This window comes from Nitrosococcus wardiae, from assembly GCF_004421105.1.
Classification (GTDB): Bacteria; Pseudomonadota; Gammaproteobacteria; order Nitrosococcales; family Nitrosococcaceae; genus Nitrosococcus; species Nitrosococcus wardiae.
The window spans coordinates 1,370,961-1,486,303 of the sequence record NZ_CP038033.1 but is presented as its reverse complement, the minus strand read 5'-3'; the positions used below and the strand labels follow the sequence as shown (position 1 = coordinate 1,486,303).

At 51.5% G+C, this 115,343-nt stretch carries 107 protein-coding genes, 1 tRNA gene, 4 pseudogenes and 1 riboswitch (2 of these 113 cut by a window edge); of the genes and pseudogenes, 51 read left to right on the top strand and 61 right to left on the bottom strand.

Annotation, left to right across the window (positions count from 1 at the left end):
• Both E3U44_RS07300 and E3U44_RS07295 read right to left on the bottom strand, forming a co-directional pair.
• Positions 1-1,182, bottom strand: partial view of a restriction endonuclease subunit S gene (locus tag E3U44_RS07300; protein ID WP_206054917.1) — the 5' portion only. Its footprint begins 51 nt before the window's first position; 1,182 of the gene's 1,233 nt are visible here — the first part of the coding sequence; its start codon is at positions 1,180-1,182; its stop codon lies beyond the left edge, outside the window.
• Positions 1,179-3,206, bottom strand: a complete 2,028-nt coding sequence (locus tag E3U44_RS07295; protein WP_134357512.1) for a type I restriction-modification system subunit M — start codon at positions 3,204-3,206, stop codon at positions 1,179-1,181. The genes E3U44_RS07300 and E3U44_RS07295 overlap by 4 nt, the downstream gene beginning before the upstream one ends.
• Before the next feature lie 240 nt (positions 3,207-3,446).
• On the opposite strand from E3U44_RS07295, the gene E3U44_RS19250 reads away from it, so the two are divergent.
• Both E3U44_RS19250 and E3U44_RS07290 read left to right on the top strand, forming a co-directional pair.
• The gene (locus E3U44_RS19250; RefSeq protein WP_166805024.1) at positions 3,447-3,617 is read left to right on the top strand and encodes a hypothetical protein; all 171 of its coding nucleotides are present in this window, start codon (positions 3,447-3,449) and stop codon (positions 3,615-3,617) included.
• Between the two features lie 13 nt (positions 3,618-3,630).
• Complete coding sequence (locus tag E3U44_RS07290) at positions 3,631-4,482, top strand: hypothetical protein (protein ID WP_134357510.1); 852 nt, start codon at positions 3,631-3,633, stop codon at positions 4,480-4,482.
• Here E3U44_RS07290 and E3U44_RS07285 read toward each other — a convergent pair.
• Positions 4,479-6,053, bottom strand: coding sequence for a hypothetical protein (locus E3U44_RS07285; protein WP_134357509.1), 1,575 nt, complete (start codon positions 6,051-6,053; stop codon positions 4,479-4,481). The genes E3U44_RS07290 and E3U44_RS07285 overlap by 4 nt on opposite strands.
• Positions 6,054-6,088: 35 nt before the next feature.
• Complete coding sequence (locus tag E3U44_RS19245; RefSeq protein ID WP_166805023.1) at positions 6,089-6,259, bottom strand: hypothetical protein; 171 nt, start codon at positions 6,257-6,259, stop codon at positions 6,089-6,091.
• A gap of 373 nt (positions 6,260-6,632) precedes the next feature.
• On the opposite strand from E3U44_RS19245, the gene E3U44_RS07280 reads away from it, so the two are divergent.
• On the top strand, positions 6,633-7,019 hold the full coding sequence (locus tag E3U44_RS07280) for a hypothetical protein (RefSeq protein WP_206054916.1): 387 nt from the start codon (positions 6,633-6,635) through the stop codon (positions 7,017-7,019).
• Between the two features lie 247 nt (positions 7,020-7,266).
• Here E3U44_RS07280 and E3U44_RS07275 read toward each other — a convergent pair whose 3' ends face one another.
• The 5 genes from E3U44_RS07275 to E3U44_RS07255 form a co-directional block, all read right to left on the bottom strand.
• Positions 7,267-7,473 (bottom strand): hypothetical protein, encoded by a 207-nt coding sequence (locus tag E3U44_RS07275; protein ID WP_134357507.1) that lies wholly within the window; start codon positions 7,471-7,473, stop codon positions 7,267-7,269.
• 213 nt (positions 7,474-7,686) lie between these two features.
• On the bottom strand, positions 7,687-9,276 hold the full coding sequence (locus E3U44_RS07270; protein ID WP_166805022.1) for a DUF3631 domain-containing protein: 1,590 nt from the start codon (positions 9,274-9,276) through the stop codon (positions 7,687-7,689).
• Positions 9,277-9,296: 20 nt separating this feature from the next.
• Positions 9,297-9,530: a helix-turn-helix transcriptional regulator gene (locus tag E3U44_RS07265; RefSeq protein ID WP_134357504.1), complete on the bottom strand. Its 234-nt coding sequence runs from the start codon at positions 9,528-9,530 to the stop codon at positions 9,297-9,299.
• 95 nt (positions 9,531-9,625) lie between these two features.
• Positions 9,626-10,390 carry a hypothetical protein gene (locus E3U44_RS07260; protein WP_134357503.1) on the bottom strand — a complete coding sequence of 255 codons (765 nt, stop codon included), beginning with the start codon at positions 10,388-10,390 and terminating at the stop codon, positions 9,626-9,628.
• A 175-nt stretch (positions 10,391-10,565) separates the two neighbouring features.
• Positions 10,566-11,792: a tyrosine-type recombinase/integrase gene (locus E3U44_RS07255; protein ID WP_134357501.1), complete on the bottom strand. Its 1,227-nt coding sequence runs from the start codon at positions 11,790-11,792 to the stop codon at positions 10,566-10,568.
• Positions 11,793-12,446: 654 nt separating this feature from the next.
• On the opposite strand from E3U44_RS07255, the gene E3U44_RS07245 reads away from it, so the two are divergent.
• Complete coding sequence (locus E3U44_RS07245) at positions 12,447-13,067, top strand: RNA polymerase sigma factor (RefSeq protein WP_134357498.1); 621 nt, start codon at positions 12,447-12,449, stop codon at positions 13,065-13,067.
• Entirely contained in the window at positions 13,061-13,321 is a 261-nt protein-coding gene (locus tag E3U44_RS07240; RefSeq protein WP_134357497.1) for a zf-HC2 domain-containing protein, read from the top strand. Before E3U44_RS07245 ends, E3U44_RS07240 begins: the two co-directional genes overlap by 7 nt.
• Here the strand turns inward: E3U44_RS07240 and E3U44_RS07235 are convergent.
• The 4 genes from E3U44_RS07235 to E3U44_RS07220 form a co-directional block, all read right to left on the bottom strand.
• Entirely contained in the window at positions 13,318-13,896 is a 579-nt protein-coding gene (locus tag E3U44_RS07235; protein WP_134357496.1) for a hypothetical protein, read from the bottom strand. The two genes, E3U44_RS07240 and E3U44_RS07235, sit on opposite strands and share 4 nt — an antisense overlap.
• A complete protein-coding gene (locus E3U44_RS07230; protein WP_166805021.1) occupies positions 13,889-14,824 on the bottom strand; it encodes a DUF3179 domain-containing protein in 936 nt (311 codons plus the stop codon). Before E3U44_RS07230 ends, E3U44_RS07235 begins: the two co-directional genes overlap by 8 nt.
• 325 nt (positions 14,825-15,149) lie before the next feature.
• A complete protein-coding gene (locus E3U44_RS07225; protein ID WP_134357493.1) occupies positions 15,150-15,341 on the bottom strand; it encodes a carboxymuconolactone decarboxylase family protein in 192 nt (63 codons plus the stop codon).
• A 36-nt stretch (positions 15,342-15,377) separates the two neighbouring features.
• Complete coding sequence (locus E3U44_RS07220; protein WP_134357492.1) at positions 15,378-15,689, bottom strand: carboxymuconolactone decarboxylase family protein; 312 nt, start codon at positions 15,687-15,689, stop codon at positions 15,378-15,380.
• 253 nt (positions 15,690-15,942) lie between these two features.
• On the opposite strand from E3U44_RS07220, the gene E3U44_RS07215 reads away from it, so the two are divergent.
• The 10 genes and pseudogenes from E3U44_RS07215 (at position 15,943) to E3U44_RS07175 (ending at position 21,324) form a co-directional block, all read left to right on the top strand.
• The gene (locus E3U44_RS07215) at positions 15,943-16,170 is read left to right on the top strand and encodes a hypothetical protein (RefSeq protein WP_134357491.1); all 228 of its coding nucleotides are present in this window, start codon (positions 15,943-15,945) and stop codon (positions 16,168-16,170) included.
• Positions 16,171-16,185: 15 nt separating this feature from the next.
• Positions 16,186-16,665: pseudogene (locus E3U44_RS07210) on the top strand (c-type cytochrome); the annotation flags it as partial.
• Between the two features lie 70 nt (positions 16,666-16,735).
• A pseudogene (locus E3U44_RS07205) lies at positions 16,736-17,047 on the top strand (helix-turn-helix domain-containing protein); the annotation flags it as partial.
• A complete protein-coding gene (locus tag E3U44_RS07200) occupies positions 17,026-17,685 on the top strand; it encodes an IS630 family transposase (protein ID WP_134357485.1) in 660 nt (219 codons plus the stop codon). The pseudogene E3U44_RS07205 and the gene E3U44_RS07200, both read left to right, overlap by 22 nt.
• Positions 17,686-17,760: 75 nt before the next feature.
• A complete protein-coding gene (locus E3U44_RS07195) occupies positions 17,761-18,087 on the top strand; it encodes a plastocyanin/azurin family copper-binding protein (RefSeq protein ID WP_134357483.1) in 327 nt (108 codons plus the stop codon).
• Between the two features lie 41 nt (positions 18,088-18,128).
• Positions 18,129-19,511 (top strand): mercuric reductase, encoded by a 1,383-nt coding sequence (locus tag E3U44_RS07190; RefSeq protein ID WP_134357481.1) that lies wholly within the window; start codon positions 18,129-18,131, stop codon positions 19,509-19,511.
• 135 nt (positions 19,512-19,646) lie between these two features.
• Positions 19,647-20,459, top strand: a complete 813-nt coding sequence (locus E3U44_RS07185) for an SDR family oxidoreductase (RefSeq protein WP_134357479.1) — start codon at positions 19,647-19,649, stop codon at positions 20,457-20,459.
• Between the two features lie 77 nt (positions 20,460-20,536).
• Entirely contained in the window at positions 20,537-20,704 is a 168-nt protein-coding gene (locus E3U44_RS20570; protein ID WP_166805018.1) for a glycoside hydrolase family 15 protein, read from the top strand.
• Between the two features lies 1 nt (position 20,705).
• Positions 20,706-20,882 carry a hypothetical protein gene (locus E3U44_RS19235; protein ID WP_166805017.1) on the top strand — a complete coding sequence of 59 codons (177 nt, stop codon included), beginning with the start codon at positions 20,706-20,708 and terminating at the stop codon, positions 20,880-20,882.
• 217 nt (positions 20,883-21,099) lie between these two features.
• On the top strand, positions 21,100-21,324 hold the full coding sequence (locus E3U44_RS07175; RefSeq protein ID WP_134357476.1) for a type II toxin-antitoxin system MqsA family antitoxin: 225 nt from the start codon (positions 21,100-21,102) through the stop codon (positions 21,322-21,324).
• Between the two features lie 1,161 nt (positions 21,325-22,485).
• Here the strand turns inward: E3U44_RS07175 and E3U44_RS19895 are convergent.
• Positions 22,486-22,707, bottom strand: a pseudogene (locus E3U44_RS19895) (DUF4277 domain-containing protein); the annotation flags it as partial.
• A gap of 72 nt (positions 22,708-22,779) precedes the next feature.
• Positions 22,780-23,949: a porin gene (locus E3U44_RS07160; protein WP_134357473.1), complete on the bottom strand. Its 1,170-nt coding sequence runs from the start codon at positions 23,947-23,949 to the stop codon at positions 22,780-22,782.
• 195 nt (positions 23,950-24,144) lie between these two features.
• Here E3U44_RS07160 and E3U44_RS07155 point away from each other — a divergent pair, with 195 nt between their 5' ends.
• Complete coding sequence (locus E3U44_RS07155; RefSeq protein ID WP_134357471.1) at positions 24,145-24,378, top strand: hypothetical protein; 234 nt, start codon at positions 24,145-24,147, stop codon at positions 24,376-24,378.
• A 118-nt stretch (positions 24,379-24,496) separates the two neighbouring features.
• On the opposite strand, the gene E3U44_RS19890 is transcribed toward E3U44_RS07155, so the two are convergent.
• The 3 genes from E3U44_RS19890 to secF form a co-directional block, all read right to left on the bottom strand.
• The gene (locus E3U44_RS19890) at positions 24,497-25,846 is read right to left on the bottom strand and encodes a hypothetical protein (protein WP_134357469.1); all 1,350 of its coding nucleotides are present in this window, start codon (positions 25,844-25,846) and stop codon (positions 24,497-24,499) included.
• 50 nt (positions 25,847-25,896) lie between these two features.
• Entirely contained in the window at positions 25,897-27,204 is a 1,308-nt protein-coding gene (locus E3U44_RS07145) for an MFS transporter (protein ID WP_134357467.1), read from the bottom strand.
• An 82-nt stretch (positions 27,205-27,286) separates the two neighbouring features.
• Entirely contained in the window at positions 27,287-28,225 is a 939-nt protein-coding gene (gene secF, locus E3U44_RS07140) for a protein translocase subunit SecF (protein ID WP_134357465.1), read from the bottom strand.
• A gap of 530 nt (positions 28,226-28,755) precedes the next feature.
• Here secF and E3U44_RS07135 point away from each other — a divergent pair.
• The 7 genes from E3U44_RS07135 to E3U44_RS07105 all read left to right on the top strand — a co-directional run bounded on the left by E3U44_RS07135 (position 28,756) and on the right by E3U44_RS07105 (position 37,268).
• Positions 28,756-28,986, top strand: coding sequence for a MerR family transcriptional regulator (locus E3U44_RS07135; protein WP_134357463.1), 231 nt, complete (start codon positions 28,756-28,758; stop codon positions 28,984-28,986).
• A 32-nt stretch (positions 28,987-29,018) separates the two neighbouring features.
• Entirely contained in the window at positions 29,019-32,240 is a 3,222-nt protein-coding gene (locus tag E3U44_RS07130) for a response regulator (RefSeq protein ID WP_134357462.1), read from the top strand.
• Between the two features lie 14 nt (positions 32,241-32,254).
• Positions 32,255-33,082: a CheR family methyltransferase gene (locus E3U44_RS07125; RefSeq protein WP_134357460.1), complete on the top strand. Its 828-nt coding sequence runs from the start codon at positions 32,255-32,257 to the stop codon at positions 33,080-33,082.
• Positions 33,079-33,657, top strand: coding sequence for a chemotaxis protein CheB (locus tag E3U44_RS07120; protein WP_134357459.1), 579 nt, complete (start codon positions 33,079-33,081; stop codon positions 33,655-33,657). The genes E3U44_RS07125 and E3U44_RS07120 overlap by 4 nt, the downstream gene beginning before the upstream one ends.
• A complete protein-coding gene (locus E3U44_RS07115; protein WP_134357457.1) occupies positions 33,654-35,249 on the top strand; it encodes a response regulator in 1,596 nt (531 codons plus the stop codon). Before E3U44_RS07120 ends, E3U44_RS07115 begins: the two co-directional genes overlap by 4 nt.
• A gap of 168 nt (positions 35,250-35,417) precedes the next feature.
• On the top strand, positions 35,418-36,551 hold the full coding sequence (locus E3U44_RS07110; protein ID WP_134357456.1) for a hypothetical protein: 1,134 nt from the start codon (positions 35,418-35,420) through the stop codon (positions 36,549-36,551).
• 3 nt (positions 36,552-36,554) lie between these two features.
• On the top strand, positions 36,555-37,268 hold the full coding sequence (locus E3U44_RS07105; protein WP_134357454.1) for an SDR family oxidoreductase: 714 nt from the start codon (positions 36,555-36,557) through the stop codon (positions 37,266-37,268).
• A 77-nt stretch (positions 37,269-37,345) separates the two neighbouring features.
• On the opposite strand, the gene E3U44_RS07100 is transcribed toward E3U44_RS07105, so the two are convergent.
• Entirely contained in the window at positions 37,346-37,633 is a 288-nt protein-coding gene (locus tag E3U44_RS07100; RefSeq protein WP_134357453.1) for an EF-hand domain-containing protein, read from the bottom strand.
• Positions 37,634-37,674: 41 nt separating this feature from the next.
• The gene (locus tag E3U44_RS07095) at positions 37,675-38,922 is read right to left on the bottom strand and encodes an RNA-guided endonuclease InsQ/TnpB family protein (protein ID WP_240761765.1); all 1,248 of its coding nucleotides are present in this window, start codon (positions 38,920-38,922) and stop codon (positions 37,675-37,677) included.
• A gap of 350 nt (positions 38,923-39,272) precedes the next feature.
• On the opposite strand from E3U44_RS07095, the gene E3U44_RS07090 reads away from it, so the two are divergent.
• Together E3U44_RS07090 and kdsB are read left to right on the top strand one after the other, a co-directional pair.
• A complete protein-coding gene (locus tag E3U44_RS07090; protein WP_134357451.1) occupies positions 39,273-40,088 on the top strand; it encodes an LOG family protein in 816 nt (271 codons plus the stop codon).
• Position 40,089: 1 nt separating this feature from the next.
• Positions 40,090-40,875 (top strand): 3-deoxy-manno-octulosonate cytidylyltransferase, encoded by a 786-nt coding sequence (gene kdsB / locus E3U44_RS07085; protein WP_134357450.1) that lies wholly within the window; start codon positions 40,090-40,092, stop codon positions 40,873-40,875.
• Here the strand turns inward: kdsB and E3U44_RS07080 are convergent.
• The gene (locus E3U44_RS07080) at positions 40,872-41,147 is read right to left on the bottom strand and encodes a hypothetical protein (protein WP_134357448.1); all 276 of its coding nucleotides are present in this window, start codon (positions 41,145-41,147) and stop codon (positions 40,872-40,874) included. The genes kdsB and E3U44_RS07080 overlap by 4 nt on opposite strands.
• 74 nt (positions 41,148-41,221) lie before the next feature.
• Between E3U44_RS07080 and E3U44_RS07075 the strand changes: the two genes are divergently transcribed.
• Positions 41,222-41,758, top strand: coding sequence for a low molecular weight protein-tyrosine-phosphatase (locus tag E3U44_RS07075; RefSeq protein ID WP_206054915.1), 537 nt, complete (start codon positions 41,222-41,224; stop codon positions 41,756-41,758).
• A 151-nt stretch (positions 41,759-41,909) separates the two neighbouring features.
• Here the strand turns inward: E3U44_RS07075 and E3U44_RS07070 are convergent, their stop codons facing one another.
• The 5 genes from E3U44_RS07070 to ald all read right to left on the bottom strand — a co-directional run bounded on the left by E3U44_RS07070 (position 41,910) and on the right by ald (position 51,080).
• Complete coding sequence (locus E3U44_RS07070; protein ID WP_134357447.1) at positions 41,910-44,267, bottom strand: Rne/Rng family ribonuclease; 2,358 nt, start codon at positions 44,265-44,267, stop codon at positions 41,910-41,912.
• Positions 44,268-45,237: 970 nt separating this feature from the next.
• Entirely contained in the window at positions 45,238-46,572 is a 1,335-nt protein-coding gene (locus E3U44_RS07065; RefSeq protein ID WP_134357445.1) for a replication-associated recombination protein A, read from the bottom strand.
• Between the two features lie 4 nt (positions 46,573-46,576).
• Complete coding sequence (lolA, locus tag E3U44_RS07060; protein ID WP_240761764.1) at positions 46,577-47,164, bottom strand: outer membrane lipoprotein periplasmic chaperone LolA; 588 nt, start codon at positions 47,162-47,164, stop codon at positions 46,577-46,579.
• Positions 47,165-47,243: 79 nt separating this feature from the next.
• On the bottom strand, positions 47,244-49,841 hold the full coding sequence (locus tag E3U44_RS07055; RefSeq protein WP_134357443.1) for a DNA translocase FtsK: 2,598 nt from the start codon (positions 49,839-49,841) through the stop codon (positions 47,244-47,246).
• A gap of 165 nt (positions 49,842-50,006) precedes the next feature.
• On the bottom strand, positions 50,007-51,080 hold the full coding sequence (ald, locus tag E3U44_RS07050; RefSeq protein ID WP_134357441.1) for an alanine dehydrogenase: 1,074 nt from the start codon (positions 51,078-51,080) through the stop codon (positions 50,007-50,009).
• A gap of 245 nt (positions 51,081-51,325) precedes the next feature.
• Here ald and trxB point away from each other — a divergent pair, with 245 nt between their 5' ends.
• Both trxB and E3U44_RS07040 read left to right on the top strand, forming a co-directional pair.
• Positions 51,326-52,285: a thioredoxin-disulfide reductase gene (gene trxB / locus E3U44_RS07045; RefSeq protein ID WP_134357440.1), complete on the top strand. Its 960-nt coding sequence runs from the start codon at positions 51,326-51,328 to the stop codon at positions 52,283-52,285.
• A gap of 46 nt (positions 52,286-52,331) precedes the next feature.
• The gene (locus tag E3U44_RS07040; RefSeq protein ID WP_134357439.1) at positions 52,332-53,165 is read left to right on the top strand and encodes a Dam family site-specific DNA-(adenine-N6)-methyltransferase; all 834 of its coding nucleotides are present in this window, start codon (positions 52,332-52,334) and stop codon (positions 53,163-53,165) included.
• Between the two features lie 8 nt (positions 53,166-53,173).
• On the opposite strand, the gene E3U44_RS07035 is transcribed toward E3U44_RS07040, so the two are convergent.
• Together E3U44_RS07035 and E3U44_RS07030 are read right to left on the bottom strand one after the other, a co-directional pair.
• A complete protein-coding gene (locus tag E3U44_RS07035) occupies positions 53,174-53,488 on the bottom strand; it encodes a hypothetical protein (protein ID WP_240761763.1) in 315 nt (104 codons plus the stop codon).
• Positions 53,475-54,722, bottom strand: coding sequence for a M48 family metallopeptidase (locus tag E3U44_RS07030; protein WP_240761762.1), 1,248 nt, complete (start codon positions 54,720-54,722; stop codon positions 53,475-53,477). Before E3U44_RS07030 ends, E3U44_RS07035 begins: the two co-directional genes overlap by 14 nt.
• An 84-nt stretch (positions 54,723-54,806) precedes the next feature.
• Here E3U44_RS07030 and orn point away from each other — a divergent pair, with 84 nt between their 5' ends.
• Positions 54,807-55,358, top strand: coding sequence for an oligoribonuclease (gene orn, locus E3U44_RS07025; protein WP_134359698.1), 552 nt, complete (start codon positions 54,807-54,809; stop codon positions 55,356-55,358).
• Here orn and queG read toward each other — a convergent pair.
• Positions 55,355-56,476: a tRNA epoxyqueuosine(34) reductase QueG gene (gene queG / locus E3U44_RS07020; protein WP_134357436.1), complete on the bottom strand. Its 1,122-nt coding sequence runs from the start codon at positions 56,474-56,476 to the stop codon at positions 55,355-55,357. The genes orn and queG overlap by 4 nt on opposite strands.
• Before the next feature lie 304 nt (positions 56,477-56,780).
• Between queG and E3U44_RS07015 the strand changes: the two genes are divergently transcribed.
• From E3U44_RS07015 to mutL, 4 genes are all read left to right on the top strand, one after another.
• Complete coding sequence (locus tag E3U44_RS07015) at positions 56,781-58,271, top strand: NAD(P)H-hydrate dehydratase (protein WP_134357434.1); 1,491 nt, start codon at positions 56,781-56,783, stop codon at positions 58,269-58,271.
• A complete protein-coding gene (gene tsaE, locus E3U44_RS07010) occupies positions 58,271-58,744 on the top strand; it encodes a tRNA (adenosine(37)-N6)-threonylcarbamoyltransferase complex ATPase subunit type 1 TsaE (protein ID WP_134357433.1) in 474 nt (157 codons plus the stop codon). Before E3U44_RS07015 ends, tsaE begins: the two co-directional genes overlap by 1 nt.
• An 81-nt stretch (positions 58,745-58,825) precedes the next feature.
• Entirely contained in the window at positions 58,826-60,166 is a 1,341-nt protein-coding gene (locus E3U44_RS07005; protein WP_134357432.1) for an N-acetylmuramoyl-L-alanine amidase, read from the top strand.
• 265 nt (positions 60,167-60,431) lie between these two features.
• The gene (gene mutL, locus E3U44_RS07000) at positions 60,432-62,255 is read left to right on the top strand and encodes a DNA mismatch repair endonuclease MutL (RefSeq protein WP_134357430.1); all 1,824 of its coding nucleotides are present in this window, start codon (positions 60,432-60,434) and stop codon (positions 62,253-62,255) included.
• Positions 62,256-62,302: 47 nt separating this feature from the next.
• Here mutL and E3U44_RS06995 read toward each other — a convergent pair whose 3' ends face one another.
• Both E3U44_RS06995 and E3U44_RS06990 read right to left on the bottom strand, forming a co-directional pair.
• Positions 62,303-65,185, bottom strand: coding sequence for a bifunctional diguanylate cyclase/phosphodiesterase (locus tag E3U44_RS06995; protein ID WP_134357428.1), 2,883 nt, complete (start codon positions 65,183-65,185; stop codon positions 62,303-62,305).
• Positions 65,186-65,495: 310 nt separating this feature from the next.
• A complete protein-coding gene (locus E3U44_RS06990) occupies positions 65,496-66,407 on the bottom strand; it encodes a LysR family transcriptional regulator (RefSeq protein WP_134357426.1) in 912 nt (303 codons plus the stop codon).
• A 510-nt stretch (positions 66,408-66,917) separates the two neighbouring features.
• Here E3U44_RS06990 and E3U44_RS19225 point away from each other — a divergent pair.
• From E3U44_RS19225 to E3U44_RS06985, 3 genes and pseudogenes are all read left to right on the top strand, one after another.
• Positions 66,918-67,085 carry a hypothetical protein gene (locus E3U44_RS19225; RefSeq protein ID WP_166805016.1) on the top strand — a complete coding sequence of 56 codons (168 nt, stop codon included), beginning with the start codon at positions 66,918-66,920 and terminating at the stop codon, positions 67,083-67,085.
• Between the two features lie 86 nt (positions 67,086-67,171).
• Positions 67,172-67,351, top strand: a pseudogene (locus E3U44_RS19885) (RuBisCO large subunit C-terminal-like domain-containing protein); the annotation flags it as partial.
• Positions 67,349-67,609 carry a RuBisCO small subunit-like domain-containing protein gene (locus tag E3U44_RS06985; protein WP_338040795.1) on the top strand — a complete coding sequence of 87 codons (261 nt, stop codon included), beginning with the start codon at positions 67,349-67,351 and terminating at the stop codon, positions 67,607-67,609. The pseudogene E3U44_RS19885 and the gene E3U44_RS06985, both read left to right, overlap by 3 nt.
• A gap of 314 nt (positions 67,610-67,923) precedes the next feature.
• On the opposite strand, the gene fba is transcribed toward E3U44_RS06985, so the two are convergent.
• From fba to E3U44_RS06920, 13 genes are all read right to left on the bottom strand, one after another.
• A complete protein-coding gene (gene fba / locus E3U44_RS06980) occupies positions 67,924-68,988 on the bottom strand; it encodes a class II fructose-bisphosphate aldolase (RefSeq protein WP_134357422.1) in 1,065 nt (354 codons plus the stop codon).
• Positions 68,989-69,148: 160 nt separating this feature from the next.
• On the bottom strand, positions 69,149-70,600 hold the full coding sequence (gene pyk / locus E3U44_RS06975) for a pyruvate kinase (RefSeq protein ID WP_134357420.1): 1,452 nt from the start codon (positions 70,598-70,600) through the stop codon (positions 69,149-69,151).
• Between the two features lie 78 nt (positions 70,601-70,678).
• Entirely contained in the window at positions 70,679-71,857 is a 1,179-nt protein-coding gene (locus tag E3U44_RS06970) for a phosphoglycerate kinase (protein ID WP_134357418.1), read from the bottom strand.
• A 140-nt stretch (positions 71,858-71,997) separates the two neighbouring features.
• Positions 71,998-73,011, bottom strand: coding sequence for a type I glyceraldehyde-3-phosphate dehydrogenase (gene gap, locus E3U44_RS06965; protein ID WP_134357416.1), 1,014 nt, complete (start codon positions 73,009-73,011; stop codon positions 71,998-72,000).
• A gap of 99 nt (positions 73,012-73,110) precedes the next feature.
• Complete coding sequence (tkt, locus tag E3U44_RS06960; protein WP_134357414.1) at positions 73,111-75,108, bottom strand: transketolase; 1,998 nt, start codon at positions 75,106-75,108, stop codon at positions 73,111-73,113.
• A gap of 191 nt (positions 75,109-75,299) precedes the next feature.
• A complete protein-coding gene (gene dapB / locus E3U44_RS06955; protein WP_134357413.1) occupies positions 75,300-76,115 on the bottom strand; it encodes a 4-hydroxy-tetrahydrodipicolinate reductase in 816 nt (271 codons plus the stop codon).
• Positions 76,116-76,230: 115 nt separating this feature from the next.
• Positions 76,231-77,376, bottom strand: a complete 1,146-nt coding sequence (gene dnaJ, locus E3U44_RS06950; RefSeq protein WP_134357411.1) for a molecular chaperone DnaJ — start codon at positions 77,374-77,376, stop codon at positions 76,231-76,233.
• Positions 77,377-77,541: 165 nt separating this feature from the next.
• Positions 77,542-79,458 (bottom strand): molecular chaperone DnaK, encoded by a 1,917-nt coding sequence (gene dnaK, locus E3U44_RS06945; protein WP_134357409.1) that lies wholly within the window; start codon positions 79,456-79,458, stop codon positions 77,542-77,544.
• Between the two features lie 108 nt (positions 79,459-79,566).
• Positions 79,567-80,199: a nucleotide exchange factor GrpE gene (grpE, locus tag E3U44_RS06940; RefSeq protein WP_134357407.1), complete on the bottom strand. Its 633-nt coding sequence runs from the start codon at positions 80,197-80,199 to the stop codon at positions 79,567-79,569.
• Between the two features lie 162 nt (positions 80,200-80,361).
• Entirely contained in the window at positions 80,362-81,411 is a 1,050-nt protein-coding gene (gene hrcA / locus E3U44_RS06935) for a heat-inducible transcriptional repressor HrcA (RefSeq protein WP_134357406.1), read from the bottom strand.
• 65 nt (positions 81,412-81,476) lie between these two features.
• Positions 81,477-82,205: a DNA polymerase III subunit epsilon gene (gene dnaQ, locus E3U44_RS06930; RefSeq protein WP_134357404.1), complete on the bottom strand. Its 729-nt coding sequence runs from the start codon at positions 82,203-82,205 to the stop codon at positions 81,477-81,479.
• Positions 82,205-82,648 (bottom strand): ribonuclease HI, encoded by a 444-nt coding sequence (gene rnhA, locus E3U44_RS06925; protein WP_134357403.1) that lies wholly within the window; start codon positions 82,646-82,648, stop codon positions 82,205-82,207. Before rnhA ends, dnaQ begins: the two co-directional genes overlap by 1 nt.
• Positions 82,641-83,447 (bottom strand): methyltransferase domain-containing protein, encoded by an 807-nt coding sequence (locus E3U44_RS06920; RefSeq protein ID WP_134357402.1) that lies wholly within the window; start codon positions 83,445-83,447, stop codon positions 82,641-82,643. Before E3U44_RS06920 ends, rnhA begins: the two co-directional genes overlap by 8 nt.
• 155 nt (positions 83,448-83,602) lie before the next feature.
• Between E3U44_RS06920 and E3U44_RS06915 the strand changes: the two genes are divergently transcribed.
• The gene (locus tag E3U44_RS06915) at positions 83,603-84,244 is read left to right on the top strand and encodes a TetR family transcriptional regulator (protein WP_134357401.1); all 642 of its coding nucleotides are present in this window, start codon (positions 83,603-83,605) and stop codon (positions 84,242-84,244) included.
• Between the two features lie 79 nt (positions 84,245-84,323).
• The gene (locus E3U44_RS06910) at positions 84,324-85,373 is read left to right on the top strand and encodes a metal-dependent hydrolase (protein ID WP_134357399.1); all 1,050 of its coding nucleotides are present in this window, start codon (positions 84,324-84,326) and stop codon (positions 85,371-85,373) included.
• On the opposite strand, the gene E3U44_RS06905 is transcribed toward E3U44_RS06910, so the two are convergent.
• On the bottom strand, positions 85,370-86,371 hold the full coding sequence (locus E3U44_RS06905; protein WP_134357398.1) for a dihydroorotate dehydrogenase: 1,002 nt from the start codon (positions 86,369-86,371) through the stop codon (positions 85,370-85,372). The two genes, E3U44_RS06910 and E3U44_RS06905, sit on opposite strands and share 4 nt — an antisense overlap.
• Positions 86,372-86,387: 16 nt before the next feature.
• Here E3U44_RS06905 and trmL point away from each other — a divergent pair, with 16 nt between their 5' ends.
• Complete coding sequence (gene trmL / locus E3U44_RS06900; RefSeq protein WP_134357396.1) at positions 86,388-86,897, top strand: tRNA (uridine(34)/cytosine(34)/5-carboxymethylaminomethyluridine(34)-2'-O)-methyltransferase TrmL; 510 nt, start codon at positions 86,388-86,390, stop codon at positions 86,895-86,897.
• 30 nt (positions 86,898-86,927) lie between these two features.
• Here the strand turns inward: trmL and hemF are convergent, their stop codons facing one another.
• From hemF to purD, 4 genes are all read right to left on the bottom strand, one after another.
• Positions 86,928-87,866: an oxygen-dependent coproporphyrinogen oxidase gene (gene hemF / locus E3U44_RS06895; RefSeq protein WP_134357395.1), complete on the bottom strand. Its 939-nt coding sequence runs from the start codon at positions 87,864-87,866 to the stop codon at positions 86,928-86,930.
• A gap of 85 nt (positions 87,867-87,951) precedes the next feature.
• Positions 87,952-88,470 (bottom strand): L-threonylcarbamoyladenylate synthase type 1 TsaC, encoded by a 519-nt coding sequence (gene tsaC, locus E3U44_RS06890; RefSeq protein WP_134359697.1) that lies wholly within the window; start codon positions 88,468-88,470, stop codon positions 87,952-87,954.
• 48 nt (positions 88,471-88,518) lie between these two features.
• Positions 88,519-89,391, bottom strand: a complete 873-nt coding sequence (locus E3U44_RS06885; RefSeq protein ID WP_134357394.1) for a phosphoribulokinase — start codon at positions 89,389-89,391, stop codon at positions 88,519-88,521.
• Positions 89,392-89,483: 92 nt separating this feature from the next.
• Positions 89,484-90,797, bottom strand: a complete 1,314-nt coding sequence (gene purD, locus E3U44_RS06880; RefSeq protein ID WP_134357392.1) for a phosphoribosylamine--glycine ligase — start codon at positions 90,795-90,797, stop codon at positions 89,484-89,486.
• A 194-nt stretch (positions 90,798-90,991) separates the two neighbouring features.
• Positions 90,992-91,088, top strand: a riboswitch (TPP riboswitch).
• A gap of 55 nt (positions 91,089-91,143) precedes the next feature.
• Here purD and thiC point away from each other — a divergent pair.
• Positions 91,144-93,021 (top strand): phosphomethylpyrimidine synthase ThiC, encoded by a 1,878-nt coding sequence (gene thiC, locus E3U44_RS06875; protein WP_134357391.1) that lies wholly within the window; start codon positions 91,144-91,146, stop codon positions 93,019-93,021.
• Between the two features lie 135 nt (positions 93,022-93,156).
• On the opposite strand, the gene E3U44_RS06870 is transcribed toward thiC, so the two are convergent.
• Positions 93,157-93,555, bottom strand: coding sequence for a VanZ family protein (locus E3U44_RS06870; RefSeq protein WP_134357390.1), 399 nt, complete (start codon positions 93,553-93,555; stop codon positions 93,157-93,159).
• A gap of 8 nt (positions 93,556-93,563) precedes the next feature.
• Positions 93,564-94,259 carry a DNA mismatch repair endonuclease MutH gene (gene mutH, locus E3U44_RS06865; protein ID WP_134357388.1) on the bottom strand — a complete coding sequence of 232 codons (696 nt, stop codon included), beginning with the start codon at positions 94,257-94,259 and terminating at the stop codon, positions 93,564-93,566.
• 98 nt (positions 94,260-94,357) lie between these two features.
• On the opposite strand from mutH, the gene E3U44_RS06860 reads away from it, so the two are divergent.
• The 7 genes from E3U44_RS06860 to E3U44_RS06830 all read left to right on the top strand — a co-directional run bounded on the left by E3U44_RS06860 (position 94,358) and on the right by E3U44_RS06830 (position 98,767).
• Positions 94,358-95,284: an ABC transporter ATP-binding protein gene (locus E3U44_RS06860; protein WP_134357387.1), complete on the top strand. Its 927-nt coding sequence runs from the start codon at positions 94,358-94,360 to the stop codon at positions 95,282-95,284.
• Entirely contained in the window at positions 95,281-96,057 is a 777-nt protein-coding gene (locus tag E3U44_RS06855; RefSeq protein WP_134357385.1) for an ABC transporter permease, read from the top strand. Before E3U44_RS06860 ends, E3U44_RS06855 begins: the two co-directional genes overlap by 4 nt.
• On the top strand, positions 96,014-96,916 hold the full coding sequence (locus tag E3U44_RS06850) for a hypothetical protein (RefSeq protein WP_240761761.1): 903 nt from the start codon (positions 96,014-96,016) through the stop codon (positions 96,914-96,916). Before E3U44_RS06855 ends, E3U44_RS06850 begins: the two co-directional genes overlap by 44 nt.
• A 30-nt stretch (positions 96,917-96,946) precedes the next feature.
• A complete protein-coding gene (locus tag E3U44_RS06845; protein ID WP_134357384.1) occupies positions 96,947-97,744 on the top strand; it encodes an undecaprenyl-diphosphate phosphatase in 798 nt (265 codons plus the stop codon).
• A gap of 103 nt (positions 97,745-97,847) precedes the next feature.
• Positions 97,848-98,276 (top strand): 50S ribosomal protein L13, encoded by a 429-nt coding sequence (gene rplM, locus E3U44_RS06840; protein ID WP_134357383.1) that lies wholly within the window; start codon positions 97,848-97,850, stop codon positions 98,274-98,276.
• A gap of 15 nt (positions 98,277-98,291) precedes the next feature.
• The gene (rpsI, locus tag E3U44_RS06835; RefSeq protein WP_134357381.1) at positions 98,292-98,681 is read left to right on the top strand and encodes a 30S ribosomal protein S9; all 390 of its coding nucleotides are present in this window, start codon (positions 98,292-98,294) and stop codon (positions 98,679-98,681) included.
• Positions 98,682-98,693: 12 nt separating this feature from the next.
• Positions 98,694-98,767, top strand: a tRNA-Gln gene (locus tag E3U44_RS06830).
• Positions 98,768-98,799: 32 nt separating this feature from the next.
• On the opposite strand, the gene E3U44_RS06825 is transcribed toward E3U44_RS06830, so the two are convergent.
• The 6 genes from E3U44_RS06825 to E3U44_RS06800 form a co-directional block, all read right to left on the bottom strand.
• On the bottom strand, positions 98,800-99,093 hold the full coding sequence (locus E3U44_RS06825) for a helix-turn-helix domain-containing protein (protein WP_276321983.1): 294 nt from the start codon (positions 99,091-99,093) through the stop codon (positions 98,800-98,802).
• A gap of 38 nt (positions 99,094-99,131) precedes the next feature.
• Positions 99,132-100,019 carry an IS982 family transposase gene (locus tag E3U44_RS06820; RefSeq protein WP_134357379.1) on the bottom strand — a complete coding sequence of 296 codons (888 nt, stop codon included), beginning with the start codon at positions 100,017-100,019 and terminating at the stop codon, positions 99,132-99,134.
• Positions 100,020-100,956: 937 nt separating this feature from the next.
• Complete coding sequence (locus E3U44_RS19570; protein WP_240761759.1) at positions 100,957-102,045, bottom strand: transposase; 1,089 nt, start codon at positions 102,043-102,045, stop codon at positions 100,957-100,959.
• Positions 102,046-102,048: 3 nt separating this feature from the next.
• Positions 102,049-102,306: a hypothetical protein gene (locus tag E3U44_RS19565; protein ID WP_206054914.1), complete on the bottom strand. Its 258-nt coding sequence runs from the start codon at positions 102,304-102,306 to the stop codon at positions 102,049-102,051.
• Between the two features lie 248 nt (positions 102,307-102,554).
• Positions 102,555-103,292 carry a hypothetical protein gene (locus E3U44_RS06805; RefSeq protein ID WP_134357376.1) on the bottom strand — a complete coding sequence of 246 codons (738 nt, stop codon included), beginning with the start codon at positions 103,290-103,292 and terminating at the stop codon, positions 102,555-102,557.
• A 786-nt stretch (positions 103,293-104,078) separates the two neighbouring features.
• A complete protein-coding gene (locus tag E3U44_RS06800; protein WP_134357374.1) occupies positions 104,079-104,450 on the bottom strand; it encodes a hypothetical protein in 372 nt (123 codons plus the stop codon).
• A 374-nt stretch (positions 104,451-104,824) separates the two neighbouring features.
• Here E3U44_RS06800 and E3U44_RS06795 point away from each other — a divergent pair, with 374 nt between their 5' ends.
• Complete coding sequence (locus tag E3U44_RS06795) at positions 104,825-106,690, top strand: cation:proton antiporter (RefSeq protein ID WP_134357373.1); 1,866 nt, start codon at positions 104,825-104,827, stop codon at positions 106,688-106,690.
• Positions 106,691-106,790: 100 nt separating this feature from the next.
• Entirely contained in the window at positions 106,791-107,693 is a 903-nt protein-coding gene (locus tag E3U44_RS06790) for a PLP-dependent cysteine synthase family protein (RefSeq protein ID WP_134357371.1), read from the top strand.
• On the opposite strand, the gene E3U44_RS06785 is transcribed toward E3U44_RS06790, so the two are convergent.
• The 4 genes from E3U44_RS06785 to E3U44_RS06770 are packed head-to-tail and all read right to left on the bottom strand — an operon-like array spanning position 107,680 to position 112,675.
• On the bottom strand, positions 107,680-108,192 hold the full coding sequence (locus E3U44_RS06785; protein WP_134357369.1) for a sarcosine oxidase subunit gamma: 513 nt from the start codon (positions 108,190-108,192) through the stop codon (positions 107,680-107,682). The two genes, E3U44_RS06790 and E3U44_RS06785, sit on opposite strands and share 14 nt — an antisense overlap.
• The gene (locus E3U44_RS06780) at positions 108,192-111,131 is read right to left on the bottom strand and encodes a sarcosine oxidase subunit alpha family protein (RefSeq protein ID WP_134357367.1); all 2,940 of its coding nucleotides are present in this window, start codon (positions 111,129-111,131) and stop codon (positions 108,192-108,194) included. The genes E3U44_RS06785 and E3U44_RS06780 overlap by 1 nt, the downstream gene beginning before the upstream one ends.
• A complete protein-coding gene (locus E3U44_RS06775) occupies positions 111,128-111,400 on the bottom strand; it encodes a sarcosine oxidase subunit delta (protein ID WP_134357365.1) in 273 nt (90 codons plus the stop codon). Before E3U44_RS06775 ends, E3U44_RS06780 begins: the two co-directional genes overlap by 4 nt.
• A gap of 15 nt (positions 111,401-111,415) precedes the next feature.
• Positions 111,416-112,675, bottom strand: a complete 1,260-nt coding sequence (locus tag E3U44_RS06770) for a sarcosine oxidase subunit beta family protein (protein ID WP_134357363.1) — start codon at positions 112,673-112,675, stop codon at positions 111,416-111,418.
• 139 nt (positions 112,676-112,814) lie between these two features.
• On the opposite strand from E3U44_RS06770, the gene E3U44_RS06765 reads away from it, so the two are divergent.
• On the top strand, positions 112,815-114,299 hold the full coding sequence (locus tag E3U44_RS06765) for an aldehyde dehydrogenase family protein (protein ID WP_134357361.1): 1,485 nt from the start codon (positions 112,815-112,817) through the stop codon (positions 114,297-114,299).
• An 8-nt stretch (positions 114,300-114,307) separates the two neighbouring features.
• Positions 114,308-115,343 carry the 5' portion of a threonine aldolase family protein gene (locus E3U44_RS06760; RefSeq protein WP_134357359.1) on the top strand. It continues 5 nt past the right edge of the window, so 1,036 of the gene's 1,041 nt are visible here — the first part of the coding sequence; it begins with the start codon at positions 114,308-114,310; the stop codon falls past the right edge of the window.

Below are 115,343 nucleotides of genomic sequence, written 5' to 3'. Positions count from 1 at the left end.
AGCGGCACGGCGCTCTTTGAGAAGCCTAATACTGCCTAGGACTTTAGTTTCAAGCTTCGCTTTCAGATTGATGAGCCTTCTGACATCCTGTTGTGCCTTGGGTGATGGCATCCGCACCTTCTCGTTGAGAAGGAGGTTGATGTTTAGTGGGCGGTTTCTTCCTGCTGACCCTCGGGAAGATTCATTTAGCAAAAAATCGCCGAAATTTGTCATCAAAAGAGCGAGCAAATATTCCGTTGGTACTGTTTTTCCCCTAATTACAGGGTAACGATGGGAGACAACGCATCCGTTTTCGTTACTAGACGCCATTGTCAAAGCGCCTTCCCAAGCAAATTGCCCACTAAGAATCAGATCACCTTCTTTCACATAGAAAAAGTCCGAATCGCCAATATTTTTACCTAGCGTGGGCGGCTTGTGAAACAAACCGCGCCCTCTATTGTAGAGTCCCAATGCAACGTATTCATCGCCGTCAATTATCTCTACAGGTCTCGAAATTATTTGTGTCAGATATCTTAAGCGAATAAGTTCACCATCCCCATACATTTGCTCGGCCATTGCAGTCGCAACAATCTTCTCCTTCAGAAGTTCGATGAACCGAGTTTTCTTCTGGATTAGAGTGTCAATGCGAGCGGTTTCGCGGTCGAGAAAGGCCGCAATAGTGACTTGTTCGTCGGGTGGCGGAACGGTGGTTTTCAGTTTTACCAAGGCTGACGCGTTGATCGCAGGATAACTTAATCCCTCGGAATGAGCCTCTATTGCTTGAATCACAAGCTCATTGAGGGTCATCCATTTGAGGAAGGAATAGTTTAGATTTCGCGCTCTAAGAACGGCGAAGCCGGTAGAAAAAACGCAATCGGAATATTGATCATTAACGGCAGCTACTGCTTTGAGATACGTTCTTACTGTCGAAACAACAACATCACCAGGAAGTGCCTTACGTCTAGCTCTGGACGGAGCATCGGCAAAACGCATGTTTGCGGCTTGCTTGATACCATCCGTATAGTCCACCGACGATATGTCAACATAACGAATAGGGGTGTCGCCATCGGTCGAATCTGAAAGCACATCATCATTGACCGAAGCTACACGGCAAATAGGTTTAACCTCCCAATGCTCCGGCACTTCCCCAATCCACTCAACGCCGGAATCCTTGTATGCCGGATACGCTTTATACTGACTCATTCGCTCGCAACCTCAGCCAATAGATCAGCAATTTCCCCCTCTACCTGCTTTAGCTCGGCATCAATGTCGTGCAGCTTGCGTGGTGTTTGGTATTGGTAGAAGAAGCGGTTGAAATTGATCTCGTAACCCACGCGGCCCAGGCGCTTGTCTTTGTCGTCGGTAAAGCTTTCGTCGATATAGGCATCGGGCACATGGGGCAAAACTTCACGGGCGAAGTAATCCCGAATATTCTCCAGGAAGGGGACGTTCTCGTAATCGGTCAAGTCTGTATCGGGAACCACATCTCCTTTAACGTCAGTTACCGGCTCGGCCTCCGGGTCTTTGTGGCCAAAGGCGCTGATCAGAGCATTGATAAAGGTCTTGTTGGCTTTTACCTTCAGCGACTTGGCATCTTCCGATTTAATGGTTGCCTTGGCGAAGGTTTCAGCCCAATTATAATCGACCGTTTCCCCAATCCGTGGCTTGATTGCTTCCAACCAGAAAGATTGATGGTCTGGTGACAACTTCGTCCACGCCGGTTCGAATGTCAGGCGATCCAGCCCTTCCTGGTCTAGTACGAGTTTCATCCGTAGCGGTCGAAGCACTTTGATACGGCGATACCCGAAAGTCCGGTAATCCAGCATTTTGGACAGTTCACCGCTCTCCGCTGCCGCGTAAATATCCAGAATCTGTCTGCGCTGATCATCGCCGACAATGCGGCGCTTGTTACCTTCATTGCGGATAGAAGTCCACAGGTCGGTGGCGTTGATCAACTGCACCTTGCCCTGGCGATCTTCCGGCTTCTTGTTGGAAAGAATCCACAGGTATGTGGCGATATTGGCACGAAAGAACAGATCCGTTGGCATAGCGACAATGGCTTCAACCAGGTCGTTTTCGAGCAACCAGCGGCGGATTTCAGACTCACCAGAACCCGCACCACCATTGAACAACGGCGAACCGGACAAGACGATAGCAGCCCGACCACCGCCATTTTTAGGCAGCTCCAGCTTGCTGGCCAGGTGCATCAGGAACAGCATAGAGCCGTCGCTGATCTTGGGCAGACCCGGCGCAAAACGGCCCAGCTCGCCCTGTTTATGCTCTTTCTCGACGGCGTCTTTATCCTTCTCCCACTTCTTGCCAAAAGGCGGATTGGATAGGCAGTAGTGAAAGCGTTCCCCGGAAAACTGGTCGTTTGACAGAGTGCTTCCCTGACGGATGTTCTTTGACAGATCACGGCCAGGGTCGGACTCCAAACGGCGAATAAGCATGCCGGCCACACAGACGGCATGGGTCTCCGGCTCTAACTCTTGGCCATGGGGAACCAGTACAGGTGGGACCTTGTACTGGTTTCCATATTCGGTGACATGATTCATGGCGTCGGTAAGGAATCCACCGGTCCCACACGTCGGATCATATAGGGTTCTGATCAATCCAGGGCTTGCTTCAAATAGCGAGTCATCTGGGTCAAGCAGGAGTGAGGTCGCTAAGTGAACGATGTCACGCGGGGTCATAAAATCCTCGGCCCCCTCATTAACCTCTGCACCAAAGCGGCGGATCAGGTGTTCATAGATGTTGCTCATTACCCGGTCCGGCACTACATCAGGGTGCAGATCGATCTTGGCGAAGTTCTGGCAAATCTTATAGAGAAGGCCAGCACGCTCCAGACGAATCACCGTGTTGCCGAACTCGAATTCTTCAAAGATTTTCCGAGCGTTATCAGAAAACAGAGCAATATAATCTTCGAGGTTGCGTCGGGTCTTGGTGCTACCCAGCGTGCCGAGGGAATACTCGGAGGTGTTGTAGAAAGGGAAGTCAGCCGTTGAACGAAGAATGGGATCAAGCTCTACGTCAGCATCTTTAAAGCTGTTGTAGGCTTCTCGTACTGCCTCACGGGTTGGCTCAAGCGCACACTCCAAACGACGCAACAGGGTGAACGGCAATATAACCTTACCAAAGTCTGTGTGCTTGAAATCACCCCAAAGGTCTTCCGCATTCTTCCAGATAAAATCAGCCTGTGAAGCTGCTGATCCTGCAAATTCGTTCATGTTGGCCTCCAACCTCATTTTGCACAAAACGGTACAATGAGTGAAGGAGAGCTGTCAACCAAGTTTTGCACAAAAGAGGTATTTCTCTACCAATCTGTCAAAAGCCACAATCCAACCTCAGATTGCAAATAGCCGATTTTTGTTTTATAGCAAATTTGAGTGATTTTTATGGGTGCAAAATATAATAATTGCTGCTAAAATTATATATTGTCATAGCTGCTAGAATTGGATGCCTTATAGATGAAAGAAGCTATAAAGAATGTTTTTAAATCGAAAGATTACAAGCCAAAAATAGAAATTAGTGGGCCTGGCGTCGTCCACGTAAAATCATCAGAAATTGTAAAGACACCGGAAGCCAAACGCCAAATTAAAATTTTAGGAAAATTAAAAAAAGAAGGATTATTAGATTAAAGTAACGGCTTTCATGCTTGCTGGGTTATTGCCTATAGTAGGCGGTTATGCGTTTTCAGCAATTTGGTCTTATACCCGCTATCATACTTCCCGTGAATCTGGCCACAAACTATATTTTAGAGCTGCTTTTTATGGACTTTTTCTTGTAATTTGCGCCTTTCTTATACATATTATTCTTTTTTTAAAATTCCATAACTACCGAGATTTCTTATCCTTTTTTAATGGGCAGTCAAACCTAAATGCTCCTATCTGGGGGCAAGAGGCCAAAATAGCCGTTCTAATTATTTCTGCTATGCTGGGACCAGCACTAGCGCAATTATTAAACTTTCCGCGAATACCGTATTTGTATAATTTTCAAATTCCCTTTTCTGGTATAAAGCCTTTTTTTAAGTGGGAACAACTATTATTAAAACTTGCTATAAAGCATAAGGATTTTGAAAAATTAATTTTGAGGTCCACCGAAAAAAGTCAACCACTTTTATTTACATTAAGTAGCGGCAAAGTCTTTGTAGGGTGGGCAGTATGGGCACCAAATCCTGTAGAAAAAAGATCAGCTGTAAGAATATTACCTATGCTGAGCGGGTACAGAGATCTTGATAACCATAAAATCCATTTCACAACAGATTATGAAGTAATACATAAAATTACTAATAAGGAATTACCACAGCTTAAGCATGTGGAGCTAGAAGATCTCGAAATTGTGCTGTCTTCAGACCAAATTGTTTCAAGCCACTTATTTGATCTTGAACTCTGGCAATATCTTACAAATGAACAACAGAAATCCAGTCGCTTAAAGCAATTCTATGCTAAATTTATCCCAGCTAAAAGCAAAAGCAAAGAACAGCACAAGTTCTTTTCTCCTTAACCCAGGACAGCATTATATCGACTTGCAAGGCCATCAACAAAGGTTTGTAGAGAAGGTTTCAAGCAAGTAACTCCTAACAAGTTTTCACCATATCTATTCTCACGCATAGTATCAGTAGTATCCCATAGCGTTTCCATAAATGGCATACCATCAAGATACCAACGGTGAACCCCGACGTATCTACTCAGGGCAATAGTTTTCTGAAACTGAGGAACTCTGCTAGGATTAACTGTTTTCCCATAAAGGGACGCCTGGTATTCTCCAGAACGTTCAAAGTAGACAAGCAGGCCAAGCTCCTGATTCAAATCGGAGAGAGCCTCGGTAAGATATGGGAAGAGTTCCATCGCAGTCTCAAAAAGCTCTTTCGCACTTGTACGAAGCTTTGGATAAACAGGCACAGCTGCTAAATAGACACTATGCTCTTCCATTTGCCCGTTAGGCCACTCTATGTTAATAGCAAGTTGCGGAGGAGAACTGGTTTCGTTGTCGGTTAAGCTCTGTTTACCAATATTCAAAGTAGAGCGGGCATATGGACCCAGTCGGTCATCATGAATATAGATACGGTCATAGTCGAGATTGTGAAGGACGATTTTATATGTCTTTTCCCCCGAGCTGATCTCATAAGGAGTCGAAATCTTATGAGATGTTCCATAACCAACCACCGTTACAGCATGTCCCCATTCTCCAGTCCGAAATGTCAGAATAATAGGAATACCGGATCTCAAATATATATCCATCAAAAGCAGAAATTCATTAGGACTGGATGATTCCTCTGCCACTAACAAATCTGGGGCAAATCCAAAGGCACGTAGAGCTTCACACATCTGCTCTATAGTTAAACCTGAGGATGGATATGGACGTCCCCGTGGAAGATAATGCCGCACTGCAGCCTCAGTAATCTCCCAAGAAGTTGGTGATCTTGCTCCTTCCCTGCGGGTCACGCGCTGAAGCGAAGACCAAATTGCAGTTGTTGCGCACGCCGCAACAGCTCTATCTTGCTGCTGAAAAGCAATGCCATGAACCGTCAATTCGAAACCTAAGAAATGTATGGTATAAGCTTGGCATGTGAGAAACTCCCTTTTTTTATCGCCTTCTCGGCACTTTAAATGCTTTAGCACCGTCCTACCAATAGGGGCAGATGGTAAAGGCCTTATAACTATATAACCACAATAGGATTGCTGAAGCTCTTCCGTAACTTTAGCTATGTAACCAGACGCAGCAGTACGCATTGCCTCATCAATTCGTTCCTCGTCCATGAGATCACTAAAGACGTGCACACGAGTTGTCCAGTTTGGCCGCGGAATCAGGCTCTTAGAATAGTAAAGACTAGCCTCTTCCATGAAGTGCCTATCAATATAATGGTATTCTACTACTAAAGACTTAGCCTTCAAGGAGGTTAAGTAATGTGACAAATATTGTACTTGGGGATTAGCTTCCCAGCTATGTTCATCTAAAAAACTGCTAGCCTTCTGGACAATGTCTATGAAAGTTTCTTTTAAAAACGGCTCACATTCAATCCAATTATTTGGGCGCTTGCCGAATTGGTTTTTAGCAAGCGTATTAGTGGACATAGTAGAATGCTGGCCTCTTTCTCTTTACTCTCATCCTACCGCAGCCTTAGTCTTACTTTTTTGTCGCTAATTTTAGTAACCGCTTCGAGGCGCTCTTTGACGTTTTGGCGCAATTGCTGGCCTTCCCGAAGCAGGGCTTCATAATTCGCTTGAGCACGTTCAACGCTGCTCATATACTTAAGCGTCTGCTTACCTTTTATTTCCATCTCCTTGATCTCCAAGGTATTTATATGATAATAGTCAAATGGGTCTTGCTTTGAGCCTCAAACTATACATATATATAGAGAACTTGACTAGAAAAAAAAAGCTCCCCTAATCTACTTTTTAGCTTACAGCTAATCATCTAGAAATAGCGGCAGAATTCGGGAGAATATAGCCCGCTTGAGAAAATTACCGCAGACTCCTTGTGCTTTAACTTGGTCCATTATCTTTGTTGTTTTATAGACAACGCTTATAGTTTAGGGGTATACTATAAATCAATACTTATAGTTTAACCTACCTAAAATTTAAGCAGATAAAATAACTTACTAAGTTGAACGCTTATTATCTTTGTGACACCGCACCCCTTCTCCCATCCACTTGGCCCTGAAAATGGTACGTGGGAAACAGAAAGCAAAGATACCAATTAATCGGGTAGAGGAGCTTGCTTCTTGTGGCTTAACCCATGAACAGATTGCGGCTGCCCTTGGGATTTCAGAAAGCACCCTATATAAGCATAAAACGCTTAATCCAGAGATTGCGGAGGCTATAAAAAGAGGCCAGGCTAAGGGATTAGCTCATGTGGCGAACGCATTATTTAATAAAGCGGTAAAAGGCAACGTTACAGCAATGATCTTCTATCTCAAAAACCGTGCCCCCACCCTGTGGAAAGACAAACCCGATATCTTGCCAGGTGAATCTATCCCTGATCCCGTCAAAATAGAATTTGTTCTTAAAGATGCTTCTCTCCCTCTTCATAAAGACTGAATCTCCCACCTCGTTATATTCTATAAATACCGTTACCTGCAGAAAACTACCTGAGAACAGCACTTTTTAGTGTATTTGCAGGTGCAGTTGCTTCGTTGTATAGCACTGAGATACAAAACTCATTACCAATCTGTTGGTCATGCCTAGATGAGGGTCTAGTCTAGGAAATGGCTAGCTTCTGGAGTTTAAAGTTACATAGGAGTAGCAATAGAGTAGTTGAGTAGGGTAAGTCAAAGAATTACTGCTCTCAGATCGTTTTCGCCATTATTTTTAATTCTCCAAGGCTGGCGGCCTTACCCCCAACAATCGAGGTTTGTATGGCCTCAGCATTTCTCACCAGTAGTTCTCCTATGTTCCTTGGGGCATTGAATATTAGATGCCCATTTCCTGAGGTGGGTAGGTGAATATTGAACTCCCTCACCAATTTGAGAATAGCCTCCGGTGCTATCTTCATTGCTCTTGCTCACTTCCCTTAAAAGCTCTACACTCTTCGGCTTGTATTCACGAAGTATCTGGGGCGTAAGTCCTCACTCATTATACTTTTGTTGGGGAATCGATTGTAATCCGGTCAGCATTGATACCCAGATAGATATCCCTATCCTCTAGGTGTGCAATTAGGGTGCGTGCCTCCATCAGACAGCCCCCTTATCATGCTCAAAGGGGGTCTTCATTTGCTCTTCCCCTCAAACTCCGGGCTTTGAAATTCTAAAACCCTAGAGCCCTCGTCTAGCGCGGATTCTGGTGGTTTGTGAGACTCTCGAGCTTCATTTCCTCTAGAATTTTGAAAATGGCTGTAATTCTTGCCTGACGGGGCCTTTAGAGTTCTAGACCTTTGAAAGCCTACGTACCGGATATAGGCATCATCAAAATCCGTTTTTAAATAGCCATTACGGTTTTTAGGGGATATCCATACCTGCTTAGCTTTAATCTTAAAAGGCTTAAGTAGCTTGGATAATAAGTTGCTTGTTATCGGCTTTCCTCGCCTCCACTCCCCCCAGGGGCGATCCTCCATTTCTATGAGTGCATCCACCAATTCATTAGAGAAAATTCGATCAATTTGCTTGTCTTCAAAAACCGAAAGAATATCCGCTAATAGCTGCAACTCCGCTGGTTGGTCACCGCTGCTAGTGTTTTGCTGTCCGGCTATCTGGCGCATTACTTTCGGCCAATCACCCCCTGCACAATCGGCTATAGCAAACAGCGTTTCCCATACCTCCTCGCGCCGGTTGCTCAGTTCATCGGGTATTAAGGGCTCTGCCTTGGCGATAGCCTCTTTATTATCTTCAACCCAGCGGACAATTCTTCGGCGTAGGGGTAGCAGTTCCTTACCAATCGTGCGCAGCCTTAACCGTTTCGTTTTCTCGGTCGGCAGCTTCCGCTTGAGCGTAATTTCAATAGAGCGATCAGCAATCGTGGTGGGCAGATTTCCTATCCCAGCAATGGCTTTGGCTCCCCAGGTAGAAAAAGCTCTGACTTGATGCTCATTATTAATGGAGACTGTCCTAAGAACACTACCGTTGGGCTTATAACCGTCATTGAGTATCCCCCTCAAATCCTCGTTTTCTTTTAAGAAGGAGTCCGCTTCATCAATCAGCAGAGTCGGGTGGTGCTCTTCGATAACTCTGAATATTGCCGATGGAGAAGCACTAGCGAACTTAAAACTCCGGTAGACAAGCGCCTCCAGCAAATCCAAAAGTGTGGATTTACCGCACTGGGGCTGTGGCGAGGAAATATGTAAATAAGGGGTAGCGTGCGCCGCGTTTATGAGGTAAGTGTGCACTGTCCAGGCAGCAAGAATGCTTGACGCCATTGGGGGGAGCACTAAATAGCCATTAAATACCGCTTTGACTTCATTCAGCAATCCATTGCCGTTGACGGGCTCTGGCCAAGGCTCCGGCTCATCAAAAGTAATCTCCCTTCCCAAATGGGGGCCTTCCTCTTTGCCGCCTAGCTCTCGGCGTACCCGCTCCACTTCCTTGTCTAAGGCAACCACACGAACGCTAAAACGCTGCGCCTCAACCTCCCGTACCTGCTCATATTCCAATGGCTTTAACGCCGCCAGCCTCGTAACTGCTTGTTCTAAAATCTCCGTCCCATCGGTTACTCTAGAATTATTAGAGAAGGAAGTACTTTCCGGTAATTGCCGCTTTACCTCTTCCAATCCCTCAAGCTGGTGTAAGCCGTTAAAGTCGGTGGGTATGGCGTCCGCTTTATGAGAACACTTTCCTCCCTTGAGTTTTTTTGAACTACTTTGCATGCCGTGCCCCCTTGCTTTCCTTAATGGCATCCATCACTTTCGCCTGCCTTGGCAGCTACGTAGGCGCGAATCTCGCCCACTTTCCAGCGGGTGCAGCGGGCAGATAATCGAATCGGCTTTGGAAATAGGGGGTCACTTTTAGCACATCGCCATACCGTAGAGACTCCCCGTCCCAGATAGGCAGCAATGGTATTGATATCTGCTAGAGCCGAATCAGGAAGAGCATCGAATTGGAGCAAAGTTCTTTCATTCATCGTGAACTGTCTTTGTATTTTTTGAAACGAAAGGACAGTTCAGCAAAATAAAAATCCTGATGTTACTTGATAGGCTTATCCTCTCCTTTGCAGGCTTATCTTCCCTTTACCCTCCCTTGTTTCGGGTATCCCATAGCCTGGAGGCGCTTTTTAAGCGCATCCATAGTCAGAGTCTTAGGCTGACCGGACGATTGTTCCCATATCACACCTTTAGGACATATGTCGACCACACACTCCCCTATGTCAACCGTTTTACGCAATCGGTGCATCACGGTAGCGGCTGTTACCTTTTCTTCTTCACTTTCCATTTCTGAGATAAGATCTTCAAGTAGTAGACGCATGGGATCAGCCCGCTTAGCCTTGGTAAACGGTTCCCTTTTTTTAAGCTTGTTAGCTGGCGGCTGCTTATTTCTTTCCTCTAAAGCATGCACATCAGTAAGCAACACCAATACATCATCCGCTGCAAGGAAGGCTTTAAGAAAAGTATCCCGTCCTAAAGGGGGCGAGAGCTTCATTATTGGCCCATCTAATACCTTCTGCCCCTTTACTTTACGGACTACTAAAGGCCCTTCAGGATGGTAGGCCAGGTTTGGAAATAAGGTTTTTCCCCTGTCTAATATCTCAAAAAGGTGGCGCGGCGTAAGTCTAAGTAAGCCGTATATCTCTTCTTGGTATTCTTGGTGTAATGTATGCTCTTCTATGTGGTTAATGGGTCTAGGAGCCCCATAATTGGAGACTATGCCATCAAATAGGAAATAAGCCCGAAACTTAAAATTCAAAGCATGGAAGAGAATTTGCTTAACACCTTGTCCCCACCGTTCGGCTAGCTCAGGCACGGTTAAATAATCCGGTTTCAGCATATTGCACCCTTTCAAGCGTAAGGCGATCCCTCAGACAGTTAATCCATTAACTTATTGAAAGTAAATTATTTTCAAGCGGCAAAATTTAGGCAGGGGTTCTAATAGAGAGTAACAGTTTCTTAATTTTAATGGTTGTACCCATACCCCTCATCTTGTTCCAAAGAGGGAGGAAAACTTAGGCTTGTTGACGGATTGGCGTCACATCAACATTAAGTGGTTCCTGCTCACAATAGAGTGCCCAATCGGCCATCAGGCGGACTCGTTTCTCGAACAGATCTCCCCTCCGGTAGGCAGCCTCAACCGTATTGTTTAGAGCATGTGCTAACGCCATTTCGGCTACTTCTCGCGGATAAGCTGTCATTTCGGCGGCCCAATCGCGGAAGGTAGAGCGGAAACCATGGGCGGTTAAACCTTTGTGCTCCATACGACGCAACAGCATCAGAAAAGCCATATTAGAGAGCTTACCTTTACTCTGGCCAGGGAAGATGTACGCACCATTAAATTTTTCCATCTCCTCCAGAATTGCTATCGCCCGATTACTTAATGGCACACGGTGTTCCCTACCTACTTTCATGCGGCTGGCTGGAAGTGTCCACACTTTGGCAGCCAAATCAATTTCGTCCCAAGTGGCTCCGGTAACTTCTCCAGTGCGAGCAGCAGTTAGAATAGCAAACTCAAAGGCACGGGCAGCAATACCCTCTTGCTGGCGTAATGTTTGAATAAATAGGCCTATTTTCTTGTAAGGCAATGCTGCATGGTGTTTTACTTTTTGTACCTTAGACCGGGCTGGCAATAGCTTATTTAAATGCCCCCGCCACCGGGCCGGATTATCGCCGTGGCGATAGCCGCGAACGGTAGCCCAATCCAATACCGATTCAATACGGCCACGAAGCCTGCTCGCGGTTTCAGTCTTTTCCTGCCAAATCGGTTCAAGGCATTTCATTACTAAAGCTGTATCAACCTCAGCCACAGGAAGACGACCAAACACAGGGCTAGCATAGGTGGAAAGTGTGGATTTCCACTGCGCAGCATGTTTGGCATTCTTCCAGCTATAACGATGGGCCTTAAGGTAGGCAGCGGAACATTCATCAAAACTCATGGCTTTGGCGGCTTCAAGACGTTTAGCAACTGCTTTCTCACGTTTAATTTGGAGGGGATCAACCCCTTGCCTCAGAAATTGTCGGCAGCGGTGTGCTTCTTCGCGGGCCTCTGCTAACGATATAGTATGAATGGCTCCCAGCCCCATTTCACGGGATCTGCCGTTTAAAGTAAAACGGAAAATCCAGCTTTTGGAGCCTGATTTGCTCACTTGCAGCCACAGGCCGCCGCCGTCACCATAGTAACCCGGTTGGGTTTTCTTACTTACAGCCAGAGGGGTAAGCTTATTGATTGCTCTTGCCATGCTATCTCTACCCACGTCTTTACCCACATTATGGAATGCGATTTTAGCGCATTAAATGAGACGTTCCAAGAGAATAGCAAATCTCAAGCTATTAATTTATTTATACTTATTAGATAAGATAAAGTTTTATGAGATACAAATTAGACGGACGCCCTCTCCGCCATTATTTTATAATAAGTTATTGATTTATAAAATACAAATAACTTTCATCATGGTCTGGTCTTACAGCAGTGTGCAGTTTTCCACCTGCGAAATAATGGTCGTCTGCTCCCGATACCCACTCTCAGCACCTTGCCAGCTTTTCTCTTTCCCTGCGGAGATCCTCGAGCTTTTGTTCCAATCCCTCCTGGTTCAGCTTCTTCAAGTCATCCAGGAAATGTCGATGCTGCCTTCAGAAGCACGAAAACAAAAAGATAAACTTATAATGAGTCTTTCCCTCTACAACTCGTTAAAATAGGCTTCCCGCCAGTACCCACAGGGTTGCAGAATGCAAGGAGTTTGATGCATGACCAAGAAGCTGACTCTGAGCCAGCTATCGAGTTTGCTCTTCCGCGCCTGCGACGACCTGCGCGGCAATATGGATGCCTCAGAGTACAATGATAAAATTATTGAGTAAAAAAAGGGGTTTTGTGACAACAGTCCGAAGAGTTGGCCATGGGTTCCTCTCCTCCTAACGAGGAGGCGCTGATAAAACGCTTACGTGCCCGTGATGAAGAAGCTTTTGTCTGGGTGGTCCGCACTTATCAAGGCAAAATGCTCAGCTTAGCCCGCGCCATCGTCGGAGAGCCTTTTGCTGAGGAAATTGTCCAAGACACCTGGTTAGCAGTGATTCGAGGACTGCCTCATTTTGAAGGGCGTGCCCGCCTGGAGACTTGGATTCTACGCATCCTCAGCAATACTGCAAAAACACGCCTGCAGCGTGAGAGACGCCGCAGACACACCCACCTGGTATGGGAAGATAATCCCCCCTTTTCAGAAGGCCATCGTTTTCATGCCCGCGGCCATTGGTTATCCCCTCCCTGGCCTTGGCATGAGGAAACCCCCGAGGCGCTTCTTGCCAGCGAAGAACTTCAAAGATGCTTAACCAAAGCCGTTGCCGCGTTGCCGCCTGCGCAACGGGCTGTCCTCATCTTGCGCGATAGGGAAGGCATGGCGATGGAAGACATTTGTAATATTCTTGAAATCTCCGCCACTAATGGCAGGGTACTCCTTTATCGGGCGCGAGCACAGCTGCGTGCCGCCATTGAAAATTATGAAAGGGGGAAAGGATGTTAAGTTGTCGAGAAGTGACCGAACAAGCAAGCGACTATTTGGAAAGCACACTGCCCTGGCAGCAACGCCTGGGTATACGCTTGCATCTTTTTCTCTGCCGTCATTGCCGCCGTTATCTACGGCAACTCCGTGCAGTGACGATAGCTTTTAGGCAAATGCCTCGCCCTGAAATTCCAGAGGAAGTAATGGATAAACAAATCGACCGCCTGAGGGCCTATTTTTTACAACCAGAGGATGGCATCAAAAAAATGGATTAGCGGTTTTCCAAATCAGAGAGATTCATTCTATGACCGTTCAAGAGTAAAGCGCCTACTAAAAGAAGGATAGCCACGGGAATAAGCCATCCAAAAAAGGCCATCAAGGCCGCAGAGGCCTGAATGCCTAGCACGAGCAGTATAAGTGGACCACAGCAAGCTGAGCCCGCCAGAAGCGCCGGCAAAGCAGCCAAAATCCCTACCGTGGATTGTCCATAACAGACTTTAGGCTGGGTGAAGGCCAGATAGCTAAAAGCAATGTTGAAGCCAACCAGCAAAGAAAGCACCCCTGCCAAGAAAAGATTTAGGGGAGAAAATAAATAGGTCAAAAAGAACAGCTTTATCAAGGCAATGGCCTCAAAATAGAAAGGCGAGATAGATTTAAAAATCAGAGAAAAAGGCTGATCACTCCAGCGAATAACAAAATGATAAGGTGCAGTATTAAAACTGAGATCACCAATGGCAAAAAGATAAACTAAAAGATACAGTGTGCTAGAAAGTAAAAAAATACCCCTGGTTTGTTTTTTCTTGATGATTAATCGGACGGCTGATAAAGTTTTCGCCAACATGTTACTCATAGGTATCGGTTTTTGGATAGAACGCGACCCAGGCAAACCACATGGCGTCGAAAGCATTCACCTTTTCTAGGGGCAATTCCCTCGCTTCCCACTGCCTATCAGCATGGGTATAGTGACCTTTTTCATAAATAAACCGCTTTCCATCGGGATTTTTATAGAGATATCCCGTATCCAGGACCGGGTCATAAACGGCAGTATATTGCTTGTCGCCTAAACTCCCCTCCATGATTTTTTTTGCCCGTAAGGAATGCTTTTTAAAAGCAATTGCTCCTTCTCTTGTTCTTGCGCCCAGCACGACTGCCTTAGAATCAAAACGCCGGTCTCGATGCAGGACGGGGAAAAGGAGAGATGAGCCTTTGGCATAATAACCACTGAGAGGATGGTACGATCCATAGGGATCCCGATGATAATTTCGGATATAGCCGGTGTTTTCCGAAAGCACCGCTGTCTCAGGATACCTTTGCTTCCAGCGCCCCCAGGTGGTCCAGATCACGCTAAATTCTTCTAAGGATTTTCCTTTGAAAGGACCGCTGACTGCAGTGCCTAAAATTTGCGGCCAGTAGCTGTTGGTTGCCCGGTCATACATGAGGAGATTGCTGTTTACCAACCGACCGGAAACCCCAAACGTGGTCTCTCCCCGCTTAAAACCCATGGCCGTGCCGGTCAAAGGACAATAAGTCACACTCACCTTCTCGTGACCTAAGCGGTCATTGACAATCTCATGCCAGACCAGAATTTTCTGGGGATAAGCTTTGATGTCGTTATTCAATACTACCCCAAAGACAATATCCTCCGGTCTCAGGAACGATTCGGCGCTGCGCGCAGAAACAAACTGCGGTGTATCAATGGCCGGAATACCCTCTTTTCCAGGGCCTCCCGAAACCCCCTGTTGGGCATATTCATCCAGTGAATAAAAAAGCGGAACCACGTGCGGAGTGACCGGAAGGCGGATTTCTGTGCCCTGGTCACCATATTCCGCTTTAGAAAAGGGAGCAAAGAAACCAGAAAAAAAAGAATAGGCTACTGCTCACCAGACCGAGGGTCAGCCAGTGACTGAGGTGGAGCCATTTAATAGGTTGCATTGTCTTCTCACGATTGAAAAGATGACTTACTTATTTTGGACGCACCACAGAGAGAATTATTACAGTGGAGTTTAAAAATAGAGGTAAAAATAAAAGGCGCTAAAATCCAGAGGGAGAAGTTTTCTTAAGGGGTGACATTAATTTTGAAGGGAATCCCTCCTAGGCAAGAGGTTATTTCAAAAACGCTGTCACCCCCTGGTATCCTTGTTCATGGAGCATTTTGCCTGCTAATTGAACCATTTCAGGGTCCGTAGGCAAACCTAGACCCTCCACCCACCGATTCATGAGATTGAAAAAACCGCAGACCAAGGCCGCATGGCATAGGGCGGTCTCATCCCACCCTGCCTCGAGTACCGCATCCACTAACGTTGGGTCAACCTGGTCTGGAGTGTTGTTAAGTCATTGACAATAGCGCAACACCGGCTTGAGTCGCTCGGGTAGGCCGCTGTTTTCAATGTCATTTACACAGGCCTCCACTAAAGCTTTGTCGACACCAAAGCGGGAGGCGACCTCGGCGTGCGAAGCGCGGCAATAGTCGCAACCATTTAAACTTGAGACAAAGGCAGCAATGAACTCGCGTTCTCCTTCGCTAAAGGGCGATGGACCCCGCATGAGGGTTTCAGCAAACGCGTGGAGAGGGCGCGCTAATGCGGGATAAGCCTTGAAAACCTCTAATAAAGTGCCTTTGGGCAGCGAAGGTAAGTAGGACATAAGCCATCTCCAGCTTTGCAGCAGCCTTGTGGAGTGACACCGCAATCCGCATCACTCCTTCTTCTCTTTACTCTAGCACAGCATGGATCCCTCTACCCCTTATCAATAGGGTTTATGACGGTCTATGCTAAGTGATTGAATGACGCCCCTTGAGAAAAAAGTCCATGAAAGTAAGAAGACATGGGCTGTAACAAAGGGTGCTTCCATTAGTCCAGGTTAATCACCGTGTCTAAGAACGCAATGGTACCGGCGAATGAGAACACTGGCAGTCATCGGAGCGCTGGCACTCCTGGCGGCTATTCTTGCAGTAGGGGTTATTTTTTCAGGTTATTTCAATGTAGCCGCCACCGAACCGCATACTCCGCTTGGCCGTTGGCTCCTCAGTACCGCCATGGTGCAATCGGTGCGTTATCACGCTCAAGATATCGATGTTCCCTCGCTTGGAGAACCGGCCCAGATAGCAGAAGGGTTTCGCCATTAGCGGGAACATTGTGAAACCTGCCATGGGGCTCCGGGAGTGTCTCCAGGAGAAACCGGGGAGGGGCTCACACCGGAGCCACCTGAGCTTAGCGAAACTGTTTCCCGGTGGTCGGCCGAAGAACTGTTTTGGATTATTAATCATGGAATCCGCATGACGGGTATGCCCGCTTGGGGGGTCTCCTACCAAGATGAGGTGCTCTGGACATTGGTTGCCTTTGTCCAGACATTGCCGGAGATAACCCCCGCGGCGTATCAGAAAATGGCGGCTGCTGTGAAGCAGGAGCCCCATGAAAAAGCCCCGATTACTCTAACCGATCAACTAACCTTTAAGCCCCAGCGTATCACGATCCAGGAAGATGAAACGCTGGTCTGGAAGAATACCTCGACCTTGGTGCACACGGTGACGGCTGATCCGACACTCGCTATGGATCCCAAGGATGTCAAACTCCCTCAGCAGGCCAAGCCTTTTAACTCGGGTATTGCTATGCGCGTTTAAGTTGACACGACAAGGGGGAGAGGTTAGCTTTTTATCTATTGAATACCCAGTGAGCTAGGAGGAAGTGAAAATGCCCGCCCCTTACTCGAATGATTTACGTCAAAAACTGATCACCTGCTATGAGCAGGGGGAACTGAGCCAGGAGGCGGTGGCGAAACGGTTTTTGGTTTCGGTGAGGACCTTCAAGCGGTGGTGGAAGCGCTACCAGGAACGTGAGCGCATTGCTCCGGAGCCGATGGGGGGCTGGGTGGAGCCGAAGGTCGATGAAGCCGGAGGGGCTCAAATCCGGGCGTGGCTCAAGGCGCGGCCGGAGTTAACGCTGGTGCAGCTGTGTGAACGCTATGAGCGCCACTTTGGGGTATCGATGAGCCGAAGTGCTATGGACCGCGCGTTGAAGCGGCTGAACCTCACGCGAAAAAAAAGACGTTCTATGAGCCCACGCGCGAGAGCGAGCCGGTCCAACGACAGCGGGCCGCCCATCAAGAACGCCTCTGCGCGTATGCCCCCGAAGAGCTGATTTTTCTCGATGAAATGGGGGCGGTGTTAAACCTGACTTTAGAATACGGTTGGGCTCCCAAAGGTCAGCGGGCCTATGGGGAAAAACCCACTTCTCGGGGGCAACGCATTAGCACCCTCGGGGCGCTTTCCTCCCCGGGGCTGGTCACGGCCATGTGCTTTGAGGGCACTTTAAACGGGGCCGTCTTTCTCTATTTCTTAGAGCATTTCTTGTGCCCCCAACTCAAACCAGGCCAGTGTGTGATTTTGGATAATGCCGCCGCCCATCACGTCGAGGGGGTCGCTGAACTCATTGAGCAAACCGGTGCTGAACTCCTTTATTTACCTCCCTACTCCCCTGATCTTAACCCCATTGAAATGGCCTGGTCCCAGGTGAAACACCGGCTCCGAAAAGCCCAAGCGCGAACCAAAAAAGCCTTATATGAGGCCCTCGCTCAGGCCCTCCACACCCTTACGCCAGAGCAGGCCAAAGCCTATTTGGGGCATGTGGGCATCCGGGACTAACCTCATACGCAAAGGCGCGATGGGCTTCTTTATTCTCCAGACTAAAGTGTCGACCTAAACGGGAAATGCTGTAACATTCCTCCTGGCGGCACTTACCGGCATACCTTCACGGTGCCTGGCACTTACCGTTACTTCTGTATTCCCCACGAAGCCCAGGGGATGATGGGTGAGACCGTCCCATGGGAAAGCCAGTCGGTACTGGTGCATACCGTAACCGCAGTTCCAGCCAAAGCCGCTAGGGCAGAAGATGTCGCTTTGCCTAGGGGGGCCGAGCCTTTTAATTCGGGGCTTCTCGGCCCTGGAGAGACGTTCCAGCATACTTTCACGGTGAAGGGCACCTATCGGTACTTCTGTATTCCCCATGAAGCAGCCGGTATGGTCGGTGAAGTGATTATCCAATAAAAACCGATTGGTTCTTATTGAGAAGTTAAAGAGGACCCTCCATGAAATACGACGCGCTCATTATCGGTACCGGTCAAGGCGGGAATCCGCTCGCCGGCGCTTTGGCCAAGGCAGGCCGCAGGACGGCTATCATTGAGCGAGCCGAGGTCGGTGGCTCCTGCATCAATGATGGTTGTACCCCGACCAAAACGATGGTGGCCAGCGCCCGCGTGGCTCATCTGGTTGGCCGGGCTGGGGACTACGGCGTGCGAACTGGCTCGGTGAGTATGGACATGACAAAAGTCCGTGAGCGGAAACGCGCCCTTGTAGAGAGGTTCCGCAGCGGGAGCGAGAAAGGGCTCGAATCGACAAACCACCTGGACCTGATTCGCGGGGAAGCCGCGTTCGTTGATTCCAACACTGTCCGCGTTCAAAAGCCAAAGGGGGAAATAGAGCAGCTGAGCGCTGAGCTGATAGTCATCAACACGGGACTTCAGCCTGCCCTGCCCCCTATCGAGGGGTTGAAAGAAGTGCCGACGCTCGACAATGCCTCGATCATGGAACTGGACGAGGTCCCCGAACACTTGCTGGTCTTGGGTGGCGGATACGTGGGCTTGGAATTTGCCCAAATGTTCCGGCGTTTTGGCAGCGCTGTGACCCTGATGGATCGGGGTGAGCAACTGCTCAGCCAGGAGGATCCCGATATCGCTGAAGAAGTTGCCAATATCTTGCGTGACGAGGGCATTGAGATACTGCTTCAGAGCACTGCCCAGAAGGTCCAACAAAACGGGGATGGAATCATTCGAATGACGGTCGAGACGCCGGACGGCGAACGGACACTGGACGGCAGTCATCTGCTGGTGGCAGTCGGCCGGGTACCTAACACCCAGGCTCTCAACCTCCAAGCGGCGGGCATTGGCACGGATGACAGGGGATTCATCAAAGTTAATGAGCGCCTGGAGACCAATGTGCCCGGCATCTATGCCCTCGGCGATGTCAAAGGCGGTCCCGCGTTTACCCACGTCTCCTACCACGATTATCGGATTCTCCAAACGAACCTGCTCGAGGGCGGAGAGGCTTCCATCGCTGGACGGCCGGTGCTATATACCGTATTCATTGACCCCCAGCTCGGCCGGATGGGACTGACGGAACAGCAAGCCCGTCAGCAAGGCCGGAAGATTCGCGTGGCCAAGCTGCCCTTGAACCAGGTAGCACGCGCCTTGGAAACCGACCAGACCCGGGGCCTGATGAAGGCCATTGTGGATGCAGAATCTGAACAGATCCTGGGGTGTGCGATTTTCAGCCCGGAAGGAGGCGAAATTATGTCCATGATCCAGATTGCCATGAGGGGCCAGGTGCCCTACACCGCACTGCGCGATGGCATGTTCGCCCATCCCCTTTGGGCTGAAGCATTCAACTCCCTGTTCGCGGCGTTCGAAGAGTGACTATCCTAGCGACGAGAACAAGTCGCACCAAAGCAGTCTCCATGAAGGCTGCCAGCTCGCCGCACACGCATTAGCCGAGCAGGGTGTCATTCACAATAGGCGACGTCGTCAGTTATCCCCAGAGGCAGGAAAATTATGAATGAAGGGCAGCCGCTTTTACAGGGTCAGGTGGCCATCGTAACCGGGGCCAGTTCGGGCATTGGCAGGGCAGTGGCCAAGGCGCTGGCGGGTGCAGGAGCCAGCGTCGTGGTTAACCATCTCAGCGACTGGGAAGCGGCTCGGAAAGTGGTCAACGACATTCAGGCCGCTGGCCGTGGGGCAATCGCTATCGAGGCGGATGTCAGCCAGGAAGAGCCGGTCCAGTCGATGTTCCGGAAGACGATTGAGGCTTTCGGTACAGTCGATATCCTGGTGAACAATGCGGGCATTCAGCAGGATGCGCCTTTTGTCGAAATGACCTTCGAGCAGTGGAACAAAGTCCTTGCCGTTAACCTGACAGGGCAGTTCCTCTGTGCCCGTGAGGCAGCTCGTGAATTCATCCGCCGCGGCATTCGCTCCGAGGTCTCGTGCGCCGCCGGCAAGATCCTCTGCATTAGCTCGGTACACGAGGTCATCCCCTGGTCGGGGCACGTCAATTATGCCGCCTCCAAAGGTGGCCTCATGCAATTGATGAAAAGCATGGCCCAAGAGCTGGCGTCACATAAGATTCGGGTTAACAGCATCGCGCCCGGTGCCATCAAGACACCGATTAATCGCAAGGCTTGGGAAACCCCCGAAGCGGAAGCGCAACTTCTGGAAAAAATCCCCTACGGCCGGGTGGGCATTCCGGAGGACATCGCCAAAGCTGCCGTCTGGCTGGCCTCTGACGATTCGGACTATGTCCACGGGGCAACCTTGTTCGTCGATGGGGGCATGATGCTCTATCCCGGATTTACCGAGGGAGGATAAGAACAACCGTATCCACCACAAAGCGGTCGCAATGCACCACTATAAAAAGATCAGCGATTATTGGGCGTTCTGCACTCGTGCTTAAACTTCTCGAATTCCAACCCACAGGCGCCATAGTGGCTGCGGCGACAACTTCGTTGCCTAAAGAAGTGGGCGGCATCCGTAACTGGGACTATCGTTATACCTGGATTCGAGACTCCGCCCTCACCCTCGATGCGCGCCCTCACCCTCGATGCGCTATTTAATATGGGCCATCTGACGGAGCTGGAAGAATACCTCCACTGGCTGGAGAGAATTATCCGCGGTTCTCACTCTGAGTTACAGGTGCTCTATGGCCTGCGGGGTGAAGCGGAACTCAAGGAGCAGGAACTGCCCCACTGGGAAGGATATAAAGGTTCACGGCCAGTTCGAATCTCTGGGTAAAGCCTGCGTCATAAAAGGCCTGAAGATCGGCTTCCTCGGTCCATCCACGCTTCTCTAACAAAATTATAGATAAAACGTCTCAAAGCCTCCAGTCTCTCCTCCGGAATGGGTTGGTCCTCACGGATCGCTGCTATTACTTCAGGTGCAATATGGACCTGCCTAGCAAGAAAAGAATGCGCCGGCACACAGTAATGACAATCAAGATACGGAGGCAAACATGAATTGCGTGATCTGCAAGACTGGGCAGATCCGGACTGGCAGAACGACGGTCACCCTTCAGCGGGGGGAGACCACAGTGGTGATCAAAGAAGTGCCGGCCCAGGTCTGCGATAACCGCGGCGAATATTATTTATCGGAAGAGATGACGGAGCGGGTTCTGGTGCTGGCGGAGACTGCCGTCAGCCGGGGCGCTGAGGTGGAAATTCTACGCTGGGCAGCGTAAATCGAAAAAGAAATATCCCAGTGTGAAGGGAATATAAATCCCATAAAGATGAATGATCTGCCGGCCTATTTTCTTTGAAAAAACATGACCACGGTAACGAGTGCGGCCCACACAGCGGCTGAATGCTTAAGCAAAGCGGAAAACCTCTGCATATACAAAACCATAGAAGCCGAATGCCTATGAAATAGCCGCGTTTACTAAAGATCAATCAGCGCTCAGAGAGTTTCCATGCCACTCAATGTTTAGAGGTAAAGCCCTCAAGAAAAAAAGAATATCCTGATAAAAACTCTATAATGCAAGTTATAAAGAGATGTCTCCCTTAAACTAATCAGAGTTTGCCATGTTGAGAAGGGTAGTGAGTGTAGTGTGCTTCCTCTTGATTGCTCATACAACTGCTGCCATCGACAAGCAAGTCGTTTGCGTTAACTATAAAACCCCCCAGGGGTGGTCTTTAGGTCATAAAGTTAAAGCCGTCGTTGCCGAAGGGGCAGAACTGAATGATGCCACGATGAGTACTCGTTACAAGGGAGCTTCCACGTATGTCATTCTACTCTGGGACAAAGAGCCAGCGCGTATAATTGATATAGACCTCTGGGCCGCGCTAAGTGAACGAGGTTTAACGTTTCCGAATAAACTCAAAGGGAATGTCATTAAACTAAACTCCCCATTTTTAACGCACGAGGGTCAATTAGGAGAGGATCAACAGGGGAGAGCGTGGAAAGTTTCAACCAGTATGATTTGCGCTTAGGGAAAATCTTGCCAGCCCTTTTAAGGTGAGCTAGTTTGTTCGACTTAGCACAGATCACCTCCTTTCAGCGGTACCTTATCCAGTGGATTGAGATTGAGAATCGCGCCATAGCGTTTCTCGATCGTTGATAAGTGAGGCTCCTGTTTCACGTTGCACTCTCCCCAAGACCTCAATGACCGTGATTGCATCACAACACTCTTGCGCTTTTTCGATCTGGAGTCATCGACGGCAACTCCCCTCCTCTTGGGCTCGCACAATCGAACTCCCGGCCAGCCCACGATCGTGGGTGCAGCGGAGGAAGAGGCGTGCCGAAAGGAACCGCCTAAAATGGAGTTGAAGGGCAATGGAGCAGAAAATGGGGATAAGAGAGGGAATTTCAGCTTATAGTCTCTCAAATTTGATGCATCAAAAAAGGTGTCGTCATTGAGCTTCTCCGGGGTCACCCCCTCTCCCATCAGCTGCTCCGTCGGTTTATTCCGAAAAAAGTGCGGCGTCAGGTAGAGCCGGCGATTAGCAAACCCCAGACCATTGAGCGCCATCGCCTTGACCGCCTGCCCCACCGTGACTTGGCGTTGTTCGAAATCTTAAACCATCACCTCATCGAGCAACTCGCCAATCCCTAATTTATCAAACATCCCGGCTACCAAGCCCAGATGCTCTATCGTCTTAGTTTCACATTAGGCCAGGTTATTTAAACGGTAACGATACTAGAAACTAAGAATTGCACTTAAAGATAATAATATTTGATCATCGCTCTTATTATCGTTGAATACCTTATTTTCAGTCGCATGATCATATCTTATTTCTGGACGCATAGTTAAGCCAGGGGTGAGCTGATAGTTTAAGCCAAGCGCTATATCAATAAAATTCTCTTTCTTTCTATTTCCAATAACTCTGACGCCGTCTTGATCAGAAAACCACTCAGCGCGCAATCCTGCACTGAGATGGTTTGAGAATTGATAAAATAAATATTGATTAACTCCATACCAGTGAGCTGAATGGCCTGTTATTATCTTTTCTTCAAATCCTAAATCGTGTTGCAGCACATAATGAAGCCTGCTGGTGATATCATGCTCCATTACTATGCTATAGAGCGTCCGGTTATGATCGTTATCTAGATTGTTTGTTTTCACATCTCCTGTAACAAAAGCAACAGATGCAGATGTTTTCTTATCATTTGTTGCATAAAAAATCTTCCCTGAATAATTGATGGGCTGTCTAAGAAAGGTATCCCAGCCCGTCGCAATGCTACCTATAGCCGTAAAATTTTCATTGAGTGGGTAAGAGAAGAGAATACCTGTTCGAGTAAAGGGTTCGCCATAGAGCATGGTGTAAGCGTGCGAGAGAAAAAAATTGTTTGTTGATGGCACGGACTCATAACCGATGATGGTGTAAAAATGCCCAATATTTACCGTAATGCCGTTACCTATGGGAGCGTAAATATCCGCATACCCTTGAGGAAATACCAGCTGATCATCAAGAACGTTGGTATCAAAATTAATTGTGGAGGTAAAGTGGGCGTCATTTCCGTAAAGCAAATCAGCACGAAATCCAATATCCCAATTCTTTCCGCCTGTATCAGCTTTGTTTTCGATAAATCCGTATACTTGGTGTAGTTTAAATTGATTGGCGCCATCGTTGAAAGCGACGGGCGCATTCGAGTCGTTAGCCGGATTTTGTGGATTGCCCGTAAAACCGATTTCTACCCAACCTCCAAAGTTGGCGCCTAGTGCTCTCATAAACGCAGTTTCATTAATTTTGATCCCGGTTAAGCTATCGATGAGGCCCTTATCCTGCGCAAAGGCAGTAAACGCAATATAAAATGTGCCATATAAGATGAATAACCAACGATTGGCTTTTAGAAGGTAAGTGAGCACTACAACATCCTCATCTGACCTTTTTAAAACGTGACTTATTTATGATTGCATAAAAAACATTTTTAATATATGTTAAAAGTGCAATACGCTTTTGGCAACCCAGTCGTAAGCCGTTGTTTTTACTTTATGCTGATTAAAATCTAGCTTCCCGAGGGTGTAAAATTCTAGACGGCCTGTTGAAAAAGTCATTCCTCGATGAGCCGCATTCGGGATCGTTTTGGAGAGTCGATTTTTGCTAAGATCTTTGAGCGGCTTATCCCGTATTGGCAGGGGGAAGGGCAGCTACGAGGTCAACGCCTTTTGGCAGATGCCAGCCTAGTGGAAGCCGACGCGGCCCTAAACTTGCTAGTGGAACATGCGGAGGGTGATCCCCATGCATGGGCTATCAGCGTTGCTATCACCATTTTTATCAATGGCCAGCGAAATTGATCCAGTTTTGGCCAATAAAATTGGCCCACCTAAAACATAAAACAATAAGTATGGCAGCCTATTCGCGTTTTCTCATGACTTGGAACGTTACCCTCCCCATGCTGAGAGCGGGCTTGATTTAGACGGGCATGAGTCGCTCCAAAACCTGTTGATAAGATTGCCCCTGAGCGAAGAGGCCCTGTGCCAACTGCACCCACTGACTCAAGGCATCACGGGTGAGGGTATAGAGCTTCTGAGCGACGGTTTGCTGATTATCTTCAGCAAAGGCAAATCGTTCTGATTTTCTGCCACCCGCCGGGGTCCGCTGAAGCAACGACTGCGCTACGCCACTCAAGCGGAAGTGGCGTTTGAGCGCTTCCTCCTTACGTACCTGAGACGCTTCCAGGCCCACGGCTTGTTTGCAGAACTCATGAAAGATCTCCACCGGCCAGCGATCGCTCCAGACCCGAATCACCCGGCCTGCTTCCCAGTGCAGGGCATCGGTGAGTAGAAACCGAGGAGTATCACTGAGATCGGCTTGCTCATGAACAATGACCAGGCGTTTGCGCCCATAGCGCTTCAACCGCACCGTCTTGGTAAAGGCCCAGAACGCTTTTTCCTCACCGCTACGCCGCTTCACGTTGACGCGACGAAAGCTCTCGGGATGCTGCTGACGCAACTCGGCGGCGATCTCATCGACCCGCCGCCATTGCCCCTGCCATTGAATGAGCCGAGAGCTTTCCAGCTCCGAAACCCAATGCTTCCCCTGCTGTTCAATGAGCTGGATTAACGGTAACGAGAGCACCCCATTATCAAAGGCATAAGGTGCCTGCGGAAAATGGCCCTCGGCTTCGAGTTGGCGCACCATCTCCACAGCGATTTCGGTGCGTTTGCGATACGACAGACGGTTCTTCTGATAATGCAGCAAGTCGATAAATCGCTCTCGCGCCTGCTCCAGAGCGGTGTAGTCCTCTTGGGCCGTCATGTTCAAATAGCCTAACTCTTCGGCTTGAGAGTTGGGAAACTGAACCTCTAGCGCTAAACCATCGACCCTATCGGCATGGGCCACTACCGCCGTGACCAGCGTCGGGTAGGTACTCATCCGACCTTCGACGGGGTCATAAGCCCGCTTGGTGGCGTAAATCTCAGGTCCCCGGTCATGATGTACGTAGGTCCAATCCAGAACCATGACTTCCAAGCCCCGTCCTCGATGTTCGCCTGCGACCACCGCTCGATGGCGCGCCAGCAACCCCTCACTATCCCCGCCGGCTTCAAACACCGCCGCATGCATCGCTCGTCGGCTCACCCCTCCAGCCTTCGCCCAAACCTGCTGGGCATCAATCCCTTGCAGCGTCTTATTGGGACTGAGCAACAATCCCGTGATATAGCGACTCACATGCTCAAACCCGGCGTCCCGACAAAAGAACTCTCGGTAAGGCTCAAGACCCTCCTTTATTAGGCTGGGAACACCGACTAACGGTAGCCACATCTCTATGCATTTTCTTCAGTTGTTCTTCCCCCTATCATCCCTCTAAGCAGTTAACTTTCCAAGTCGTGTTTTCTTTCTCCAGCGAGAAGCAGAAGCAAGAGTACGAACCCCGCCACGAAGTAGACGATAATCATGCCCATGCCGACCCGCTGACTTCCCGAAAGATACGTCAGGCCGCCGACGAAAAGCGGGCCGAGGAATGCAGTCGCCTTTCCGGAGAGTGCATAGAACCCGAACATCTCTCGGCGTAGTGTCTCAGGTGATAGGGAGGCCATCAGAGCTCGACTGGCCGACTGGACGGGACCGACAAACAGCCCGAGGACCATTCCCAGTGCCCAGAACAGGAGGGTCGACTCCACCAGGAGAATGAACGTACCCGGCACGATTAATCCGACGAGTGACACCAAGATCGTGCGGCGGCTGCCCAGCCGATCGGTGATCCAGGCGAAGCTGGCCGCACCCAGGCCGGCCGTGACATTCAGGGCGATCCCGAAAAGCAGCACCTCCCGCGGCTCCATACCGAAGGTACCGGCAGCATAGACGCCGCCCATGGCGAAAAGCGTCGCCATACCGTCGCTGTAGATCAGCCTTGCGATAAGAAAATGGGCCACGGGGCGATAGTGACGGATATGGCGAAGCGTATCGCGCAATTGCCCCAGCCCGTCGCTGATGGCCTGCCGCGCCGGTTTGTTCTTCGACGGTGAATCGGGGGTGAACAGCAGTAGCGGGAGTGAGAACAACAGATACCAGCCGGCGGCCAGTAGAAAGGTGGCACGGACAGGCTCCGCCGATTCGGGATCGAGCGGCAGCCAGGCGCCTTCGCGGATCAGGAGAAACCAGGCGAGGGCCAGGCACAATAGGCCCCCGGCGTAACCGGCGCTCCAGCCCCAGCCGGACCAGCGGCCGAAGCGCTCGGTGGTGGTAAGTTGCGGAAGTAGTGCGTTGTAGAAAAGCAGTGCGATCTGCGAGCCCAGGGTGCCGATCCCCAGCAGGATCAGCGCGGGGATGACAAATTCGGGTGTAGGTCGTATGAACCACAGCAGCGCGGTGGCCGTTACCGAAAGCAAAGTGAACAGGGCGATCCACGGCTTATGGCGGCCGGCTTGGTCGGCTATCGCCCCGAGCAACGGTGCGGATACCGCCACCAGGACTCCGCTGATCCCAAGCGTCAACCCCCACAGGGTGGTTCCTTGTTGCTCGCTTTCGGCCACTTGGCGGGTGAAGTAGGCGGCGAAGATGAAGGTCTGAATAAGGGTGGCAAAGGCGTTGTTGCCCCAATCGTAGCTCGCCCAGGCCAGCAGTGCCCGCCGCGATGCGGGACCCTGTTTTTCCTGGTTGCCGTTGCGAGTAGGAAGCACTGTCTTTTTCCCATACTCCGTATCGATCGCCTTGTGATTACCCCTATCAAAGATAAAGATATCTGCTGAGAAATTCCTTGCCTTAAAGGCGATCGTCTCTGCTGGTGCTTTCGTGCTTAGTCAGTATAAAGTCAGCTTTGCTCACGCCCAAAGCCAAAGCAATTGGACTCGCGATATAAATCGAGGAATAAGTTCCCACAAAAACACCGATGATAAGGGCAATAGAAAAGCCGTGAATTGCTTCTCCCCCTAAGAAGTAAAAAGCCACCAAAACCATCAAGGTGGTCACACCTGTCATCACCGTGCGGGATAAAGTTTCATTCAGGGAGATATTCATCACTTCCAGAGTCGTTGCCTTACGTAATTTACGGAAGTTTTCCCGGATACGATCGGAAATAACAATGGTGTCATTGAGGGAATAACCTATCACCGCAAGCACGGCCGCCAACACAGTCAGGTTGAACTCAAACCAGAACACTGAGAATACACCAAGCGTTATCAGCACATCATGAATAAGCGCCGCCACCGCACCGATGGCAAACCGATATTCAAATCGAAGAGCCACATAGATGAGTATCCCGATGAGCGCATAAAACATGGCCAACCAACCATCCTCGGTGAGTTCCTCACCTACCTGCGGGCCCACAAATTCCACTCGGCGTAGGTTGACACGGCTATCATCTCCAGCCTGCAAAGCATTCAGCACTGCATTACTGATTTCGGCACTATTTTGACTCTCTCTCGGTGCGAGCCGAATCAGAACCTCCCGCATCGAACCAAAGTGCTGCACCATGGCCTCCCCATATCCGGCCTCAGCCAAAGTTCCACGTATCTCAGAAAGCTCTACGGGTTGTTTGTAACCTACTTCCAGCAGCACCCCCCCTGTGAAATCAAGACCAAAATTAAGACCACGAAAAATGATAAGAACCAAGGATAAGAGAACTAACCCTATCGATAATATTAACGCTAGACGCCGTTTACTCATAAAATCAATATGGGTCTTCTTTTTAAAGAGTTCCATGGCCTACCCCTCGGCCCGTTCGCCGGACCTGACGCCTTCCCTGAGCTAGATTAAATACCCGAGGGGTACCAACAACAGCAGTTAACATCAATGTAAGCGCCTCAGTAATAATCAGTAATAAAGTGTTAGGAAACTCCTGGAATGAGCTAACGGTATAAACGAGGGTACAAAAAATCCCCCAAACCCTTTACTTTTAAAAAGGGATAAGGGGGTTTGACAAATATACTCCAGCTTACTCGGAAAAACGAGATAAGTTGTAAAACATCGGTTGATCATGCCAGATAAGTTAAGCACCCATTTTTACACTTTTTATCGCCTATCCGCGGGAAAGGTAAGCAACCAAGGAGGCAAAATAGTCGGGAACGCCTCCGGCCGGCACCGGTCCTCTTAAAAAAGACAATTTTACTATTCCAGCTTAGCCGAGTGTGCCTTCTCTAATGCGCAACGGCCCCCTTTTTCTGCTCACCTTGAAGCGAAGACAAGCGCCTGGTAACCTTCAGAACCCTTAGCAGTGTTTACTAGGGTTTAAGATGCTTGACGATAACGCCACTTCACCGAGCTTCAAAAACTATTTGACTATCAGCGAGGCTGCCATGTTCCTGGGTGTTAGTATCGAAACGCTCCGTAACTGGGATCGCCAAAACAAGTTTAAGCCAGCTCGCCACCCGCTCAATGGTTATCGTCTCTATCGGCGTGAAGAACTGGAGGAACTGCTCCAGCAAGCAGCCAATGGTCTCATTGCAAAGAAAGCTGCGGAATAGATACCCGGACGGGCTATCAGTGTAGAGTGCCCATGAGCCAACCCGCCAAAGCCACGTTTTCCCTGTTAGCCGGTCTTCGCCGTAGCCGCATTGATCCGGCCGGGCAGCCTGCCATACCTTTTATCTATGCAGCGATTATCCTGTTGATGGGGGGCACTCTACTTGTCGATCTATACACCCTGCTTGGGATAGGCGTCTGGGCCATTTACTTCCTCCCTATCATCCTGTCATTCTGGCTCGGGCGTCCGATAGCGCCGCTGATTATCGCGCTCCTGGCGACGGCGTTGATGACCATTGACTTCTTAATAAGCCCGTCAAAGGAAGCTTTGTGGTGGGTTGCGTTCAGCCGTAGCTGCGGCTTTATCGCCATCTGGGCTGTGGCCATCGACCGCCATTTCTCCATCAAAGACTGGCTTGCTATCCAGCAGCATGAATGGCTTCAGTCTGGACAGGTGGGACTGAGTAAGGCGATAGGGGGGGAGCAGCGGCTGGAGCAGCTTGGAGAGAGCACGCTTAGATTTTTAGCCGAGTACCTCGGCGCCCATGTCGGGGCTTTTTTTGCCAAGGAGGGTGACATCTACCGCCGCATCGCTACCTTCGCCACCTATAGTAATCCCGCTGCGGACGGGGTACCCGAGGAGTTTGGGTTGGGCGACGGCCTACTTGGGCAAGCGGCCAAGGATGGCCGGCTGTTTCTTGTTCAAGAGGTACCCGATGGATACTTGAACGTGAAGTCTGCGCTCGGACAGGGCAAGCCGAGGCACCTCCTTATCGCTCCGATCGCTACGGATAAAACGGTAAATGGAGTGATCGAGCTAGGCTTTATCCACCCACTCAACACCTCCACTACTGAGCTTTTAGAAAAAGTAACGGAATCTATCAGTGTAGCTATCAAGTCGGCGCACTATCGCATTCACCTACAGAACCTGCTGAAGGAGAAACAGCAACAGACCAGCGAACTTCAGGCGCGGGATGAGGAACTTCGAGTCTTAAATGAGGAGCTCGAAGAGCAGAACCGAATGCTTAAGGAGTCCCAGACTCGACTTGAGCAGCAACAGGCTGAACTTGAGCAGCAACAGGCTGAACTTGAGCAGACGAATACCCAGCTCGAGGAACAGACCGAGCGCCTCGAGGCCCAGCGGGAGGATCTCGTGAAGGCGAAAGCGGCTGTGCAGGCGCAAGCACGGGAGCTTGAACAGGCGAGCCGGTACAAATCCGAATTCCTCGCCAACATGTCGCACGAGCTTCGCACCCCGCTCAACTCTTCCCTTATTCTCGCCAAGCTCCTCGCCGACAATCCCCAGGGAAACTTGTCGGACGAGCAGGTCAGATACGCCCAAACCATCCTGTCCGCCGGCAACGATCTTTTAGCCCTTATCAATGACATCCTTGATCTGGCGAAAGTCGAGGCCGGGCGCATTGAGGTGCGGCCGGAGCCGACTTCACTGGCAGAATTGATGGACAATCTCCGTCGCATCTTCGAACCAATTGCTGGGCACAAGGGGATTACCTTCTCCACACTTATCTCCTCCGAGTGTCGGGAGAGTATCTACATCGACCGACAGCGACTCGAACAAGTGCTTAAAAATCTCCTATCGAACGCGATGAAGTTTACCGACAAAGGTGAAGTAACACTCAGTGTGAGCGGGGTGCCGAACGGGCGCATATCTTTTGCTATCATTGATACTGGAAGCGGTATTCCCGAAGATCAACAGCAAGTGGTGTTCGAGGCATTTCGCCAAGCCGAAAGTACAGCTGACCGCAAGTACGGCGGCACGGGCCTAGGGCTATCGATCGCGCGGGAGCTGACACAGCTGCTCGGCGGCGATATCCACCTAATGAGCGAGCCAGGCCGGGGGAGTACGTTCACCGTCACGGTTCCTGAGAGCTACGACCCTGGCCTCGTACAGCGATGCACTCCTGTCGAGGAGGTATCCAACCCACAACCGCTGATCGAGCCCGCTTCTCCGGCGGACACAACGTCCCTTTTCCAGCAAAGACAGCCTGCCGCTCCTCCGGCTCCAACACACCCGCACGAGGACGATCGGGAGCGACTCACGGCTGATAGCCGCACCCTCCTGGTGGTGGAGGACGATGAGTCCTTTGCCCGTCTTCTCTACGATCTGGCACACGAACTCGACTTTCAATGCCTAATCGCCACCACCGCAGAAGAAGCACGGGTGATGGCAATGCAGTACTTGCCAAGCGCTGTAGTGCTCGACATCGGCCTCCCCGATCGCTCCGGGCTTTCGGTCCTCGACCAGCTCAAGCAGGATGCCCGCACCCGCCATATCCCGATACACGTGGTCTCCGCCAGCGATTACGCTCATACGGCCCTGTCGCTCGGCGCCGCTGGCTACATGCTCAAGCCCGTCAAGCGGGAGGAGCTGGTTCAGGCACTCAAACACATTGAGGCGCGGCTCACTCAGCGGATGCGGCAAGTCCTCATCGTGGAGGATAATCCCATCCAGCTTGACAGCTTACGAGAGCTACTCGGCTCGCATGTGGTTGAAACCACTGGGGCCAGGAGTGCGGCCGAATGCCTTGAGCGACTTAAGGAAGAGACATTTGACTGCATGGTGCTCGATCTATCCCTGCCCGATGCCTCGGGGTTCTCGCTGCTCGAAACACTTAGTTGTGAGGACGCCTACTCCTTCCCCCCGGTGATCGTATACACAGGCCGGGATCTCTCCGCTGGCGAGGAACAGCGACTCCGCCGGTACTCGCAGTCGATTATCATCAAGGGAGCAAAGTCTCCCGAGCGACTGCTCGATGAAGTGACCCTGTTCCTCCATCAAGTGGTAGCCGAGCTCCCGCCTGAGCAGCAGCGGATGCTTGATAGGGCCAGAAACCGGGATGCCGTGCTCGAAGACCGTCGCATCCTCATCGTCGAAGATGATGTGAGAAATGTGTTCGCCCTCACCAGCATCCTCGAACCCCGTGGCGCAATAGTGCAGATCGCCCGTAACGGCCGCGAAGCGCTTGAAATTCTTGAGAAGTCCCTCGGCGATTCCAGGCAGCCCATCGATCTTGTGCTCATGGATGTCATGATGCCCGAGATGGACGGCCTTACCGCCACCCGCGAGATTCGAAAGCACCCCGAATGGAAGAATCTTCCGATCATCATGCTGACCGCGAAGGCCATGAAGAATGATCAAGAAGATTGTTTCACGGCCGGTGCTAACGACTATATGGCAAAGCCCCTGGATGTCGAGAAGCTCCTCTCGCTTGTCCGCGTGTGGATGCCAAGGTGAGGAGAGCTTGGCCTGTGGACGACAAGACCACCGAGATTGAGCTTAGACTGCTGCTCGAAGCGCTTTTCCAGAAGTACTGTTATGACTTCCGGGGGTATTCGATGGCATCAATCAAACGCCGATTGTTCCAAGCCAGAGAGCATTTTGATTGCCGCACGTTCTCCCAGCTCCAGGACCGGGTACTCCACGACCCGGCGGTACTATCAAAGCTGCTGTCATTTCTTACCGTACGGGTGAGCGAGTTGTTCAGAAACCCGGCTTACTTTTTGGCGATACGGGAGAAGGTCATACCGTACTTACGAACTTATCCGTCAATTAAAGTGTGGGTGGCCGGCTGCGGCGCTGGCGAGGAGGTGTACTCGCTGGCCATTCTCTTTCGCGAGGAGGGACTTGAGAACCGCACGATGTTCTACGGGACGGACATCAGTCCGGAAGCGCTCGAGAAAGCCAAGGCCGGGGTGTACAAACTTGACCGGATCCCACTATTTACAGAGAACCACCGACAATCAGGGGGAAAATCATCCCTCTCCGACTACTACTCGGCAGCCTACCAGGCCGCCATCTTCGACAAGAACTTGCGCCGGCGAGTCGTCTTCTCCGACCACAGCCTGGCCACCGATGGGGTATTCGCTGAAGTGCAGTTCATCTCGTGCCGAAACGTCCTCATCTACTTTGACCGCGAACTGCAGGATCGGGCTGTGGGGCTGTTCAAAGACTCTCTTGCGAGGAAAGGTTTTTTAGGACTCGGCTTCAAGGAGAGCCTTCGGTTCAACCGGCACGCCGATACCTTCACCGAGTTTGCCCGCAGCGAGCGGATCTACCAAAAGCGAGGTGACCTGTGACCGCAACGCAAGCAGAGGCGATTGTCATCGGCGCATCGGCCGGAGCTCTGGAAGCTTTATCCATTCTTCTCCCGGCCTTACCCCAGGATTACCCCTTGCCGATTATGGTGGTGGTCCATCTTTCGCCCGACCGAGAGAGCATGCTCGCTGAACTTCTCCGAGCAAAGTGTTCACTGGACGCTCGCGAGGTTGAAGACAAGGAGCCTATTCAAGGCGGCACAATTTATTTCGCCCCCCCTGATTACCACCTACTGGTGGAGGTGGATAAACACCTGTCACTCTCAATTGAGGAACCGGTCCACCACTCACGACCGTCCATCGACGTGTTGTTCGAGACTGCCGCTGATGCCTACGGAGCAGCACTTATCGGCATCGTCCTGACCGGTGCCAGCAACGATGGATCTCAGGGGCTCAAAGCGGTGGTAAGTGCAGGCGGGACCGCGCTGATTCAGCGCCCGGATCTTGCGTACATCCCTACCATGCCGCAAGCTGCCCTTGATGCCTGTCCCGAGGCGCAAGTCATGAGCCTAGAGCAAATTACGGCATACCTGCAGGAGAGGAGTACCCCCTTATGATCATGACGCCGGCAAATCCCGTTTGTTTCTTGCTCGTCGATGATCGGGAGGAGAATCTCCTTGCGCTCGAGGCGCTCCTGCGCCGTGAGGGGCTGGTGTTACAAAAAGTCTGTTCCGGCCCGGATGCTCTCGAAGTACTCCTCAAGCACGAAGTGGCGCTTGCGTTCATCGATGTTCAGATGCCGGGGATGGACGGCTTCGAGTTGGCCGAGTTGATGCGAGGGGCCGAGCGGACCAGGCGGGTGCCCATTATCTTCCTCACAGCGGAAAACGCTGACCAACAGCGGCGGTTCCGTGGATATGAGGCTGGGGCCGTGGACTTTCTCCACAAGCCTCTTGAACCCGACATACTAAAGAGCAAAGCGGAGGTCTTCTTTGAACTTGCCTGTCAGCGACAGGAGGTGATCCGCCAGCGGGACGCGCTTCAGATCGTGAATGAAGAAAACGCTCGGCTTTTAAAGGAAAGCCGTCAGTATGCCCAAGCGCTCAAGGAGACGGTACGGCGAAAAGACGAATTCCTGGCCATCCTGTCTCATGAACTACGCAACCCCCTGGCCCCGATCCGTAACGCCGTGCAGATCCTCAACCGCCAGGGTTTGGATGACGCCACAGTGCAGGCAGCCCGGAATCTGATCGAGCGGCAATCGCAGCATATGGTGCGGCTTGTCGATGACCTACTGGATGCGAGCCGTATCGCCCGCGGAAAGCTCGAACTTCGTAGGGAGGTTGTGGCGCTGGCGGCGGTGGTGGAGCAGGCGGTTGAAATGGCCCAACCTCACATCAAATCCGCCGGGCACGACCTCACCCTATTGCTCCCGCCGCAGCCGCTCTTCCTCGACGCTGACCCGGCACGGCTGGCGCAGGTGATATCGAATTTGCTTCAAAATGCCTGCAAGTACACTGAGAAAGGAGGCCGCATTTGGCTGGCCGCCAAGCGGGCAGGGAGTGATGTGGTTGTCTCCGTTAAAGACACCGGTATCGGCATCTCGCCCGAACACCTGAGCCAACTGTTCGAGATGTTTTCGCAGATGGAATCTTCATTCCAGCGGTCGCAGGGGGGACTTGGCATCGGGCTGTCGCTGGTTAAAGGCTTAGTGGAGATGCATGGTGGGACAGTGGAGGCCAGGAGTGAAGGCTTTGGCAAAGGGAGCGAGTTTATCGTGCGGTTACCCGTTATACCGGTACCACAGGCGCCATTATCCGAGAGTGGGGACGATTCCAAAGCAGCGGCGGCCCACCGTATTCTCCTTGCGGACGATCACATGGGCTGTGCGGAGTCGCTTGCCTTGCTGCTGCGGCTACATGGTAACGAGGTCGAGATGGCGCACGACGGCTTTGAAGCAGTCGAAGCGGCAGAACGTTACCGGCCTAGCGTGGTGCTACTCGATATTGGGATGCCGAAGCTAAACGGCTACGAGGCCTGCCGCCGCATCCGGGAACAAGCATGGGGCAAGGACATGGTTATTGTGGCCATGACGGGGTGGGGGCAAGAGGAGGACCGCCGAAGATCAAAAGAAGCGGGATTCAACGGACACTTGCTCAAGCCGGTAGACTACGCTGCGCTGGAGGAATTCCTAGCCAGCACAGCTTGATGGGGCAAGGGTTTTCCAGATGCGAAATAAAGCAGAGAAAGAGAATTGAGGTGAGTTATCGGCGCTAGGATGCTACTTTAATCAGAAGAGAAACACCCTTAAGAAAGGCAAAGGTTTAATCATGTTTTACAATCTAGCCTGAATAAACAGGTAGAGAGGTCATAGACAGTGCTTCCCGTCTGGCTGGCACGCTTCCTAGTGCCATTGATGATTCTGGGACTGCCCTTATTAGGCGCTTGGCTGGCTGGCCAACCCTTAGCGCCTTATCTGGAATTTCCTCCCACTCCTGAAGTTTGGGACTCCAAGTCCTTTTCCTGGCCTCTATTTATGGCCACCGCCCTAGTGGTGGTTGGGGGAGTCGGTTTCCTTGTCCTCCGGGTGAACACCGCCAAGCCTCCCTCCCCTGGCAGGACGGCTTATCCCGTCGCCTTCCCCCGCTGGGGGTGGTGGGGCGTGGGAATCGTAACCATTGCCTGGATTCTGGCCTGGAGCCGCTTTTCCTGGTTTGCGCCTTTGCAACCCTATACTTTCACTCTGCTCTGGGTGGGTTATATCTGGGTGATCAATGGGCTCACCTTCTGGCGCACTGGTCATTGTCTGCTGGTGGACCGCCCCAAACAGTTATTGCTTCTATTTCCCTTAAGCGCCCTCTTTTGGTGGTTCTTTGAGTACCTCAATCTATTCGCTCAAAACTGGTACTACCTGGGGGGCAGCGAATCTACCGGCGGGATAAGAGATTTTCTGACCGCTTCCTTACCATTTTCGACGGTTCTGCCGGCGGTCCTCAGTACTCGGGATTTACTGGCGTCTTTTCCTCGCCTCAGTGCCGGGCTCGGGAATTACCATCAAGTGCCGGCTCCCTTTCCCCACTTACTTCCCTGGATGGCCTTACTGGCAGGCGGAGGGGGATTACTGGGTATTGGCCTTTGGCCGATGTATCTGTTTCCGGCGGTCTGGGTAGCGCCGGTGCTGTTAATCGTCGCCCTTCAGGCCCTGACCGGTAGCAACACCCTCTTTTCCTCCTTGAAGCAAGGGGATTGGCGACCCCTCTGGTTACCCGCCCTGGCCGGGCTGATCTGCGGGTTCTTTTGGGAGATGTGGAATGAGTACAGCTTCTCCCGGTGGGCGTACGCCATTCCCCAGGTGCATGGATTCTCTTTGTTTGAGATGCCATTATTAGGGTATGCAGGTTATCTGCCTTTCGGGCTGACCTGTGTGGCTACCCTCGATTTCTTTTTGCCGGCAAGATTTGATCTCCATCAATTCACGTGTCGTCAGATCCTCGAAGCGACCCCCAGGTGAAAAATGTGGTTTAAAAAAAACCGTAACGATTTTACTGATCAAGGTGTATTGATCACCGGCGGCTCGAGAGGGATCGGCTTTGCTACTGCGCAAGCCTTTTTGGAGAAAGGTGCCCGAGTGGCCCTCTGTTCTCTTAATACCGATCGCCTCTTTAAGGCCCAACAACAACTGCGTCAATGGGGGGAAGTGGAGGCGATACCTGCCGATATGCGGGATTTCCATCAGGTTCAGCAGTTTGTCAACCAAGCTCAGGTACGATTCGGTCGGATCGATATCCTGGTTAACAACGCAGGCTATGCCTGGAGTGGCGATTTTATCGAAGAGGCGATTGAAAGTATCGATAAAACCCTCGATGTGAACCTCAAGGGAGTGTTATATGCCACCCATGCCGTATTGCCTTTCATGGTAGAGCAAAAGCACGGTACGATTATCAATGTGTCCTCGGGAGCGGGGCTGTCTGGCTTTGCAGGGTTAGTCAGCTACTGCGCTTCTAAATTCGGGGTAGTGGGATTTACTGAAAGCCTCGCCCAGGAAGTCGACCTCCAAGGGATTCGGGTTTTCGGGATCTGTCCAGGGAGAGTAGCCACCGATATGCAGGAGGCCGTATCAGGCCAAAAAATCGGCCTACCTCCTGAAAAGGTTGGCCAAAAAATTCTGCAATTGGCGGGACACCATCCGCCGATTTCCACGGGGAAGTGTCTAGTGGTTTCTTCGTAGCGGATTACAGCGCCGAATAGTCACAAGGGTGCCCCCTATAAGGAGGACCCTTGTGCGCCGAGCTGATAATTTTATAATTATTCGGTAGGTTCCCTCTCTTCCATAGGTTCTAGGATAATCGCCCCGCCTACCATGGCCGCATTATATTCCTCCTTGCTCAGGATACCATTACGATCTTTATCGGCAATATCAAAATCCAGGCCTTCGACTAGGGCAGCCTCATCCCTACTGAGAGAGCCGTCCTGATCCATATCTACTTCAGAAAAATCAGGAGCTTCGGGGGCAATTTCAAGCTGTCCCATGGTTACAACCCCTGTCCCGAAGATAAGGATTGTAGCCACGACAAGGAGTAAGGTCTTTTTCATTCCTTTCCCTTTATTAGTTTATCTACTATTGGAGTTCGCGGCTAACGCTCGTGATCGTGGCTGATCGCCACATGGCCACGTCCTTGCGGCCTCACTCGCTGCGCTTTTCCTGCTTCGTCTAGGCCCATATTGTCGCGGGTAGTCCCGCTATCGTCCGGTTGATGTGCCCATCCACAGGCCTCAGTTCCCCTGCTCCCCAGGGTATTTCCAACTTGATCAATCACCCGAGCGGCGGCAATATCCCGGTCATGCTCGCTTCCACAGTGCTCACACGTCCAGGACCGCACACTCAGCGGCAGCTTTTCACCTATTACCCCGCAATCAGGGCAGACCCCCGTGGTACGCTGAAACCTCGGCACAATAGTGAGTGGCCTACCGTACCACTTCGCCTTGTAGGTCAGCTGCCGTCGTAGCTCGTGCCATCCGCAGTCCCCAACCGATCGGGCTAGCTTCCCGTTGGCCATGACGCCACGCACGTTTAAATCCTCGATCGCTATAGCTTGGTTCTCGCGCACGATCTCGGTACTCAATCCGTGCAGGAAATTCGCCCTCTTGTTGGCTATTCTTTGGTGGAGCCGAGCTACGCGGCTCTTTTGCTTGCGACGGTTGCAACTACCCTTTTTAGCCCTAGATAAATCTCTCTGAGCATGGGCCAACCGCCGTAAGCTCTGTTTCAAAAAGCGTTTCGGTTTCTCCTTCCTGCCATCACTCATTGCCACCAGAGTCGACACTCCCAAATCTAGCCCGATCGTTTTATCCGTCGCAGGCGGATTGATGACATCAATACAATCGCATTGGAGGGAGATAAACCACTGCCCGGCAGCATTCTTGCTCACGGTGGCGCTGTTTGGCATCACCAGAATATCCCGATAGGACCAGGCTACCCGCACGGGGCCGAGTTTTGGGAGGCGCAAGAACTCCCCAGGGAGAAACACTTTATCCCCGCGCCGCTTGTCGATCTGGAAAGTGCAGGACCGCATTGCCCCGCGTTTTTTAAACTTCGGGTAGCGAGCCTGCTTTTTAAAAAACTTCTGGAAGGCTTCGTCCTGGCTTTTCAGGATATAAGTGAGGGCCGTCGCACTGGCGGCCTTAAGGAAAGGTTGCGACGCCTTCAATAAGGTGAGTTCCCGCGACAGCGCGACGGCATACAGGGACTCGCCGTTTTCTTTGTATGCCTTGGTGCGCCGATCGAGCGCCCAGTTCCAGACATAACGGCAAGCATTGAACTCTTTTCCCAACTGCCTGCGCTGGGCAAGCGTCGGGTAAAATCGTAGTTTGTAGGCTTTCATCACTAACCTTATCAAGCGTCGCACCTACTACTATACGGAAAAGCGCCGCCGCAAACAACACTTAACTTAGCCCTCGCGCTCGATGCTCCGCACTCTCGCTGGGGGGTCGTCGCACTTCCTTGTGCTCCTTCCATGTATTAGGATTTTATTTAAGTGTATAGCTCACGCCAATGTACGTATCTAAATAACCATATTAGGATATTATGGTCCCCCCCGCGATATAGTGTTGCTAAAACTTACTTACGCTGATGTCCTGCCAGATTTATGGTGACAAATAATTTTTTATACCTTCCGCGAACCCTTTTTCATTAATTTAATAATTACATAACGAAAGGATAGATTAACTTACCATGCCCCAAAGACACCGCCATTTTCCAGAAAGCTATCGGAATGAAGAATTTCTCTCTAGCCGCGAGGCACGGTCACTTCGGATTCTCTCCGAGTACTTGGAACCCCAGCGCCGCTTCGCGCGCTACAAGGTGGATGATACGGTGGTGTTTATGGGCTCAGCGCGTACCGTCTCCCGCGCGCAGGCTGAAAAGGAGTTCAAGGCAGCCGAGGAAAATCAAGGTGACATTAACAAAGCGAAGCAGCAGCTTGAAATGTCGAAGTATTATGAGGCTGCCAGGGAGCTAGCCCGTCGCTTAACAGAATGGTCCAAGGGATTAAGCGATGAAGAGCGGCGCTTCGTGGTTTGCACTGGCGGTGGCCCAGGGATCATGGAAGCTGCCAATCGGGGAGCCTCTGAAGCGAAGGGGATCAATGTGGGGTTGACTATCTCCATCCCTATCGAGGAATTTGATAATCCCTATATCACCCGCGAACTCTCGTTCCACTTCCACTATTTTTTCATGCGCAAGTTTTGGTTTGCTTATTTAGCAAAAGCCGTTATCGTCTTTCCGGGCGGCTTTGGGACTCTTGACGAATTGTTTGAGCTTCTCACCCTGGTGCAAACGGGCAAAATCCGGAAACACCTTCCCATTGTCCTCTTTGGAAAGGCGTACTGGAATGAGACTATCAACTTCAACGCGCTAGTTCGGTACGGGAATATTGATCCCCAGGATCTTAACCTGCTCTATCAGACTGACTCCGTCGATGAAGCTTATACATTTCTCGTCAATCACCTCACCCGATACGCCATTGAGGAACGGGGAGCGATTCTTTGAAATGCCCTATAAAGTCATTATCCCAGCCCGCTATAATTCTAGCCGCTTGCCTGGTAAACCGCTGCTCGATCTGGCAGGAAAACCCATGCTGCTCCATGTCATCAAAAAAGCCCAAGAAAGTGGCGCGGAGGAAATTTTAGTAGCCACCGATGATAGGCGCATAGAGGCAATCGTCAAAGATTACGGTATCCAGGTCTGTATGACTTCAACCGCGCATAGCTCTGGCACTGAACGATTGGCCGAAGTGGTGGTTCAACAGGGTTACTCGGATCAGACCCTCATTGTTAATGTCCAGGGTGATGAACCCCTTTTACCTCCTTCCCTGATTGCCCAGGCAGCAAAAGATCTAGAAATTCACTCCCAGGCGGATGTGGCCACCTTAAGCGTAAATATCGCCAGCCGCAAGGAATTATTTAATCCCAACATTGTCAAAGTGGTTCGGGATGCGCAAGGCTATGCCCTTTATTTTAGCCGAGCCCCTATTCCCTGGGCTAGAGAAGATTTCGCCGCTGAAAACATGATCTGGCCTACTTCCTGGCCCTACTATCGCCATATCGGCCTTTACGCCTATCGGGCGGGTTTCTTGCGGCGCTATCCTCAACTCCCCACTTGCCCCTTGGAACAAGCTGAGCACTTAGAGCAATTGCGGGTCTTATACCATGGGGGCCGAATCCATGTGGCTGTTGCCAATAGGGTTCCCCCTCCAGGGGTGGATACGCGGGCTGATCTGGAACAAACTAGGCAACTTCTAGCCCAGGAAAACAATCTCACCAACGATTACATTTAAGGGAGTAAAAATTGCACGACCCCCAAGTCCAGAAATCCAGGAGTCAGCTGTCCAGAAGAACCTCGAACCCTAATTTCTAGGATCTGAGGCACCCAGCGGCGCGCCTTGCCGAACTGATCAGGCTGAATTACCCTATTGCAGGCTATCTCCTGAAGCACCAGTACCGGACCTTCCTCTAAAACTTCAACAATTTGGCAAGGAATTCCCTGATGCTGGACCTGATAGCCAATGAGGCGCCGCAGGGAGGTCATGGCGATAGAATCGGGGGACATTAACGCAACCTTCAGAGGTTAGATTTTGCATTGGGACAAAATCCAATTTTTTGTTTTTACAGTGGCATGAAATCATGGTTCTAAAAAAATGGCTCCAAAACAAACAGGCTCCTCTTAATCCCACTGAGGGCAAGATTGGGATTCTGTTTATTTGTATGGCTAACTTCTGCCGCTCTCCTATGGCCAAAGGCCTTTTCCAGCAGTTAGTGACACATCATCACCTTGACCATGCCATTTTCGTTGACGCTGCTGGCACCCATGGCCATTTTGCTGGTGAGCGTCCGGATCCACGGGCTCGAGCATGCTGTCGACAACGGGGTATTTGTATCGACCATTACCGTGCCCGACAGATCCAATATACGGACTTTATTCACTTTGATTACCTTGTCGCCATGGACCGCTCAAACTTGGCATTGTTACAAAAGCTGGCTCCAGCCAGTCAGATCGGAAAGATAAAGTTACTGCTTGATTTAGCACCCCACTTGGGAAAACAAGACGTCCCCGATCCCTATTATGGTCCTGCCACCGAGTTTGAAGAGGTCTTGGTACTTATTGAAGAGGCCGCTCATGGCCTCCTCAAAGAAGTTCGCCAGCGACGCTTAAATCTCTAACGCTGCTTATACCCATCCCCATACTACCTTTTTAATTCCCCCTCATCCTCACCTTCTCCCCAAGGGGAAGAGGGGGAAGAGGGGGTTAATTTCTGGGATTAAGTCAGTGTTTCAGGAAAGGAATATCTTCCCTATTCCCAAGAGGCGGCCCTTAACCGGAAGACTCCTTCCTCACCGAGTGAGGTAACATTGGTGTCTGTTCCTCCACTATGGAAATGGGTGCAGGCAATTTTGGCACTTCTGTGGCAACGACCGCCCGCTCATTCGCCGCCACAACCTTTCCCGGCCCAGAGGATATCGAGTCCTGGGAACCTCCACTTTGCCGCTCCTCCGAGGAGGCCTTTTTCCCACCGGAAGCGGCTGTCTCTGGAGGCAACTTCGAGGGGGTATCTTTCACCTCTGAAGAAAGCGCAGGTTTTTTTTCAGCATTTCCCGTTTCTTTCGGTTGCTTCACCGCAGACCCATCACTTCTACTCCCACTGCTGCTGTGACGGTGCCTGTTCGCTGCACTGGAGCGAGAACGACGCCCCCCCCGTCGCCCCCGGGTAGCCGTCCTCGGTGAAGTATTCCCCCCAACTTTTTGCTTATCCTGAGTTTCCTTGGCTTCTGGGACCGATTGAACGCTCTCGACCTCTAGAGAAGCCTCTTTCCCCTGGCTATTTTCCCTGCGATTTTGTTTCCGACCTGAACCGCGGCGTCCCCTACCATGGGATCTCCCACGGCGAGAAGCCACATGCTCCTGTTTATTCGACTCTCCATGAGCCGTTGCGGTCTCTTGGTTCGATACCTCAGAGGCTGCTGGTTCTTGGTCGCCCCCGACAAGCACTTTCCAGAAATGCCTTAAAAAGTTAGGCTGAGCTGCCGGCGCTGCTGATTGCAGTCCAGGCGGAGGAAGCGAAGGAGAAACCCCTTTAACCAAAGGTTCATCCGGAGCAATGCTAGGTGTGGCAAACACCAGATTTTTAGACTCCGGCTCATTCGCCATCTGGTAGCTTTGCATTTCAAGCCGTTTATCCGCTCGCCCCTCCTCTTTTCCTTTCTCCTTAATACGCTCAATTTTGAAAGCAGGGGTTTCCATATGGGGATTAGGCACTAAAAACAAATGCACCCCATATCGCCTTTCAATAGTAGCAAGATTAGATCGCTTCTCGTTGAGCAAGAAGGAGGCCACCGAAATGGGAAGTTGGACCACCATGCGAGCAGTCTTTTCCTTGGCTGCCCCTTCTTCGACAAGACGCAAGACTGATAGCCCTAGGGATTCTATCCCCCTCACATAACCCCGACCGCTACAACGCGGGCAAACCACTTGATGGGCTTCCCCCAGAGACGGTCGCAACCGTTGCCGTGACATCTCCAGAAGTCCAAATCTGGAAATGCGACCCACTTGTACCCGCGCCCGATCCTCACGCAAGCACTCCCGCAACCGATTCTCAACCGCCCGCTGGTTACGTAGTGGCGCCATATCAATAAAATCGATAACAATCAACCCCCCCAAATCACGCAACCTTAATTGGCGTGCTATCTCTTCAGCCGCTTCTAAGTTGGTTGAAAGAGCCGTCTCCTCAATATCCTCGCCCTTATTTGCCCGCGCTGAATTGATATCGATGGTGGTCAGGGCCTCAGTATAGTCGATGACGATTGCACCACCGGCAGGTAACTCAACCTCATGCTGGAATGCAGTCTCGATTTGGCTCTCAATTTGAAAACGGGTGAACAGGGAAACCTTATCTTGATAGAGCTTAAGCCTGTGCAACTCATGGGGCATCACTTGCCGCATGAAATCATAGGCTCGCTGGTAGACATCTGGAGTGTCAATCAGGATCTCGCCCACATCTAGGCGTAGGTAATCCCGTAATGCGCGAATAATGACATCACTTTCCTGATAGATAAGAAAAGGCGCTGACCGCTCTTCAGCGGCAACCCGGATAGCCTGCCAAAGATGAAGCAAATAATTGAAATCCCATTGCAATTCTTCCGTACTTTTACCCAGAGCAGCAGTCCGAGCAATGAGCCCCATGCCCTCAGGCACCTCAAGAGCACGCATTGCTTCTAAAAGCGCGCCCCGCTCTTCCCCTTCGATCCGACGTGATACCCCTCCAGCCCGAGGGTTGTTGGGCATCAATACAAGATATCGCCCCGCCAAACTCACAAATGTAGAAAGCGCGGCCCCTTTATTGCCCCGCTCTTCTTTTTCTACCTGGACGAGTAACTCTTGCCCTTCCTTGAGCACTTCTTGGACTTTGAGCCGCTCCCCAGGTTCTCCCTGATAGGGCTGAAAATAGCCGCGCGCCACCTCCTTGAGGGGTAAAAACCCCTGGCGATCAGCACCATAATCGACGAATACCGCCTCTAAACTTGGTTCAACCCGAGTAATTTTGCCCTTGTAAACATTGGCTTTTTTCTGTTCCCGAGTCGGATTTTCAATATCTAAATCTTGCAAGTGCTGGCCATCGACCATCGCCACTCGCAACTCTTCCGCATGAGTTGCATTAATCAGCATTCTTTTCATGAATCTCGTTCCTTAATTTCTACGCATGTTTACACCCACGGCTAAATTCTCTGCCTATTCAAGAAACCTGAGCACTTCAGACTCAATAAGCAGCAACAATCCGCAGGTGCCTGCGAGAGAAACGAGAGCGGCGCTTAAGACGCCATTTTTCTATGAGGTCTATGACTTTAAGCCCGGAAACCTCGAGAATAGGGTAGAGAAAAGTCGGGCGATCCCGCCTGCCGATAAAAGGTACCGGCGCCACTTGCCCACCTATCTAACCTCCTCCAATTGAGGTGAAAATGACAGTCTATACTCAGCACGCTTAACCGAACTGCCATTGCTCATCCCTTCTGCGGAAAAGCTCCGCATAACCACCTACTCGCATAATTTGCCTGCCAGAAACTTATCCTGCGGTACCTATCAATGTAATGTGAGTGAAGCACATCAATCTTTTTTTTAAGCATAATAATGATTTTCACTCCGCCAATAATCAACTCATTTAACTAAGCTTGTGTTCAGCAGGATCAGCCAAACTTTTTTCAGTTCCGGCACGGTTTATCATCATAATAACCTCAAGACTACTCGTTACTTCTCGCAAAACCTTGTTCTATCGCCGCAGCCTTGGCGCCATCCTGTGATGACCAGGATGGGCACGGCGCGGTCTGCAAAAATCCCTCACTATGTTCTATCGGATAGATAACTTACTATGTCTTATATGTCTTATATGAGGCCTACTGTCTAGCCATATTAGGCCCAAAATTTTGATCTCATTTCAATCCTACTAGTACCACTATGGAAATCCATTTCTTATCACTGGCGGGCAGTCACCCCCTCAGGTCATGCATAATTAGACAATTTTTTAAAAAAACAGTGCCTTCAAACAGGTACCTCCATTACTCACGCCATAGTCTTTGGGGTGATAAATCAACTCTTTGCAATATATCAGGCTGCCCCTTTAGCATCAAATACAAGAGAAAAACCCATAAGCTCAACGAGGTTTGCGCCATATCCTGTCCAGTTCCCTCAAACGGGCCAGCTTTTCGGCGATCTTGATCTCCAACCCCTGGGAAACTGGCTCATAGTAGCAAGGCTGCCCCATTTCCTCGGGAAAATAATGCTCGCCCGCCGCATAGGATTCAGGTTCGTCATGGGCATAACGATACCGGCTGCCATAGCCAAGCTCTTTCAAAAGCTTAGTGGGCGCGTTCCGCAAATGCAAAGGCACCTGGAGGGAACCGTAAGTCTTAGCGTCACGGCTGGCGGCATTCAAGGCCTTATAGGTGGCATTGCTTTTGGGAGCGCAGGAAAGAAATATCACTGCCTGGGCCAGGGCCAATTCTCCCTCGGGGCTACCGAGGCGTTCATAGGCCTCCCAAGCATCAAGGGCAAGGCGCAAAGCCCGAGGATCAGCATTGCCAATATCCTCGCTCGCGATTCGTATCAAGCGTCGAGCTAGATAACACGGGTCACATCCCCCATCCAGCATGCGGCAAAACCAATATAAGGCAGCATCTGGCGCAGAACCCCGTACTGCCTTATGGAATGCCGAAATTTGCTCATAAAAGACCTCCCCCCCCTTATCAAAGCGCCGAACTCCCCCCCTCAACACTTGCTTCAGCAGTTCCTCCGTGATGGTATTTTTCTCTGCCAGATCACTGGCAATTTCAAGCAAGTTGAGAGCCCGGCGGGCATCCCCATCTGCCACCTCCGCAAGCCGCTGGCATAGAGCCTCAGCCATTGTCAGCGAACGTCTCCCCAATCCCCGCTCTGGGTCTGCTAAGGCACGTTTGATCAGGGTGCAGATATCTCCCACCTGAAGGCATTTAAGAACATAAACTCGGCACCGGGATAAAAGCGCATTATTCAATTCAAAGGAGGGATTCTCCGTGGTCGCACCAATGAAAATAAAGGTGCCATTTTCCACATAGGGTAAAAAGGCATCCTGTTGGCTTTTGTTGAAACGGTGCACTTCATCCACAAATAGGACGGTCCCATACCCTTCCTCAGAGCGGACTCGTTGGACCTTATCCACCGCAGCCCGCACTTCTTTCACGCCGGCCAACACCGCAGAGAGACTGAGAAACTGGGCCTGGCAATAGTTGGCGATGAGACGGGCCAAGGTGGTTTTGCCAGTGCCGGGAGGTCCCCACAGCACCATGGAGTGGGGACGGCCCGTTTCAATCGCTTGGCGCAGAGGCGCCCCCTCCTTCAGGAGATGACTCTGGCCAACAAATTCATCCAATTTCTGGGGCCGCATACGATCGGCTAAAGGGCGGCCGGCAACTTCCACAGAAGGCAGGTTCTTGTTAGCACGCAGAGACATTACCCTAAGGGGAATCCCCTCCCATGACATCCACCCCTTCTGGCGGCGTAAAAACAAACAGGGAAGGGTCAAGGGATAGGTTGACCTCAACCTCAGAAAAGGTTAGTCGGGTGATCTGGCCAAAACTATCGTGCAGTTCCATCTGACGCAAAGTATTATTATCAAACCCCAGTAATAAACGTTCGAAAGTGGCCTCTTTATTACGAGGTAGCAATTCCACCCAAGCCAAATGATTATGGGAGGCAAGATTATTGATTCGGAAAGTCTCTTCCGGTAAACATTCACCAGAAAGCAGCAAAGCCGGGGTCTCTCCGAGGGCCAGCTTTTGGTTTTTGACAGTCACTTGTTCTAGGTCGGGATCATAGAACCAGATACGCTCACCATCTGCCACAATTGCTTGGGAGAAAGGTTCATGATAATCCCAGCGGAATTTACCAGGACGCTGAAGGAAAAACTTTCCCTCGCTCTCTTCCAAGGGCTCCTGATGCTCGTCTAGCAGAGTCTGATGGAATTCAGCACGTAAACTATGGACCTCTTCCAAGAATGCTGCCAAATGTGCTCCCGGCTCCTCTGCTCTCAGGGTAAGGGCCATGCTGCCTAAGACAATCCCCCAGAGCCCCCTTCGGAGCCATTGTCGCCTTCGACAGGAATTGTTAATAAACACTCGCTCTTCAACTCTCCGGTGGAGGGGGAGCCAAAACTTCTCGGCTCCCATTAGACTGCATGGGACCTACAACACCGCTTTGCTCCATGGCTTCGACCAGCCGTGCCGCGCGGTTATAACCAATTCGCAATCGCCGCTGAACCCCCGATACAGAGGCCCGCTGAGTCTCAGTGACTACCCGCACCGCCTGGTCATAAAGGGGATCATTCTCCGCCTCAACGCCACCGCCAGCTGAGTTAGCGCCATCTCCAAACTCATCCATCCCCTGGGTGATCTCTTCCAAATATTGGGGAATGCCCTGCTGCTTAAGGAACTCTACCACATTATGGACTTCGTGATCGTCCACGAACGCACCATGTATCCGTTCAGGCATAGCTGTCCCCGGGGGGAGGTAAAGCATATCCCCCTGCCCCAGAAGTTGCTCGGCGCCCATTTGATCCAAGATAGTCCTAGAATCCACTCGTGATGAAACCTGAAAGGCCATCCGGGCGGGAATATTGGCCTTAATGAGTCCCGTGATCACATCCACTGAAGGCCGTTGAGTAGCAAGGATTAAATGAATACCTGAGGCTCGGGCTTTTTGTGCCAAGCGGGCGATGAGTTCCTCCACTTTCTTCCCCACCACCATCATCATATCTGCCAGCTCATCTATAACGACCACGATTAAGGGTAAGGGTTCCAGTAGTAATGGCTCTTCCTCTGGAAGTGGTGAATGAAGGGGATCTTTCAGCGGTTGGCCTGCTTTAATGGCATCCCGCACTTTACGGTTAAACCCAGCCAAATTGCGAACCCCCAACGCAGCCATCAGCCGGTAGCGTCGCTCCATCTCTGCCACACACCAGCGCAGGGCGTGCCCTGCCTCATTCATATCGATGACGACAGGAGCCAACAGGTGGGGGATACCTTCATAAACCGATAACTCCAACATTTTAGGATCAATCAGAATGAGGCGAACCATCTGCGGAGTGGTCTTATACAACAGGCTCAAAATCATGGCGTTGATGGCCACTGATTTGCCTGCTCCAGTAGCTCCTGCTACTAGCAGGTGGGGCATCTTGGCAAGATCAGCGACCACCGGATCACCGCTGATATCCTTGCCCAGGGCCAAGGTCAACGAGGCCCGGCTTTCAAGATAGACGGCACTATGCAGCACCTCTGAAAGGTGCACAATTTCCCGGGTTTCGTTAGGAATCTCCAAACCGACCACCGGTTTGCCGGGAATAACCTCGACCACCCGAACGCTCAGCACGGACAGAGCCCGGGCCAGATCCTTCGCTAATCCAGAAATCCGACTGACTTTAACTCCAGGGGCAGGCTGCAGCTCGAAACGGGTAATGACAGGCCCCGGATTGACAGCCACTACTTGTACCTCAACCCCAAAGTCTTTCAGCTTCTCCTCCACTTGGCGGGATAAAATTTCAAGGATTTCCTTTGAATAGCTTCCCTGGGAGGAAGAGGGTTTATCCAAAAGTGAGAGGGGTGGAAGCTTTCCTTCTTCTGAAGGTTGAAACAAAGCCGGCTGCCATTTTTGTGGTTGCTGTGCTTGCCGTAGATTTGCGCCCCCTTGTGGCACTACCCCCATAGGTGGAGCCGCTTCCCTCGCTGGGGTTGTCTCTTCAGATAGAGCTATCTCCTCAGGGGGGGTTGCCTCTCTTGGTGGCGTGGTTTCCCTTGGTGGGATGGTTTCCCTTGGTGGGATGGTTTCCCTTGGTGGGATGGTTTCCCTTGGTGGGATGGTTTCCCTTGGTGGGATGGTTTCCCTTGGTGGGATGGTTTCCCTTGGTGGGGTGGTCTCCTTTGGTGGAATTGGTTCTCCAGGTAGGGTGGGCTCCAGTTCGCCAATGACCGGCTCAATACGAACTTTACTGCGTTGTTTCTCGGATTTGAGCTTGTCCCCCCTTGTACCACCGGGCATCACCTTCATTTTGAGTATCGGAAAAGAGCGGTTGGCAAACTGCCCACGAAGTGGTTGGCCCCAACCCCCTATACTCCGAGAGAGGTCCAAGGTATAACGACCGATAAAATCCATCAGCCATAACCAAGAAAGCCCCGTAAGTAAGGTCACACCGGTAAGAAACAAAGCTAATAACAACAGAGTCGTCCCTAAGGGGCCAAACATACCCAATAGACCGCGGCCTACCATCTCTCCTAGAACACCTCCCTCGGCTACCGGTAGAGTTCCCGGAGGCACGGGAAAATGCAGCGCAGCAAGGCCGCAGGTTGCTCCTAAGGCCACAATAAATCCAATCACCTTAAGTAGCCAAAATTGAATCGAACCCCCGTCCTGGTTTTTCCTGCCATGGACTAACAAAAAATAGCCACTGTAAGCCGCCATGAGAGGCAATAAATAGGCCGGATGGCCCAACAAATAGAGCAGAAGATCAGCAAGCCAGGCCCCAACCCTCCCTCCTTTGTTATGCACAACCTCAGTAGTGCCTGTATGGGACCACCCGGGATCGGTAGCGGTATAAGTCAACAGGGATAACAATAAATAGGCTGCCAACGCCAAGCACACGATGAATGCAGCTTCCTTAAGGCGATGACGGATATGAATACTAATCGGGGTACGCTTGGAACGTTTAGTGACGGTCGAAGCTTGAGCCATAATGTTTTTAATGTTGTTGCACTACTAAAACTTAAGCTGGGATCTTAACAGAATGTCTCATCATATAACGGCTATATTTCCGCAAGGACAATAGCACTCCATAAAATCGAGGGTGAGATTGTTTATTCTTTCCCCTAATAGTTCCAAAGGGATACCCTCTTAAAACTAGGAGTTGGCCGGAAGAGATTCCCGCACTGCCGGATGAACCACCTCTCCCGCTTTAGTATTGATTCCCGCTGCCAGTGGAGGATAATTTTCCCAGTTCTCTTGAGCAAGGATCAAAACATAGGGTAAGAGCGCTGAAGACAAGGCTTGAGAAGCAGTGCGGGGAACAGCGCCAGGCATATTCGTCACAGCAAAATGGATCACTTCTTCCCAAATATAAGTAGGTTCAGCATAAGTGGTAGGGCGTGTTGTCTCAATACAACCACCTTGATCAACCGAGATATCCACCACCACACTACCGGGCTGCATGCTGCGGACCATCTCCGTGCTAACTAACCGTGGTGTTCGGGCTCCGGCTTGCAATACTGCCCCGATGAGCAGATCTGCGCTCGCAATAGATTCCTTTAGCATCTGTTGGTAAGGGTAAAGGGCTGTTACATTCTCACCCAGCTCATACATTTGCGCCAGCCGATCACGGCGACGTTCGAACACAATGACCTCGCTGCCCAAAGCGGCAGCCACTCTAGCAGCATTACTCCCTGCCGTCCCCGCCCCCAAAATAACTACTCGTCCTCGGAGTGCCCCCGGTAATCCACCAAGCAGCAAACCTTTTCCCCCTTGGGGACTGTGTAACAAAGTTGCTCCGATCTGAATACTCAGACGACCGGCAATATCACTCATGGGGATCAGTAACGGTAATTCGCCTTCGACTGCCACGGTTTCAAAGCCCACCGCCGTAAGACCAATTTTCATTAAGCGTTGAGTTAATTTCGGTTCCGCCGCCAAATGCAAAAAAGAAAATAATAAATGGTCAGAGCGCAACAACTCCAGCTCCGGATCGACAGGCTCTTTAACCTTAACGATAAGTTTTGCAGCCTCATAAAGAGAGCGGGCATCAGGGAGAATAGTGACCCCGGCAGTTTGGTAGGCCGTATCAGGATAACCACTTAGCTCTCCTGCGCTAGATTCGATAAAAACTTCATGTCCCTGTTGCACCAATTCCGCAGTCGCCTCAGGCACTAAAGCGACCCTTCCCTCTAAGGTTTTGATCTCTCGGGGGATACCTATGCGCATGCTGTCTCCTTTACGTCTTCAATGACTACGCGTAACATTTGGAGTTTGCCACAAGCAATCTCTGTACTTGATGAGTTTAAAATCGATAACAGAATTCTGCCGATCTCTCACGCTGCGATAGTGTCCGGGTGAAGTTTTAACAGCTGAAATATACCGGAACACCCCCATGAGAAGACGGTTTGAGATTGGGTGTCAAAACAAACGAGTCCAATTAAAAACATAGGCCCCTGTTGGAGTCATGTTCTATGTCTGAAACTAAACATTGCCGCCTCCTTATCCTCGGTTCAGGCCCTGCAGGTTACACAGCGGCCGTCTACGCTGCTCGTGCTGCCCTTGATCCGGTCCTGGTGACCGGTGTGGAACAAGGCGGCCAACTGATGACCACCACTGATGTCGACAATTGGCCCGGCGATGACCAAGGGGTCCAAGGACCGGAGCTAATGGAACGAATGCGCAAGCATGCGGAACGCTTCGGGACCGAAATTGTCTTCGACCAAATCACGGAAGTCGATTTCTCCCAGCTGCCCTTTTTGCTAAAAGGCGATTCAGGCCATTACACCGCAGACGCCCTCATCATCGCCACCGGCGCCTCGGCAAAATACCTGGGGTTACCTTCGGAAGAAGCCTACATGGGGCGTGGCGTTTCTGCCTGTGCCACCTGCGATGGCTTTTTTTACCGCGGCAAGCCCGTCGCCGTCATTGGCGGCGGCAATACGGCAGTTGAGGAAGCGCTCTATCTTTCCAATATGGCTGACCATGTAACTGTAGTCCATCGCCGAGATAGATTCCGGGCTGAAAAAATCCTTGCTAACCGGTTGCTGAAAAAAGCTACCGAGAGCAATGTCACTATTGAATGGAATCACGTCCTTGAAGAAATACTTGGGGATGATGCGGGAGTCACGGGAATTCGTATCAAAGAAGTTAACACCGGCCAGACCAAGGAGCTCCCACTCCATGGGGTATTTATCGCCATCGGCCATAAACCCAATACCGATATATTCACAGGGCAATTGGAGATGGAACATGGCTATATCCTGGTACGAGGCGGAGCCAAGGGCTTTGCTACCCAAACCAGTGTCCGAGGTGTTTTTGCTGCCGGTGATGTTATCGACTCCGTCTACCGGCAGGCAGTCACCTCCGCCGGCACTGGCTGTATGGCGGCCCTAGACGCGGAAAAATACCTGGATGGCCTAGAGAAAGGATAAACCTCCCCCATACCCGGTTTTTTCTACTTTGCCTGTAACGCCGCCCATGTCCTCAGATAACGCTTCGGGTGGGGGATACCAACGCCCCTTCCTGAAGTGGGCGGGGAACAAATATCGCCTTTTAGCCCAGATTATTCAGGTACTTCCCCAAGGAAAGCGTCTCATTGAACCTTTTGCAGGATCGGCAGCGCTTTTTCTCAACACGGAATATGAACGCTATCTGGTGAATGATATTAATCCTGACCTCATTACGCTTTATCAAATCCTGCAACAAGAAGGCAAAGATTTTATCCACTATGCGGGCAGCTTTTTCACCCCCCGCCACAATACGCCTGAGACTTACTATAGGTTACGAACCCGCTTCAATATTACCGATGATCCTGCTGAGAAAGCCGCGCTTTTTGTCTACTTAAACCGTCACGGCTACAATGGTCTTTGCCGCTACAGCGCCTCCGGTGTGTTTAATGTCCCCTTCGGTCGTTATAAACGGCCTTATTTTCCGCGTAAGGAGATGGCGGCCTTCCACCTCAAAGCACGACAAGCTAAATTTACTTGCCTGGATTTCCGAAAAGTCTTTGCACGAGCTAGACACGGCACCGTGATCTATGCCGACCCGCCTTATGTGCCCTTAAGCGGCACCGCCCGCTTCACTCACTATAGCGGTCATTCCTTTGGTCCCAAAGAGCAAGAAGCATTGTCTCAAAACGCGGAACGGCTTGCCAAACGGGGAATTCCCGTTTTAATTTCCAATCATGACACCCCGTCTACCCGCCAAGCTTACCGCAATGCCCAATTAATAGGCTTTTCGGTAACTCGCTTTATCAGTTGCAAGGGCGATCAACGGGCCCCGGTGAACGAAGTCCTTGCCCTCTTCACATAGACCTTTCCTTATCGGAAATGATAATAGGATTGGTTAAGATAGGCGATAACATCCTCTAGGGCTTCCTGGGACCAATCCACCCCCGCCGCCACACTACAACGCTGTACCCGCTTCCTCAGGGCGGCCAGAGACTGAATGCGACGATCCTCACGGGTATATATCAAAGAAGGATGACCCTTCATCAGGGAAGCATGACAGGTGATGCATGCCTTATCGTGAAGAATTTTGCCCTGTTCAGTATCTGCTGCCCAAAGGGAATTTGCCCCTAGACAAAATATCCAGAGACTCCAACTCCAGGCGCGAATGACCCTAATTCGCGCCATGGGTCTGAAGATGCGCCAGCCGCACCGGCGCAGGTGGATGGGAATCATAAACCGCCGAGTGAATAGGATCGGGGGTTAAGGTACTTGCATTTTCTTTATAGAGCTTTACTAGCGCCTGGACCAAAGCCTGGCTGTTGGCCATCTTAGCGGCAAACTCATCCGCTTCAAACTCATAACGGCGAGAAATATAGGCCAATAAAGGATGTAGAAAAAAGGTCAATACTGGCGTCACTAACATAAACAGCGCCAAAGCCATATAGTTGGAAGGTTGGTTCACCCCTAAGCTCTGATAGAACGCGGGTTGGGCACTCAACCAGCCTAACAAGGCTAGCCCCCCAAGGCTAAGCATAGCCATAACCAGGAGATTTTTGAAAATATGGTGACGCTTAAAATGACCGAGTTCATGGGCCAATACAGCCTCAATTTGATCGGGATCGAGGGATTCTAAGAGGGTATCAAAAAAGACGATACGCTTGTTGCTTCCAAGCCCCGTGAAATAGGCGTTGCCATGTCCAGAGCGGCGCGAGCCGTCCATCACAAAAATGCCTTGGCTTTTAAAGCCACAGCGGGACAGCAAATCCTCGACCCGATGCCTGAGATCCTCATCCGCCAGGGGAGTAAAAGTATTGAAAAGAGGCGCAATAAAAGCAGGATAAGCCCACATCATGAACACGGCAAGGCTTAACCATGCCAACCATAGAGAAAACCACCAGTAGCCCCCTGCATGTCCCATGAGCCAGAGAGCGCCGGCCGCAATAGGAATACCCAGCATGAATATCAGCACCCCTTGCTTGAAGAGATCCTGTAGGAATAAACGCCCCGTGGTCCGATTAAAACCAAAACGCTGTTCTAGCACAAAAATCCGATAAATCCTTAGCGGCAACTCAATCATAGCCCCGATAAAGACAAAGCTGAGGAGTACGGCAACCCCAGTGCCAAGCTCACTCCAACCCCAATTTCGCCAGAAGCCATCGAGCCAAGCCAATCCCCCCCCTAAGGTCCAGAACAACAACACCAGGATGCCGAAGACCTCGCTCGCAATACCTAGCCGAAGCTTAGCCACCGTATAGTCAGCCGCCTTCTGGTGCGCAGCTAGGGAAATATGATCCTCAAAAGGCGGCGGAACCCGCCCCCGGTGTAACCTCACGTGGCGAAGCTGACGACGTGCCAGCCATAGCTCTAAGCCCAGCATCAAACCAACAAAAACTAAAAATAAGAAACTGTAAGTATTCATAGCAATTATCTTAAATTAAAACCTGTGAAGGAGGTTAGCTTCTGGTAGAATGCGGTGCAAGTGATTACACAGCAATTGGCAACTATGGCTCAGGATCCCCCCAACTTGATCTGGTTAGACCTAGAAATGAGCGGTCTTGATACGACTCAGGATGTCATTCTCGAGATCGCTACCGTAGTCACGGATAGTGACCTTAATATTATCGAGGAAGGCCCGGTGTTCGCCATCCATCAAAACGACGCCATCCTCGACAACATGGACGAATGGAATACACGACAACATACCAAATCCGGTCTAGTTGAGCGAGTACGCCACAGCCTTATCAATGAGGCAACAGCGGAACAACGCACCCTGGAATTCCTCAGCCAACACACCCTTGCCAATAGCTCCCCCCTGTGTGGCAACAGCATTTGCCAGGATCGACGTTTTCTCGCCCGCTACATGCCTAGGCTAGAAGCCTACTTTCACTACCGTAACTTGGATGTCAGTTCCATTAAGGAGCTTGCCAAACGTTGGGCACCAGAGATTGCCAAAGGTTTCAAGAAGGAAAGCGCTCATCTCGCCTTAGCCGATATCCGGGAATCCATCCAGGAATTGGCTTACTATCGAGCCCATTTCTTTCGCTTGCCAGGTTAATCCTCTCCCCCTGGGGTGGCAGCGCTACTTTTGCGGACTTGCTCCTTTAAGGCCCAGGCCACGTGCTCCCGCACTAGAGCCGAGGGGTGATCGGCACGGGCTTGGAGGGCGCGGATAATGTGAGGATGGGGCGCAGCATTGCCCAGTGCCACAGCAATATTGCGCAGCCAACCCAGATAACCGACTCGGCGAATCGCCGAACCTTCAGTACGGGATAGAAACTCTTCCTCGCTCCAGGCAAACAAATCCAACAATTGAGGGGCGGCCAATTTATGACGAGGACTAAAATCCTTCTCTCTCGTCACCTGGGCATAACGATTCCAGGGGCAAACGAGCTGACAGTCGTCACAGCCGTAGATCCGGTTGCCAATCAAAGGTCGTAAGGGCTCTGGAATAGAGCCACGCAGTTCAATAGTCAGATAGGAAATGCAACGCCGCGCATCTAATTGGTAGGGAGCCACAATCGCCTGGGTAGGACAGATATCGATACAAGCCTGACAAGTCCCGCAATGGCTGGTAGTGGCGGAATCCGGTGGCAAGGGTAAATCGGTATAGATTTCCCCAAGAAAGAACCATGACCCAGCATCACGGGCCAGCAGATTGGTATGCTTACCCACCCAGCCTAGCCCTGCTTTTTCTGCCAAAGCCTTTTCCATCACTGGCGCACTGTCACTAAAAACCCGGTAGCCAAAAGGCCCGATAGCCGCCTCAATTTGTTTTGCCAATTGTTGGAGTCGTTTCCGCAAGACCTTATGATAGTCTCGTCCCAAAGCATAGCGGGAAATATAACCGAGGGAATCATCTTCCAAAATATGCCAAGGATTATTATCCGCCTCGGGCCAATAATCCATCCGCGCCGAGATGACTCGAACGGTTCCCGGCACCAACTCCGCGGGCCGAGTACGCTTGAGACCATGCCGGGCCATATAGGCCATTTCTCCGTGGCGTCCAGCCTGAAGCCAATCCAGCAAATGTTTTTCTGCCTCCCCTAGCGCAATATCTGTAATACCTAGGTGCTGAAAACCCAATTTATGGCCCCATTGCTTGATATCAGCGGCCAGGGCATTAAGGTCCAGTGCTCTGTTTTCCCTTCCATACATGATGTCTATGATACCCATCTCTGCTAAAAATAGGCTGGATTCCCAGGACAGCTCGGTGTAGAACAGCCCTTTAGCCCATAAATTTCCACTAAGCCAACAGCTGCAAAAACACTATTGCCTATTAAGTACCTATGAATAAGATATAAGGTGTTTTAGGAGCGAGCCGGTGGTGTTCCGCAAACCCGTTTTTCCTCCCTGAAAAAAGGGTTGGCGGGGACTTCCCTGTCCCCTGGCTCCACGCCACCGGCTCGCTCCCGGAATACTTCAAAACTTTTACTGAGATACTTAATTTTAAAATTACAGCTTAATAGAGGTAACCAAAATGGCCATTCTGCCCCTTGCCTTGTACACTGCTGCCCAAGTACGCGAATTGGACCGACGAACTATTGAAGAGTTTGGGATTTCGGGTACCACGCTAATGGAACGGGCCGGTATGGCCACCCTGGAACAGCTACGTAAGCACTGGCCTCAGGCTCAACGCTTAGTAGTTATCTGCGGGGTTGGCAACAACGGCGGCGATGGCTATATCCTTGCCCGCTTGGCCCGCAAAGCTGAAATGTATGTGACAGTCTATCAGGTCGGCGATGCTGACAAACTCAGCGCCGATGCCCGCGCTGCCCGGCAAACTCTGCTCGATAACGGAATGAAAATCCTTCCCTTCCAACCCCAAGCACTCCACTCTGCAGATGTGGTGGCAGATGCCATTTTCGGTACTGGGCTCAGTCGCGAAGTCGCTGGCCCCTGGGCTGATGCTATCCATGCCATCAATGCCTCTGGACACCCGGTACTTTCCATCGATATTCCTTCTGGCCTCCATGCCGATACGGGAAGCATCTTAGGAACTGCAGTCAAAGCCCAAGTGACCGCCACCTTCGTGGGTCTCAAACAAGGCCTATTCACCCATCTGGGTCCCGATTACTGTGGCGAGATTGCTTTTGACTCCCTGCGGATCCCCCCTGAAGTCTATACGCAAGTCACCCCTTCTGCCTACCGCATTATCCTTGAGGAAAGAATTGCTAAATTGCCCCCCCGTGCCCGGGCGGGGCACAAGGGCGATTATGGCCACGTTCTGATTATCGGCGGGGAACAAGGGATGCCAGGAGCCGCCCGCATGGCAGGAGAAGCCGCTTATCGAGTAGGAGCAGGGCTGGTCAGTATTGCTACCCGAGGGCAGCATGCTTCTCTACTCAACATGGCCCGCCCAGAGTTGATGTGCTATGGGGTGGAAAGCCCAGAGGATCTCAAGCCCTTGCTGCAACGGGCCACAGTTATTGTGATTGGTCCAGGCCTAGGTCAAGGGACTTGGGGCCAAATGATGCTCAATGAGGCCCTGAACACCACCCATCCCCTAGTGGTCGATGCTGATGCCCTTAACCTCTTGGCTAAACAGCCTCGCCAGCATGATCATTGGATCATCACCCCCCACCCCGGCGAAGCATCCCGGTTACTAGGTTGCAATACTGAGGAAATACAGGCGAACCGCTTTGGTGCCGTCCGTAACCTGCATCAACGCTACCGTGGGGTTGCTGTCCTCAAGGGCCATGGGACCCTGGTATGCGCAGGTCGTCAATCACTGGGACTGTGCACAGCAGGCAACCCCGGGATGGCCAGTGGGGGCATGGGAGACGTCCTCTCGGGAGCTATCGCCGGCCTCCTGGCCCAAGGCCTTACCCTCAGCGAAGCAGCTCATCTTGGAGTCACAATCCATGCCATGGCTGGCGATCGCGCTGCCCGCGAAGGGGGTGAACGGGGACTGCTAGCTGGAGATTTGATGTTCTATCTGCGGCGTCTAGCCAACCTCCAAATTAGCTAATGGTTGAGATCACCTTAACTGGTAAGGAGGCCACACTCGCCCTAGGTGCCCACTTGGCCCGTACCTGTGAGAAAACAGGGGTGGTTATATTCCTCATTGGAACCTTGGGCGTAGGGAAAACCACACTTGCCCGGGGCTTCCTGCAAGCCCTTGGACACCAAGGTGCGGTCAAGAGCCCCACTTATACCCTAGTAGAACCCTATACTGTGGGCCAACGGCAGCTGTATCACTTTGATCTCTATCGTTTAAGCGATCCACAAGAGCTGGAATTCATGGGTATTCAAGATTATTTCAGCCCGGAGGCTATCTGCCTTGTGGAATGGCCGGAGCGGGGGGCAAGCTTGCTGCCGCTTCCCGATCTCCAGGTGACTCTGGAATACAAGGGAACCCAGAGCCGGTTAGCCCGTTTAGAAGCTAGGACGGAACGGGGAAAGCAGTTGCTCCACCACCTTAAAACTGAAATTAGTTTCTAGAAAACTTGACAAAAACAAATCCTATCTATAAAAAAACAAAGAAAAATAAACTTATTCCATCCTAGCCAGGTGGGATTAAAGATGGGTTCTAAAATAGTCGATATTTCAGTTATCGTGAGAAGAATAGCGTGTCAATTATTACTTTGCCTCGCACCTGTCCTAGCCTTTGCTAAGACCCAGGTGCAGGGAGTGCGGGTGTGGCCTGCCGCGGAAAAAACTCGACTCGTCTTCGATTTAAGCGCCCCTGCTCAACATCGGGTTTTTACCCTAACAAAACCCCACCGGATTGTGATTGATCTGGCCAATACTCGCCTAGCCCAACCCCTTCCTAACCGTCGCTTTAACAGTGATTTACTCCGTGGACTCCGTAGCGCCGACAAGAACAATGGCATCCTGCGAGTGGTGCTCGATCTAACCCATGCCGCACGTCCCAAAAGCTTTTTACTAAAACCCTATAAAAAGCATGGTCATCGCCTGGTCATTGATTTAACCCCAACCGAAATTAAAAAGCCTCCGCAAAAGCTGGTAAAACCAGCAAAACCAACCAAAGAAGTGGCCTCTGTCAACAGGGAGAAACTTCGGGATGTTGTGATTGCGATTGACGCCGGTCATGGGGGTGAAGATCCAGGCGCCATCGGCCCTCAGGGAACCCAAGAAAAGAAGGTGGTACTGGCCATCGCTCGGGAATTAGCCCGGCTGGTGGAACGAGAACCCGGCATGCATCCAATAATGATCCGCAACGGCGATTACTACGTCGGTCTGAGAGAGCGGATCAATGAGGCCCGCCAACACAAAGCCGATCTTTTTATTTCTATCCACGCTGACGCTTTCACTCATCCTAAGGCTCGCGGTGCCTCCGTCTATGTCCTCTCAGAAAAAGGGGCAAGCAGTGAAGCAGCGCGCTATCTAGCCAAAAAGGAAAATGAATCGGATCTCATCGGTGGCGTGAGCTTGAATGACAAGGGCGATCTTTTAGCCCAAGTGCTACTTGATTTATCTCAAACCTCCACCCGCGAAGCAAGCCTTGGAACCGCCGCGGCGATCCTCGCTGGCCTCGGGAAAGTCAGTCAAGTCCATAATCGAAATGTACAACATGCGGGTTTTGCCGTACTCAAATCTCCAGACGTCCCTTCGGTGCTGGTAGAAACCGCCTTCATTTCCAACCCCCATGAAGAGCGTAAACTGCGCAGCCGACACCACCAGCGGAGACTAGCTAAAGCCATGATGGATGGCGTCCGCCGCTATTTCTACAGCAACCCTCTGCCAGGTACCCTGCTTGCCCGACGGCGCCATATTATCAGCCGTGGCGATACCCTCTCTGAGGTTGCCCAGCACTATGACGTGAATCTCAATCAACTGCGCTTAGTCAATGGCCTTGAAGGCGACCGCATAAAGGAGGGGGAGATCTTACTCATTCCTTAGCCCCCCAACACTCCCCACCCTTTGCTATACTCAGGACGAAGGCTTTTAGGTCGCTCCAAGAACTATAGCGGTTCCCATTTAGAGGGAGCCTAGCCGGGCTTAGGGCAGCGTCGGCGGCAAAGGCCCTGGGTCCGATGGACCCACGCAGACCGGTGAACGCCCGCCCCAGGAACGGACGGATTGACAGCGTATTTTATCATCCCGGCCCCAAGTTCCTTAAGTCTAAATTAAACGGGAAATGCTTTTGAGGATATTCCTGCTTCCCATGACAGATTCTTCCCTTCCCCGTATTCAACTTCTGTCCTCCGCCCTGGCTAATCAGATTGCCGCCGGCGAGGTAGTGGAGCGCCCCGCTTCAGTGCTCAAGGAACTGGTGGAAAACGCCTTGGATGCCGGGGCGCAACGCATTGAGATCGAAAGTGCGGCAGGGGGAATTGGGCTAATCCAAGTTCGTGATGACGGTTGCGGCATTCATCCTGAGGATCTGAACCTGGCTTTAAGGTCCCACGCGACTAGTAAAATCCACCAGCAAGAGCAATTACTTAACATCACCACCCTAGGTTTTCGCGGCGAAGCCTTGGCAAGCATTGGAGCGGTTTCCCACCTCAGCCTCAGCTCCCGAGTGGTCAATGCGGAATACGGCTGGTGCCTTCGGGAAAATACCACAGCCCAACCCGTGGCTCATCCCGTTGGCACTACCGTCGAAGTCCGTGATTTATTTTACAACACCCCCGCCCGACGGCGCTTTCTCCGGGGAGAAAAAACAGAGTTTATGCACCTGCGTGCTACCCTAGAACGGCTGGCCCTCAGTCACTTCGAGGTAAGCTTCCGGGTAAGCTATAATCGCCGTCCTCTTTTTACCTTGCCTTCCTGCCTCCGCTCCCCTGACCAGCTAAAACGGATTGCCAAGATCTGCGGACAGGCTTTTACAGAGCATAGTTTATATTTTAAGCGGGAGACAGCAGGACTGCGCCTGTGGGGTTGGTTAGGGCATCCTGAATTCTGCCGTAGTCAAACTGACCTCCAGTACGTCTACGTCAACCAGCGCATGGTTCGAGACCGGTTGTTGACTCATGCGACTCGCCAAGCCTATGGCAACCGCCTTCCTCAAGGACGCCACCCAGCCTATTTACTCTATCTAGAGTTGCCCCCCAGCCAAGTAGATGTCAATGCCCACCCCGCCAAAAATGAGGTCCGGTTTCGAGAAGCCCGGCAAGTTCATGGTTTTATTGTTCGCACTTTAACCGAAATACTAGAACAAGCTGACTCAACAGGGACGCCTTGGCCAGCTATGGAGACCCGCCTTCCAGGGGACGCCCCTTGCGGGTCTCCTTTGGAGGTCCCAATTTGTTCTCAGCAAATCAATCAGGACCCTCCACCAAAGTTCCTTGGCATTCCCCACCAAGGCCGGCTTGAGAGGGCCTTTCCTATAGCAGAAGCCGCGGAGAACTATGGCCTTTACCCAAGGAGGAGCCGTACCCTTTCCCGCAAAGTAAACCACCATAAGTCATCATTGCTTGGCCAAGCCCAGGCGTTTGTCCTCGGACGCTATCTGCTCGCAGAAAACGACCAAGGATTAGTGCTAGTTGACCTTCCTACGGCTCACGCCCACTTAGCCCAAAGGCGCCTACGTGCTGCCTATGCCAGAGATCATATCACCCGACAGCCTTTACTGCTCCCTCTCACTTTCAAGGTCTCTCCTCAGCAAGCAGAATGGACAGAACAACATACCTCTGAACTATTAGCACTCGGTTTTGGGCTACATCGGCTAGGGCCTAATGTTGTTGTTCTTCGGGAAATACCTGCTTCTCTCCGAGAATTTAACCTGGAACAATGGCTGCCTGCCTTGCTTACCCAATTAACCGAGCAGCAACAAGATAAGCTTGAGGAAACCCTCTTAAAGGAAATCATCCTTAGCTTTACAGAGCGGTATCCAGCGCCCACAATAGCCTCTCCCTCCTTACAAGAAATGAATGCTCTTCTTCGAGAATTGGAAGATCTTTATCAGAACAAACCAGACCTTAAAGTTAAACCTCCCTGGCAAACATTACCAAAGAACGAAATCAAAAAGTGGTTTGCTCCGGGCTAGGCACGCCAAGGTGCACCGGCTTTATCCCCCTATTAGGATGAGCGGAACTAGGCTAGCTTCCCCTCAGAGCATGGAGTTTCGATAATGTGAGGGGCCGGCCGGCCAATATAGTAGCCTTGGGCATAATCCACTCCGTATTCGCGGAGCAATACCAAGGTCTCCGCATCTTCTACAAATTCCGCGATGGCTTTCTTGCCAAGACCTTTGGAAATCTCGCTTAGCGCCTTGACAAAAACCTGATCTTGATGGTTTTCAGCTAATTGCCGAACGAACACACCATCAATTTTGACATAATCAACCGGCAACTGCTTAAGGTGAAAAAAGGAGGAAAAACCCACCCCAAAATCGTCCAAGGCAAATTGGCAACCATGGGCTTTTATTTTATGCATCAGGTTTGCGGCGGCTACCATATCGGCCACTGCTGCCGTCTCGGTCACTTCAAACATCAATGAGGAAGGGTCAACGCCGGTCGTTCTTAATAAATCCTCTAATATAGGCACCAATTCAGGATCATCCACCACCCGGCCTGAAAGATTAATAGATAGCGTCAATTTATACCCTTGGGACCACAACCTCGCTTGCTTGGTAATGGCCTTCCGCAATACTAAATGATCGATGGAATGGATCAAACCTGATTGCTCGGCAACTGGGATAAACTGACCTGGAGAGACAATTCTGCCCCGATAATCACGCATTCGCAGCAGAACTTCATAATGGCCTATGGTATTGGTGCAGATATTCAATACCGGCTGGAAATAAAGCAAGAATCGATCTTCCCGAAGCGCTTGCTCGATCTGCTCTTTCCAATAGACCCGATTCTGCATCCGTTCACGAACTCGCTCATCGCTCGAGAATAAATGCCAACGCCCTCTTCCTTCTTCCTTAGCCTGGTACATGGCTAGATCAGCGTGGGCCATGAGATCATGGACGGTAGTACCATGGAGCGGGAAAAGCGCAATACCGATACTGGCAGAGATGGAGTGGTTACGACCTCGAGCTGGAAATTCTAAGGTACCTAGTTGGGTACGGACTTTTCGCGCCACCTGGACCGCGCCATCAGCGTCACACTCGCGAATCACCACGGCAAATTCATCTCCCCCTAGGCGGGCGATGACATCGCTCGCCCGAACAACTTGGCGTAGCTTGTCAGCCACCATTCGCAACAGGGCGTCTCCAGCTTGATGGCCGCTGGTATCGTTAATATATTTGAATTGGTCAAGATCAAAATAAAGCAGGCCTCCATTATGCTTATAACGCTTGGAAGCCATGAGAATTTGCTCGAACTCACCTTGGAAACGGCGCCGATTAAATAATTCAGTCAAAGGATCATGATCCGCTAGCCAGGCCAATTGTTGCTCCGCCTGCTCCCTTTCAGTTACATCATGCCCCACGCTAAGCACCACGGCATCATGGGGTGAATGGACCAGCAGGCGAGAGTGGAACCAAGAAATAGTACGCTGGCTGCCATTCCGGCAGCGAAGCCCAGCATCTACGCGCACGTGTTCTCGGCGACCCACCCGTAGTTCTTCTAATTCCTGGAGCACCTCGGGAGAAATTCTATCGCCCGCCAATAGTTCACTGAAGGGTCGGCCGACAATTTCGTCGGCATTATAGCCTGTGATTATTAGCCCTTGCCGGTTTAACATCACCACCTGCCCAGCAGCATTTTGGGTTAGGATGATGACCTGAGCCGTATTTAACAATCCGGTGACAAAGTCCCGTTCCCGCGCTAAATCATCCCGCCGCTCAGCTAAATTGCGGGTCCGCTTTTGTATTTCTGCCTGCAGCGCTTCTAACTGATAGGAGAGGGTGATGGCAGTATTATTAAGGACGTCGATTTCATCTCGGCCCCAGAAACGTCGAATCGGTTGACTCAGGCGTGCTCGGACTTGCTCGAAAGCATGCTCAGCCAAATAGGGAAGACTGAGAGCAACCCGCTGCAAGCGAGCCATAGGTTTCCACAGCAAGAGCAGCAAAAGGATCTCGGAAACCATGAGGCCGATGAAGCCACCGAGCAGGCTTTGCCGAGTCGCTAACCGGATATCGGCAAGAGCACTAGTCACATCACTAATCACCACTAACTGAGCCTGAGTCTCTCCACTCGTCTCATTAATGGGTATCAGACGAACTTCATATTCTCGACCCCCATGGCGGTGCCATATATGCCGCTCCCCTACTGCGGCAAGCGAATAGCCTTCAGACACCGACCGTAACACGAGCAAATTGTGCTCTAGCTGGGTCAGGGCCGTCACCCGCATGTTCCATTCAGGCAGCACTCGTCTTGTCTCAACTCCCCCCCTAGGATGCAGCTGGCTGGCCGTAATGATGCCAATATCATCGCCGGAGATCCGTTGGAAGTCCAGCACCACATCGGCAAGAGAGCGACCAAGCAGTAAGACGCCAGCGCGTTCATTATTAGCAAGCAAGGGAACCGCTACATATTGGATACACTTATCCTTACAATCTAGCCCGGTAACCGGTTGTTCTCTCTTATTCGCTGCATACACCCATTCCGAAACCTCACCCGTATTGGCCTGCTGTTCCCAAGACACCAATAACTCATTTTCAGAAGAATAGAAACTCGCTATTTCTACCCCCCATACCATTTGCAACAAGTACCCATGCCGGTTGAATATAGACTGAATTTGCCTAATCAGGGAGCCATCACCATCATTCCCTCCCCGCAACAGCGGCACAATATCTGCTAGTTGCTCCATGCGCTGGTAAGAATTTTTAATAAGCCCTTGGATTTTATGGACATGATCCAAATAGACTTGCTCGCGCTGCAAAGCAAATTGGCGTTGTAACCCTAAATAAGCAAGTCCTGCCAAGGACGCATTAATCGTAACCAGAACTAAGCTAAATACCAAAACTGCCTTCCATTTAAGGCTAAGGAAATAGGGGGTAGGGGCTTGTTCAGGATCGGACATCAGTACCTTCCGCAGAGAATGCTACATCCTCAAGCATCCATCGCTTTTTCCGCCAGAGTAAAGTCACCCGAGGGCCCTTAGGGATTTACATCGAAGGCGGATATTTTGTTCTAAGAACTTCAAGATTTCGGACGCTTTACTTTTTCTTTTAATACTTTATTAAATCGGCAAGTTTTTAGAAAAATTCTATCATTGGAATCAATGATACTACTGCCTTTGTCGAACTAAGGATAGCTTAGCCCTCAATTGATAGGATATTTTAACCCTTTTAGCCCCGTCCTAAGAGGTAATAACGGTAAAACTTCTGATTTCATTTAGGTGTTTTGTTAACCAACCCCCGGGCCTCTTCCATAACCAAATCCTTGAAGGCCTGGTGCAGGGCGGTGAAGCGCTTGCTTTTTCGGTGCACGATGTACCAATGGCGCATAATAGGGAAAGAATCAACCTCTAGAATTACCAACCGCTGTAAAGCGATCTCCTTCTCCAACGTGTGTTGGGAGACGATCCCAAGGCCAAGTCCGGCCTGTACTGCCTGTTTGATGGCCTCGTTACTGCTAATTTCCATGCTGGAAGTAATCGTAGCTCCCAGATGGGCAAAAAAACGCTCCATCGCAATCCGGGTGCCAGATCCCCGCTCACGCAGGATAAAAGTCTCTTGTTGCAATACGGTTAAGGGCACTCGCCGCCCCTCTACGAGTGGATGGGCTGGGGGGGCAATAACCACCAGTGGATTATCCATGAAGGGTTCAGCCACTACCTCCAAGTTCTCTGGAGGTTTACCCATAATCACCATATCAACTGTATTTTCTTCTAAATGCCTCAGCAAAGCTTCGCGATTGGCCACATCGAGGCTAATGTTGGCCCCAGGAAAACGCTGATGAAACCGGCCCAGCAAATGAAGGGCAAAATAAGTGGCGGTAGTGGCTACAGCAATCGTGAGGGTGCCTCGCCGACTTCCCTTAAGTTCTTCCAGAACATCCTCAACCTCACTGAGCTGCCGGGAGATCTGCTGGCTGTACTGGTAAAGTTCCTGGCCCGCCTCGGTAAGAAAAATTTTTTTGCCCAGTTGCTCAAATAGCGTCAAACCCACGTTATCTTCCAACTGTTTGATCTGCATGGATACCGCCGGCTGACTCAGATGGAGTTCTTCCGCCGCCCGGGTATAGCTAAGATGGCGGGCCACTGCCTCAAAAACATAAAGTTGGCGAAGAGTTACATGCATGTTCACACTCTCAAGAAAACACTAAATAAGTATTGCCTTATAAAATAATCAAAAATATTGGATCTTATTTATGCATAAATTTAGCATACTTATTTATATAATGACCGCAGAGCGTGTTCCCACCCACACAGCCTAAATTTTGTGTACGACCAGACAATCTCAAACTCAATATTTTCGCTGGGGAATAGCACTCAGCCCTGGCGGTTCCCTAAAGTAAGTTCTGTTCTTACTAAAAACATAAAGGGGTCGCCCGCCATCAACTGTTGGTCAACCCCGCCATTCCCTACACTTCCCATCACAGCGCCGCCTGCCTTAGCATTTAGCATGTTCGGCAAAGCTCAGGATTGCCAGGAACTGACCGAGTTCTGCCGCCATTTTCTCTTAACCTCAGGCGCTCCTGGCGCCGATACAGGACTATGCATCACCACCGCAGACCAGGTGGTCTCCCACCCTTTATAGCTACGGGCGTCGGGCCAAGCAAAAAATCCTCAACCCATGGAGGCCTGGAGTTTGGCTTACCAAGAAAAAATTTATCTAGAAGGACTGACCGGTAACGGGGATGGCATTATCGGTGCTCTGGCGGCAGTAGGATTGCGGGCAGAAGAAAAGATGGACGATTTATACCAATTTCATGTAACTTTTCATTGTATAATAATGAGTATAAACAAACACTTATAACCTTAATAAATTGCATCCTTTTGCTAAATTGGTATTACTGGTCTTCGGGGTATCTGTGAACAGGCCAATCGCCACTACTCCCTGTTAGAGTTACAGAAAACGGTATGAACTTCCGCGTGATCTGTAAGTGGATGCGCATGGCCGGTGTCGATCATATTTATGCCGGTACCGTAGTGGGCAAACTAGAGGGTGATCCGCTCATGATTAAAGGTTTCTACGACACTTTGCGGGAACGGCACACCCCGACAAGTCTTGAGCTTGGCATGCCTATGTTCGACCTGAAGGATCCCGCCGGGATTCTGATGGAAGTTAGCGATTGCCGCAAAACTTTTCCCCACCACTACATCCGAGTAACGGCGTTTAACAGCGATCGTGGGGTTGAATCGCCCTGTATGTCGTTTATCGTCAATCGACCCAAGAGCGAACCGGGATTCGGGTTAATCCGACAGGAAGTGGAAGGACGGCATATCCATTACACTGTACGGAGCTATGCCACGGAGAAGCCGGAAGGCGAGCGGTATTAATAGAGTTGTTGGTGACGGGTCCGCAATGGCCCGTCACCAACAATGATAATGCTGGGAAGGGAGCGGATATGCTGCAAATGGCAATGAGGCGGTGGCCCGTCCCCCATTCGACGCTATATCGGCGGAAGAATCCTACCATCACAGCCTGTATAGACCCTGAAGGTTCCATGATTGGATTCATTTGCTCTGACTTCACCCAGTGCCATCAATGGCAGGCCCATCAGTTTCGCTCTCCAGCAAGGTTCATGCAACATTAGGGCTAGATAAGCAAAGGGCGGGATAAACCCGCCCTTTATGGTATAGGTCTACCCTTATTAGTTCACTCGCGGGTCTAATTCACCGCTCGCATAACGCTTGGACATGGCTTCCAAGGACAGGGATTTAATTTTCGAAGCATGACCTGCGCAACCAAAAGCCTCAAAGCGAGCCTGGCAGATGTCCTTCATAGCCGCCGTGGATGCTTTAAGGTATTTGCGGGGATCGAAGTTTTTCGGATTCTCGGCCAAATTTTTGCGGACAGCACCGGTCGCCGCAAGGCGCAGATCAGTGTCCACATTGACCTTCCGCACTCCATGCCGGATTCCTTCTTGGATTTCCTTTACAGGCACGCCATAAGTCTCGCCGATATCGCCGCCGAATTCATGGATGATCTTTAACCATTCCTGGGGTACTGAGCTAGAGCCATGCATCACCAAATGGGTGTCAGGAATCCGAGCATGGATCTCCTTAATTCGCTCAATGGCTAAAATGTCCCCGGTCGGCGGACGGGTAAATTTGTAGGCTCCGTGGCTGGTACCAATGGCAATGGCCAAAGCGTCCACCTTGGTCTTTTTGACAAAATCCGCAGCTTCTTCAGGATTGGTGAGCAACTGATCATGGCTGAGTTGGCCTTCAGCACCCGACCCATCTTCTTCCCCCGCCATACCGGTTTCCAGGGAACCCAAACAACCCAACTCGCCTTCTACGGAAACCCCACCGCCATGGGCCATATCCACCACTTGGCGGGTCACATTGACGTTGTACTCATAGCTGGATGGAGTCTTCATATCCGGCATCAAAGAACCATCCATCATCACCGAGGAAAAACCAGACTGGATGGAGCGCAAGCATACTGAAGGTTCCGCCCCATGATCCTGATGCATACAAATCGGAATGTGGGGGTACTGCTCCACCGCCGCCGCAATCAAGTGACGCAAAAACGGCTCGCCGGCATAGGAGCGGGCCCCAGCCGAGGCCTGCATGATGACTGGGCTGTCGACAGCCTCAGCCGCCTGCATGATTGCATGCACCTGCTCCATGTTGTTGACATTAAATGCTGGGATACCAAAGTTATGCTCCGCAGCGTAGTCAAGCAATTGACGCAACGTAATTAAGGCCATTTTTTTGTCCTCACACAGTTAGCAATATAACCTGATTAAATTTCTAAATGACAATTCTAAATCAAATCCTGTAAGTGGGATTGCCTTTAAAGGCTATTTTATAGCGATCTTGAAGCGCTGATAGGGCATTAAGGCTTTGAGTCATTATTCCCCAGGTTTTCTATACCATATTGCCGACTTGGACAACTTTCAGCGCATTGGTGCCTCCCTGCACACCAGTAAGATCCCCCTTGGTAATGATCACCCAGTCCCCATCGCGCACTGCCCCTCGACGCTGTAATTCACTGATGGCCTCACGGTTGATGAGGGCATGATCAGAAGAATTGACATTGAAACTTACGGGGCAAACACCACGATATAGGGTTACCTTTCTACGCGTCTCCACATGCCGCGTCAAGGCATAAATCGGGATAGCGGAACTGATGCGGGACATCCATAGGGGGGTAGAGCCCGACTCGGTAAGCGCTGCGATCGCTTTGATAGCAGAATGGTTGGCCAAATACATGGCCGCCATGGCAATCCCCTCATCTATCCGACTAAAACGGGAATTAATCCTATGGGTAGAAACGGTAACTTGGTATTGTTTCTCAGCCTCACGGCAGATTCGGTCCATTGCCGCTACCGCTTTGCCTGGAAAATCACCGGATGCCGTTTCCGCAGACAGCATCACCGCATCGGTACCATCCAGAACCGCATTGGCCACATCAAAAACCTCGGCTCGGGTAGGAACTGGGCTTTTAATCATCGTCTCCATCATCTGAGTGGCGGTAATCACCACCCCGTTCATCTTCCGTGCCAAGTGAATGATATTTTTCTGCACCGGCGGCAGGGCAGCATCCCCAATCTCAACCCCGAGATCCCCCCGGGCAACCATTACCGCCTCAGAGGCAGCAATCATTTCTTCCAGATTTTCTAGGGCTTCAGCACGTTCAATCTTCGCCACAATCCCGCCCCGGCCACCCGCAGCCTGGAATAACTCTCGGGCTTCATTGAGGTCATCAGCACTGCGGGGAAATGAGACCGCTAAATAATCAACCTGAAGCTCGGCAGCACATTGAATATCCCTGCGGTCCTTAGCTGTCAGCGCTTTGGCTGAAAGACCACCGCCTTGGCGATTGATACCTTTGTTATCTAACAGAATCCCCCCGATGACCACCCGGCAGGCAATCTTCGGGCCGACGACTTCCTCCACCCACAGAACAATGCGGCCATCGTCTAGGAGTAAGGTATCCCCGCGGCTGACATCATCCGCCAAATCCTCATAATCTACCCCAACTTGGTTTTCGTCACCCGCATCTTTCGGCAGACTAAGGTCCAGGGTAAAGCGGGCCTTATCCTCCAAGTTTGCTTTACCGGCCTTGAATTTGGCGATACGGATTTTCGGCCCTTGCAAATCAGCCAGTACTCCCACCTGCCGCCCATAGGCTTGGGCCCGGCTCCGCACCGTTTCCACCCGCTCCCGGTGTAATTTGCAGGCCTGGTCAAAATCACGGGGGCCATGGGAAAAATTCAGGCGGACCACATCGACTCCCGCTTCGATGATCTGGTCTAAGACCTTGGGGTCATCCGTTGCTGGACCTAGAGTGGCGACGATTTTAGTTCGTCTTAGCATAATTTTTCCGGAGCCCTCCCCGAGATTATTCTTTGCAACCGAGCAAAACCCCAAAGAATAGGCAAAACAGCATATTGGCTACTGATTTGCTCGCTCTTCAAGGATAGCGACCGCCGGCAGTTTCTTCCCTTCCAGAAATTCCAGAAAGGCCCCTCCGCCGGTAGAAATATAAGAAATCTGATCACTCACACCATACTTGGCTACAGCCGCTAAGGTATCTCCACCGCCAGCGATAGAAAAAGCTGGGCTTTCAGCAATGGCTAATGACAGCGCCTTGGTCCCTTCACCGAATTGATCGAACTCAAATACCCCAACAGGGCCATTCCAGACAATAGTCCCCGCTTCCTTTAGTATTTCCGCAAAATGCTTCGAGGTCTCGGGCCCGATATCGAAAATCATATCATCCTCTGCCACTTCACCGATCCGCTTTAAGGTGGCTTCCGCGCTCTCGGAAAACTCCTTACCACAAACCACATCGACTGGTAGCGGGATATCCCCGCCCCGTTCCTGGGCTGCAGTTCTCAATTGCTTAGCAGTTCCTACCAAATCCGCTTCATAGAGGGATTTGCCCACATTGTAACCTGCCGCGGCAATAAAGGTATTGGCAATACCCCCCCCCACAATTAGCTGATCGACTACTTGTGACAGGCTCTCCAATACCGTTAACTTAGTAGAAACCTTGGAACCCCCCACAATGGCGACAAGGGGCCGGGCAGGTTTATCCAAGGCCTTCGCCAAAGCTTCCAGTTCACCCGCCAGCAAGGGTCCCGCACACGCGATCGGCGCGTATTTGGCAACCCCGTGGGTAGAGGCCTGCGCCCGGTGAGCGCTGCCAAAGGCATCCATCACATAAACGTCACAGAGGGCAGCCATTTTCTTGGCCAGGGTTTCATCGTTTTTCTTCTCTCCCGGATTAAACCGGACATTTTCACATAGAGCCACCTGCCCTTCGCCGAGCTCTATGCCCTCCAGCCAGTCTCGTACTAAACGGACTTCCTGACCCAGTAAGTGAGACAAATGATCAGCTACGGGGGCCAAAGAAAAGGATGGATCGAATTCACCCTCAGTGGGACGCCCCAGATGAGACATTAACATGACCTTAGCACCAGCCTGCACCGCCTGTTGAACAGTGGGCAGGGATGCTCGGATACGGGTATCGTCGGCAACCTTACCCTCTTTCAGGGGCACGTTAAGGTCTTCACGAATAAGGACTCGCTTCCCAGCAAGATCCAGATCGGTCATTTTTAGAACAGACATGGAACTCACTCCTTGTATAAAGGCATGGCCTAAAGACGAATCGCCCAATTAGGCTAGATTAAGCGTCTCTCAAGGTTGGTTTTAAGGTGATTGCGGCGTGGGGTCGTCCCGATAGACAACCCCACGCCCCACAGCCTCACTTACTTGGCATTCATCAGGGCAACGGTGGCATCCAACATGCGATTGGAGAAGCCCCATTCATTATCATACCATGCCAGCACTTTGACCAAATTGCCTTGCATCACCTTGGTTAGGCTAGCCTCGTATACTGAAGAGGCAGGATCGTGATTAAAATCCATGGAAACAAGCGGCTTGTCGTTGTAAGCGAGGACCCCTTGCAAATCACCTGTGGCCGCCTCTCGCATCATCCCATCAATGCTCTCCTTGCTGGTATTACGGGAGGCTACGAAAGTCAGGTCAACCAAAGAAACATTGATGGTCGGCACCCGCACTGCAAAACCATCCAATTTGCCATTCAGTTCCGGCAGTACCAACCCGACTGCCGCCGCCGCACCCGTTTTAGTGGGGATCATGGACTGGGTAGCAGAACGAGCCCGACGGAGATCCTTATGGTAAACGTCGGTTAATACCTGATCATTGGTGTAAGAGTGCACCGTAGTCATCAAGCCATGCTCGACACCAATATTATCTTGGAGCACCTTAACGAGAGGCGCCAAGCAGTTGGTCGTACAAGAGGCGTTGGAGATAACCGTATCAGAGGCCTTTAAGGAATCATGGTTGACGCCGTAGACGATAGTGGCATCCACATCTCCACCTCCCGGCGCAGAAATAATTACTTTTTTAGCCCCCGCCTGAAGGTGGGCCGAGGCTTTTTCCTTGCTGGTAAACAAGCCAGTGCACTCGTGTACCACATCCACACCCAATTCATCCCAGGGCAATCGAGCTGGGTCCCTTTCGGCTACCACACGAATCTTATCACCGTTGACGATCAAATAATCTCCATCAACCGAGACCTCACCGGGAAATTTACCATGCACGGTATCGTACTGGGTCAAATAGGCGTTGGTATTGGCATCTCCTAGATCATTAATCGCCACGATCTGGATATCACTGCTACGACCGCGTTCATACAAAGCGCGCAAAACATTGCGGCCAATGCGGCCGTAACCGTTGATTGCGACTTTAATCGCCATGGCTCTATCTCCGTTTTTTTCAAAAAATTACTCTAGCGCTCCAGGAAATGGTCTTGCCAATTTTCCAGGCAGCGTACTGATGTAGAAAATTTTACCTGTTTAAGAAATCATATCTTCGGCAATCTTGGCCAGGTTCTCTGGGGTAAGACCAAAGTGCTTGTACACCTCCGGGGCTGGAGCCGATTCTCCAAAAGTATCAATACCCAATACTTTGCCTTCAAGGCCAACATATTTCCGCCAATAATCGGTGACTCCCGCCTCCACCGCCAATCGAGCCCTCACATCAGAAGGTAGAACCGCTTCCCGATAGGTTTCGTCTTGAGCATCAAAGACATCCGTGCAAGGCATAGACACAACCCGCACTTTGATACCCTTACCTGCCAAAGTTTCAGCAGCTTCCATTGCCAACGCGACCTCAGAACCAGTGGCCATTATAATGACATCTGGCCTACCATCCGTGTCACGCAGGATATAACCGCCACGGCGAATATCTTCAATCTGTTTAGGGGTCCGCTTCTGAGGAGGCACCCCCTGGCGGGAAAATAGCATGGAGGTCGGCCCCTCTTTACGCTCAATAGCCGCCCTCCACGCGACCAGACTTTCCACCGCATCGCAAGGGCGCCATACCGACATACGTGGAATATAGCGCAAGGTAGCCGCCTGCTCCACTGCTTGGTGGGTCGGACCGTCCTCACCCAAGCCGATGGAATCATGGGTATAGACAAAAATACTTTGCACGCCCATGAGTGCAGACATCCGCACTGCATTGCGGGCATACTCGGAAAACATTAAAAAGGTGCCGCCATAGGGAATGAAGCCACCATGCAGGGCAATCCCGTTCATAATGGCTGACATCCCAAACTCCCGCACACCGTAATGGAGATAATTACCTTCAGCAATAGTTTTGCCGATCACCTTTGAACCCGACCAATGGGTGAGATTGGAGCCTGTTAAATCCGCCGATCCGCCCAATAACTCCGGCAGTACTGGGGCATAGGCTTCAATGGCGTTTTGAGAAGCCTTGCGGGTAGCAATTTTCTCGGCCTTGCTATCCGCCGCCTGGAGAGCTTCAGTGACAGTAGCTTCCCAATTCTCAGGAAGTTTATTTTGGAGCCGGCGCTGAAATTCTGCCGCCAACTCTGGATAAGCAGCCTTGTAGGCGGCAAACTTTTCATCCCAAGCTGCCTCTGCCGCCCTACCTTTCTCAGCCCCATTCCAACCCTCATAAATTTCCTCTGGAATTTCAAAGGGGGGATGGGACCAACCTAATTTATCGCGGGTAGCCGCTATTTCATCCTCTCCAAGAGGTGCTCCATGGCAATCATGGCTTCCAGCTAAATTAGGAGCCCCATAACCAATCAAGGTCTTGCAACAAATCAGGGAGGGCTTATCGGTGACTGAACGGGCCTCTTCAATGGCTTGCCGCATGGCCTCCGGGTCATGCCCATCCACACTGCGCACGACGTGCCAACCATAGGCTTCAAAACGTTTCGGCGTATCGTCAGTAAACCATCCTGCCACATCCCCATCAATGGAGATACCGTTGTCATCATAAAAAGCAACCAGCTTCCCTAATCCCCAGGTACCCGCCAAGGAACAGGACTCATGAGAGATCCCTTCCATTAAGCAGCCATCGCCGAGGAACACATAAGTGTAATGATCAACGATTTCATGACCATCGCGATTGAACTGACTCGCCAAGATTTTTTCAGCTAGAGCCATGCCCACGGCATTGCTAAGGCCTTGACCCAATGGTCCAGTCGTGGTCTCCACACCCGGGGCATACCCATATTCTGGATGCCCCGGGGTCTTGGAATGAAGCTGGCGGAACTGTTTGATGTCCTCCATACTTACGTCATAGCCGCTCAGGTGGAGCAAGGAATAGAGCAGCATGGAGCCATGCCCATTAGAAAGTACGAATCGATCCCGATCCGCCCATTGGGGATTGTTAGGGTTATGCTTAAGAAAATCATTCCATAACACCTCAGCGATATCCGCCATCCCCATAGGGGCGCCAGGATGACCGGATTTCGCCTTTTGCACTGCGTCCATGCTAAGCGCACGGATGGCATTAGCCAATTCTCTGCGAGAAGGCATTGCTTACCTCCTAAATTACGTTAATTAATCTCGTCTTAAATCTTGCCTTGGCGCGTAGCCTTACCCTACCGCGCTCCTTCACCAGACAATGACTTCAGGAATCCTATAGGCCCAAGCCTTCTAAAGTGCTCTATATATATAATGGGGCGCAATACTCTAGCAGAGAAGCGCCAAAAACGCGAAAAAAACGCTTAGCTTACCTTTTTAGACAGACCAAGTACATCCTGCATATCGTAGAGCCCAGGAGGTTTACCGCTGACCCACTGGGATGCGCGCATGGCCCCCAAAGCAAAGGTCATGCGGCTTGAGGCCTTATGGCCAATCTCTACCCGCTCACCTTCCGCCGCAAACATCACAGTGTGTTCACCCACGATATCGCCTGCACGGAGGGAAGAAAAACCTATGCTTTCCCTCGGCCGTTGGCCGCTGAATCCAAGCCGCCCATAAACCGCACACTGATTCAAATCCCGTCCCAGGGTTTCAGCCACCACCTCCCCCATGCGTAAAGCGGTTCCCGAGGGAGCATCCACCTTGTGACGGTGGTGGGCCTCGATAATTTCAATATCCACCTCATCCCCTAACACCTGAGCGGCTGTCTCTAAGAGCTTTAAACAAAGATTAACGCCCACACTCATGTTGGGTGCCAACACAATTGGAATCTCAGTAGCCGCACTTGCAATCTCCTGGCGCTGCTCTGGGGTAAATCCAGTGGTGCCAATCACCATGGCCTTGCCCTGGTCTTTGCAAAGGGCCAAATTGGCCAACGAGACTTCAGGTTGCGTGAAATCGATTAGTAGGTCAAAAGCATCTCCATGCTCACGCAAATTGCCCACTAGGGGGATTTGCAATGTTCCCGCCCCTGCCAATTCTCCCGCATCACTGCCAATTAGGCGACTGTCAGGGCGTTCACTGGCTACCCCAAGCGCAATTCCCTCATATTGACAGGCAGCTTGGATCAAGGCGCGCCCCATACGCCCGGCGGCACCGCTGATAGCTACTCGGATCATAGTCCTCATTCCTGTATAGTGAACAAAAATGACAAACCCGAGGGGGTGAAATTATCTCCAGCCACCTCGGGGATAAGATTTGCGTACTTAATGGTTAGGATGGGTCCAAAGGATATCAGAACTTCATTTCTTCAAAGAAGTGTTTTACCCCTTCCAGCCAGGAATGATGTTTAGGGCTATGCTTTTTATTGCGATTCATGGAAGCTTCGAATTTTTTCAGTAATTCTTTTTGCTCTTCATTTAATTTCACTGGCGTTTCTACCATCACCCGACACAGCAGATCGCCGGCGGATCCACCACGAACAGGCGTAACACCCTTACCCCTTAAGCGGAAAACCTGCCCCGACTGAGTCCCTGCCGGGATTTTGAGTTTTGCCCGGCCGGCCAGGGTAGGCACATCCAGCTCTCCGCCTAGGGCGGCAGTGACAAAACTGACTGGCACTTCGCAGTGTAGCTCATCGCCCTCCCGGGAAAAGATCGGATGCGCTTTAATTTGTACCTGAACATAAAGATCACCTGGCGGCCCACCACTCTCTCCAGCTTCTCCTTCTCCAGCCAGACGGATCCGATCCCCCGTATCTACCCCTGGCGGAATCTTCACCGAGAGCGTCTTATGCTCCCGGACCCGACCTTCACCGTGACAATCAGAGCAAGGAGAACTCACGATCTGGCCACTGCCATGACAACGTGGACAAGTCTGTTGCAGGGAAAAGAAACCTTGCTGTATCCGTACCTGACCATGGCCATCACAAGTAGGGCAGGTAATGGGTGAGGTTCCCGGCTGGGCGCCACTGCCCTCGCAGGTTTTGCACTTCACATAAGTAGGAATGCGGATCTTGGCGGTGGTGCCTGCGACAGCTTCTTCCAGAGTGAGATCCAGATTGTAGCGGAGATCAGCGCCCCGATAAGCCTGCCGTCTACCTCCACGGCCTGCGGCAGCACCAAAGATGTCATTGAAAACATCGCCAAAGATGTCACCAAAGCTGGGGCCGCCTTCAAAGCCATATCCCCCTCCTGCTCCCGGGCCTGCCCCCGCACCGACTCCCGCGTGCCCAAATTGATCATAGGCCGTGCGCTTCCTAGCGTCGGAGAGAACATCATAGGCCTCCTGAACCTCTTTGAATTGGTCCTCGGCAGTCTTGTTATCAGGATTGCGATCCGGATGATATTTCATAGCCAGGCGCCGATAGGCCTTCTTAATTTCAGGGTCGGAAGCATTCCGCGCAACCCCCAGAATTTCGTAGTAATCTCGCTTTGCCATTCTCCGAACTATCAGCTCTCCGCCTTTTAGCGCTCAAAACCCCGACTACATGGCCAGTAGTAAAGCCCTGGCCCATAGCCGTGTTGATTGCTAGATACACCAAGGCACAGGCGCCTTCCAGTTACGCCTGTGCCACCCTCGTTGGATTGCCATCATTTTATTTCGCTATTTTTTATCTTCCTTCACTTCCTCAAACTCAGCATCCACGACCCCTTCTTCGGCGGCCTTGCTTTCTTCCCCTTTGGCTTCTTTGGGCTCTTCAGCTTGTTGCCCATAAATGCGTTCGGCCATTTTAGCAGAAGCATCCGTCAACTCCTTGATCCGGGCTTCAATAGCCGCCTTATCATCGACCTTCATGGCAGTCTTGAGTTCTTCAATCGCTTTCTCAATTCTGCTCTTCTCATCGGCCTCAAGCTTATCGCCCAACTCTTCCATGGACTTTTCCGTCGCATGAATCAAGTTATCACCCTGATTGCGCACATTGATCAGCTCCCGGAACTTGCGATCTTCCTCGACATGGGCCTCGGCGTCCTTGACCATATTTTCGATCTCATCTTCCGATAGCCCGCTAGAGGCCTTAATGACAATAGACTGTTCCTTGCCCGTTGCCTTATCTTTAGCGGAGACATTCAAGATGCCATTGGCATCGATGTCAAAGGTGACCTCGATTTGAGGCATACCCCGAGGCGCCGGGGGGATACCGACCAAATCAAAGCGACCTAAGGACTTATTGTCCGCCGCTCGCTCCCGCTCCCCCTGGAGAACGTGAACGGTGACTGCCGTTTGATTGTCGTCGGCGGTGGAAAAGACCTGCGTTTTGCGGGTAGGAATGGTGGTGTTTTTCTCAATCAACTTAGTCATGACTCCCCCCAAGGTCTCAATCCCTAGGGACAGGGGCGTCACATCTAGCAGCAGTACCTCTTTAACCTCACCAGCCAGGACTCCAGCCTGAATGGCAGCACCCACGGCGACGGCTTCATCCGGATTCACATCTTTACGGGGCTCCTTGCCAAAGAATTCTTTGACCGCTTCCTGAACTTTAGGCGTACGGGTTTGCCCACCTACCAAGATAACTTCGTCGATTTCAGAGGCACTAAGCCCCGCATCCTGGATAGCAATCTTACAAGGCTCAATAGTGCGAGCAATCAAATCTTCCACCAAAGCTTCCAGCTTAGCCCGAGTGATCCGAATATTAAGATGCTTAGGACCCGAAGCATCCGCCGTCACATAGGGTAAATTAACGTCTGTCTGGTGGCTAGAGGAAAGCTCAATCTTGGCCTTCTCCGCCGCATCTTTAAGGCGCTGCATCGCTAAAGGATCACCGCGCAAGTCGATACCTTGCTCTTTTTTAAACTCTTCGGCGATATAGTCAATAAGTCGCTTGTCGAAATCTTCGCCGCCGAGGAAGGTATCGCCATTGGTGGATAACACCTCAAACTGGTGCTCTCCCTCCACCTCTGCGATTTCAATAATAGAAATATCAAAGGTACCACCGCCCAGATCGTAGACCGCAATCTTTTGATCGCCTCGTTGCTTGTCTAGGCCGTAGGCCAAAGCTGCCGCCGTAGGCTCATTGATAATACGCTTCACTTCAAGCCCTGCTATCCGGCCTGCATCCTTAGTAGCCTGGCGCTGGGAATCGTTAAAATAAGCCGGCACCGTGATGACCGCCTCGGTCACTTCTTCGCCTAGGTAATCCTCCGCCGTTTTCTTCATTTTGCGGAGCACGTTCGCTGAAATTTCCGGCGGGGCCATTTTTTTATCCATCGCCTCCACCCAGGCATCCCCATTATCGGCCTTTACAATTTTATAGGACACCATTTTAATGTCCCGCTGGACCACGTCCTCATCAAAGCGGCGCCCAATAAGACGCTTAATTGCATACAGGGTGTTTTGAGGATTGGTGATCGCTTGCCGTTTAGCAGATTGGCCCACCAATGTTTCACCTTCTTTGGTAAACGCCACCACAGACGGGGTGGTGCGATCACCCTCAGCATTCTCGATCACGCGGGTCTTATTCCCTTCCATGATAGCCACGCAAGAATTGGTGGTCCCCAAGTCAATGCCAATAATCTTTCCCATTACTCCTCTACTCCAAAAATTTAGTATTCATTCTCCACCGGCGGTTATCCTCCTACCGGCACCTTATGCTCTCCGCTATACCTGACTATGGGGGCGCGCTAGCCAATTTCAAGCCTGGGTATCCACCCCAGGCGGGATTTGCTCGCTTGGCTTAGAGACGACCACCATGGCTGGGCGTAGCAGGCGGCCGTTTAAAACATAACCCTTGCGAACAACGATCAGGACGGTGTTAGGCGCAACTTCGTCGTTCTCCTGGGTAGATATGGCCTGGTGGAATTCAGGATTAAAGGCTTCGCCTTGAGGGTCCACGGTTTCAATGCCAAATCGGGCTGCGACTTCATCAAACATTTTGAGGATCAATTCGGTACCCTCTCGCAAAGCAGCTACATCGGCATCTTCAGCCTGAGCCGCCGCCAGCCCCATCTCTAAGCTGTCCTTAACCGGCAACAACTCCTGGGCAAATTTCTCCAAAGCATACTTGCGGGCCTTCTCTAATTCCCGCTCATGACGTCGGCGCTGGTTCTCCAACTCGGCTCGTGCTCGGAGCAACTCGTTCCAATGCTCATCTGCCTTGGTGCGAGCATCCTCCAAAAGCCGTTGTATATCTTCCATCTCGGCAGTTTCCGGTGCCGCTTCCTGGGCCTGTTCACCACCTTCGCTTGGCGCCTCGGATTCTACAGAAATTTCCGACTGTTCGGTTGCACTGTGGGTGTCCGGAGTAGTTTTCTCTTCGTTGGCCATACCAATACTCTCCAAGTTGCTAGGGCCTGTTAACACTTAGGCTCACTACCCATTGTTTCTTCTGCCTGGTTGGCCGAAAAAACGGCCGCTGGCAAACATAAATTAATTTAGTGTTAGCAGGCCCTAAGGCTTTTACCTAAAACCACAACAGGTGGGGATGGTTTACCTCGGATTCAAGGCTGCACCTAGTAATCGGGCGGTCACATCCACTAGAGAAATCACCCGCTCATAATCCATTCGGGTGGGACCAATCACGCCAAGCACTCCCAGGGCGCCTTCGGAAGAGCCATAACGGGCAGTGACCACACTGCAATCGTCAAATACTTGGTAACCCGATTCTTCGCCAATAAAGATCTGGATCCCGCCGGCATGCAAACACTGATCTAATAAATGCAGAATATCCTGCTTCTCATTGAAGGCATTAAATAATAGGCGCAGGCGTTCTTTATCCGATAGATCCATATAATCTAACAGGTTGGTCTGTCCCGCGACCACACAATCTTCCACCTCTTTCTCAGAAAGAAATACCTGTTTTGCCATCTCCACCGCTGTTCCCATGATTCGGTCCATATCTTCACGCACCTCGCTCATCTCGGCCAGGAGGCGCTCCCGAACTTCATAAAAATCCTTCCCTTTAAAGATAGCGTTAAGGTAATTGGCCGCCTGCTGCAATTCCGAGGCTGAGTATGGACGGCTGGGATAAATAATACGATTTTGCACTTCGTGTTCATTTACCACTAAGATAGCGAGCACCCGATTCTCTGACAATGGCAAGAACTCCACCTGGCGTAGAGCGCGGCATTCATGCCGGGGCAACATCACCACCCCTGCAAAGCGGCTGATTTCGGATAATAATTGGGAAGCTGTGGCTAGCAGTGCCGAAGGTTCCGCCTCCACCTCAAACTGGGCCGCTAGCTCGCGAATGGTGTTGGCACCCAACCTCTTAGGTCTCAGCAAAGCGTCGATAAAAAAGCGATAGCCTTTGACAGTAGGCACCCTTCCCGCCGAAGTATGGGGGGAAAACACCAACCCCAATTCTTCCAGATCGGCCATGACATTGCGAATAGTCGCTGGGCTGAGGTCCAGTTGACACTCCCGGGAAAGAGTCCGGGAACCGACAGGTTCCCCATCGCGGATATAACACTCTACCATAGCCTTGAGCAGATGCTGGGAGCGCTCGTTTAGCACCAATGGGCTCTTGGATCGTGCCATAAACTAGACAACCCCTTTACTACCTAAAGAAACCCCCTCATATTAGCACTCATACCTACAGAGTGCTAATCTGGGGACTCAAGTTGACGCCACAAACAAGCACCGCCGCTAACCTTATCAATGGCAGCAAGGCATTCCTGATGAGCCAACCGCTCTTCTTCGTTTGCCCGCACCACTTTAAGGGGCGACCGCTTAACCGGGACAGGCCGATATTTTCCCCCTTCCGGTTGAGATTGAATGTCCTCGCTACCATACCCTCGCAGGCTTAAACTGGCTTGACCCCCGGTCATGGCCAAATATACTCCAGCAAGAATTTCTGCATCCAAGAGAGCGCCGTGCAGATCCCGCCGGGAGTTGTCAACCCCATAGCGTTTGCAGAGGGCATCTAGGCTATTTTTCTGACCCGGATGACGTTGCCGCGCTAGGGCCAACGTATCCAGCACTTGACAGTAGAGACTTACTTTTCCCCACTGAGAGCCTAGTAAGTTCAATTCATGATCCAGAAAACCCACATCGAAGGGGGCATTATGGATGACCAATTCTGCCTCTTTAATAAAAGCTAAAAATTCCTCGACAATTTCCACAAAACGCGGCTTATCTGATAAAAACTCATTGCTCAAGCCGTGGACTTTCAAAGCCCCTTCGTCCACCTTCCGTTCCGGATTTAGATAGCAATGAAAAGTCTGCCCCGTACGGCGCCGATTGATCAGTTCAACTCCCCCAATTTCAATGATTCGATGTCCCTCTTTGGGCTCCAACCCAGTGGTCTCCGTATCGAGTATAATCTGCCGCATCAACCTTCCTCCAATTCGGTAATGGCTTCCCGAGCCAAGGCATCCACCCGCTCGTTTTCTGGATGCCCCTCATGTCCCCGGACCCAAAACCACTCTACCTGATGTTGAGCAGCGGCCCTTTCCAGGCGCTGCCATAAGTCTATGTTCTTCACCGGCTGCCGGTTGGCCGTTTTCCAACCGCGTTGTTTCCAACGAGGCATCCAGCAGGTAATTCCCTGGCGCAGGTATTGGGAGTCCGTCGTCAGCCGGACTCGACAGGGTCGCTTGAGGGATTCTAGGGCTTGGATCGCCGCCATCAACTCCATGCGATTATTAGTCGTCCTCGTCTCCGTCCCTGACAAAGTTTTTTCTCGTCCCCGGTAGCGCAGCAGGGCGCCCCACCCCCCGGGGCCAGGATTTCCACGGCATGCTCCGTCAGTAAAAATCTCCACAGCTTCAGTCACGGAAACGCTCCCGGGCCGTCGGCTCTGCAAGGCCGGGTATTTCCAAACCCTTTTCCTTACGCCAGAGAGGATCCACCGGATTCAAACGCATTACTTGCTTTTTGGCTACCACCAAATAGCCCCCCGCCAAAAATGGGCACCAACGCTGCCCCACCCCCTCAAAAAAACGCAATCGCCGCATCAGCCGTGGATGCTGCAAGGGGGGACGAAATAAAAAATACCGCAATTGCACCGTCTCAAAACCCAATAGCGCCAACCAATCTCGGAGACGGCTGAGGCTGTAGAAACGCCCACACCAAGGCACCTGCCCCCGCCGCCATAAAAAAAGCCGCCAAAGCCCCCAAAAGCTCCAGGGATTGAAGCCTAAAACTACTAAGGTGCCATAAGGAACCAGTACTCGTTGGACCTCTCGTAATACCTGATGAGGGTTAGCCTCATACTCCAATACATGGGGCAAAACTATCCCATCCACAGTTGCGCTGGCAAAAGGCAAAGTATCCACCCGGGACAACAGGCTGGGTGGCTGGACCTCTGACCAAGTCCCTGCTTCCAATACCACCTGATGCCAAATGCGGCTGGAAGATAGCAAATCCGTCCCCTTGCGCACGGCACCTAGCTGGACCAAGTGGTAACCAAATAGACCCGGTAGAATTCTTTCCAACTCCGCCCGTTCGATTTTCAACAAACGCCGGCCTAAGGGCTTCTCTAACCAGGCGCAAAAAGCTTGACGAGAAGGGTACTCCCGCTTGTGCGATGAACCCTTTACCTTAGGCCAGATCGGCTCAAAGGTAAGCATCATTTTATACTCCCTTCTGAAATAAGAACCTGTGGAGCAACTTAACCTCTATTATATTGCACCCTAATTGCATACTATTAAGCGATTAAGATTAAAACGACTACCGTCCCAGAGGACTGCTACACTTTCACTATAAACCCAATAACAGGAGATCAGCCATGGAGGAAGCTATCAGCACCCGTGATATCATCCTTGACGCCGCCTTGGAATTGGCTGAAGAAACTTCCTGGGAAAATGTGCGCCTGCACCATATTGCTCAACGGACAGGTTTGAGCTTGAATCAGATTCGCCAATATTTCAGGGAAAAAGAAGAATTGGTGGATGCATGGCTAGACCGAGCTGACCAGGCTATGCTGGAAGAAACAAACCGCCCTTACTTTCCAGCCATTTCTCCCCGGGAGCGACTCAACCGCCTATTTATGGCCTGGTTAGAAGCCCTTTCCCCTCATCGCCAAGTAATGCGCCAAATGGTCTTCAATCGGCTTGAACCAGGGCATTTACACATGCAACTCGCAAGCCTATTACGTATCAGCCGCACCGTGCAATGGGCTCGCGAGGCCGCCCAACGGGATCAAGTCTTTTTGTTTCGGGCGCTAGATGAAACCGCCTTGACCTCCATCTATCTCATTACCTTTCTCTGTTGGCTGAATGATCCCACCGAATATCACCGGCGAACCCGTCGGTTACTGGATAGAATCCTGCGCACAGGCGAAATCATTGGGTCGCTCAAGCCATCGTTCTTACGGTCAAAAAAGCAGGAACAGACTTTCACCAAGACCTCCTTCCCCAGCGGTCCCTGAAAACTGGAGCAGCAGGAAACTCCCAAAAATTTTCCCTTAGGCAACAAAATTGAGTCAATTTGGCGCCATCTTCCGTTAAATGGATACGCTTACCCATGCCTTGAGCGGTGCGCTGCTGACACGCGCCACCGCTCCTTCCCAGCGCCGAGATGACCCACTCACGCTGAGAGAACGGGTCCTGGTGGGAACCTTGGCCGCGGCCTTTCCTGATAGCGATTTTGTTCTCCGCTCGGTCACGGACTTGCTCACCTACCTTAATTGGCATCGGGGCATCACCCATTCCGTGGTTATGCTTCCCTTTTGGGGAATGTTGCTGGCCACCTTGTTTTGGTGGTTTGGGGGAAGACAAAAACCCCGGCAGGCCTATTTAGGGGTATCCCTATTAGGAATAAGCATTCATATTGCCGGAGATGTCATCACTGCCTATGGCACCCAAATCCTCGCCCCTCTTTCGAATTACAAAGCGGCTTGGCCCACCACTTTTGTCATCGATCCTTGGTTTACCAGTATTATCGTCATGGGATTATTAGGCAGTTGGTATTGGCATCGCTCCCGCCTGCCAGCGGTAGCAGGCTTAGCCCTATTAGTGACCTATGTGGGCTTCCAGGGGATACTCCGAACTCAGGCATTGGCCCTAGGGGATGAATATGCGCGCCAACACTCTCTGAACAAGATTCAAGTCCATGCCTTGCCCCAACCCCTATCCCCTTTTAATTGGAAAATTGTGGTGGTGGCTCCACAGAAGTATTACCTCAGTCAAGTCAACCTCCGACGCAAGCAACTCGCCGTTCCTACCTCACCCGATCCTCCTTTTTGGGTTCGCCTCTATACGGCCTATCCACCACCGACAGCCATGCAATGGACTCAATACCGGCTTTATGGGAAGCCTGATCAAGAAACCTTAGCCCGCACGGTTTGGCACCAAGAAGCCCTGCAAGGCTACCGCCAGTTCGCCTTGCTCCCGGCCCTCTATGCCATCGATCGGGGAAGCAATGGTCTGTGTGTTTGGTTCGTGGACCTGCGTTTTACCCTTCCCAGCCTCACTCCACCATTTCGGTATGGGGGATGCCGTCAAAAAAATGACTCTCGTTGGGAACTACGCCAGCTACTTAGAAATCTAGGCTCTTAGCCACTGACACTGCACCCCGAAACTTCCCCCTCTAGGCGCAAACTGCCCGTTAACTGCTCCACGGTAGCCACCTCATGGCGCTTGAGATAATCCACGATCCCCGCGTTAATTTTGGAACAAAGAAGGGGGTCGTAAAACAAGGCTGTGCCTACCCCCACGGTAGCCGCACCCGCAATCAGAAATTCCAGGGCATCCTCGCTCGAGGCCACCCCTCCTTGGCCAATAATTGGAATATCATGCTGCCGGCACACCTGATAGACCTGGCGCACCTTGAGTAAAGCAATTGGCTTTATGGCAGGCCCCGATAACCCCCCCTGGATATTCCCAAGCAGGGGGGTTCGCTGCTCTATATCAATGGCCATCCCCATCAGGGTATTGATGACAGCAAAAGCATCTGTTCCGGCCTCAATACAGCGACGGGCATTTTCTTCAATCGAGGTCTGATTAGGAGAAAGCTTGGTGATCAAGGGTTTGTGGGTCACCTTCCGGCAAGCGTCCACTACCCGCGCCGACATATCTGGATCATTACCAAAAGCAACTCCCCCTTCTTTCACATTAGGGCAGGAAATATTGATCTCAATGGCATCAATAGGAGAATCGTCAAAGCAGCGCGTGACTTCCACATACTCTTCAACAGTGGAACCGGAAACATTGGCAATGTACCGAGTTTCCCTGAAATCTAACTCTGGTAGAATATGATTGACTACATAATCCACACCAGGATTTTGCAAGCCAATGGCATTGAGCATTCCCATAGGGGTTTCATAAATCCGATGGGGTCGATTCCCCAAGCGGGGGGCTGCTGTTGTTCCCTTGAGGCACACCGCGCCCACCTCCCGGTTAGAGTAGCCCGCCACCCGCGTGTATTCTTCTCCAAAACCGACACAACCTGAAAGTAACACCAATGGACTTAGTAACCTCAGCCCACAAAAATCAACTTTCAATCTTGCCCGATCGGTCTCGCTTAACTCAGTAGTTGTAGTTAATGTCGCCACCATTTCTTGCTACGCCGCAATGTTTTATGTCGTCTTATTCGAACCTGAAATTCCACCCAATACGGGTAATATCATACGCCTTTGTGCCAATACGGGCGCTCATCTCCACTTGATACAACCACTAGGCTTTGATCTCGACGATAGGCGGTTGCGCCGCGCTGGCCTAGACTATCATGAATGGGCCAGAGTTAAGGTTCATCCCAGCCTGGAGCATTTTTCAAGGCAGGTCCAGCCTCGGCAGCTATGGGCCTGCTCTAGCCGTGGACAGCAACCTTATGATAAAGCCAACTTCCACCCAGGTGACGCCCTCTTATTTGGCCCCGAAACTCGGGGTCTCCCACGGGAACTCCTGAATACCCTGCCTCCAAAGCAGGTGCTGCGAATTCCCATGCTTCCCTCTAGCCGCAGCCTTAACCTTTCCAATGCCGTTGCAGTTGTGCTCTACGAAGCTTGGCGGCAGCAAAGCTTTCCCGGGAGTAGGGATGCAGGTGAAGTGGCGCCTCACGGGAACCTTATCTGTAGCGGGTAAAGTGCCCCCGTCACCGCTTCGGATAACAACTTACTGCTTCCCTTTTTCCCCTAACCAATCCTGGGGCTGAAGAAACTTTTCGTAGAGCCGGGCCTCCGGGGTTCCCGCAGCTGGCCGCCAGTTATAACGCCACTTCACCAGGGGAGGCAATGACATCAGGATAGATTCAGTCCGTCCCCCTGACTGAAGACCAAAGAGGGTCCCCCGATCATAGAGGAGGTTAAATTCCACGTAACGTCCCCGCCGATAGAGCTGGAAGTCCCGCTCCCGTTCGCCATAGGAGAAGGTTTTGCGCCGCTGGACAATGGGTAAATAAGCCAACAGATAATGGTTGCCCACGCTTTGCATAAAATCAAAGCAGCGGGGAAAACCCCATTCATTCAAGTCATCAAAAAACAACCCACCAATTCCCCGGGTTTCCCCGCGATGCTTAAGGTAAAAATATTCATCGCACCATTTTTTGTAACGGGGATAAACCTCTTCCCCAAAGGGAATACAAGCCTCACGAGCGGTGTGATGCCAGTGAATCGCGTCTTCCTCAAAAGGATAGTAGGGAGTAAGATCAAAACCGCCCCCAAACCACCAGATAGGCGCTTCGCCCTCCTTGGTGGCGAGGAAGAAACGGATGTTGGCGTGGGAGGTAGGGACATAGGGATTATGGGGATGGATAACCAAAGAAACGCCAAGGGCTTCAAATCGCCGTCCTGCTAATTCCGGCCGCTGCGCTGTCGCCGCAGCAGGGAGGCCGTCCCCAAAGACATGGGAGAAATTGACTCCCCCTTGTTCAAATATTGCCCCCTCAGACAACACCCGGGATTGACCCCCACCACCGGCCGCTCGCTGCCAGTCATCCTCCATAAAGCTGGCAGCCCCGTCCTCCTGTTCCAAGGTGGAACAAATTCGATCTTGGAGGTCAAGCAGATAGTCTTTGACTACCGCTACCTCAGGCTCATTGCTAGGGTTACTCATCACCACTCCGTTATTTAGGTCAGCGCAGGCCTAAAAACTTGCCATTTGAGAATCAGGAGAGAACTCCCCTGGCAAGGGGAATTAATCATCGGATCCGCTGTCCTGTTATTCCATCGCGAATCTCACTGGGACCAGCCCGCCCTCCTATTGCACCCGGGAGAATATAATCGATGCCAGCACCCAAAGATCTACGAATCTGTAAGGTCGTTCGCGCCGGGGGACGTCCAGCGCGATTGGCGCTGGTGGAGACAATGGCATACCCCACCCTTTGACAGAGACATGCCGCCACGGGATGGGCGGTGACTCGGACAGCAAGGGTATCATGCTGACCTCTCAACCAGCGGGGAACATCCGCCCGAGCGGGCAACAACCAAGTGACTGGTCCAGGCCAAGTTGCTTCAAGACGGGCCTGAATTTGAGCCGTTAAGGGCAACAAATAAGATTGTAACTGGGCAAAATCAGCCGCGATTAAAATTAAGCCCTTATCTACAGAACGCCCCTTAAGCTTAAGGATACGCTCAACGGCTACCCCTTGCAGAGGGTCACAACCTAGACCAAACACTCCCTCCGTCGGATAGGCGACAACGCCGCCCCCATGAATCATGCGGGCGGCTAATCGCACCGGCCAGCTTAGGCATTCACTCACAAATTCTTAACCCCGGGCGCGTTTTTTCTCCATCATGTCGTGGATAATCGGGGTGAGCACAATCTCCATGGCAAGCCCCATTTTACCGCCAGGCACTACCAAGGTATTAGACCGAGACATAAATGAAGCTTTGAGCATATTTAAATAATAGGGAAAATCCGCCATATGGGGATCCCGGAAGCGAATCACTACATTGCTTTCATCAGGCGTTGGAATATCACGGGCGATGAAAGGGTTGGAGGTATCCACCAAGGGCACCCGCTGAAAATTAATATGGGCACGGGAAAATTGAGGGCAGATATAGTGCACGTAATCTGGCATGCGCTTGAGAATAATTTGGACGACCGCCTCGGAAGAATAACCCCGGTTGAGACAATCCCGATGAATTTTTTGGATCCATTCCAAGTTCACTACCGGCACTACGCCCACCAATAAGTCCACATATTGGGCCACATTAACCTGGTCAGTTACTGCACCTCCATGGAGCCCCTCATAAAAGAGCAAATGACTATCCGGATCAATGGGCTCCCAAGGAGTAAAGGTCCCCGGGGCCTGGCCGTAGGGTTCGCCCTCTTCCTCACTGTGAATATAAAGGCGCTTTTTCCCAGTGCCATGCTCTGAGTATTCACGAAACAAAGCCTCTAATTTATCTAACTCATTGGCTTCCGGCCCAAAATGAGTCAGGACCTTCCCCTGCTCCTCATATTCCGCGACCTTTTCCTTCATAGCTTGGCGATCATAGCGATGGAAACTATCGCCTTCGATCACGACAGGCTTAATGCCTTCACGCCGAAACATATCGCTGAAAGCATGTTTAACCGTAGATGTGCCTGCCCCAGACGAGCCAGTCACAGCAACAATAGGATGTGCTACGGACATATGTCCCTCCTCAATACTAATTGGATTGCAAGTAGTTTTAGCTAAACTGAAATAACTGGAAATTTATGCTTGCAAGAAGGCCCTACCCCTGATTACCTAGGATCACCGGGCCCCTTGACCCGGCCCGCTTCCTTAGCAATGGCACGATAACCAATATCAGTCCGGTAGTAGGCTTCCTTCCAAGTAATTTGCTGAACGAGGGCATAGGCGGTCGCTTGGGCCTGGGTCACGGAATCACCAAGACCGCAGACGCAAAGAACACGGCCTCCAGCCGTCACGATGCGGCCCTCTTTTTCGGCCGTACCCCCATAAAATACTTTGCTATTCTCACGCTCCGGGGCGGGTAAACCATAAATAGGATCACCGATAGGGTAGGAACCTGGATAACCTTTCGCCGCCATCACTACGCCCAAGGCTGCGCGGGGATCCCAGGTCACATCGACCTCGTGCAAGCGACCCTCCAAGGTGGCCTGGCATAACTCTACTAAATCCGACTGCAACCGCATCATAATGGGTTGGGCTTCCGGATCCCCAAAACGGCAATTGTACTCTAGCACCTTGGGGGACCCGTCCTCAGCAATCATCAGCCCAGCATATAAAAATCCTCGATAAGGATATCCTTCTTCGGCCATCCCTCGTACGGTCGGCACGATTATTTCCTGCATGACCCGCTTGTGAACCGCCTCTGTCACCACTGACGCCGGAGAATAAGCGCCCATCCCCCCCGTATTAGGCCCCGTATCGCCCTGATCATGAGCCTTATGATCCTGAGAACTGGCCAAAGGCAAGATGTGCTCGCCATCGGTTAAGACGATGAAACTGGCTTCTTCACCTCTTAAAAACTCTTCTATCACTACCCGACGGCCAGCCTCGCCAAAGGCACCCCCCGCCAATATTCCATGAACTGCATCAATGGCCTCCTGCTCGGTCTGGGCCACCACCACGCCCTTACCCGCCGCCAGGCCATCCACTTTTACCACAATGGGAGCACCCTGCATTTTAATGTAGTCGACTGCCGGTTCCACTTCGCTAAAAGTCCGGTAACGAGCCGTTGGAATCCCGCAACGCATTAGAAAATCTTTGGCGAAGGATTTAGCGCCTTCCAGGCGGGCAGCTTCGCGATAGGGTCCCAAGCAGCCTAGCCCGGCTTCCTCAAAAGCATCCACAATTCCCAGCACTAAGGGAGCTTCTGGCCCTACCACAGTCAATCCAATTTGCTCTGCTGAGGCAAAAGCCACCAGGGCCGGGATATTATCCGGTTTAATCGCGACATTTTCCAATTTAGGTTCCAATGCAGTCCCGGCATTACCTGGCGCCACATAAACCCGATCAACCTGGGGTGACTGGGCCAGCTTCCAAGCAAGGGCATGCTCGCGGCCCCCTCCCCCAATCACCAAAATCTTCATTTTTGACTGCACCATCTGTTAAAAAAATGCGCAAATAATAACTTAGGAAAGCTCAAAGCCCAAATGGGCAATGCTAAAATAGCCACAATAACCACCGAATCCCTTCTCACCCCCTTGGAAAGGGCTCATCATAAAAGCCTGATGAAATACCAACTAGCCGTTGCAAGGAACCGCGCAATCCTTTATTGTCACAGGACAGCAGCTAGGGGTGCCGAGCAATTGCCCGGCTGAGAGAGTCCCTCTGAACCTGATCCGGTTGGTACCGGCGTAGGGAAGCTGAAAAGCACAGGCGCCTACGCCTTCATGCCGCCGGTTTTTGCCTATGCGGCCTTTAAGGAGGTTATACATGAGCGCCATTCCGGAAAAATCCTTGTCCACCCAAGCCCAGGTGGACGAGCAAGCCATCCAACCCTTTCCCAACTCACGCAAAATCTATGTTACCGGAAGCCGTCCCGATATTCGCGTACCCATGCGGGAAATCAGGCTATCCGATACCCACACGAGTCGTGGACTAGAAAAGAATCTCCCCTTAACCGTTTATGACACTTCCGGCCCCTATACGGACCCCCAAGTGAAAATTGATATCCGCCAGGGATTACCGGAACTGCGCCGGGCCTGGATCGAGGAACGGGCTAATACCGAGCTATTGCCCGATCTTTCCTCAGCATACGGCCGCCAACGGAATGCTGATCCTAACCTGGATCATTTACGCTTCGCCCACTTGCGCCCACCGCGTCGGGCCAACCCCGGACATAATGTGACCCAAATGCATTATGCCCGGCAAGGGATCATCACCCCGGAAATGGAATTTATTGCGCTTCGCGAAAACCAGCGCTTGGAGCAATACCGGGAGCAGCTGCTCCAGCAGCATCCCGGCCAATCCTTTGGGGCCAATTTGCCGTCCCAAATCACTTCCGAATTTGTGCGCTCGGAGGTTGCTCGCGGCCGCGCGATTATCCCGGCCAATATCAACCATACCGAGTTGGAACCCATGATCATCGGGCGTAATTTTTTAGTCAAGATCAACGCCAATATTGGCAACTCAGCAGTGACTTCCAGCATCTCCGAAGAAGTGGACAAAATGACTTGGGCCATTCGCTGGGGCGCCGACACAGTAATGGATCTCTCTACCGGCAAAAATATCCACGAAACCCGGGAATGGATAATTCGCAACTCCCCCGTCCCCATTGGCACCGTGCCTATCTACCAAGCCTTGGAGAAAGTAGGGGGCAAGGCCGAAGAATTGACCTGGGAAATCTTCCGCGATACTTTAATTGAACAAGCCGAACAAGGCGTAGATTATTTCACCATCCATGCCGGGGTGCGCCTGGCCTACATCCCCCTAACCGCCAACCGAGTCACCGGTATTGTTTCCCGGGGCGGCTCCATCATGGCCAAATGGTGCCTCGCCCACCATAGGGAAAGTTTCCTCTATACCCACTTCGAGGAAATTTGCGAAATCATGAAAGCCTATGATGTTTCCTTCTCCTTAGGAGACGGTCTGCGGCCAGGTTCCATTGCCGATGCCAACGACGCGGCCCAATTTGCGGAACTTGAAACTCTGGGAGAACTGACCCAAATCGCCTGGAAACACGACGTCCAGACCATGATTGAAGGTCCCGGTCATGTGCCCATGCACCTTATCAAAGAAAATATGGAGAAACAGTTAGTCTGTTGTGGGGAAGCCCCCTTCTATACTCTCGGGCCTTTGACTACTGACATTGCCCCGGGCTACGACCATATCACCTCCGGCATCGGGGCAGCCATGATTGGCTGGTATGGCACCGCCATGCTGTGCTATGTCACCCCCAAAGAACACCTCGGATTGCCCAACAAAAACGATGTCAAGGAGGGGATTATTACTTACAAAATTGCGGCCCATGCGGCCGATCTGGCCAAAGGCCATCCCAGTGCGCAGATCCGGGATAACGCCATGTCGAAAGCCCGCTTCGAGTTCCGCTGGGAAGATCAATTCAACATTGGTTTAGACCCCGACCAGGCCCGGGAATACCATGATGAAACCTTACCCCAGCAAGCGGCCAAAGTGGCCCATTTCTGCTCCATGTGCGGTCCCCATTTCTGCTCCATGAAGATTACTCAAGAGGTGCGTGAATATGCCCATCAAAAGGGCCTCGAAAACGGCCATTCCGCTCTAGAACAAGGAATGGCGGAAAAAGCCCAGGAATTTCGAGAAAAAGGAGTGGAAATTTACCACAAGGCCTGATTCGCTTTTCTCAACAAGACCGAGGGGATGGGGTCCGTGAGGACTCCATCCCTTTATTGCTAAGAGCAGCCGTCGCCGTGTTACTCTCCTGCCACAACCACGCTGCGCCCCGCACGCCACACGAAATTGTTATTGTCAAAACAGTTTCTGAGTCTCCCACAAGCGCTCTAGACGCCTTAAGGCAGTTCCAGCAGGGGTACTACGGGCCAGCAGATACCCTCCGACTACCCCTGAAATATTGGCAAGCATATCTCCATATTCAAAGTACCGATAGCCCACCAAATCTTGCAAAATTTCTAAAACCGCGCCCAACGCTGCCAGAAAAAGACCAAAAAAACCATGGAATCGCAACGGATAAGCCTGACTAAACCACCAAGCCAACAGCCCATAGGTAATAAAATGCCCAAACTTATCTTGTGCTGGAACGCCCACCCTCACCTCCGGGAGTGACGGAGTAAGGCTTAAATAAACCACGCCAATAACCAGCAACCACCCCACCAAACGCCAAAATCTCGCAAACCGTAAGCGCTCCATTGCCCGTTTTACCTCTCGGAAAAAGACCCGTTCGCGTAATAACGCCCTAATAGGGCGGTTGTAAACCCAGAGCGCAGATAAAAACCACGGGGGAGAGTCAAAACCGGCTCGCCATTTTCTCCTATTCCCTCACACAGGGCACGTCCATTGGCGGCCTTGGGGCGTATCTGGAGATAAACACCATGGTGAGCCGTAATACTTTCCAGCTGCCCTAGGCAAACCATCTCCATCAACTCCTCCCAATCCGCTCTCAGAATAGCCTCTTCCTCAGCGCTGGGGCTCCACAGCAAAGCCATCCCTACCCGACGTTCTGGAAGCGGCACCCCAGCGTCAGCTTCCACCGGCAACCACAATACCCGGCTTAGCTTACGCCGGACCCAACTGGTCTCCCAGCAGATGTTGAAGTCCGTGAGCGGCACGGTACACACATAGGTGGATTCTTTAGGCCGGCCATCTGCTCGTAGCGGCAGGGTCTTCATTTCCACGCCCAAATGGGGAAAGTCAGGGGCTGCTTGGGAACCCGAAGTAGCCCCTAGGGCGAATTCTAGCAATTCTCCTACCCACCCTTTGGCGCGTCGCAAATTCCCAGGCACCCGCCGACCGAAATGGGCCGCGATCTGGCCAAGGGGCAATCCAGCCAACTCCTGGGCCCGTGCCAAAACCTCGTCCTCGCTGGTAGGGGGAGCAATAGAAAATACCACCATAGGGATCAAAGTATGAGCAACAATGGGGACCCTGTCGAGACCCTACTGGCCCATGCATGATAGGATACTTGCCTAGGAAAATTTGCTGCTCATTGGTAATGAAAGCTCTGGTCATTGAAAACCTACAAAAGATCTACGGTAACCATTCTGTGGCCCTCAAGGGAATCGATTTGGAAGTGGAGCAAGGGGACTTCTTTGCCCTGCTAGGCCCCAATGGGGCGGGTAAATCCACTACCATTGGCATTATTTCCTCTCTGGTCACCAAGAGCGCCGGCAAAGTCACCGTCTTTGGCATGGACCTCGGGCGGGAACCCGAAGAAGCCAAACGGATCATTGGCTTAGTTCCCCAAGAGTTCAACTGCAATGGTTTCGAAAAGGTCTTTAACATCCTTGTCACTCAGGCGGGATATTATGGCATCGAGCCCAAGATCGCCCGCGTCCGTGCCGAACAGCGGCTAAAGCAGCTGGGCCTGTGGGATAAGCGCAATGAGTGCGCCCGCACCCTTTCTGGGGGGATGAAGCGCCGCTTGATGATTGCGCGCGCCCTCATTCATGAACCCCAACTTTTGATCCTGGATGAGCCTACTGCCGGGGTGGATATCGAATTGCGCCGCTCCATGTGGCAGTTCCTTCAGGAAATCAATGCTATGGGCACCACAATCATCTTAACGACCCATTATCTGGAGGAAGCTGAGCAACTCTGCCGCAATATTGCCATCATTGATCGTGGCACCATCATTGAGCACGGCCCCATGAAGACCTTATTGGCCAAACTCAACCGGGAAACCTTTATCCTCTATCTTAAAGAGCCCCTAAATTTTGCGCCCACCATCCCTAACTATCCCCTCCACCGCGTAGATGACACGACCTTGGAAGCAGAAGTGCGCCGGGAAGATGATCTCAATACTCTCTTTGCAGCCCTCTCCAAGGAGGGAATTAGCGTGCTGAGTATGCGGAACAAAGCCAACCGGCTAGAAGAACTCTTTATCGACCTTATCACCACCAACGGTACCCTTGCTGCATGAACCGCGCCCAACGCCACTATATTGCCTTTAAGACTCTGGTATTCAAGGAAATCCGTCGCTTTACCCGCATCTGGATCCAAACCCTATTGCCACCGGCGGTGACCATGGCTTTATATTTTATTATCTTCGGCAGCCTCATTGGGACTCGCATTGGCCCCATGGAAGGCTTCAGCTATATGGAGTACATTGCCCCCGGTCTCATTATGATGGCGGTCATTACCCATTCTTATTCCAACGTGGTGTCCTCCTTTTTTAGCTCAAAGTTTCAGCACTACGTTGAGGAATTACTGGTGTCACCAACCCCCAATAGTATTATTCTGGCAGGCTATGTGGTGGGCGGTGCGGCTCGAGGGTTGATGGTCGGGGTGATTGTCTTACTCATTTCCCTCTTTTTCACCCATCTGAAAGTAGAACATCCCCTGATTACCTGTAGCATCGCCGTGCTAACCGCCCTTGTGTTTGCCCTGGGAGGGTTTATCAATGCTATCTTCGCCAACAACTTTGACGATATCTCCATCGTTCCCAATTTCGTGCTTACCCCCCTCACCTATCTGGGAGGCGTGTTTTATTCCATCAACCTGATGCCGGAATTCGGCCAGACGATTTCCCTATTTAACCCCATTCTCTATATGGTCAACGCTTTCCGCTATGGCATTTTGGGGGTCTCGGATATTGATATTCGAACCGCTTTCGGGATTATCCTAATATTCCTGATAGGACTAGCTAGCTTTGCCCTCTATCTATTGCACAAAGGAGTGGGGATCAGAAGCTAAGTGGCCCCATCTCGCCCCCACCCGCATGTCTCCCCTAGAGTATTACACCGTCCGCCGCTTAAATCCCTATCTGGGGGTTCTCCAGGTAATTGATGCCGGCAGGGTGCGAGTCTATTCCAGCGAGGGTAAAACCTGGCGGCCACGTCGGGTTGCGGGTAACGAACGTTTCTGGCCTGAGGCGGATACCGGCGGCAACGGCTATGGTCGGGCTGAAGTCTCTAAAGAGGCTATCGCCAAAGCCCTCGAGCATCATCCCCCCCTCCCCTTTCCCTCCGGTGACCACTTTGAATTGTGGCTATTGCGCAAAGAGACCGGCTTACCTCTGGCGCTGCTCAACAGCTGTCACTGGGAGCAAGATATGGAAGAAGTCACCGATCCCACCTGGCGGGCATTTCCTCCTGGCGATACGGCCTTTGAAATCCCTGGCCTTGCTGCCACTCGCGGGGCTCGTCACCGGGAAATGCTGGAATGGTGGGTCAACGACGCCGCCCGGCCTCTACCCGCTGCCCAATGGTTCTGGCGTGATCCCCATGGTGAAGGCACCGGACTGGGCGGACTCCGGATCGAACCCCCGTGGCAGGGACGAATCCTGCCTGCCTCCGCATTCCCGGAGTTATTGATTGACGAGCACTGGGAAACAGAGGAAGCTGCCCTCTTGGTCCAGGGCTATCATGATTGGCAGGGGGCCCTGCTCCTGGCCCATGCCAACCTGTCGCGGAACACCCGCCAACGGCTGGAACAAGCCGCTCAGCAAAGACCGGATAGGCTATTAGAAAGCTATCTCCTGCTCCCCGAAATTCTAGATCCGGAGGCTTTAGAGGTGGCCTTAGTGGCCGCCCGACTCATGCAAGCGCTATAATTAATCCATTAAAATAAAGAGGGTTATCTGGTGGAACTTATCCATATTTTGGCGCTTGCCATCCTGCAAGGGCTTACGGAATTTCTCCCTATTTCCAGTTCCGCTCATCTTATCCTCCTCCCCGTGCTAGCGGGCTGGACCGACCAAGGGATTGCCTTTGACGTGGCCGTTCACCTGGGAACTCTCACCGCCGTCATCACCTACTTCCGGATTGAGCTGACTAAGATGGCACGGGACTGGCTGCACTCCCTCACCTCAAGCCAAATGATTGGGGAAAGCCGCCTGGCCTGGGCTATTCTCCTTGGCACCGTACCGGTCGGGTTAGTCGGCGTGACCCTCACCGAAACAACTCAGGAGTCCCTCCGCTCCCCCCTGATTATCGCCTGGAGCACAGTGGGTTTTGGCCTCCTCCTCGCCTATGCGGACAGCGTAGGAAAACGGCAACGAGATGAGTATACCTTAAGCTGGCGCGATGTCCTTTTCATCGGCCTTGCTCAAGTCCTGGCCCTGATTCCGGGCACCTCCCGTTCCGGCATCACCATCACGGCCGGCTTGATGTTAGGACTGACCCGTGAAGGAGCCGCAAGGTTTTCCTTTCTATTGGCCATCCCCGTGATCCTTCTTGCCGGGGCATTGGCGATCTTAGAGCTCCTGGGCCGGACCGAACCTGTCGATTGGGGGGCTCTGGCCCTAGGCACCCTGGTCTCAGGTCTCTGTGCCTATACCTGTATTCATTATTTCCTCAAATTTCTTCAGCGCATCGGCATGCTTCTCTTCGTGGTATACCGGTTGCTATTAGGTGGCCTATTATTTTACCTGTTTTCATAGGATACTCAGTTTGAGAAAGGGCTGCTGTATTGACAGTTTATGCAACAAGCCATAAGATTCCCTGTTTTTTTAGGCCCTCAGCCAATTGCTGGAGCAATAACGGATGAAAACCTTCAGTGCCAAACCCAAAGAAGTACGGCGCGACTGGTATCTAGTGGATGCCGATGGCAAAACCCTGGGGCGCTTGGCGAGCGAGATTGCCCGGCGTCTGCGAGGTAAACATAAAGCGATCTATACTCCCCATATCGATACCGGGGATTATATTGTAGTGGTCAATGCGAAAAAGATTCGCTTTACAGGTAGGAAATTGGTTCAGAAACGCTATTATCGGCATACCGGCTATCCCGGTGGGATTAAATCCCTAACTTTGGAGCAGCTTCTCGAAAAAGCCCCAGAGCAGGCCATAGAGATAGCCGTTAAGGGCATGTTGCCCAAAAACCCCTTGGGCCGCGCAATGTTCCGCAAACTCAAGGTCTATAGGGGCGTCGAACATCCCCATACTGCCCAACAACCCCTACCCTTAAAGATTTAAATGAGCATCTAAACCATGGCAGAGACATATTACGCTACCGGCCGCCGCAAAACCTCTACCGCCCGCGTCTACCTAACCAGCGGTAGTGGCAACATCCTCATCAATAACCGCACCATTGAAGATTATTTCGGCAGGGAAACTGCACGGATGATTGTCCGCCAGCCCCTAGAACTTGCGGAATTAGACGAGAAGCTAGACACGCGAGTTTTCGTTCGTGGAGGTGGGAATAGCGGCCAAGCTGGCGCCATTCGCCATGGTATCGCTCGGGCTCTCGTGAACTATGATGAAACCCTCAAATCCGAACTGCGTAAAGCAGGTTATATTACCCGAGATGCTAGGGCTGTAGAGCGTAAGAAAATTGGTCTCCACAAGGCCCGCAAGGCGCCTCAGTACTCCAAGCGTTAACGGTTTCTTTTTTGGGGGATCGTCTAGTGGTAGGACAGCGGACTCTGACTCCGTCAACCTAGGTTCGAATCCTAGTCCCCCAGCCAAGGAAAACAAAGGCCCGCGTTCCCGCGGGCCTTTATTCGTTGAGCGACATGTTAGGCTTGCTCTGCGCTAATGCTCTAATAACTGCCTTGGGTTCTCTGGCTACTACATTAAGTAAAACTAATGCGGGTCCATGAGGCTTGCGGTCACCCCGCTCCCAATGCCTCAGGGTACCCAGACTAATACCAAAAGAGGCTGCAAACTCCGTTTGCGTCATGCCTACCTTTTCACGGATAGCTTTAACATCTACGGATTCATGCTTGTGCACAATTGCCTTTACCGGCTTACCTTCCACGTGCTCAATGGCCTCCTGTAAACCCTGTTTTATACTTTTAAATACTTCATTTAACGTCAGTTCGACATAAGCTAGATCCCGATGGGTAAGGATTGATCGGGGTGAAAGCGAAGGTGAAGAGAGGGTTTTTTGTCCTGATAGGTGTAGGCAATCAGGGCGGCCACTAGATTGACCATAAAATTAGCGATGCTGCGATGGCGGGTGTGCTCAATTTGGGAGATATTTTTGAGCTGATCGTTGACCGTTTCAATGAGGGCCCGTTTTCGGGTGAGGATCTTATCAAACAAGGGAAGAAGTTTGTTTTTCATGTTTTTCTTGAGCTTGGTGATAAGTTGTAAGTCCCGCTCAAACAAGAGGTCGAAGAGGGGCTGAGAAATATACCCCTTATCCCCGAAGAGCTTTCCAAACATCCCTCGGGTCATCTCGGGAACGGGTTGGCGGTCATCGACATTCGCCGGGGTCAGCTTGAAGGCGAGCAGTTCCCCTTCATCGTTGATGATCAAATGCAGCTTAAATCCATAAAACCATCCCATGGAATTCTTGCCCCAGTGGGACTTTTTTCTAAAGAGTTGATGGGTAGGAGCCCGTTGGCGATGGCAGACGATAATGGGCGTAGAATCAATAAAACCAATACCGCTGACCTGGCCTTTACGGGTGTGCAGATAACTGCACAAGGGAATCAACGCCGAGCTCATCAGTTCCACAAAGCGGGGATAACTGACCAGCATAGGAAAGGCTCCCCGCCAGTATTTCGCCACATAGCCGGTGTAATAGTGCTTAAAGGTGCGATAGTTCGAGCGATGGAAAGCAATGATAATCGTCATCACCTCACTCAGTGACAGGCTTGAGGTTTTTCGCCGCTTTCTCTCGCCTGAGTGTAGAAGCTGCTGATGCCACTGGGGTTCAAACGCTTGGCAGAAATCATCGACCTCACAAAAAACCCGCTCTAAATCTATCATGACCCTCACCTGCTTCTTTGAATAACCCTCTGAACAGGCACATCCTATCTCCTACCCAGGACTATGAAAACAGCCCCCCGCTTATGTCGAACTGACGTCATTTACGGCTAGCACTCCTCCTTTGAACCAGGAGCCGAACCAGCTTAGCTAATTCGTTACGCTCCATTTTGCTTAGATGCGCCTTCTCGCCTTTGCCAAAAACAGTAAGTAAATACAAAGGCATCTGCTCGTTCCTGTAACACCTAGGGTGCGGGCTCGGCTAGATTCTAATACCAATTTAACAAAAGAATGCAATTTATTAAGGTTGTAAGTATTTGTTTACATTAGACCTATACAGTGCAAAATTACATGAAATTGGTATAACCCTTGTCCGTGCCGAACCTGAAAAAACGGTTCTTGACACGCCTTCCCTCCTCGCCACGTCAATCCTTACCGCACATCTCATCCTTGATCACGTAATTCCGGGAGACGACCACCTCGCCGCTGCAGCGCGTGTCACCCCAGGTCCGGCCTACGACATGGACGCGGAATGGCGTTGCGACTTGGAACGCACAGGCATGACGCTCGATCTGGTCCTTTAGGTCCTGCACGTTATAGTTGGTCACGCCTACACCGCCACAACCCCCTACGCAGTCCGGCGGTGTCCGGATGCCCTCACGGATCTCCTTGTCCCAACGCCTGTTCCAGTGATCCCTAAAGCAGGACTGGGAGTAACCTCGAGCCTGCCGGCGGCAGTCGTTTGCGTATAAGCGGTTTCGGCACCGCCCAAGCCGGCAGCACAAAACCTAGCGCCATACTCGCAACGGCCGCAAGGCCTAGCATACTAGCTCTATTAGTTGTCAGTCTCATTATCGCATCCTTTTCAGAACATTCCCGCGCATAGAGTAATTATCACGACTTGGAACGTTACCCTCCCCATGCTGAGAGCGGGCTTGATTTAGACGGACATGAGTCGCTCCAAAACCTGTTGATAAGATTGCCCCTGAGCGAAGAGGCCCTGTGCCAACTGCACCCACTGACTCAAGGCATCACGGGTGAGGGTATAGAGCTTCTGAGCGACGGTTTGCTGATTATCTTCAGCAAAGGCAAATCGTTCTGATTTTCTGCCACCCGCCGGGGTCCGCTGAAGCAACGACTGCGCTACGCCACTCAAGCGGAAGTGGCGTTTGAGCGCTTCCTCCTTACGTACCTGAGACGCTTCCAGGCCCACGGCTTGTTTGCAGAACTCATGAAAGATCTCCACCGGCCAGCGATCGCTCCAGACCCGAATCACCCGGCCTGCTTCCCAGTGCAGGGCATCGGTGAGTAGAAACCGAGGAGTATCACTGAGATCGGCTTGCTCATGAACAATGACCAGGCGTTTGCGCCCATAGCGCTTCAACCGCACCGTCTTGGTAAAGGCCCAGAACGCTTTTTCCTCACCGCTACGCCGCTTCACGTTGACGCGACGAAAGCTCTCGGGATGCTGCTGACGCAACTCGGCGGCGATCTCATCGACCCGCCGCCATTGCCCCTGCCATTGAATGAGCCGAGAGCTTTCCAGCTCCGAAACCCAATGCTTCCCCTGCTGTTCGATGAGCTGGATTAACGGTAACGAGAGCACCCCATTATCAAAGGCATAAGGTGCCTGCGGAAAATGGCCCTCGGCTTCGAGTTGGCGCACCATCTCCACAGCGATTTCGGTGCGTTTGCGATACGACAGACGGTTCTTCTGATAATGCAGCAAGTCGATAAATCGCTCTCGCGCCTGCTCCAGAGCGGTGTAGTCCTCTTGGGCCGTCATGTTCAAATAGCCTAACTCTTCGGCTTGAGAGTTGGGAAACTGAACCTCTAGCGCTAAACCATCGACCCTATCGGCATGGGCCACTACCGCCGTGACCAGCGTCGGGTAGGTACTCATCCGACCTTCGACGGGGTCATAAGCCCGCTTGGTGGCGTAAATCTCAGGTCCCCGGTCATGATGCACGTAGGTCCAATCCAGAACCATGACTTCCAAGCCCCGTCCTCGATGCTCGCCTGCGACCACCGCTCAATGGCGCGCCAGCAACCCCTCACTATCCCCGCCGGCTTCAAACACCGCCGCATGCATCGCTCGTCGGCTCACCCCTCCAGCCTTCGCCCAAACCTGCTGGGCGTCAATCCCTTGCAGCGTCTTATTGGGACTGAGCAACAATCCCGTGATATAGCGACTCACATGCTCAAACCCGGCGTCCCGACAAAAGAACTCTCGGTAAGGCTCAAGACCCTCCTTTATTAGGCTGGAAACACCGACTAACGGTAGCCACATCTCTATGCATTTTCTTCAGTTGTTCTTCCCCCTATCATCCCTCTTAAGCAGTTAACTTTCCAAGTCGTGTAATTATATCTATGCGTCAATGACCTGCTCAGCGACATAGACGATGTTGTGTTCGTTTTATCGAGGGAAGATCAACACAGCTAACTAATTGACAATCCTCTGCGTTCGGTTAGCTTTAGCTAATAGAGCTTGAAACTTCCTATCAGGCAAGCGAACATTCGGTGGAGAAAGCACAATCATCAAAAAGCGGAGTCCTTAGCGCCCATGGCCTTGACCTCATTGTAATCGCAGGCGTATTCGTAGCTGTCCAAAGGCGGTGGGCCTATCAGCCGGAACTGGTCTCCGCTGGTCATGGCGAAAGGAGTAACATTCCCCCATCCTGGGAGCCTGGGGTTCATATAGGCAGGCGGGGTCCTCCGCCATTCGCCGAGTTCTGTTCCATCGGGATAAACTGCACTCCCTGCCGCTGCCTGGCCAGAGCCGTCATCCTGCCGCCATTCCAGCACTGCCTGAGCGATTCGCTCGCCATAGCGCACCGCTAGTCGGCTGAGTCCGGAGTTGTCAGACAGCCAGGAGAGTTGCTCACGGTAGAGTGCTTCAAAGGAGTCTTTTTCAGCCGGGTACAGGGTAGACAGTATGGTATAAGCTGCGGTAGCTGCGGCGGCTTCCGGAAATATCAACTTGGGTCGTGTCCCGTCAACAAGGAATGGGCTATATTCCGGCTGAACGCCGTTAATAGTGTCAAACATGGCAATGTGCACCATAGCTATCAACCGGCTGCCGAATTGGCTAGCAGGTATATTCTTGTCTTTTATTAGATTCAGTGTCGCCAGGTTCCACTCCATGACTACATCCGGAGCCATCCACCCACCCGCACCAGCATTTCCTTGCGCCAGGGATATTCTTGGTATTGTGGTCAGTAAAAGCACCACCAACGCTAACCATACAAGCAGTTTCCGATGAAATATTCTGAGCATTTCACGGCTCCTAACAAATGGGGATTACCTGCTTAGCAACAGAAAAAAATAGCGGTACATCCTTGTACCGCAGCGACTGCAAAGAACTACGAACTAAAGGGAGAGTAGAGAAAAACTATTACCGAGCTCATCTTCTGATCTATTAAACATTCAATATTGATACTAAAGTATAATTATCCAATAAAAACATAATATTGGAGGAAAATAGAGAAGCTATAAAAAAAGTATTAAACAGGGATTTCACACAACGAATGCGGCACATGACGAATAAATTTAGGCTCGAAATTTAGGGTCAGTTCTAACATCACTACTCTCGGTTATTTTGTTTCATTTCTCCCGCAGTTCGTTCATAAAAAAGCGCCCGCTAAACTAGCTGAGTTGCCTGTCCATATATAGCCACTGTGGCACATTCGCTTCTACGATCATCAACAGAGAGCTGTTTTATCGACCATGGCTGCTCGCAGCGGATTCAACATCACAGCTCTTAAGAAATAAAGGGTATAATTTTAATTAAATGCTTTCCCTTTAGTTTGATAGAAATAGCAATAGACAAGACGTGACCCTTTTTTACACCGCTATCTCTCAAAGTGGAGAAAGAATTTCCCATATCCATCCATTTAGCTAAAGTGATTTCGATGCTTCTAATATGATCGCCTCGCCCCTATGAATTTTCCAAAAACTTGAGTCAACTCCTTGCGATAAACTCAATGTGGTGATAGCCACTCAACCCACCAAGGGTAGCACCTTGCTTTTTGGCAGACATTGCTACCTCATCCAAAACGGGTCCTAAAACAGTCCGACGTATTGAAGCAAGGCACCCAGAAGAAATGCGCTGAGGCCACCACCAAACCAATACTTTATCGGGATTCCAATAAACGTTCCGGGCGTGGATTGATACTCGCCTTCTAAAACTTTCCTTAGATGCATCCCCGCCAATAGCCAAGCTACTCCACCCAGGGCGACTGGAAACAGGATTGCGGCAGGCGGTAGGCCATGGCTCACCACATAAGCCGTAAGCAAAGGGTACCCAAAAATATAAGCAACCGTTCGCTTGGCCTCTGTCGATTTATGTTTGGTTTTAAAAAAATCATAAAGCTCCGCCGCCAACCAAAACAAAAATAGCAAAGTTAGCAAAGTGGTTAGGATGACTCCTCTCATAGCATCGGCTCCTTCATTCGACTATCTGCCCTATAACCTGGTGAAACATGGTTTGACCGCTCGCCCTTGCGATTGACCGTATCCTATGTTTCACCGCTTAGCCGGTAAACCTGGCCCAAAGGCCGCACAGGCTAATTACGTGTAATCGGGTCGAGTGCGAATGCCCCGAGCCCGGTCCACCATGGCAAAATCGGCTATAGGATCGCTCCATGCCACCCCTCTTATTTTGTGTTCCCCCGAGAATTACTTCTATCCTATAGCTATCATGGACTAAGAAAAACTTCAGCGATTGAGGTACTCGATACGGCGTATAGGGACAAGGGTCCATACCCTTCCCCCTCTAACTCTCTTATTCCTTTGCCAGACAGGACACCATGGAAGCCAACTTAACGCTTACTTTTTCACTGATTATTGTGCTCGGAATCAGCGCCCAATGGTTGGCATGGCGCATGCATATTCCGGCCATTGTACTGCTGTTGATGGCCGGCTTTGCAGCCGGTCCAGTCTTAGGCTGGCTCAATCCAGCACAAGAATTCGGCCAAGTTCTCCCTCCCTTAATCGCCCTCTCAGTCGCCATCATTTTATTTGAAGGGGGCCTCAATCTGCAGTGGCATGAATATAAAGAAGCGGGCGTTGATGTAAAGCGCTTGGTCAGTTTGGGCTTGCTTTTGACTTGGATCCTTAGCGCAGCGGCGGCCCACTTTATTGCCGGGCTCTCTTGGCCGATTGCCACCCTCTTTGGCGCTATTAGTGTGGTAACTGGTCCCACTGTGCTCATGCCCTTGCTAAAACATGCCCGACTTCAGCGCCATACGGCCGCACTGCTTAAGTGGGAAGGGATTATTAATGATCCGCTAGGCGCACTGCTTGCTATTTTAGTCTTCGAGTATTGGACAGTGTGGTATTGGACAATAGATTCCCCTGAGCATAGCGTGCTCACAGTGCTAGGCAACCTCAGCCTAGGTTTATTGGTGGCTACCGGCTCGGGAATCGCTCTTGGCTACTTGCTAAGCTGGGCTTTTCACAGAGAACACGTCCCGGAATTTCTTAAGTCCCCGGTCATGTTAGGCGCTGTCCTTTTGCTCTATGTGGCCGTCAATGGGGTGCAAGAAGAAGCGGGGCTGCTGGCCGTTACCGTCGCCGGAGTCGTCGTGGCCAACCAACGGCTACGGAATATTGAAGAGCTACGCCGCTTCAAACAATACATCACCCTCGTACTGGTTTCAGTGGTCTTTATCGTATTGACCGCCACCATTGAGCTTGAAGTGCTGGCCAAACTCGACTGGCACAGCCTTGCTTTGCTGGGCACAGTGATCTTTTTGGTGCGACCGCTATCCGTATACCTATCCACCCTGGGAACAGGGATGAAATGGCAGGAAAAATTGCTCATTGCCTGGATTGCACCCCGAGGCATTGTCGCTGCCTCAATGGCAGGTTTGTTGGCTTTTCCCCTGACCCAGCAAGGCTTTGGCGGCGCTGACCAGTTGCTGCCTTTGATCTTTGCGCTCATCGCAGCCACCGTTATCTTGCACGGCCTTACCATCGAATGGCTGAGTCGTCTCCTGGGCCTTGCCTCTCGCAATCCCAGCGGGGTACTCATCGTTGGTGCAACCCCCTGGTCAATTGCACTGGCCCGTTTGCTTAAAGAACTGGGCGTCCCGGTGATTGTCAATGATACTTCATGGCATCATTTACACTCCGCACGCATGTCGAACCTAAAAATATACCGGGGGCAAATATTGTCGGAAACCGTAGAAAGCTCCCTTGAGCTCAATGAAATTAGTCATGTGCTGGCCGTCACCGCCAATGATGCCTACAACGCCCTGGTATGCACCCGTTTTGCGCCGGAGTTGGGCCAAAATAAAGTATTCCAATTACCCTCCTTATCAATCCCCGATGAGGAAGATAAAATCTTTGCCCGCACGGTAAGAGGAAGAATCGCCTTTGACGAAAGCACCCAATATGAAGACTTTATGCGACTCTACTATCATGGTTGGGAATTTCGAAAAACCCAACTCACGGAAGAGTATACCTATCAGGATTATCTTCAGGATCACCAGCAGGAAACCATATTAATCGCTGTGGTGACCAAATACGGTCAGGTGAGGTTCCACCCCCTTGCCGACTTGGATTCTCTGCAAGCAGGAGATATCGTCATTAGCTTTGGCCCACCTGATACCGTGGGAAGTTTTAAGGAAAATAAAGATTTAAAATATTCTTATTCTTCTCTTAATACTTAAAACTTATTGATAGGGCTACTATTGTAATAAGCCCATGTCGTTATCCATGAACTCACGTGAATAGAAAACCCCGTAATCGTCTACCGAACTGAGGCCTTTCATGACCATTAGCCACACGATTTTGGACGCCATTGGCAACACGCCTTTGCTGGATATGGGGGATGGCATTTTCGCCAAATGTGAATTTCTGAATCCCTCCGGTTCTATCAAGGCCCGGATGGCCAAGTATATGATTGAGAAGGCGGAGGCGGAGGGCTTACTAAAACCGGGTGATACCATTGTTGAAGCCACCAGCGGCAACACCGGAAATGCCATGAGTATGGTCGCCGCTATCAAAGGCTATCGCATGATAGTGGTGATGCCGGCGGGATATACTTCCGAGAGAGTCAAAATTTCCCGTGGACTGGGGGCCGAAGTCAAATTCGTTGGCCGCTTTCAAGTCAATGATGCTTTACGTACGGCGCAGGAACTCGGCGCCCAAGAAGGCTATTTTTGTCCTCGACAATTTGATAATGAATGGAATGTGGAAGAAAACCGGGAATGGCTAGGCCGGGAGGTCATCGCCCAGATCCCCGAAGGGATGCGGATCGATGCCATCGTGCAGGGGGTTGGCACCGGCGGAACGCTGGTCGGCGTGTCCCAAGCTTTGCGTCAATGGCACAATGATCAGATCAAAGTTTACGCCATGGAGCCCACGGAATCCCGCACCATTGAATGTTGTATCGTGGCCGATCATCAGATTGAAGGCATTTCCGACGGCTTTATTCCGACCATTTATCAGCGCCATCGGCATGAAATCGATGAAATCATCCATGTAGAAAGCGAAACGGCGATTGAGGTCTCCAAACAACTAGGACGGGGACGGGGTCTATTTGTGGGTCCCAGCTCAGGGGCAAACATTTGGGCAGCCCAGGAACTCAAACGCCGCGATCCGGGGATCAAAAACGTCCTCACCTTCCTCTGCGATGAAGCCGAAAAATATCTCTCCCTCATGTATAGCTAGCGACCAACCACTCCTCCAGGGAGGAAGCGTAGCTGCGAAGGGTATAAATGTCGAAACATTCTTCCTCTACCCTATGCAATAGGATATAGACATCATCCCAGGCAGAGGGCACACTCCGGCCCGGTTTAAAAACAGAAGGATGCAAATCAAGACTCACCCCGGCGCTTAACACATGGGGAACATCAGGTCCCCTCATCCGAAAACGGAAGACCCCATGACTCACATCGGTCAGCGCCGCATTTTCGGTTTCTAGAGCATAGGTTAACTTTTCAGTCAATTCTTGGGGCGGCTGGGTCTCGGAAACCACCCACCACTTATCAGGTCCCAGCCAGAGAATAGCTTCATCCGGCACAATAGTCTTAATCCCATCTTCATGAATCCCTGCAACCGTAATGATAGCGGTAGGCTGGGGTGTGGACAGCCCCTCTAGGAAACTCTGGGGTCTATCAGTCAACGCGGTACAACGATTTTTAAATTTTTCCGCAATAGAATAAGCCATTATCCTTTCATCCGCTCCCCCTTAGGATCATAAAAGTGAGGTGAGGTCACCATGACTTCGGCCTGCTCACCTGTCACCGGAGATACCGCATACACTGGCCGGTTATAGGTCTCCATCCCCCCTACAATCAGGCCTAGGGCGATAGGGGCTTCCCGCACCGGACTGTAGGCTCGGGAAGTAATCCGGCCCAGACTTTTTTGCGGTGTATCCTTCTTAAAAGGTTCGGCCAGCAACTGAGCACCGGCGGTAATCATGGTTTTTCCGTCGGTGGACACAAAGCCCGCCAGCTTCAATCTTTCTTCCTCATGGAAAGCGGGTTTTTGGAGAGAACGGCGGCCAATAAAATCCTTGCTTTGACTACACAGACCCTCCAGGCCGAGGTCATAGGGCGATACGCGGCCGTCAATATCCGCACCTACTACCAGGTGGCCTTTTTCAATCCGCAAGTAGTCCATGGCTTCAAGGCCATAAGGCAGGATTGCAAATGTTTTTCCTACTTCCAGCAGCGCTTCCCATAACGCCAGTCCGTAATCGGCGGGCACCGCAATTTCATAGGCCCGTTCGCCGGAGAAACTAATGCGCGCAATCCGAGCCTGTACCCCGTGCAATTCCGTTTCCACTATGCCCAGAAAGGGTAAAGCGTGGTTATCTACATCCCGCCCCTCAAACAGCCTTTCTAGCACCCTCCGGCTATTGGGTCCGGCCAGGGCAACCACGGCCCAGTGATCGGTAACTGAGGTGATTTTCACATCCAGATCGGGCCAGATCATCTGTTGATAAAACTCCAAATGGGACTGTACCGCCGAGGCATTGGTCGTGGTGGTGCTCATCAGGAAATGATTTTCAGCCAGCCTTGCTGTGGTGCCATCATCGAACACATAACCATCCTCCCGTAACATGACGCCGTAACGGACCTTGCCTACCGCTAGCTTGCTCCAGTGATTAATATAAACCCGATTGAGGAATTCCGAGGCGCCTGTTCCCTGAATATCGATTTTTCCTAGGGTGGAGACATCGGCAATGCCCACATTGTGGCGCACGTTCTGGGCTTCACGGGTAGCGGCTTGCACCAATTGAGCGCCATGACTTCGATAATAATGGGGCCGCCACCACAGACCGGATGGCATAAAAACCGCGCCGTTTTCCTCATGCCAAGGGTGTATCGGCGAACGCCGCAGGGGCGCTATAGGGGTTTCGCTTTGCCGGCCCGCAACCGCTCCTAGGGTCACCGGTGTCCAGGGGGGCCGAAAGGTCGTAGTGCCCACTGTGGAGAGAGATCGAGAGAGGACTTCAGCCACCAGGCGCGCGCCATTAATATTAGCGGTACGGCCCTGATCTGTCCCCATACCTAAGGTGGTATAGCGTTTCACCTGTTCAATGGAACGGTACCCTTCCCGCAGGGCCAACTCAATATCCTCCACTTTGACATCATTTTGCAGATCCACAAAACGTGGCCCCTTCTTTCCGGGAATAATGGGGGAGATATCGGGCACCGTGACCGACAGCTCCTTCCCTATTTCCTGAGGAACAATAATTTCCGGTTTTTTTGGGACAGAAAATCCGATAGCCTGCACTGCCTTGAAACCGACTTCCAGACCTTGCTGCCAACAGGCTTCAAGACCGAAAACTCCACTGGCCGCCCCGGCAACTTGCAACCCTTCTTGAGCCGAGTCCGGAATCCAAGCTCCCAAGGAAGCCTCGTAGCGTGTCTGCCCTGGACTGTGGGCAAAAAGATGCAGCACGGGACTCCACCCTCCGGAGATACAGAGCAAATCGCAATCCAATCTCCGCCGCAGACAATTCCTCTCCACCTCCACCTCTACCACATGACGCCGGCCTTTGACATTGAATACCTTGGCACCCGTCAAAACTTCAGTCTCCTTAGGGACCGGCACTGCAGGCGGTTGCGGGCGCAGATCCACAATCATCTTCACTGCAACACCCGCGTCTACCAAATCTTGGGCAGTAGCATAAGCATTGTCATTATTGGTGAAGAGGACGGCATCTCGACCAGGCTGGACGCCATAACGATTAACATAGCGGCGAGCGGCAGAAGCCAACATGACACCAGGCCGGTCGTTGTTGGGAAACACTAATGGCCGTTCCATAGCTCCCGTGGCGAGGATGGCCTGTTTTGCCTGAATCTGCCATAGGCGTTGTTTTACCACCTGGTTTTCCAAACGCTGGAAGGCAGCAAAGCGACCTTGCCGATAATGGCCAAACACCGTCGTTCGGCGCAAGAGAAAAACATCCGACAGGGCCACAAGCTGTTCCATGATCTCTCTTACCCCTTCTCGGGATTCTTCCCTGTCCAGCAGGCTGCCTCCTAGTAGCGGGTTTTCCTCAGCCACCACCACCCGTGCGCCTGTTTTAGCAGCTGTGAGCGCCGCTGCCAGCCCTGCCGGCCCCGTGCCAATCACCAGAACATCACAATGGAGGTGACGTTTGTCGTAGCGATCCGGATCCGGGGCTTCCGGCGCTTTGCCCAACCCGGCGGCATGGCGAATAAAATATTCGTAGAAGGGCCAAGCACGACGGCCCGGTCCCATAAACGTTTTGTAATAGAAACCAGCCGTTAGAACAGGCGCCAGCCATTGAGAAACAGCCCCCAGATCAAAATGAAGCGAGGGCCAGCAATTCTGGCTATAGGCTTCAAGCCCATGAGATAAAAGCACTTCCGTGGCCCGGAGGTTAGGCTCGGCGTACGCTCCACTCCCTAGTCGGACCAGGGCATTGGGTTCCTCTACCCCGGCGGTAAAAATACCCCGCGGCCGATGATATTTGAAACTGCGGCCAACCAGATGGATACCATTAGCCAGAAGGGCGGAGGCCAACGTATCGCCTGTATAGCCTTCGAGGCGCTTGCCATTGAAACTAAACGTCAGTCTCTGACTGCGGTCTACTAGACCTCCTGCAGGGAGCCGAAATGGTTGTCTCATGGACCGCTCCCAGGATTTGCCGCTGACTCTTTTAGCACTTCGTTGGTGACCGTATTGCGCACCAGCGTAAACCATTGGCGGCAGCCGAGGTTGTGCTGCCAATATTCCCGATGCTCACCGGCCGGATTATCGCGGAAATAAAGATAATTATCCCAGGCCTTATCGCTTACGTGAGCCGTATCCGCCGGCCTTTGGACACTTGCATCACCGCCATAGGTAAACTCGGTTCGGTCCCGTTCACCACAATAGGGACAAGGAATACGCAACATAAATTTTCTGCTCTTTTAATGATACAGCCAAGGCTTGGGTCCCTTGCCTTCCTCAGCAATGATATGTCCGCTATGGAAGCGATCGAGAACGAAGGGGGCCGCCAGTTCAGGGGTTTCATCTGTGGCCATCATCTGGGCCAATACCTGGCCCACAGCAGGGGTGGCCTTGAAGCCACCGTAGCACCAACCGGCATTAATGTAGAAACCGTCGAGGGAGGTTTTAGAAAGAATCGGACTGCCATCCATGGACATGTCAACCACACCTCCCCAGGTGCGCATGAGGCGTAACCGGCTAAAAGAGGGAAACAGGGATAAACAGGCCCGAATGGCGGCTTCCAAAGGCGGCAGTTCACCAAACGTAGAGTAGCGATTATAGCCGTCAATATCGCCTCCCATCACCAATTCCCCTTTATCGGTCTGGCTAATATAAAAATTGAATAGCCCATGGGTCACAATAGTATTGAGAATGGGTTTGACCGGCTCGGTAACACAAGCCTGCAAAAGGTGGTTTTCCAGGGGAAGCCGGATTTCAGCCAATTCCGCCATCCGGCTCGAAGCACCAGCCACACATATCCCCACCTTGGGGGTACGGATTCTACCCCGGGTGGTGTCAATAGCGATCACTTTACCCCCCTGACGCACAATGCTGGTGACTTCACAATTTTGCACAATATCGACCCCCCGCAATGCCGCTGCCCGCCCATATCCCCAGGCCACGGCATCGTGTCGAGCAGTGCCCGCCCGCCGCTGCATCAATCCCCCCGTTATGGGGAAACGGGCCTCTGGGCTGGTATCCAGATAGGGAACAAGCGCTTTAATCTGGCCGACGGTGAGCAATTCCGCGTCCACGCCCCGGACTGCCATGGCGTTTCCAAGGCGGGCATAGTCGTCAAGTTGGGCGGTGCTATGGGCCAGATTCAAAATCCCCCGCGGACTAAACATCACATTAAAGTTCAGCTCCCGGCTTAGGTTTTCCCAGAGTTTCAGGGCCTGTTCGGTCAATCTGCCCCGGGCGTCATGGAAATAATTAGAGCGGACGATGGTGGTATTGCGAGCGACATTCCCTCCCCCAAGCCAGCTTTTTTCCAGCACGGCAATATGGGTGATACCATGATTTTTGGCCAGGTAATAGGCTGTCGCCAGCCCGTGTCCACCGCCGCCAACAATAACAGCATCGTATTGCTCCTGGGGGGCCACGTCGGGTAAGGCTTGTGGCCAGCTACGGTGGCCAGAAAAAGCATTGCGGAACAGGCTCCAAATAGAATAATTTTTCATTTTTTCTTGTCTTCTTTTTTTTTACCCCTAACTATAGTGCATCCCAGAACCCTATGATAGGAAAGGGCCATTGGTTATGGCTCCCAAGAGTGCTATACCTATATTCGAAATCAACTCCAATTTTAAGGAGGGCCAATCCATGAGCACGTCAGCCTCATTGCCCCTAACCCACAAAGAACAGGTAGAGGTGCGCCAGACCCGCTTGCTGATTGACGGTAAGTTCCGCGACAGCCTCAGCGGTAAGACCTTTGCCACCATCGACCCGGTTACCGAAGAAGTGATCGCCCAGGTGGCTGAAGGGGATGCGGAGGATATTGACCTGGCGGTTAAAGCCGCTCGCAAAGCTTTCGACATTGGCCCTTGGCAGCAAATGGACGCCCGCGAACGGGGCCGCCGGATGTTGAAGTGGGCCGATCTAATCGAAGCCCATATGGAGGAATTGGCTAAGCTCGAAGTCTTGGATAATGGTAAGCCCATCAATGAAGCCTTAGGCTATGATATTCCCAGTGCCGCGGCCACCATCCGTTATTTTGCTGGCTGGGCGGACAAGATTCATGGCAAGACCATCCCCATTTCCGGTCCTTTCTTTACTTATACCCGCCGGGAACCCGTCGGGGTTTGTGGCCTCATCATTCCCTGGAACTTTCCCTTGGCGATGGCGGCCTGGAAATTAGGCCCCGCTCTAGCCGCCGGCTGCACCACCATTCTAAAACCAGCAGAGCAAACTCCGCTAACGGCCCTTCGTGCCGGGGAACTAGCCTTGGAGGCAGGAATTCCCCCGGGGGTAATCAATATTGTGCCTGGTTTCGGTCCCACGGCAGGGGCAGCCTTGGTAAAACATCCTCTGGTTGAAAAAATTGCCTTCACGGGAGAATACAAAACCGCCCAAATCATCAAACAGGCCACGGTGAATAGCATGAAACGCCTCTCCTTTGAGCTTGGCGGGAAGAGCCCCAATATCATTTTTAATGATGCCAACTTGGAAGACGCCATCACCGGTTCCTTTGGTGCCATTTTTCTAAATCAGGGACAGAATTGCTGTGCCGGCAGCCGCGCCTTTGTGCAGGACAATGTATATAATGAATTTGTAGAGCGATTTGCCGATAAGGCGGAAAAACGCAGGCTGGGAGATCCCTTCGATTCCAATACCGAACATGGACCCCAGATTGACAAGGCCCAGTTCGACAAAATCATGCACTATATCGCCCTTGGCAAAGAACAGGGCGCGGCATGCGTCACCGGCGGCAGCCAGGCTTTCGACCGGGGTTATTTTATCCAACCCACCGTCTTTAGTGAGGTCAATGAGAATATGGCTATTGCCACCGACGAAATTTTCGGGCCGGTGGTCAGTGTCTTGCGCTTCAAAGACATCAATGAAGTGATTGCAAAAGCCAACAACACCATGTTTGGCCTTGCCGCTGCCGTGTGGACCCAAGATATTGACAAAGCCAATGCGGTGGCCGAAGGCGTGAAAGCGGGGACCGTCTGGGTCAACTGTTACAATATTGTCGATCCAGCCGCCCCTTTTGGAGGCTTCAAAATGTCCGGGGTCGGTCGGGAACTGAGTGAACAGGCCCTGGATGCCTATACGGAAACCAAGACCGTCACCGTACTGCGGAAGTAATCGCTTCAATGACAAAGTGTCATTTTGTTAGTGATAATGCGGCGGGTGTCCACCCAGAAGTCATGGCTATGATGGCAAAAGCCAGTCGCGGCCATGCCATTGCCTACGGCAACGATCCCCTCACACAGCAGGCCCTGCAACTGTTCAAACAGCACTTTGGAACCCAGACGGAGACGTTTTTTGTGCTGACCGGGACCGCCGCCAATGTCATTGCGTTGCAAAGTGTTATGGCTTCTTTCGAGGCTGTTATTTGTGCCGACTGTGCCCACCTTCATCGGGATGAATGCGGTGCGCCGGAAAAATTCCTGGGAGCAAAAGTGCTGGTCGCTAAAACCCATCAGGGTAAGCTCAGTGTGGAAACGGTTGCACCCCTCCTGCGCGGCATGGATATCGTGCACCGTGCTCAACCTAAAGTGCTCTCCATTACCCAGTGCACAGAATGGGGGACCGTCTATACCCCCGAAGAAATCCAAACCTTGGCAGACTTTTGCCATGAACATGGGTTACTGCTTCATATGGATGGTGCGCGGTTAAGCAACGCGGCTGCCCGACTGAATTTAAGCCTAAAAGAAATTACCGGGGACGTGGGAGTCGATCTGCTCTCCTTTGGCGGAACCAAAAACGGTCTGCTCGCGGCTGAAGCCATTGTTTTTTTTGATCCTAAATTGGCAAAAAACGCCCCTTTCTACCGCAAGCAAGGCATGCATCTGGTCTCCAAAATGCGTTTTGTTTCGGCTCAGTTTTTAGCCCTTTTAGCCGATGATCTTTGGAAGAAAAACGCCCAGCACGCTAATACTATGGCGACTTTACTAGAACAAAGGCTCAGGGATATCGATCAGGTGGAGATCGTCGTTCCCGTAGAAACCAATGGGGTATTTGCCCGTATCCCTTCTCCTTGGGTAGCCCACCTGCAACAACATTATGCTTTTGCGGTCTGGGACCCTGCGAACACGGTGGTCCGATGGATGACCTCATTTGATACAACGGCTGAGGAGGTACGGAATTTTGAACGAAAAATCCAAGATGTGAGTGAGGAAAACCCGC

What these genes read in the sequence shown, in the direction of transcription:
- E3U44_RS07295 (WP_134357512.1), bottom strand. Translation starts at nt 3,206, where the DNA reads ATGAACGAATTTGCAGGATCAGCAGCTTCACAGGCTGATTTTATCTGG.
- E3U44_RS19250 (WP_166805024.1), top strand. Translation starts at nt 3,447, where the DNA reads ATGAAAGAAGCTATAAAGAATGTTTTTAAATCGAAAGATTACAAGCCA.
- E3U44_RS07290 (WP_134357510.1), top strand. Translation starts at nt 3,631, where the DNA reads ATGCTTGCTGGGTTATTGCCTATAGTAGGCGGTTATGCGTTTTCAGCA.
- E3U44_RS07285 (WP_134357509.1), bottom strand. Translation starts at nt 6,053, where the DNA reads ATGTCCACTAATACGCTTGCTAAAAACCAATTCGGCAAGCGCCCAAAT.
- E3U44_RS19245 (WP_166805023.1), bottom strand. Translation starts at nt 6,259, where the DNA reads ATGGAAATAAAAGGTAAGCAGACGCTTAAGTATATGAGCAGCGTTGAA.
- E3U44_RS07275 (WP_134357507.1), bottom strand. Translation starts at nt 7,473, where the DNA reads ATGAAGATAGCACCGGAGGCTATTCTCAAATTGGTGAGGGAGTTCAAT.
- E3U44_RS07270 (WP_166805022.1), bottom strand. Translation starts at nt 9,276, where the DNA reads ATGCAAAGTAGTTCAAAAAAACTCAAGGGAGGAAAGTGTTCTCATAAA.
- E3U44_RS07265 (WP_134357504.1), bottom strand. Translation starts at nt 9,530, where the DNA reads ATGAATGAAAGAACTTTGCTCCAATTCGATGCTCTTCCTGATTCGGCT.
- E3U44_RS07260 (WP_134357503.1), bottom strand. Translation starts at nt 10,390, where the DNA reads ATGCTGAAACCGGATTATTTAACCGTGCCTGAGCTAGCCGAACGGTGG.
- E3U44_RS07255 (WP_134357501.1), bottom strand. Translation starts at nt 11,792, where the DNA reads ATGGCAAGAGCAATCAATAAGCTTACCCCTCTGGCTGTAAGTAAGAAA.
- E3U44_RS07245 (WP_134357498.1), top strand. Translation starts at nt 12,447, where the DNA reads ATGGGTTCCTCTCCTCCTAACGAGGAGGCGCTGATAAAACGCTTACGT.
- E3U44_RS07240 (WP_134357497.1), top strand. Translation starts at nt 13,061, where the DNA reads ATGTTAAGTTGTCGAGAAGTGACCGAACAAGCAAGCGACTATTTGGAA.
- E3U44_RS07235 (WP_134357496.1), bottom strand. Translation starts at nt 13,896, where the DNA reads ATGAGTAACATGTTGGCGAAAACTTTATCAGCCGTCCGATTAATCATC.
- E3U44_RS07220 (WP_134357492.1), bottom strand. Translation starts at nt 15,689, where the DNA reads ATGTCCTACTTACCTTCGCTGCCCAAAGGCACTTTATTAGAGGTTTTC.
- E3U44_RS07215 (WP_134357491.1), top strand. Translation starts at nt 15,943, where the DNA reads ATGAGAACACTGGCAGTCATCGGAGCGCTGGCACTCCTGGCGGCTATT.
- E3U44_RS07190 (WP_134357481.1), top strand. Translation starts at nt 18,129, where the DNA reads ATGAAATACGACGCGCTCATTATCGGTACCGGTCAAGGCGGGAATCCG.
- E3U44_RS07185 (WP_134357479.1), top strand. Translation starts at nt 19,647, where the DNA reads ATGAATGAAGGGCAGCCGCTTTTACAGGGTCAGGTGGCCATCGTAACC.
- E3U44_RS19235 (WP_166805017.1), top strand. Translation starts at nt 20,706, where the DNA reads ATGGGCCATCTGACGGAGCTGGAAGAATACCTCCACTGGCTGGAGAGA.
- E3U44_RS07175 (WP_134357476.1), top strand. Translation starts at nt 21,100, where the DNA reads ATGAATTGCGTGATCTGCAAGACTGGGCAGATCCGGACTGGCAGAACG.
- E3U44_RS07155 (WP_134357471.1), top strand. Translation starts at nt 24,145, where the DNA reads ATGAGCCGCATTCGGGATCGTTTTGGAGAGTCGATTTTTGCTAAGATC.
- E3U44_RS19890 (WP_134357469.1), bottom strand. Translation starts at nt 25,846, where the DNA reads ATGTGGCTACCGTTAGTCGGTGTTCCCAGCCTAATAAAGGAGGGTCTT.
- secF (WP_134357465.1), bottom strand. Translation starts at nt 28,225, where the DNA reads ATGGAACTCTTTAAAAAGAAGACCCATATTGATTTTATGAGTAAACGG.
- E3U44_RS07135 (WP_134357463.1), top strand. Translation starts at nt 28,756, where the DNA reads ATGCTTGACGATAACGCCACTTCACCGAGCTTCAAAAACTATTTGACT.
- E3U44_RS07130 (WP_134357462.1), top strand. Translation starts at nt 29,019, where the DNA reads ATGAGCCAACCCGCCAAAGCCACGTTTTCCCTGTTAGCCGGTCTTCGC.
- E3U44_RS07115 (WP_134357457.1), top strand. Translation starts at nt 33,654, where the DNA reads ATGATCATGACGCCGGCAAATCCCGTTTGTTTCTTGCTCGTCGATGAT.
- E3U44_RS07105 (WP_134357454.1), top strand. Translation starts at nt 36,555, where the DNA reads ATGTGGTTTAAAAAAAACCGTAACGATTTTACTGATCAAGGTGTATTG.
- E3U44_RS07100 (WP_134357453.1), bottom strand. Translation starts at nt 37,633, where the DNA reads ATGAAAAAGACCTTACTCCTTGTCGTGGCTACAATCCTTATCTTCGGG.
- E3U44_RS07095 (WP_240761765.1), bottom strand. Translation starts at nt 38,922, where the DNA reads ATGAAAGCCTACAAACTACGATTTTACCCGACGCTTGCCCAGCGCAGG.
- E3U44_RS07090 (WP_134357451.1), top strand. Translation starts at nt 39,273, where the DNA reads ATGCCCCAAAGACACCGCCATTTTCCAGAAAGCTATCGGAATGAAGAA.
- kdsB (WP_134357450.1), top strand. Translation starts at nt 40,090, where the DNA reads ATGCCCTATAAAGTCATTATCCCAGCCCGCTATAATTCTAGCCGCTTG.
- E3U44_RS07080 (WP_134357448.1), bottom strand. Translation starts at nt 41,147, where the DNA reads ATGTCCCCCGATTCTATCGCCATGACCTCCCTGCGGCGCCTCATTGGC.
- E3U44_RS07075 (WP_206054915.1), top strand. Translation starts at nt 41,222, where the DNA reads ATGGTTCTAAAAAAATGGCTCCAAAACAAACAGGCTCCTCTTAATCCC.
- E3U44_RS07070 (WP_134357447.1), bottom strand. Translation starts at nt 44,267, where the DNA reads ATGAAAAGAATGCTGATTAATGCAACTCATGCGGAAGAGTTGCGAGTG.
- E3U44_RS07065 (WP_134357445.1), bottom strand. Translation starts at nt 46,572, where the DNA reads ATGTCTCTGCGTGCTAACAAGAACCTGCCTTCTGTGGAAGTTGCCGGC.
- lolA (WP_240761764.1), bottom strand. Translation starts at nt 47,164, where the DNA reads ATGGCCCTTACCCTGAGAGCAGAGGAGCCGGGAGCACATTTGGCAGCA.
- E3U44_RS07055 (WP_134357443.1), bottom strand. Translation starts at nt 49,841, where the DNA reads ATGGCTCAAGCTTCGACCGTCACTAAACGTTCCAAGCGTACCCCGATT.
- ald (WP_134357441.1), bottom strand. Translation starts at nt 51,080, where the DNA reads ATGCGCATAGGTATCCCCCGAGAGATCAAAACCTTAGAGGGAAGGGTC.
- trxB (WP_134357440.1), top strand. Translation starts at nt 51,326, where the DNA reads ATGTCTGAAACTAAACATTGCCGCCTCCTTATCCTCGGTTCAGGCCCT.
- E3U44_RS07040 (WP_134357439.1), top strand. Translation starts at nt 52,332, where the DNA reads ATGTCCTCAGATAACGCTTCGGGTGGGGGATACCAACGCCCCTTCCTG.
- E3U44_RS07035 (WP_240761763.1), bottom strand. Translation starts at nt 53,488, where the DNA reads ATGGCGCGAATTAGGGTCATTCGCGCCTGGAGTTGGAGTCTCTGGATA.
- E3U44_RS07030 (WP_240761762.1), bottom strand. Translation starts at nt 54,722, where the DNA reads ATGAATACTTACAGTTTCTTATTTTTAGTTTTTGTTGGTTTGATGCTG.
- orn (WP_134359698.1), top strand. Translation starts at nt 54,807, where the DNA reads ATGGCTCAGGATCCCCCCAACTTGATCTGGTTAGACCTAGAAATGAGC.
- queG (WP_134357436.1), bottom strand. Translation starts at nt 56,476, where the DNA reads ATGGGTATCATAGACATCATGTATGGAAGGGAAAACAGAGCACTGGAC.
- E3U44_RS07015 (WP_134357434.1), top strand. Translation starts at nt 56,781, where the DNA reads ATGGCCATTCTGCCCCTTGCCTTGTACACTGCTGCCCAAGTACGCGAA.
- tsaE (WP_134357433.1), top strand. Translation starts at nt 58,271, where the DNA reads ATGGTTGAGATCACCTTAACTGGTAAGGAGGCCACACTCGCCCTAGGT.
- E3U44_RS07005 (WP_134357432.1), top strand. Translation starts at nt 58,826, where the DNA reads ATGGGTTCTAAAATAGTCGATATTTCAGTTATCGTGAGAAGAATAGCG.
- mutL (WP_134357430.1), top strand. Translation starts at nt 60,432, where the DNA reads ATGACAGATTCTTCCCTTCCCCGTATTCAACTTCTGTCCTCCGCCCTG.
- E3U44_RS06995 (WP_134357428.1), bottom strand. Translation starts at nt 65,185, where the DNA reads ATGTCCGATCCTGAACAAGCCCCTACCCCCTATTTCCTTAGCCTTAAA.
- E3U44_RS06990 (WP_134357426.1), bottom strand. Translation starts at nt 66,407, where the DNA reads ATGCATGTAACTCTTCGCCAACTTTATGTTTTTGAGGCAGTGGCCCGC.
- E3U44_RS06985 (WP_338040795.1), top strand. Translation starts at nt 67,349, where the DNA reads ATGCCTATGTTCGACCTGAAGGATCCCGCCGGGATTCTGATGGAAGTT.
- fba (WP_134357422.1), bottom strand. Translation starts at nt 68,988, where the DNA reads ATGGCCTTAATTACGTTGCGTCAATTGCTTGACTACGCTGCGGAGCAT.
- pyk (WP_134357420.1), bottom strand. Translation starts at nt 70,600, where the DNA reads ATGCTAAGACGAACTAAAATCGTCGCCACTCTAGGTCCAGCAACGGAT.
- E3U44_RS06970 (WP_134357418.1), bottom strand. Translation starts at nt 71,857, where the DNA reads ATGTCTGTTCTAAAAATGACCGATCTGGATCTTGCTGGGAAGCGAGTC.
- gap (WP_134357416.1), bottom strand. Translation starts at nt 73,011, where the DNA reads ATGGCGATTAAAGTCGCAATCAACGGTTACGGCCGCATTGGCCGCAAT.
- tkt (WP_134357414.1), bottom strand. Translation starts at nt 75,108, where the DNA reads ATGCCTTCTCGCAGAGAATTGGCTAATGCCATCCGTGCGCTTAGCATG.
- dapB (WP_134357413.1), bottom strand. Translation starts at nt 76,115, where the DNA reads ATGATCCGAGTAGCTATCAGCGGTGCCGCCGGGCGTATGGGGCGCGCC.
- dnaJ (WP_134357411.1), bottom strand. Translation starts at nt 77,376, where the DNA reads ATGGCAAAGCGAGATTACTACGAAATTCTGGGGGTTGCGCGGAATGCT.
- dnaK (WP_134357409.1), bottom strand. Translation starts at nt 79,458, where the DNA reads ATGGGAAAGATTATTGGCATTGACTTGGGGACCACCAATTCTTGCGTG.
- grpE (WP_134357407.1), bottom strand. Translation starts at nt 80,199, where the DNA reads ATGGCCAACGAAGAGAAAACTACTCCGGACACCCACAGTGCAACCGAA.
- hrcA (WP_134357406.1), bottom strand. Translation starts at nt 81,411, where the DNA reads ATGGCACGATCCAAGAGCCCATTGGTGCTAAACGAGCGCTCCCAGCAT.
- dnaQ (WP_134357404.1), bottom strand. Translation starts at nt 82,205, where the DNA reads ATGCGGCAGATTATACTCGATACGGAGACCACTGGGTTGGAGCCCAAA.
- E3U44_RS06920 (WP_134357402.1), bottom strand. Translation starts at nt 83,447, where the DNA reads ATGATGCTTACCTTTGAGCCGATCTGGCCTAAGGTAAAGGGTTCATCG.
- E3U44_RS06915 (WP_134357401.1), top strand. Translation starts at nt 83,603, where the DNA reads ATGGAGGAAGCTATCAGCACCCGTGATATCATCCTTGACGCCGCCTTG.
- E3U44_RS06910 (WP_134357399.1), top strand. Translation starts at nt 84,324, where the DNA reads ATGGATACGCTTACCCATGCCTTGAGCGGTGCGCTGCTGACACGCGCC.
- E3U44_RS06905 (WP_134357398.1), bottom strand. Translation starts at nt 86,371, where the DNA reads ATGGTGGCGACATTAACTACAACTACTGAGTTAAGCGAGACCGATCGG.
- trmL (WP_134357396.1), top strand. Translation starts at nt 86,388, where the DNA reads ATGTTTTATGTCGTCTTATTCGAACCTGAAATTCCACCCAATACGGGT.
- hemF (WP_134357395.1), bottom strand. Translation starts at nt 87,866, where the DNA reads ATGAGTAACCCTAGCAATGAGCCTGAGGTAGCGGTAGTCAAAGACTAT.
- tsaC (WP_134359697.1), bottom strand. Translation starts at nt 88,470, where the DNA reads ATGATTCATGGGGGCGGCGTTGTCGCCTATCCGACGGAGGGAGTGTTT.
- E3U44_RS06885 (WP_134357394.1), bottom strand. Translation starts at nt 89,391, where the DNA reads ATGTCCGTAGCACATCCTATTGTTGCTGTGACTGGCTCGTCTGGGGCA.
- purD (WP_134357392.1), bottom strand. Translation starts at nt 90,797, where the DNA reads ATGAAGATTTTGGTGATTGGGGGAGGGGGCCGCGAGCATGCCCTTGCT.
- thiC (WP_134357391.1), top strand. Translation starts at nt 91,144, where the DNA reads ATGAGCGCCATTCCGGAAAAATCCTTGTCCACCCAAGCCCAGGTGGAC.
- E3U44_RS06870 (WP_134357390.1), bottom strand. Translation starts at nt 93,555, where the DNA reads ATGGAGCGCTTACGGTTTGCGAGATTTTGGCGTTTGGTGGGGTGGTTG.
- mutH (WP_134357388.1), bottom strand. Translation starts at nt 94,259, where the DNA reads ATGGTGGTATTTTCTATTGCTCCCCCTACCAGCGAGGACGAGGTTTTG.
- E3U44_RS06860 (WP_134357387.1), top strand. Translation starts at nt 94,358, where the DNA reads ATGAAAGCTCTGGTCATTGAAAACCTACAAAAGATCTACGGTAACCAT.
- E3U44_RS06855 (WP_134357385.1), top strand. Translation starts at nt 95,281, where the DNA reads ATGAACCGCGCCCAACGCCACTATATTGCCTTTAAGACTCTGGTATTC.
- rplM (WP_134357383.1), top strand. Translation starts at nt 97,848, where the DNA reads ATGAAAACCTTCAGTGCCAAACCCAAAGAAGTACGGCGCGACTGGTAT.
- rpsI (WP_134357381.1), top strand. Translation starts at nt 98,292, where the DNA reads ATGGCAGAGACATATTACGCTACCGGCCGCCGCAAAACCTCTACCGCC.
- E3U44_RS06820 (WP_134357379.1), bottom strand. Translation starts at nt 100,019, where the DNA reads ATGATAGATTTAGAGCGGGTTTTTTGTGAGGTCGATGATTTCTGCCAA.
- E3U44_RS19565 (WP_206054914.1), bottom strand. Translation starts at nt 102,306, where the DNA reads ATGTGGCTACCGTTAGTCGGTGTTTCCAGCCTAATAAAGGAGGGTCTT.
- E3U44_RS06805 (WP_134357376.1), bottom strand. Translation starts at nt 103,292, where the DNA reads ATGCTCAGAATATTTCATCGGAAACTGCTTGTATGGTTAGCGTTGGTG.
- E3U44_RS06800 (WP_134357374.1), bottom strand. Translation starts at nt 104,450, where the DNA reads ATGAGAGGAGTCATCCTAACCACTTTGCTAACTTTGCTATTTTTGTTT.
- E3U44_RS06795 (WP_134357373.1), top strand. Translation starts at nt 104,825, where the DNA reads ATGGAAGCCAACTTAACGCTTACTTTTTCACTGATTATTGTGCTCGGA.
- E3U44_RS06790 (WP_134357371.1), top strand. Translation starts at nt 106,791, where the DNA reads ATGACCATTAGCCACACGATTTTGGACGCCATTGGCAACACGCCTTTG.
- E3U44_RS06785 (WP_134357369.1), bottom strand. Translation starts at nt 108,192, where the DNA reads ATGGCTTATTCTATTGCGGAAAAATTTAAAAATCGTTGTACCGCGTTG.
- E3U44_RS06780 (WP_134357367.1), bottom strand. Translation starts at nt 111,131, where the DNA reads ATGAGACAACCATTTCGGCTCCCTGCAGGAGGTCTAGTAGACCGCAGT.
- E3U44_RS06775 (WP_134357365.1), bottom strand. Translation starts at nt 111,400, where the DNA reads ATGTTGCGTATTCCTTGTCCCTATTGTGGTGAACGGGACCGAACCGAG.
- E3U44_RS06770 (WP_134357363.1), bottom strand. Translation starts at nt 112,675, where the DNA reads ATGAAAAATTATTCTATTTGGAGCCTGTTCCGCAATGCTTTTTCTGGC.
- E3U44_RS06765 (WP_134357361.1), top strand. Translation starts at nt 112,815, where the DNA reads ATGAGCACGTCAGCCTCATTGCCCCTAACCCACAAAGAACAGGTAGAG.